At 47.9% G+C, this 115,343-nt stretch carries 102 protein-coding genes, 2 pseudogenes and 3 riboswitches (1 of these 107 running past the window's edge); of the genes and pseudogenes, 24 read left to right on the top strand and 80 right to left on the bottom strand.

From position 1 onward, the window contains the following. Together ABEA66_RS14150 and ABEA66_RS14145 are read right to left on the bottom strand one after the other, a co-directional pair. A protein-coding gene (locus ABEA66_RS14150) for an SdrD B-like domain-containing protein (RefSeq protein WP_345588168.1) crosses the window boundary here: on the bottom strand, nucleotides 1-679 show its start. The gene continues 3,683 nt to the left of window position 1, outside the view; 679 of the gene's 4,362 nt are visible here — the first part of the coding sequence; the start codon lies at nucleotides 677-679; its stop codon lies off the left edge, out of view. A 14-nt stretch (nucleotides 680-693) separates the two neighbouring features. Then, entirely contained in the window at nucleotides 694-1,314 is a 621-nt protein-coding gene (locus tag ABEA66_RS14145; RefSeq protein WP_179135928.1) for a class D sortase, read from the bottom strand. Between the two features lie 373 nt (nucleotides 1,315-1,687). Here ABEA66_RS14145 and ABEA66_RS14140 point away from each other — a divergent pair. After that, nucleotides 1,688-2,908 (top strand): annotated as a pseudogene (locus ABEA66_RS14140) (MFS transporter). Nucleotides 2,909-3,006: 98 nt separating this feature from the next. Here the strand turns inward: ABEA66_RS14140 and ABEA66_RS14135 are convergent. From ABEA66_RS14135 to ABEA66_RS14125, 3 genes are read right to left on the bottom strand one after another with little or no spacing between them, the layout of a single operon-like run. Further along, nucleotides 3,007-3,675 (bottom strand): DUF3221 domain-containing protein, encoded by a 669-nt coding sequence (locus tag ABEA66_RS14135; protein ID WP_345588166.1) that lies wholly within the window; start codon nucleotides 3,673-3,675, stop codon nucleotides 3,007-3,009. A 48-nt stretch (nucleotides 3,676-3,723) separates the two neighbouring features. After that, nucleotides 3,724-4,323, bottom strand: a complete 600-nt coding sequence (locus tag ABEA66_RS14130) for a GNAT family N-acetyltransferase (protein WP_345588164.1) — start codon at nucleotides 4,321-4,323, stop codon at nucleotides 3,724-3,726. A 43-nt stretch (nucleotides 4,324-4,366) separates the two neighbouring features. After that, nucleotides 4,367-4,831 carry a hypothetical protein gene (locus ABEA66_RS14125; protein WP_345588162.1) on the bottom strand — a complete coding sequence of 155 codons (465 nt, stop codon included), beginning with the start codon at nucleotides 4,829-4,831 and terminating at the stop codon, nucleotides 4,367-4,369. 124 nt (nucleotides 4,832-4,955) lie between these two features. Here ABEA66_RS14125 and ABEA66_RS14120 point away from each other — a divergent pair, with 124 nt between their 5' ends. After that, nucleotides 4,956-5,219: a DUF2164 domain-containing protein gene (locus ABEA66_RS14120; RefSeq protein ID WP_345588160.1), complete on the top strand. Its 264-nt coding sequence runs from the start codon at nucleotides 4,956-4,958 to the stop codon at nucleotides 5,217-5,219. Between the two features lie 128 nt (nucleotides 5,220-5,347). On the opposite strand, the gene ABEA66_RS14115 is transcribed toward ABEA66_RS14120, so the two are convergent. The 9 genes from ABEA66_RS14115 to ABEA66_RS14075 form a co-directional block, all read right to left on the bottom strand. Next, entirely contained in the window at nucleotides 5,348-7,663 is a 2,316-nt protein-coding gene (locus ABEA66_RS14115; RefSeq protein WP_345588158.1) for a hypothetical protein, read from the bottom strand. A 157-nt stretch (nucleotides 7,664-7,820) separates the two neighbouring features. Continuing rightward, the gene (locus tag ABEA66_RS14110) at nucleotides 7,821-8,591 is read right to left on the bottom strand and encodes an HAD family hydrolase (RefSeq protein ID WP_345588156.1); all 771 of its coding nucleotides are present in this window, start codon (nucleotides 8,589-8,591) and stop codon (nucleotides 7,821-7,823) included. Next, nucleotides 8,591-9,412, bottom strand: a complete 822-nt coding sequence (locus ABEA66_RS14105; protein WP_079909494.1) for a carbohydrate ABC transporter permease — start codon at nucleotides 9,410-9,412, stop codon at nucleotides 8,591-8,593. The genes ABEA66_RS14110 and ABEA66_RS14105 overlap by 1 nt, the downstream gene beginning before the upstream one ends. Nucleotides 9,413-9,484: 72 nt before the next feature. After that, nucleotides 9,485-10,450: a carbohydrate ABC transporter permease gene (locus ABEA66_RS14100; protein ID WP_079909493.1), complete on the bottom strand. Its 966-nt coding sequence runs from the start codon at nucleotides 10,448-10,450 to the stop codon at nucleotides 9,485-9,487. A gap of 79 nt (nucleotides 10,451-10,529) precedes the next feature. After that, a complete protein-coding gene (locus tag ABEA66_RS14095) occupies nucleotides 10,530-11,837 on the bottom strand; it encodes an ABC transporter substrate-binding protein (RefSeq protein WP_192704208.1) in 1,308 nt (435 codons plus the stop codon). A 176-nt stretch (nucleotides 11,838-12,013) separates the two neighbouring features. Then, entirely contained in the window at nucleotides 12,014-12,397 is a 384-nt protein-coding gene (locus ABEA66_RS14090; RefSeq protein ID WP_345588152.1) for a VOC family protein, read from the bottom strand. Between the two features lie 66 nt (nucleotides 12,398-12,463). Continuing rightward, nucleotides 12,464-13,822 carry a sodium-dependent transporter gene (locus ABEA66_RS14085; RefSeq protein ID WP_345588150.1) on the bottom strand — a complete coding sequence of 453 codons (1,359 nt, stop codon included), beginning with the start codon at nucleotides 13,820-13,822 and terminating at the stop codon, nucleotides 12,464-12,466. A 211-nt stretch (nucleotides 13,823-14,033) separates the two neighbouring features. Then, nucleotides 14,034-15,206, bottom strand: coding sequence for a MalY/PatB family protein (locus ABEA66_RS14080; RefSeq protein ID WP_192704205.1), 1,173 nt, complete (start codon nucleotides 15,204-15,206; stop codon nucleotides 14,034-14,036). A 118-nt stretch (nucleotides 15,207-15,324) separates the two neighbouring features. Further along, nucleotides 15,325-17,811 carry a trypsin-like peptidase domain-containing protein gene (locus tag ABEA66_RS14075; protein WP_345588147.1) on the bottom strand — a complete coding sequence of 829 codons (2,487 nt, stop codon included), beginning with the start codon at nucleotides 17,809-17,811 and terminating at the stop codon, nucleotides 15,325-15,327. A 229-nt stretch (nucleotides 17,812-18,040) separates the two neighbouring features. Here ABEA66_RS14075 and ABEA66_RS14070 point away from each other — a divergent pair, with 229 nt between their 5' ends. Beyond that, complete coding sequence (locus tag ABEA66_RS14070) at nucleotides 18,041-18,484, top strand: hypothetical protein (RefSeq protein ID WP_079909487.1); 444 nt, start codon at nucleotides 18,041-18,043, stop codon at nucleotides 18,482-18,484. Nucleotides 18,485-19,002: 518 nt separating this feature from the next. Here ABEA66_RS14070 and ABEA66_RS14065 read toward each other — a convergent pair. From ABEA66_RS14065 to ABEA66_RS14045, 5 genes are all read right to left on the bottom strand, one after another. Beyond that, nucleotides 19,003-20,766 carry a methyl-accepting chemotaxis protein gene (locus ABEA66_RS14065; protein ID WP_345588142.1) on the bottom strand — a complete coding sequence of 588 codons (1,764 nt, stop codon included), beginning with the start codon at nucleotides 20,764-20,766 and terminating at the stop codon, nucleotides 19,003-19,005. A 307-nt stretch (nucleotides 20,767-21,073) separates the two neighbouring features. Beyond that, nucleotides 21,074-21,250 carry a hypothetical protein gene (locus tag ABEA66_RS14060; protein WP_179135926.1) on the bottom strand — a complete coding sequence of 59 codons (177 nt, stop codon included), beginning with the start codon at nucleotides 21,248-21,250 and terminating at the stop codon, nucleotides 21,074-21,076. A 107-nt stretch (nucleotides 21,251-21,357) separates the two neighbouring features. After that, nucleotides 21,358-21,789, bottom strand: a complete 432-nt coding sequence (locus tag ABEA66_RS14055) for a hypothetical protein (protein ID WP_345588140.1) — start codon at nucleotides 21,787-21,789, stop codon at nucleotides 21,358-21,360. A gap of 219 nt (nucleotides 21,790-22,008) precedes the next feature. Continuing rightward, complete coding sequence (gene katA / locus ABEA66_RS14050; RefSeq protein ID WP_079909484.1) at nucleotides 22,009-23,466, bottom strand: catalase KatA; 1,458 nt, start codon at nucleotides 23,464-23,466, stop codon at nucleotides 22,009-22,011. Between the two features lie 194 nt (nucleotides 23,467-23,660). Next, nucleotides 23,661-24,611 carry a D-2-hydroxyacid dehydrogenase gene (locus ABEA66_RS14045; protein ID WP_345588136.1) on the bottom strand — a complete coding sequence of 317 codons (951 nt, stop codon included), beginning with the start codon at nucleotides 24,609-24,611 and terminating at the stop codon, nucleotides 23,661-23,663. A 293-nt stretch (nucleotides 24,612-24,904) separates the two neighbouring features. Here ABEA66_RS14045 and ABEA66_RS14040 point away from each other — a divergent pair, with 293 nt between their 5' ends. Beyond that, a complete protein-coding gene (locus tag ABEA66_RS14040; RefSeq protein ID WP_345588134.1) occupies nucleotides 24,905-25,192 on the top strand; it encodes a hypothetical protein in 288 nt (95 codons plus the stop codon). Between the two features lie 222 nt (nucleotides 25,193-25,414). Here ABEA66_RS14040 and ABEA66_RS14035 read toward each other — a convergent pair whose 3' ends face one another. The 7 genes from ABEA66_RS14035 to ABEA66_RS14005 all read right to left on the bottom strand — a co-directional run bounded on the left by ABEA66_RS14035 (nucleotide 25,415) and on the right by ABEA66_RS14005 (nucleotide 33,495). Then, nucleotides 25,415-25,780 (bottom strand): rhodanese-like domain-containing protein, encoded by a 366-nt coding sequence (locus ABEA66_RS14035; protein WP_179135925.1) that lies wholly within the window; start codon nucleotides 25,778-25,780, stop codon nucleotides 25,415-25,417. Nucleotides 25,781-26,068: 288 nt separating this feature from the next. Next, nucleotides 26,069-26,236, bottom strand: coding sequence for a hypothetical protein (locus ABEA66_RS14030; protein WP_179135924.1), 168 nt, complete (start codon nucleotides 26,234-26,236; stop codon nucleotides 26,069-26,071). 103 nt (nucleotides 26,237-26,339) lie between these two features. Further along, a riboswitch (cyclic di-AMP (ydaO/yuaA leader) is annotated at nucleotides 26,340-26,490 on the bottom strand. 160 nt (nucleotides 26,491-26,650) lie between these two features. Then, nucleotides 26,651-27,238, bottom strand: coding sequence for a GNAT family N-acetyltransferase (locus ABEA66_RS14025; protein ID WP_345588130.1), 588 nt, complete (start codon nucleotides 27,236-27,238; stop codon nucleotides 26,651-26,653). Between the two features lie 30 nt (nucleotides 27,239-27,268). After that, the gene (gene uvrA, locus ABEA66_RS14020; protein ID WP_345588128.1) at nucleotides 27,269-30,169 is read right to left on the bottom strand and encodes an excinuclease ABC subunit UvrA; all 2,901 of its coding nucleotides are present in this window, start codon (nucleotides 30,167-30,169) and stop codon (nucleotides 27,269-27,271) included. Further along, complete coding sequence (locus ABEA66_RS14015; RefSeq protein WP_345588126.1) at nucleotides 30,170-31,126, bottom strand: hypothetical protein; 957 nt, start codon at nucleotides 31,124-31,126, stop codon at nucleotides 30,170-30,172. A 350-nt stretch (nucleotides 31,127-31,476) separates the two neighbouring features. Next, nucleotides 31,477-32,247 (bottom strand): AAC(3) family N-acetyltransferase, encoded by a 771-nt coding sequence (locus tag ABEA66_RS14010; RefSeq protein WP_345588124.1) that lies wholly within the window; start codon nucleotides 32,245-32,247, stop codon nucleotides 31,477-31,479. Between the two features lie 180 nt (nucleotides 32,248-32,427). Continuing rightward, nucleotides 32,428-33,495, bottom strand: coding sequence for an FUSC family protein (locus ABEA66_RS14005; protein WP_079909475.1), 1,068 nt, complete (start codon nucleotides 33,493-33,495; stop codon nucleotides 32,428-32,430). A gap of 195 nt (nucleotides 33,496-33,690) precedes the next feature. Here ABEA66_RS14005 and ABEA66_RS14000 point away from each other — a divergent pair, with 195 nt between their 5' ends. Then, entirely contained in the window at nucleotides 33,691-34,713 is a 1,023-nt protein-coding gene (locus tag ABEA66_RS14000) for a HoxN/HupN/NixA family nickel/cobalt transporter (RefSeq protein WP_345588121.1), read from the top strand. Nucleotides 34,714-34,857: 144 nt separating this feature from the next. Here ABEA66_RS14000 and ABEA66_RS13995 read toward each other — a convergent pair whose 3' ends face one another. The 11 genes and pseudogenes from ABEA66_RS13995 to ABEA66_RS13950 form a co-directional block, all read right to left on the bottom strand. Beyond that, complete coding sequence (locus tag ABEA66_RS13995; RefSeq protein ID WP_345588119.1) at nucleotides 34,858-35,565, bottom strand: YoaK family protein; 708 nt, start codon at nucleotides 35,563-35,565, stop codon at nucleotides 34,858-34,860. Between the two features lie 189 nt (nucleotides 35,566-35,754). Then, the gene (locus ABEA66_RS13990) at nucleotides 35,755-38,097 is read right to left on the bottom strand and encodes a PHP domain-containing protein (RefSeq protein ID WP_345588117.1); all 2,343 of its coding nucleotides are present in this window, start codon (nucleotides 38,095-38,097) and stop codon (nucleotides 35,755-35,757) included. A gap of 83 nt (nucleotides 38,098-38,180) precedes the next feature. Then, the gene (locus ABEA66_RS13985) at nucleotides 38,181-38,867 is read right to left on the bottom strand and encodes an ImmA/IrrE family metallo-endopeptidase (protein ID WP_345588115.1); all 687 of its coding nucleotides are present in this window, start codon (nucleotides 38,865-38,867) and stop codon (nucleotides 38,181-38,183) included. Between the two features lie 5 nt (nucleotides 38,868-38,872). Continuing rightward, a complete protein-coding gene (locus ABEA66_RS13980) occupies nucleotides 38,873-39,211 on the bottom strand; it encodes a helix-turn-helix domain-containing protein (RefSeq protein ID WP_192704190.1) in 339 nt (112 codons plus the stop codon). A gap of 132 nt (nucleotides 39,212-39,343) precedes the next feature. Next, nucleotides 39,344-43,816: a DEAD/DEAH box helicase gene (locus tag ABEA66_RS13975; protein WP_345588112.1), complete on the bottom strand. Its 4,473-nt coding sequence runs from the start codon at nucleotides 43,814-43,816 to the stop codon at nucleotides 39,344-39,346. A 97-nt stretch (nucleotides 43,817-43,913) separates the two neighbouring features. Then, nucleotides 43,914-44,252: a hypothetical protein gene (locus ABEA66_RS13970; protein ID WP_345588110.1), complete on the bottom strand. Its 339-nt coding sequence runs from the start codon at nucleotides 44,250-44,252 to the stop codon at nucleotides 43,914-43,916. A gap of 18 nt (nucleotides 44,253-44,270) precedes the next feature. Then, nucleotides 44,271-44,360: pseudogene (locus ABEA66_RS36345) on the bottom strand (hypothetical protein); the annotation flags it as partial. Nucleotides 44,361-44,379: 19 nt separating this feature from the next. Further along, nucleotides 44,380-45,075 (bottom strand): hypothetical protein, encoded by a 696-nt coding sequence (locus ABEA66_RS13965; RefSeq protein WP_345588108.1) that lies wholly within the window; start codon nucleotides 45,073-45,075, stop codon nucleotides 44,380-44,382. Between the two features lie 350 nt (nucleotides 45,076-45,425). Beyond that, entirely contained in the window at nucleotides 45,426-47,381 is a 1,956-nt protein-coding gene (locus tag ABEA66_RS13960) for an ABC transporter ATP-binding protein (RefSeq protein WP_345589290.1), read from the bottom strand. A gap of 128 nt (nucleotides 47,382-47,509) precedes the next feature. After that, nucleotides 47,510-49,270, bottom strand: a complete 1,761-nt coding sequence (locus ABEA66_RS13955; RefSeq protein WP_345588106.1) for an ABC transporter ATP-binding protein — start codon at nucleotides 49,268-49,270, stop codon at nucleotides 47,510-47,512. Between the two features lie 477 nt (nucleotides 49,271-49,747). After that, nucleotides 49,748-50,737: a zinc-binding dehydrogenase gene (locus tag ABEA66_RS13950; RefSeq protein WP_345588104.1), complete on the bottom strand. Its 990-nt coding sequence runs from the start codon at nucleotides 50,735-50,737 to the stop codon at nucleotides 49,748-49,750. 135 nt (nucleotides 50,738-50,872) lie between these two features. On the opposite strand from ABEA66_RS13950, the gene ABEA66_RS13945 reads away from it, so the two are divergent. Beyond that, nucleotides 50,873-51,739: a LysR family transcriptional regulator gene (locus tag ABEA66_RS13945; RefSeq protein ID WP_345589288.1), complete on the top strand. Its 867-nt coding sequence runs from the start codon at nucleotides 50,873-50,875 to the stop codon at nucleotides 51,737-51,739. Between the two features lie 85 nt (nucleotides 51,740-51,824). On the opposite strand, the gene ABEA66_RS13940 is transcribed toward ABEA66_RS13945, so the two are convergent. Together ABEA66_RS13940 and ABEA66_RS13935 are read right to left on the bottom strand one after the other, a co-directional pair. After that, entirely contained in the window at nucleotides 51,825-52,568 is a 744-nt protein-coding gene (locus ABEA66_RS13940) for a DUF975 family protein (protein ID WP_079909465.1), read from the bottom strand. A 767-nt stretch (nucleotides 52,569-53,335) separates the two neighbouring features. Further along, complete coding sequence (locus ABEA66_RS13935) at nucleotides 53,336-54,298, bottom strand: DUF3895 domain-containing protein (protein WP_345588097.1); 963 nt, start codon at nucleotides 54,296-54,298, stop codon at nucleotides 53,336-53,338. A 227-nt stretch (nucleotides 54,299-54,525) separates the two neighbouring features. On the opposite strand from ABEA66_RS13935, the gene ABEA66_RS13930 reads away from it, so the two are divergent. After that, entirely contained in the window at nucleotides 54,526-55,527 is a 1,002-nt protein-coding gene (locus ABEA66_RS13930; RefSeq protein WP_345588095.1) for a hydroxyacid dehydrogenase, read from the top strand. Between the two features lie 58 nt (nucleotides 55,528-55,585). On the opposite strand, the gene ABEA66_RS13925 is transcribed toward ABEA66_RS13930, so the two are convergent. Continuing rightward, a complete protein-coding gene (locus ABEA66_RS13925) occupies nucleotides 55,586-56,191 on the bottom strand; it encodes a DUF2087 domain-containing protein (protein ID WP_079909462.1) in 606 nt (201 codons plus the stop codon). 286 nt (nucleotides 56,192-56,477) lie between these two features. Here ABEA66_RS13925 and ABEA66_RS13920 point away from each other — a divergent pair, with 286 nt between their 5' ends. Continuing rightward, complete coding sequence (locus tag ABEA66_RS13920; RefSeq protein ID WP_225948416.1) at nucleotides 56,478-56,570, top strand: YjcZ family sporulation protein; 93 nt, start codon at nucleotides 56,478-56,480, stop codon at nucleotides 56,568-56,570. 238 nt (nucleotides 56,571-56,808) lie between these two features. On the opposite strand, the gene ABEA66_RS13915 is transcribed toward ABEA66_RS13920, so the two are convergent. The 3 genes from ABEA66_RS13915 to ABEA66_RS13905 all read right to left on the bottom strand — a co-directional run bounded on the left by ABEA66_RS13915 (nucleotide 56,809) and on the right by ABEA66_RS13905 (nucleotide 58,853). Beyond that, a complete protein-coding gene (locus ABEA66_RS13915; RefSeq protein ID WP_079909461.1) occupies nucleotides 56,809-57,402 on the bottom strand; it encodes a YdeI/OmpD-associated family protein in 594 nt (197 codons plus the stop codon). 331 nt (nucleotides 57,403-57,733) lie between these two features. Continuing rightward, nucleotides 57,734-57,952 carry a hypothetical protein gene (locus tag ABEA66_RS13910; protein ID WP_345588089.1) on the bottom strand — a complete coding sequence of 73 codons (219 nt, stop codon included), beginning with the start codon at nucleotides 57,950-57,952 and terminating at the stop codon, nucleotides 57,734-57,736. A gap of 118 nt (nucleotides 57,953-58,070) precedes the next feature. Then, nucleotides 58,071-58,853: an AraC family transcriptional regulator gene (locus tag ABEA66_RS13905; protein WP_345588087.1), complete on the bottom strand. Its 783-nt coding sequence runs from the start codon at nucleotides 58,851-58,853 to the stop codon at nucleotides 58,071-58,073. A gap of 131 nt (nucleotides 58,854-58,984) precedes the next feature. Between ABEA66_RS13905 and ABEA66_RS13900 the strand changes: the two genes are divergently transcribed. Further along, nucleotides 58,985-61,234, top strand: coding sequence for an FAD-dependent oxidoreductase (locus ABEA66_RS13900; RefSeq protein ID WP_345588085.1), 2,250 nt, complete (start codon nucleotides 58,985-58,987; stop codon nucleotides 61,232-61,234). 147 nt (nucleotides 61,235-61,381) lie between these two features. Here the strand turns inward: ABEA66_RS13900 and ABEA66_RS13895 are convergent, their stop codons facing one another. The 5 genes from ABEA66_RS13895 to ABEA66_RS13875 all read right to left on the bottom strand — a co-directional run bounded on the left by ABEA66_RS13895 (nucleotide 61,382) and on the right by ABEA66_RS13875 (nucleotide 67,469). Then, nucleotides 61,382-62,236: a carbohydrate ABC transporter permease gene (locus ABEA66_RS13895; RefSeq protein WP_345588083.1), complete on the bottom strand. Its 855-nt coding sequence runs from the start codon at nucleotides 62,234-62,236 to the stop codon at nucleotides 61,382-61,384. Nucleotides 62,237-62,258: 22 nt separating this feature from the next. Next, entirely contained in the window at nucleotides 62,259-63,140 is an 882-nt protein-coding gene (locus ABEA66_RS13890; RefSeq protein WP_079909456.1) for a carbohydrate ABC transporter permease, read from the bottom strand. A gap of 83 nt (nucleotides 63,141-63,223) precedes the next feature. Further along, nucleotides 63,224-64,555, bottom strand: a complete 1,332-nt coding sequence (locus tag ABEA66_RS13885; protein WP_345588080.1) for an ABC transporter substrate-binding protein — start codon at nucleotides 64,553-64,555, stop codon at nucleotides 63,224-63,226. 371 nt (nucleotides 64,556-64,926) lie between these two features. Continuing rightward, nucleotides 64,927-65,703: a response regulator gene (locus tag ABEA66_RS13880; RefSeq protein ID WP_345588078.1), complete on the bottom strand. Its 777-nt coding sequence runs from the start codon at nucleotides 65,701-65,703 to the stop codon at nucleotides 64,927-64,929. A gap of 8 nt (nucleotides 65,704-65,711) precedes the next feature. Continuing rightward, nucleotides 65,712-67,469, bottom strand: coding sequence for a sensor histidine kinase (locus ABEA66_RS13875; protein WP_345588076.1), 1,758 nt, complete (start codon nucleotides 67,467-67,469; stop codon nucleotides 65,712-65,714). A gap of 207 nt (nucleotides 67,470-67,676) precedes the next feature. Between ABEA66_RS13875 and ABEA66_RS13870 the strand changes: the two genes are divergently transcribed. Beyond that, a complete protein-coding gene (locus ABEA66_RS13870) occupies nucleotides 67,677-69,038 on the top strand; it encodes a WD40/YVTN/BNR-like repeat-containing protein (RefSeq protein WP_345588075.1) in 1,362 nt (453 codons plus the stop codon). A gap of 120 nt (nucleotides 69,039-69,158) precedes the next feature. Here the strand turns inward: ABEA66_RS13870 and ABEA66_RS13865 are convergent, their stop codons facing one another. The 3 genes from ABEA66_RS13865 to ABEA66_RS13855 all read right to left on the bottom strand — a co-directional run bounded on the left by ABEA66_RS13865 (nucleotide 69,159) and on the right by ABEA66_RS13855 (nucleotide 73,494). After that, complete coding sequence (locus ABEA66_RS13865; RefSeq protein WP_345588073.1) at nucleotides 69,159-70,457, bottom strand: MFS transporter; 1,299 nt, start codon at nucleotides 70,455-70,457, stop codon at nucleotides 69,159-69,161. A gap of 317 nt (nucleotides 70,458-70,774) precedes the next feature. Beyond that, a complete protein-coding gene (locus ABEA66_RS13860; RefSeq protein WP_345588071.1) occupies nucleotides 70,775-71,731 on the bottom strand; it encodes a Gfo/Idh/MocA family protein in 957 nt (318 codons plus the stop codon). A 17-nt stretch (nucleotides 71,732-71,748) separates the two neighbouring features. After that, nucleotides 71,749-73,494, bottom strand: coding sequence for a sensor histidine kinase (locus ABEA66_RS13855; RefSeq protein WP_345588069.1), 1,746 nt, complete (start codon nucleotides 73,492-73,494; stop codon nucleotides 71,749-71,751). Between the two features lie 192 nt (nucleotides 73,495-73,686). Between ABEA66_RS13855 and ABEA66_RS13850 the strand changes: the two genes are divergently transcribed. Further along, complete coding sequence (locus ABEA66_RS13850; RefSeq protein ID WP_345588067.1) at nucleotides 73,687-74,754, top strand: chymotrypsin family serine protease; 1,068 nt, start codon at nucleotides 73,687-73,689, stop codon at nucleotides 74,752-74,754. Nucleotides 74,755-74,808: 54 nt separating this feature from the next. On the opposite strand, the gene ABEA66_RS13845 is transcribed toward ABEA66_RS13850, so the two are convergent. Together ABEA66_RS13845 and ABEA66_RS13840 are read right to left on the bottom strand one after the other, a co-directional pair. Further along, nucleotides 74,809-75,147 (bottom strand): hypothetical protein, encoded by a 339-nt coding sequence (locus tag ABEA66_RS13845; protein ID WP_079909447.1) that lies wholly within the window; start codon nucleotides 75,145-75,147, stop codon nucleotides 74,809-74,811. 287 nt (nucleotides 75,148-75,434) lie between these two features. Further along, entirely contained in the window at nucleotides 75,435-76,541 is a 1,107-nt protein-coding gene (locus ABEA66_RS13840; protein ID WP_345588063.1) for an N-acetylmuramoyl-L-alanine amidase family protein, read from the bottom strand. Between the two features lie 211 nt (nucleotides 76,542-76,752). On the opposite strand from ABEA66_RS13840, the gene ABEA66_RS13835 reads away from it, so the two are divergent. Beyond that, on the top strand, nucleotides 76,753-77,106 hold the full coding sequence (locus ABEA66_RS13835) for a DMT family transporter (protein WP_079909445.1): 354 nt from the start codon (nucleotides 76,753-76,755) through the stop codon (nucleotides 77,104-77,106). A gap of 5 nt (nucleotides 77,107-77,111) precedes the next feature. Continuing rightward, nucleotides 77,112-77,429 carry a DMT family transporter gene (locus tag ABEA66_RS13830; protein WP_079909624.1) on the top strand — a complete coding sequence of 106 codons (318 nt, stop codon included), beginning with the start codon at nucleotides 77,112-77,114 and terminating at the stop codon, nucleotides 77,427-77,429. Between the two features lie 65 nt (nucleotides 77,430-77,494). Here ABEA66_RS13830 and ABEA66_RS13825 read toward each other — a convergent pair whose 3' ends face one another. From ABEA66_RS13825 to ABEA66_RS13810, 4 genes are all read right to left on the bottom strand, one after another. Beyond that, nucleotides 77,495-77,956: a DUF3997 domain-containing protein gene (locus tag ABEA66_RS13825; RefSeq protein WP_345588060.1), complete on the bottom strand. Its 462-nt coding sequence runs from the start codon at nucleotides 77,954-77,956 to the stop codon at nucleotides 77,495-77,497. Nucleotides 77,957-77,990: 34 nt separating this feature from the next. Continuing rightward, a complete protein-coding gene (locus ABEA66_RS13820) occupies nucleotides 77,991-78,824 on the bottom strand; it encodes a class I SAM-dependent methyltransferase (RefSeq protein WP_345588058.1) in 834 nt (277 codons plus the stop codon). A gap of 147 nt (nucleotides 78,825-78,971) precedes the next feature. Next, nucleotides 78,972-79,454 (bottom strand): NUDIX domain-containing protein, encoded by a 483-nt coding sequence (locus ABEA66_RS13815; protein WP_345588056.1) that lies wholly within the window; start codon nucleotides 79,452-79,454, stop codon nucleotides 78,972-78,974. Nucleotides 79,455-79,471: 17 nt separating this feature from the next. Further along, on the bottom strand, nucleotides 79,472-80,359 hold the full coding sequence (locus ABEA66_RS13810) for a metallophosphoesterase family protein (protein ID WP_345588054.1): 888 nt from the start codon (nucleotides 80,357-80,359) through the stop codon (nucleotides 79,472-79,474). Between the two features lie 137 nt (nucleotides 80,360-80,496). Between ABEA66_RS13810 and ABEA66_RS13805 the strand changes: the two genes are divergently transcribed. Continuing rightward, a complete protein-coding gene (locus ABEA66_RS13805; protein WP_345588052.1) occupies nucleotides 80,497-82,125 on the top strand; it encodes an S-layer homology domain-containing protein in 1,629 nt (542 codons plus the stop codon). Nucleotides 82,126-82,198: 73 nt separating this feature from the next. Here ABEA66_RS13805 and ABEA66_RS13800 read toward each other — a convergent pair whose 3' ends face one another. The 4 genes from ABEA66_RS13800 to ABEA66_RS13785 all read right to left on the bottom strand — a co-directional run bounded on the left by ABEA66_RS13800 (nucleotide 82,199) and on the right by ABEA66_RS13785 (nucleotide 86,644). Beyond that, nucleotides 82,199-82,459 (bottom strand): hypothetical protein, encoded by a 261-nt coding sequence (locus tag ABEA66_RS13800; protein WP_079909440.1) that lies wholly within the window; start codon nucleotides 82,457-82,459, stop codon nucleotides 82,199-82,201. A gap of 87 nt (nucleotides 82,460-82,546) precedes the next feature. Continuing rightward, nucleotides 82,547-83,077, bottom strand: a complete 531-nt coding sequence (pyrE, locus tag ABEA66_RS13795) for an orotate phosphoribosyltransferase (RefSeq protein ID WP_079909439.1) — start codon at nucleotides 83,075-83,077, stop codon at nucleotides 82,547-82,549. A gap of 111 nt (nucleotides 83,078-83,188) precedes the next feature. After that, nucleotides 83,189-84,850, bottom strand: a complete 1,662-nt coding sequence (locus ABEA66_RS13790; RefSeq protein WP_345588048.1) for a PucR family transcriptional regulator — start codon at nucleotides 84,848-84,850, stop codon at nucleotides 83,189-83,191. A 102-nt stretch (nucleotides 84,851-84,952) separates the two neighbouring features. After that, on the bottom strand, nucleotides 84,953-86,644 hold the full coding sequence (locus tag ABEA66_RS13785; RefSeq protein WP_345588046.1) for a M3 family oligoendopeptidase: 1,692 nt from the start codon (nucleotides 86,642-86,644) through the stop codon (nucleotides 84,953-84,955). Between the two features lie 704 nt (nucleotides 86,645-87,348). On the opposite strand from ABEA66_RS13785, the gene ABEA66_RS36340 reads away from it, so the two are divergent. After that, on the top strand, nucleotides 87,349-87,834 hold the full coding sequence (locus ABEA66_RS36340; RefSeq protein ID WP_377768452.1) for a phage lytic cycle repressor MrpR family protein: 486 nt from the start codon (nucleotides 87,349-87,351) through the stop codon (nucleotides 87,832-87,834). A 229-nt stretch (nucleotides 87,835-88,063) separates the two neighbouring features. Beyond that, nucleotides 88,064-88,894, top strand: a complete 831-nt coding sequence (locus ABEA66_RS13775; protein WP_345588043.1) for an AraC family transcriptional regulator — start codon at nucleotides 88,064-88,066, stop codon at nucleotides 88,892-88,894. 42 nt (nucleotides 88,895-88,936) lie between these two features. Here the strand turns inward: ABEA66_RS13775 and tenA are convergent, their stop codons facing one another. The 6 genes from tenA to ABEA66_RS13745 form a co-directional block, all read right to left on the bottom strand. Next, the gene (gene tenA / locus ABEA66_RS13770) at nucleotides 88,937-89,605 is read right to left on the bottom strand and encodes a thiaminase II (RefSeq protein WP_079909434.1); all 669 of its coding nucleotides are present in this window, start codon (nucleotides 89,603-89,605) and stop codon (nucleotides 88,937-88,939) included. Nucleotides 89,606-89,639: 34 nt separating this feature from the next. Continuing rightward, nucleotides 89,640-90,914: an acetylornithine deacetylase gene (locus ABEA66_RS13765; protein ID WP_345588042.1), complete on the bottom strand. Its 1,275-nt coding sequence runs from the start codon at nucleotides 90,912-90,914 to the stop codon at nucleotides 89,640-89,642. 113 nt (nucleotides 90,915-91,027) lie between these two features. Then, nucleotides 91,028-91,128: riboswitch (TPP riboswitch) on the bottom strand. 61 nt (nucleotides 91,129-91,189) lie between these two features. After that, nucleotides 91,190-92,098 (bottom strand): ATP-dependent DNA ligase, encoded by a 909-nt coding sequence (locus ABEA66_RS13760; RefSeq protein ID WP_345588040.1) that lies wholly within the window; start codon nucleotides 92,096-92,098, stop codon nucleotides 91,190-91,192. Nucleotides 92,099-92,495: 397 nt separating this feature from the next. Further along, nucleotides 92,496-93,332 carry a prohibitin family protein gene (locus ABEA66_RS13755; RefSeq protein ID WP_192701795.1) on the bottom strand — a complete coding sequence of 279 codons (837 nt, stop codon included), beginning with the start codon at nucleotides 93,330-93,332 and terminating at the stop codon, nucleotides 92,496-92,498. Between the two features lie 94 nt (nucleotides 93,333-93,426). Then, nucleotides 93,427-95,331, bottom strand: a complete 1,905-nt coding sequence (abc-f, locus tag ABEA66_RS13750) for a ribosomal protection-like ABC-F family protein (RefSeq protein WP_425571480.1) — start codon at nucleotides 95,329-95,331, stop codon at nucleotides 93,427-93,429. A 142-nt stretch (nucleotides 95,332-95,473) separates the two neighbouring features. Continuing rightward, on the bottom strand, nucleotides 95,474-95,608 hold the full coding sequence (locus tag ABEA66_RS13745) for a hypothetical protein (protein ID WP_256865262.1): 135 nt from the start codon (nucleotides 95,606-95,608) through the stop codon (nucleotides 95,474-95,476). 166 nt (nucleotides 95,609-95,774) lie between these two features. Next, nucleotides 95,775-95,858: riboswitch (cyclic di-GMP riboswitch) on the top strand. Between the two features lie 60 nt (nucleotides 95,859-95,918). On the opposite strand from ABEA66_RS13745, the gene ABEA66_RS13740 reads away from it, so the two are divergent. Both ABEA66_RS13740 and ABEA66_RS13735 read left to right on the top strand, forming a co-directional pair. Next, nucleotides 95,919-96,071, top strand: coding sequence for a hypothetical protein (locus ABEA66_RS13740; RefSeq protein WP_179135920.1), 153 nt, complete (start codon nucleotides 95,919-95,921; stop codon nucleotides 96,069-96,071). Nucleotides 96,072-96,199: 128 nt separating this feature from the next. Next, a complete protein-coding gene (locus ABEA66_RS13735) occupies nucleotides 96,200-96,322 on the top strand; it encodes a YjcZ family sporulation protein (RefSeq protein ID WP_144027779.1) in 123 nt (40 codons plus the stop codon). Between the two features lie 95 nt (nucleotides 96,323-96,417). On the opposite strand, the gene ABEA66_RS13730 is transcribed toward ABEA66_RS13735, so the two are convergent. Together ABEA66_RS13730 and ABEA66_RS13725 are read right to left on the bottom strand one after the other, a co-directional pair. Then, entirely contained in the window at nucleotides 96,418-96,801 is a 384-nt protein-coding gene (locus ABEA66_RS13730) for a VOC family protein (protein WP_345588031.1), read from the bottom strand. Nucleotides 96,802-97,096: 295 nt separating this feature from the next. After that, nucleotides 97,097-97,258: a hypothetical protein gene (locus tag ABEA66_RS13725; protein ID WP_179135919.1), complete on the bottom strand. Its 162-nt coding sequence runs from the start codon at nucleotides 97,256-97,258 to the stop codon at nucleotides 97,097-97,099. Nucleotides 97,259-97,569: 311 nt separating this feature from the next. Between ABEA66_RS13725 and ABEA66_RS13720 the strand changes: the two genes are divergently transcribed. From ABEA66_RS13720 to ABEA66_RS13705, 4 genes are all read left to right on the top strand, one after another. Then, nucleotides 97,570-97,767, top strand: coding sequence for a sporulation protein Cse60 (locus ABEA66_RS13720; RefSeq protein ID WP_079909426.1), 198 nt, complete (start codon nucleotides 97,570-97,572; stop codon nucleotides 97,765-97,767). Between the two features lie 358 nt (nucleotides 97,768-98,125). Continuing rightward, a complete protein-coding gene (locus ABEA66_RS13715; protein WP_079909425.1) occupies nucleotides 98,126-98,728 on the top strand; it encodes a DedA family protein in 603 nt (200 codons plus the stop codon). A gap of 221 nt (nucleotides 98,729-98,949) precedes the next feature. Continuing rightward, the gene (locus tag ABEA66_RS13710) at nucleotides 98,950-99,297 is read left to right on the top strand and encodes a phasin family protein (protein WP_345588027.1); all 348 of its coding nucleotides are present in this window, start codon (nucleotides 98,950-98,952) and stop codon (nucleotides 99,295-99,297) included. Then, nucleotides 99,294-100,973, top strand: a complete 1,680-nt coding sequence (locus tag ABEA66_RS13705) for an ABC1 kinase family protein (RefSeq protein WP_079909423.1) — start codon at nucleotides 99,294-99,296, stop codon at nucleotides 100,971-100,973. The genes ABEA66_RS13710 and ABEA66_RS13705 overlap by 4 nt, the downstream gene beginning before the upstream one ends. A 69-nt stretch (nucleotides 100,974-101,042) precedes the next feature. Here ABEA66_RS13705 and ABEA66_RS13700 read toward each other — a convergent pair whose 3' ends face one another. The 3 genes from ABEA66_RS13700 to ABEA66_RS13690 all read right to left on the bottom strand — a co-directional run bounded on the left by ABEA66_RS13700 (nucleotide 101,043) and on the right by ABEA66_RS13690 (nucleotide 106,031). Next, nucleotides 101,043-101,951, bottom strand: coding sequence for an NAD(P)/FAD-dependent oxidoreductase (locus ABEA66_RS13700; RefSeq protein WP_079909422.1), 909 nt, complete (start codon nucleotides 101,949-101,951; stop codon nucleotides 101,043-101,045). Between the two features lie 92 nt (nucleotides 101,952-102,043). Then, nucleotides 102,044-104,530 carry a WG repeat-containing protein gene (locus ABEA66_RS13695; RefSeq protein ID WP_345588022.1) on the bottom strand — a complete coding sequence of 829 codons (2,487 nt, stop codon included), beginning with the start codon at nucleotides 104,528-104,530 and terminating at the stop codon, nucleotides 102,044-102,046. Nucleotides 104,531-104,663: 133 nt separating this feature from the next. After that, nucleotides 104,664-106,031 (bottom strand): DUF1254 domain-containing protein, encoded by a 1,368-nt coding sequence (locus ABEA66_RS13690; RefSeq protein WP_345588020.1) that lies wholly within the window; start codon nucleotides 106,029-106,031, stop codon nucleotides 104,664-104,666. A 275-nt stretch (nucleotides 106,032-106,306) separates the two neighbouring features. On the opposite strand from ABEA66_RS13690, the gene ABEA66_RS13685 reads away from it, so the two are divergent. Beyond that, nucleotides 106,307-106,432: a hypothetical protein gene (locus ABEA66_RS13685; protein ID WP_465263657.1), complete on the top strand. Its 126-nt coding sequence runs from the start codon at nucleotides 106,307-106,309 to the stop codon at nucleotides 106,430-106,432. 75 nt (nucleotides 106,433-106,507) lie between these two features. On the opposite strand, the gene ABEA66_RS13680 is transcribed toward ABEA66_RS13685, so the two are convergent. From ABEA66_RS13680 to ABEA66_RS13650, 7 genes are all read right to left on the bottom strand, one after another. Beyond that, complete coding sequence (locus ABEA66_RS13680; RefSeq protein WP_079909418.1) at nucleotides 106,508-107,143, bottom strand: ABC transporter permease; 636 nt, start codon at nucleotides 107,141-107,143, stop codon at nucleotides 106,508-106,510. Nucleotides 107,144-107,160: 17 nt separating this feature from the next. Beyond that, nucleotides 107,161-108,057, bottom strand: a complete 897-nt coding sequence (locus ABEA66_RS13675) for a glycine betaine ABC transporter substrate-binding protein (RefSeq protein WP_345588016.1) — start codon at nucleotides 108,055-108,057, stop codon at nucleotides 107,161-107,163. Further along, on the bottom strand, nucleotides 108,054-108,734 hold the full coding sequence (locus ABEA66_RS13670) for an ABC transporter permease (RefSeq protein ID WP_192701843.1): 681 nt from the start codon (nucleotides 108,732-108,734) through the stop codon (nucleotides 108,054-108,056). Before ABEA66_RS13670 ends, ABEA66_RS13675 begins: the two co-directional genes overlap by 4 nt. After that, on the bottom strand, nucleotides 108,734-109,939 hold the full coding sequence (locus ABEA66_RS13665; RefSeq protein WP_345588014.1) for an ABC transporter ATP-binding protein: 1,206 nt from the start codon (nucleotides 109,937-109,939) through the stop codon (nucleotides 108,734-108,736). Before ABEA66_RS13665 ends, ABEA66_RS13670 begins: the two co-directional genes overlap by 1 nt. Nucleotides 109,940-110,033: 94 nt before the next feature. Next, nucleotides 110,034-110,564, bottom strand: a complete 531-nt coding sequence (locus ABEA66_RS13660) for a DUF2179 domain-containing protein (RefSeq protein ID WP_079909415.1) — start codon at nucleotides 110,562-110,564, stop codon at nucleotides 110,034-110,036. A gap of 99 nt (nucleotides 110,565-110,663) precedes the next feature. Continuing rightward, nucleotides 110,664-112,586 carry an endonuclease MutS2 gene (locus ABEA66_RS13655; RefSeq protein WP_345588011.1) on the bottom strand — a complete coding sequence of 641 codons (1,923 nt, stop codon included), beginning with the start codon at nucleotides 112,584-112,586 and terminating at the stop codon, nucleotides 110,664-110,666. A gap of 412 nt (nucleotides 112,587-112,998) precedes the next feature. Then, nucleotides 112,999-113,343 (bottom strand): YkgJ family cysteine cluster protein, encoded by a 345-nt coding sequence (locus ABEA66_RS13650; RefSeq protein WP_079909413.1) that lies wholly within the window; start codon nucleotides 113,341-113,343, stop codon nucleotides 112,999-113,001. Nucleotides 113,344-113,615: 272 nt separating this feature from the next. Here ABEA66_RS13650 and ABEA66_RS13645 point away from each other — a divergent pair, with 272 nt between their 5' ends. Then, complete coding sequence (locus ABEA66_RS13645) at nucleotides 113,616-114,755, top strand: AI-2E family transporter (protein ID WP_345588003.1); 1,140 nt, start codon at nucleotides 113,616-113,618, stop codon at nucleotides 114,753-114,755. An 87-nt stretch (nucleotides 114,756-114,842) separates the two neighbouring features. Here ABEA66_RS13645 and ABEA66_RS13640 read toward each other — a convergent pair. Further along, nucleotides 114,843-115,343 (bottom strand): IS3 family transposase (locus ABEA66_RS13640; RefSeq protein ID WP_345587999.1); only part of this gene is annotated, 501 nt, incomplete at its 5' end.

Genomic DNA, 115,343 nt, shown 5'->3' with positions numbered 1-115,343 from the left:
CAGGCTGGGATGATACATATTGTGCCCCTGCAGGCAGCGTGTCTTGAATCACAACATTGCGGAGCTCGAGTCTGCCATACGTAGAGGGATTCTTATCGTAGAACGTTATTTTGTACTCCACTTCGCTTCCGGCTTTAGGGCTTAAACTGGGGATCGGTCTTGTTCGTTCTTTCTTGAATTCCCAATCAGCGGACGCTTTGGCTGTGACTTGAACGATGTTGGATTTCTTGCTGCCTAGATTGCTGTCGAACTGCGCTTGCACATTGGCGATAGTTCCGTTGGGGGTCACATAATTTGGAAAATACACGTTCATTTGCAGCGTACCCGTCGTACCTGCTTTCACGGCGCTGTTAAATTTAAAGGTCACTGTGTGGCTCGCTGCATCATAAGAGTAGGTCGTATCCGCAGCATTGACTGCAGAGTCAAAGGTAAGCGCCTTTGGAAGAGGAACGGCGATCTGAGCATTCGTATACTGCTCTGTGGTGCTGGATAAGCTGTAGTCCAGTTCCAAGGTGAATTTTTTTCCTGAAGGAGCTTCCGACTCCGTGCTTCTCATTGCGATTTGTATGCCGTTCCCGGGATCATCGTCGGCAGCCATTGCCGTCATAGGCACCAGAATGAGGTTGACTATCATAAGAAGTGCCCATACCAAGGCTTGCCCTCTTATAAATCTTTTCATTACTACATTTCTCCTCACTCAATACTCCGTGGATCCCCTTCTAATACCGCCTTGACAATAAGCCGGTGCGTCGGGTTGTATTTGGGCTCACACGTGATTAGAGTCATCTCGGCCTTGTCCTTTTTTTGCTCCAATACCGACAGGTCATCCGGTTGAACAAGGAATTTGGAGGTAACGGTATACGAATAGACATGCTTAGTCGTTTCGACCACAATACGGTCTCCGGACTCCAGCTCATTCAGCCTGCTGAACTGTTTGCCGTAGGTCCAGCTGCGATGCCCTGCAACCACAAAATTACCTGTCCCTCCCGGATATCGATCCGGTTCAACAATCCCGATACCTGTTTTCAAAGCTTCCGGATCGGCCCCTTCAACTATCGGCTCCTTAAGCTCCAGCTTGTCGATCATCATGATCCCTCTAACGGCATATCCGTCGATATTGACGGTTTCATCCGCCTGCTCCGGTATTTCTTCCCCCGCTTCTTCCGACGCTCCTTGATTGAACATGAGGGTCGGCTGAAGCGGCACCGCAGCAGCTAAAGGCACCAAGGTTTGATCGCGAACCGAGCTCCATTGCTCCAGCATGGATACTTTCTGTCTATCCTGTACATAGCGGTTCATTAACGGATACAGCATACATGCGACTCCACTGACGCAAAGCAATACCACTGCGGCGTTCCGCAGCTTATTCAGACGAATGGGGCAGCACCTCCTACACCTTAACCATGCAGATGTTGCGGGAGCCTTCCCTCCTTTCTCACCCAAACTCCATAGGAAACCGGTTTGAGCTCCTGTTGATGTGCCTTCTTTCCAGAATACGGCCGTCCGTCCCCTAATATGACTGTGTGCTATAGCGAACGAAATCATTTTTTTATGAAAATCATCCCCTACTTTGCGACAAACCTGATATACTTACACGGAAGCCTGCTGTCCTTTCGAAAGACAAAAAATAGATAAGAAAACCGTCACGGAAGGTCAAGATTAACGGATAAGGAGAAACATCATTGCTATGAACCCATCCAACAACCCAGAACGAACCTCTCGTAAAAAGGGACGGTTCCCGCTCTCGCTTCTCTGTCTTACTTTGGGAGCCTTTGCTATCGGGATGACTGAATTTATTATCATGGGGCTGCTGCCCAATGTGGCGGAGGACCTTCATGTCACGATCCCTCAGGCGGGACAGCTCATTACCAGCTACGCGCTTGGCGTCGCCGTCGGTGCTCCTGTATTAACCGTGTTTACTCATCGCATTCCGCAGAAGAAGCTGCTCACACTGTTGATGTGCATCTTCATTATAGGGAACGCGCTTTCCATGATTGCGCCCGTCTATTCCTTGCTGATAGGTGCTCGGGTCTTAACCGCGTTCGCGCATGGGACTTTCCTGGGTGTGGGCTCGCTTATCGCCACCCGACTGGTGTCTCCCGACAGACGCGCAGGTGCCGTATCCCTCGTGCTGGCAGGGCTTACGATAGCCAATATTATCGGGGTTCCCTTCGGGACATTCATCGGTCAGCAGTTAGGTTGGCGTGCATCCTTCGGGGCCATCACGCTGTTAGGCATTATTTCATTAGCCGGCATCATTCGCTTCATTTAAGCGCTCCAGCAGGAGCAAGTGTCCGACCTCAGACAGCAATTTCGCAGCTTGGTCAATCCGCAGGTGCTTCTAGTTCTTTTGACCGGAGCTCTGGGCTGTGCAAGTCTCTTTGCAGTATTCACTTACATTACACCGATGCTGGAATCCATAACGGGGTTTGCGGAGCACAGCGTAACCTGGATCCTGGTATTATTCGGATTCGGGGTGACGGTCGGAAATATAGTTGGAGGCAAGCTGGCTGATTGGAAGCTTATGCCATCACTTATGACGAACTTTGCCGTACTGGTCGTTATCCTGGCACTTCTAACCGTAACCTTGCATAGTCCTTATACAGCGGTTATCACGGTATTCTGTTGGGGTGTGGCAGCCTTCGGTATCATGCCCGGTATTCAAATCCGTATTATGAATCTGACTCGCGAAGCGCCTTTGCTTGCAGCTACTTCCAGCCACTCGGCTCTTAATCTGGGGAATGCAAGTGGAGCTTATTTGGGGGGACTTACCATTACCCTTGCGGGTTTGCCTTACGTGCCATGGCTGGCGGCTCTTCTAGCCGCACTGGCGCTGCTTGGGGCTATCATCAGCAGTCAGGCTGACAAAAAAACAAGACTAAGCGAGTCTTACACTCCCTCTGTCTAAGTACACGTTTTTATAGAAAGTAACCAAAGCATAGAGCCGCGGCCATCCCAAAGGATGAACCGCGGCCCTTTTTTTTCATTGCATTTACAATCGGTTAGCTAACCGTCCAATATATTGAGTTCATACGCTCTTGTTAGAGCCGGATAGCTTATCGCTTTAGACGCTGAGGCCCATACTTCTACCCGCTGACCTTCCCTGAAGTCGTCAAATGAAACGGGCCTTTCTTCATTCTCGAACTTTACAATCGCATCCTTGGAAAAGGATAGCCAGTTCGCTTCCTGCATAATAGGGTCTAGCACGTCAAAAGGAAGGTATTCTACTACCAAGATCCGCTTCGTTTGCTGATCTATCTTTGCAATGACTCCTGCTACATTTGGTTGCTCCGGCAACACGAAGGTTTCCAGATACAGCGGGAAGGATTGTCCCAAAGCTTCATAGACAGACTGCCGAAGCTGCTCTTCATCTTCCAGATTCAGTTCCTCGCGAGGCTGGTACAGCTTTCTAACTCTCATAAACACGCCGTCATCCTTGGAGTAGACAGTCAGCGGTTCCAAAGCTAATCGGTCGTACACCTCATCCAGCTTGGACAGCTTCTTAATAAGGTCCTGCCTATTATAAGGGGGCTGCTTGGGGTAAGCCGGCAGCTGCTTTCGATCGTAAGAGGTGTATCCGTCCAGCTGCAATTCTTGCTTCTGCTCCGGGCTGCTTTTTGGCATAATGCCCCATCCGGTCATGAAGAGCAGCAACACGGCGAGAATAATGTTCAAAGGCTTCACTTCCAATGTTTTTTATACTGGGAAGAAATATCCATTTGTTCACGATGACGACGGTATGCAGCTCTGCTTCCTGAGAATGTAATGGTTATACCGTTCCTTTTGAATCTCCACCTGATTTATCAAATCGAATCCGCACTTTTGGATGACAGCTTGGGAAGGAAGATTGTCAAGTAAGGCGATCGCGTTAAGCAGCTCAACATCCGTATTCTCAAACAAATAACGAATCAGCCCCTGTACCGCTTGGGTCGCATAGCCTTTATTGCGGTGCGCTCCGGACAGGGCATACACAATCTCGCGATTGGGGGAAGGAAGTTCTTCTTTCGTTCCTGTACAGCACCATCCAATGAACTCTACTGTTCCCTTAAGGATCACTCCCAACCTCAGCCGCAGGTCGCCTATAATCCCGTCTTCCGCAACAGCTTGCAGGAACCGTCGATTCTCCTTCAGTTCATAGCTCGCCATCCAATGCAGCCGCTGTACTTTCGTTACGTTCCATCCTGGCAAATATTGAACGATCTCCGGCTGATGCGTCAGCTCGTGAAGCGGCTCCAGGTCATCCAGCTGGTATTCCCGTAAAAGGATATCTTTACAATCTATCGTAAATACAGTGTCCCTATTGCTGCTGCGCTCCTGTTTCATTAGGCTGCTCCTCATATTCAGTCTGAGAAAAGTATGTACGCACTTATTGATTTATCCAGTAGCTTCTCGAGTTAATAACCCATAATCGCTGCTGTTTCCGGTCATAATGAAGTCTAATTATTCCCTCCTCATCCTGCTGCAATCTTCTATAGCCGGTTCCCATATTGGTCACCCTTCGGCCCGGCAGCGGGATGCCGTAAATCTCTGAGTTCTTAATAATTTTAAAATATTCATGGACAACCATTTCGTCTCCAACACTAATATTCAGATCCTCTTCTTTGTTCATGATTTCTAACACCTTGACTTTGGTAGACACCAATTCTCCATCCACAAATTGCCTGCCCGTTCCTTGGACCTTCAGCTCTGCATCTGTACTTAGTTTAAAAAAATCATAGATTCCATAAGAATTCTCTGTATCGTCTATGAGGATTAATGCATCCATACTATGATAACATGCGACAACACCCAAGCCCAGTGCGAGAATCGTTATTATTTTTTTACTATTCATGATCACCTTTACCCAAAATTCGATTTTCCTTCTAGGGGTTGATTTATTTTTCATTATGTAATGTTTTACGTTATAGTGGAAGAATGAACTTATTCCTGAATAACAATTACTGGAGGATTCCATTATGCACCCTATCAAGCTGCCTAAAGAACACAAGCAACAGATTATAGCTAGTCTGCAGGACTATGTCGATCAGGAATTTTCTATAGAAATGGGACAATTGGCGGGCGAAGGCTTCCTCGAATTTATCATGGAGGAGCTTACTCCTTATATTTACAATCAGGCTCTGTCCGATGCGCGTAAGGTCGTTTTACAGCAAATGACCGCCATGGAAGATGAGATCTACGCTTTGGAGCAGCCGCTTCTATTAACCAGGAAGTCCCAATAACAGGCAAAACACTAGCCTTGGCTGAAGATGATTTACTCCTATTACGGGGATCCGAAACTTCTATTATGTTAAAAAACGAAAAGCCCTTTCGAAGCTTTTCGTTTTTTCAAGTTATTCATTCGGTTCGGTTACGGCTTATATCGAACATACCAACTGGCAATCGGGCCCTTCGTGCTACTATGCACAACATGAAATTCGGAAAACAGGAAGATGCGATACAATCCCTCACCATGCTGCAAGGTCAGGTCCTGACTGAACCGTCCTTGTTCAAAAGGCGCTTCCGTTTCCCCATCGCTCACGAAAGCCTTTCCGTCCCAATATTCCGCCTTGATCGTCAATCCGTCTCCTAATGCCCGTTTCACTATCCCTTGCGTGTGGATCGCCTTATTCCCGGTTTCTATGAATCCTTGCTGGGGCTGCTCCAATTCAATATCGCTGTATTGAAACATGGGGTCATTAGGAGGATGTGATACGTTAAGCTTTGCTTTTTCATAATTCGCCGCAGGCTCCCAATCACGCTGCCACACAATACGTTGGCCTACCTTGAAAACTGCAGTTAGCCGATTCGGGCCAGGCTTAACCTTTCTTGCATTTCCATATTCAAACACGGCGGAATCATATGATATTGGAACCGGGTCCTTTGCATTCGATGAAGCACCAGCCCCATCAAAATTTTCTTCCTGACCCGTATCATAGATGTAGTATCCGCTGTAAGGCACCGTTACATTAGGGCCGGACAGGTTGGTATCGTACAGGTATGCAGACATTTGGAGCATATCCCCATCAATGGTTTCGGGCAGCAGCGGCTCCATCACATCATAATCCATTTTGCTTAACTGGATATAACGTCCTTGCTGCTCGTGAACAGCAGTAGCACCCAGCATCATGCTCATGTCCCGCTCGCTAAGATACAGCTCCCCATTCATCTTTTGTACGGGAGACAGTAAATTTATGGTTCTTCGGCTTCCGTCATTCCAAGACGTTACCGCAGTCATTTCTCCGGAACGGACCTCGAAGGAATAGCCATGCCAGTCTCTCACAGTGACGGCCCCTTCTTTATTCGGCCCCTCGATCCGGTAGCTAAGCCTCGAAGCCAAGTATTTCAAGCTGAAGTAATATTGATTATTCTCCGCATACCCGACCTTCTGATCCCCTTCATAGAGCTGCTGGTCCTTGATACCGACTTGGGCATAGTAGCCCTGCTGTCTGGCAACCTGCAAGTCATGCTCATGTCCTTTCACAAGAATCCGATCCATGCGGGGATCTATCGGGAACCAGCCTTTTCCCATAAAGGAATCGATCTGATACCACCTCTGATGGGACTCCGGATCATCCCAATAGGCTAGCGCCGGAACGACCTGCGGAGCAATGACGGTTGAATTCAAGGAAACGTAGCTCCCGGGAAAACGGTACAGCCGCGTCATGTCCGAACCGAGCTTTACAGAATCCTCCGTTGCCTTGGCATCCTCGGGATCGGCATAGGTTTTGTTGATCCATCCCTCCTCTTTCCCAATGCGGACATGATACCATGTACCTTCCCTCGGATTGCCGATCCCCGCTTCGGGTTCAATTTTGCCAAGAGAGGTAATAGTTTGCGGCTGCAGCAGCTTAGGCTCTTTCTCCTGATAGGGCCAAGGGGTGTCGAACAACGGTGTCGGTACCTTAAGCTGCACGGGCTCCGTCTTTGTAAGGACCGTTCTTCCCCTGTTTAATGTCCATTTTGGGCCCGATTCGGTTTCTATGCGGTATGAAGTGCCCGCAGGGGTAACGAATTCTCCGGTTTCATGGACGATGCCGTTCCCTGCCTTATCGGGATAGACGGCCGGATTGATGATGGGGGAATTGTATAAAGGAGAGGCCATATGGTACGTATACCGGTCTATCGTCTGAACCGAACCGACTTGTTCGAGCGGCAAATGAATCCATTGCTCGCCGGCCCAGCTCGTTTGGATTTTTAACCATTGCTTGGATGGCTCCGGGTACGACTTCCTCAGAAACCATTGCTTTTCTGCACCCGTGACTTTGACTTCCTGTGGAGACAGAACGGCAGTTGGGGGGCCGCTCTCATCGGGCTCGGCGTATATAGGTGTATCCTGCAGCAGCGTTACGGTTTCCGGAGGCTTGACGTCAATGAGGCTCGGATATGTATAAATCCATCGTTCGCCCAGCCAGGTGTTGATTTTGAACCAATTGGCATTCGTAACCCAGCCAGGCTCTCCTTCAATGACCTCCACTGTCTGAGGGGTAAGCACACCATCAGGTGCATGGACAATCGTATCCGGCTCCGTATAAAATGGCGTCTGTTCCAGCAGGGTCAGAGTCGCTGGTACATGATGAGTCTCCGGCTTCTCTGTGAGAATGGTTGGCGCCGCGGCGGCTAAACTTGCTCCAGCCCATGCTACAGGCACACTGACAGCCGCTGATAATAAGAGCTTCCTCCACATGGTGTCCTTCATCCTTTCTTGTAAAAAAACGTAGGTTTTCCCTCTCCTTACCTCATTTTAGACGCTATCTATACGCCGAAAGTTTCGGGTACAGAAAAAGACCGCCATCACCGATGGCAGCCCTTCTCTACATCTTATTAGGAGACTTTCCTTGATGCTATCCTACACATTCCAATAGTTCTTCCAGCCGGTACAGAACATAGGAAGGAATATATTCGGCCGGATACGGGCTCGTAACCGCTTCCGGATGCTCCGCGTTCAGCTTCTTCTTACAGATTTCCAGAAAAGCCGCCTGGCCTGCCCTTTCGCCGGGACGGTATGCCTTCAGCTCATCCGGCAGCTTATGGTAGATCAGCACGGATGGAATCCCGGACTTATTAGATAAATAAACATCGTGATCCAGCCGGTCACCGACATGGGCCGCAATCTGTCCGTCTAGCTGCAGCTCGCGCATGATATTCACATCCGGTTTACCGCATCCGGCTTTCTCCGGCGTAATTATCGCATCGAACCAATCGCTTAGTCCTAGCTGCCGCATGACCGGATATTGATATTTGTAGAAGCCGTTCGTGACCGTTGCCAGCGAATATCCCTTCTCTTTCAGCTGCCTTAATACTGCGATGGAATCTTGCTCGAGCAAATAGATTTTGGGCTCTACCGAATGCTCATGAACCAGCTGCTCTACGTTAATCTCCAGGTTGAGCCCCAGCCCATTCAGCAGCTGCCTTACCATATCGTCCCAATCATAGGCTTCCACCGTGCGGTTCTGCTGCATGCGCAGCTCATGCTCGCGTACTAGCGCTTCCGTTGACTTGAAAGGTTTGTCTAAGGCATTGGAGATCAGCTCTTCGATCACAGGGAAAATCCATTTGCCGAACGGATTCTGCATCAACGTCCCGTCCAGGTCGAATGTAATCCATTTTTTCATTATTTCACCGCTCCTTGCGTCATTCCCTCAATGAATTGTCTGGAAGCAAACAAGAATGCCACGATTAACGGTAGTGAGGACAGGGTCAAGCCGCAGAACAGCAAGTTCCAATCCGTATCGTATTCACCGAACAAGGTAAGCATTCCGAGCGGGATCGTCCCGAGCTCCGTGCTTTTAATAAAGATCAGAGGGTAGAAAAAGTCGTTCCATATGCCGATAGAGTCCACAATACTGACGGTAGCCAGCGCCGGTCTCATCAGCGGCAGTACAATCTTATAATAAACCTGAAAATCGTTGCAACCGTCGATCCGCGCGCTTTGATCCAAATCCTTGGGCAGTGTCCGGAAAAAACCATAGAAGACGAACACGGCAAAGGAAATATGTCCCGCTACATAAACGATGATCAGCGAGGTATGCGTATCCAGCAGCTTCAGCTTCAGCATCATCATGTATAACGGAGAGATCGCCAGCTTCATGGGCAGCATAAGCCCTAGCATAAAGAAGAACAGCACGAATCCGTTCCACCGGAATTGGTATCTGGCCATGTAGAATGCCGCCATGGAGGAAACGAGCAGCACTAACACAACCGACAAGGCAGTTATATACAAGCTGTTCAGGAAATACTCGGAAAAATGTACCTTTTCCCATACCGTCACATAGTTTTCGAATGAAAAGCTGGTCGGCAGCCCCAAAGGATGGGTTGTTATTTCCTGCTTCGTTTTAAAAGACGAAGTCATCATAAGAAAAACGGGATAGATGGCAATGAACGAGAATAAGATCAATATCCCATATTTTACGCTTTGCTGCAGTCGAAGTGCCATGAGTTACCTCCGATGTAGTTTTACCACGTTCTTAAGAGAGCATATGTTAGTGAGTAACAGTCGACACCAGAACTAATGCTCGACTTCCTTGCGCTTGAAGAAGAACATCGAGACGGCCGTTGCCCCTGAGATCAGGAGCAGTAAGATCACTGCCAGCGCGGAGCCTAAGCCTATCGATTCCCCTCCGCTCACAGAGCCGAATGCCAAACGATAAAAGTACAGACCCAGCACATCCGTTGAAAAATAAGGTCCGCCGGAAGATCCCTGCATAGCGAAGATCAGCTCAAAGGTTTCAAACGCTCCAATAAAGGTCAGTATCGTCATAATCATGATGGAGGGCATAGCCAACGGAATCGTAATTTTCCAGATCATTTCAAGGCCCGAAGCTCCGTCGATTCTCGCCGCCTCATAGATTTCAGGAGAGATCGCTTGAAGTCCGACAAGGAAAATCAGAATCGCAAAGCCGAATCCGTACCAGCTGTTCACTAATATAATCGTATAGAGCGCTGTATTGGGATCTCCAAGCCACGGTTTGGCCAGCTCCCCCAGCCCAATAGCGTTCAAAAACGTATTAAGAGCCCCATAGGTCGGATTCAATATCAGGCTGAACAAAAAGCCGACCACAATTACGGAGAGCAGCTTGGGTACGAAGAACAGCGTCTTGAATAACTCTTTTCCCCGTATTTTGCTGTTAATTAGCAGAGCTAACAGGAAGGCAACGACAAGCTTAGAGAGCATCGTCCCGATAAAAAACACCACATTATGCCCAAGCGCGCGGATAAAGGTCTCCTTGAAGGGAGATTCGGTAAACAGACGGACGAAATTTTCCAGACCGATAAATTCCCCCCGCACCAGCCCTTTCCATGAGAAAAAGCTGTTCAGTAGCGCTTGAAATATGGGATAGATCATAAAGCCAACGTAAAAGATCAACGCCGGAAGCAAGAACAGATGAACCAAATGCTTCTTGAAGCTCCTTCTCTTCTTGGCTTGCGACTGCAGAACGGTCCTTTCCTCGTGTTGAACACTTGTACCTGTCATAGTTAGCTCCTTTGTCAAATGACGCGCAATCGATGCAGCGTTAATCCCTCAGAGGGACAGGTTGAGCATCGGCATGTCGTTATTTTTGCGGCTTAAACCATTTGTCGGCGGATGCCTGTGTATCCTCTGCTACCTTCTCCGGCGTCAGCTTGCCGATGTACATGCCCTGCAGTGAGTCCTCAAATGTAGTCTTGGTTGTAGGTGTGCCTTGGCTGAAGCTGGTCAACAGCAGGTACGGCGTGCTGTTCTTCTCGCTGAAGGCGGCCATTTTTTTGAGCTGCGGATGCTTAGGCTCCACTCCCTTCACAGGGCTTACGCGGGTAAGCTCATCGCTGAACATTTGACCGAATTTCTTGGAGGCCAAAAATTCAATGAATCGGGTGGCTTGCTCCTGGTATTTCGAGCTCTTGGCAATCCCGTAGGAGCCGTCAACCCAGGTAGCGATTTGCGCCTGCTCCCCTTTTTTAGCGGCAAGTCCCGGTATGAATTCCACAGGGAACGACAGCTTATTCGCCTCAAATGTTTCCAGCCTTTGGCTGCCGTTAATGTACATGGCCGCCTTGCCGGTGTAGAACAAGCCTTGCGCATCCTTATCTTCTATGGCAACAAAATCTTTGGGGAAATAAGCTTCCAGCTGCTTCATTCTCTTGATAGAATCCAGGAATTTAGGATCTTTGAAGTTGGTCGTTCCTTTTAAAAGCGCTTGCATAAATTCGGTTCCTCCATAGGCGCTTGGACCAATTACCGTATGGGTGGTGGACAAGAGATAAGCCGCTTTGCCTGCCTGGGCAATAGGGATAATATTTTTCGCTTTCAGTGCTTCACAGGTTTTCACGAATTCATCCCATGTTTCCGGAGGCTGGAGGCCGTTATCATCAAATAGCTTCTTGTTATAAAAAATAACTGCATTGTTCAGCATTAATGGAATGCCGTAGACCTTCTTATCCGAGCCTCTGGCTGCATCCAGATAGCTGTCAGCAAAATTTTCAATCCCCTTCACCTTATCGAGCGGGGATAAATAATTGGCATCCGCGAGAGCTTTGGCGCCGTCATACGGACGAAGCTGCAAAATATCGACTCCTGTACCGGACTGCAGCGAGTTAGCAAGGATCGTATTGTACTCCGTCGCTTTGAATGGCTTGAACTCCACCTTGATATCCGGATTATCCTTCTCGAATTCCGCGATAAATTTGGCGTAGCCATCCTTATCCTCCGGTCTCCAGCTGTACATGACGAGCTTTACCGGATCTCCCTTTGGCTTCGTTACTTCTCCATTCGCGGCAGGGTTGGTATCCGTCGTCTTGGTAGCGCTTCCACCGCTGCATGCACTTAATATAGTGCTTAAAAGAATCAACATGGAACTAAAGACCAGTGGTTTTCTTTTCATTGTATCATGCTCCCTTAGTTATATTTACAAAATCTTAACAAAATTATATTAAATTTTATGTCATAATGTAAACCTTTTTTTGAAATTTTATTTCACAAATCTAAAAAAAGCATAGAAAAAGGAGCCTGCATGCAAGCTCCTTCCATTTCGCGAAGAATAATTGACTTTTTATTGCCTTAAAACTGTCCCAATTGAATAAGATTGCCGCAGGTATCCTTTAATAAGGCGATAGTGACAGGCCCCATGGCAGTCGGCTCCATCGTGAATTCGACTCCGACTCCCTTCAACCGGTCATATTCCTTGTGGATATCCTCGACGGCAAAGGATGTTGCCGGAATTCCCTGTGCGAATATAGCCTTCTGGTAGGTCTCAGCCGCCGGATTATTGTTCGGCTCCAATAACAGTTGCACCCCATCTGGCGCTTCGGGAGAAACCACGGTAAGCCAGCGGAACTCCCCGGCAGGGACATCCACTTTCTTAACAAAGCCAAGCTTGTCGGTGTAAAACTGCAGCGCCTTTTCCTGATCGTCAACAAATACGCTAGTCAGATGAATTCTCATCCTATACCTCCATTGGTTTCCATTCAGTAAAAAGTATGCCCACCATTTGGTGTTTCACTGCATGAATTAAAAGGAAATGATACCGATGGAATACAAGAAAATCAGCAGGATCAGGATCGGATTCACAATGCGCATAAGGAACATCCACACTTTGTACCAGAACCCTGTCAGCCCTGCTTCCTCTCCAGCCCGTTTCCAGGCGTAGCCGGTAAACAGTGTAATGATCAGGCCTCCAAGCGGCATCAAGATGTAGGATGTCGTGAAGTCGACCATGTCAAAAATCGTCTTCTCTCCGAACTTAAACGGGTTCAACACGCCTGATACCGACAGCGCACAAGGAACCCCCACCAAAAAGCAAAGAATCGACGTATACAAGGTAGCTTTCTTTCGGTCAAGCTTCCATTTATGCATAACATAAGCAACGGGAACTTCCAAAATCGATACGGCCGAGGTTAACGCGGCTATAGCCAGCAGTAAAAAGAATAATCCTCCGAAGAGAAGGCCGAACGGCATCTGGGAAAATGCAACCGGCAGTGCCATGAATGCCAGCCCTACCCCTTCTCCCGGCTGAAGGCCATAGGAGAATACCGTAGGAAAGATGACCAGTCCGCCGATAAAGGCATAAATCAAATCTCCGAGTCCGATAGCCAGTGTAGCTGCACCCAAGGATTGCTTCTTGTCTACATAGGAACCATAGGTCAGCATGCAGCCAAAACCAATGGACAATGAAAAGAAAGCATGTCCGAGCGCAACCAGCGCAGCTTCCGAGTCCAGCTTGGAGAAATCCGGCTTCAGGAAAAAGCTCAGCCCTGCATCGGCGCCGGGAAGCGTTACTGAACGGAACATCAGGATGATCAAAATGATTAAAAAGCCGGGAATCAAAACTTTATTGAACTTTTCGATTCCGCCGGAAATGCCTCGGGCAACAATCCAGCCCGTCAGCAGCATAACAATTCCCTGCCATACAATCGGCATAGAGCCGCCTGCAAAACTGACAAATTTGTCCTTATAATCGATTCCGGGCATATACAGCATCCCGGTGAAGGATTCAACGGCATAATGAATGGTCCAGCCTGCGACTACGGCATAGTACGACATCGTCAGGAAGGCGCACACTATAGGGAGCAAGCCCAGCGCACCCCAATATTTTTTACCGCTCAAATTGAAAAGAGAACTCGATGCATTGCTTCTTCCGCCGCGTCCAATGGTCATTTCTGCAAGTAGAATCGGAAGACCGACAATCAGCAAGCAAATAATAAACAGGAGAAAAAATGCCGCACCGCCGTGCTTACCGGTAATGTACGGAAATTTCCACATATTACCAAGCCCGACAGAGCTTCCTATCGCTGCAACAATAAAGCCTGAAGTGCTAAACCGATCTTTGGTTCCTTTCATTTGAGATTTCTGTGATGAATGATCGCTCATGATGTAATCTCCTGTTCTTGTCTTTCATGTATGATGGTCTAAGAATGCTTGTAAGGTTTTCCTTATTATGCACAGGTTATGCTTCCTGAATCCCCCCTAAGCCCTGATCAGCCCGATCCGCACGTTGAAAAGACGGTTCAATATGAACCGTCTCAAGCAACCCTATGAAACGAAGCCCTGCTTGTCTCATTCTAAGAAGTCGATACCGGCACTAATGGGCGTTAGCCGCATCACAAAATTGTTTTAGCGCTTGCTCCAGAATGGACCTAGGGCATGCCAGATTCATTCTAAGCCAGCCTTCACCCTCGGTACCGAATACCGAGCCTTCGTTGAATGCGACCTTCGCCTTATGATACATGAGGTCCTTTAATCCTTTAATATCCAATCCCAGCTCCCTGCAATCCATCCATAGCAAATAAGTGCCTTCCGGACGCAGCGGCTTCACTTGAGGAAGATGCTCGGCCAAATAAGCTATCGCATAATCGAGATTCCCTTTGACGTACGCCATCATTTCTTCAAGCCATTCGGCTCCCTCCCGATATGCAGCTTCAACCGCATCCTGGGCAAAATGCTGAGCCATATGCAGGCTGAGCGTTTTAAGTCTATGCTCGATTTTCCGGCGCAGATTCGCATTCGAAGCAACGATGTAGGAAGTATGCAGACCCGGCAGGTTGAATGTTTTGGTTGCCGCGAGGCAGCTCACGGTAATATTGGCCAGCTCCGGCGATAAGGAAGCGAATGGAATATACGTATAGCCGGGAAAGGTCAAGTCGCAATGGATCTCATCCGAGATGACGGTAACTCCGTATCGTAAGCACAGCTCACCCAGCTTAAGCAGCTCTTCCCGATCCCATACGCGCCCGCCTGGGTTGTGAGGACTACAGAACAGCAGCAGCTTGGCACCGTCTTTGAACAACGACTCCAGATGGTCGTAATCCATTTCGAAATGTCCATTCCGCAGAAGAAGCGGATTTTTGGCTACTTTGCGCCCGTTACTTTCAATAACATCGTAGAATGGATAATAGACCGGCGTTTGAATAACAACAGGGGCCCCGGGCTCACTGAACAGCTCTACGGCCAAGCTCAAAGAGGTTACGATACTAGGCGAATCGGTGATCCAGCCTGGTTGAATCTCCCATTGGTGACGTTCACGAAACCACTGAACAATACTGTCAAAATAGCTGTCCGTGCGAACAGCATAGCCGTACAAGCCCAGCTCCGCCCGCTTCTTCAGAGCTTCCTTAACGGCAGGAGGGCTTGGAAAATCCATGTCGGCTACCCATAACGGAAGCACATCGGGTTCCCCGAACAGCTTCTCGCTTTGATCCCATTTATAGGAACGGGTGTTGCGACGGTTAATGAATTGATCAAATGAATAACTCAAGACGAACCACCTCAAATGTATATTGTATGACCTGGATAGTAGATTGAATTGTACCTAATGTAGTACTTTTATGAGGTATTTGTCAATGAATCGCTTGAAATTCGGCATGAAGATGCCGTTATTTCAGCGAAAATTGGATGGAATTCAAGACTTCATTTAACCGCTGCCATTGCTTGTCCGTCTTCACCGCATCATTAATTCTCAGGCGAATGGTGTATACGATACCGTTTTTCTCAAAGACGTACTCGTTCAGCGTATACGGGATGTTTTTGCTTTTATATTGAACGGCAAACTTCTTTACATCCGTGCCGAACAAGGATTCATCGGTTTCCGTATATTTATAATTCGCGTCATTTTCCGAATTTTTCTTATACTCCTGCTCAACCCGGTTCAACACTTCATCCAGACCCGAACGATCGTCGGCGGATAGGGTCATGCTGCCGCCCGTGAACGGGAAGAACTTGCTCGGATTATCGGAGCTTCCGTCCAGCTCGCCTTCAAACCAGAGCTCAGGCAGCTGTAAGGAGTAGCCATACTTATTGTTCGTGTAGGTAACCGTCCTGTCCGGATCGATCAAGTCGTCCTCATCCTGAATGATTCCTAACGACCGGTTTAAGCCTTCTTTGGAGAATTGAATCGAGCCGGTCCAATCGGAGATCTGCTTCTCCAGCGTCTCATTGTTGGATGCCTTCGGGTAAGACATGGTGAGCTCGTATTTATACTTGTCCTTGATAATATAATATACGTATGTTTGCTTCCATTTATCGCCCATGGTCCAGCTGTATGTATTCTGAATGGCAGGAACGCCGCCAACGGTCGTCTCTTTCGGCCCTTGCGTCTCCCGGTATTCCTCCACGTAAATGTTCTTGAACTCCTTTTCCTGCCGTGCCGCCCAGTCCGCCAGCGTATCCCCTGACGCAGCAGAGCTGATTCGCACATAGATCCTCTGCTCTCCGTCCTTGCTGCTGTAGTCCATTTCCGAGCCGTAGTCGGATTTATTCCATTCCTGCGGCAAATCAAAGCTCAGCCCGTATTCGGTCGTCACGGTATGTTTGTCTTGATATACCGAAATATCCTTTAACGATCCGTTCTTCGCATCGTAATCGAGCGAGAAGGAATCGAGCACATCGATAATACTGTTACGCTGCGCCGCGCTGCTTTTGTTATCACTCGTATTTACTATTAACGTCACCATATAAATTTTATCGTCCTTTAAAAACGCGCGCGACTGGTAATACATGACATTGGCATTTTCACCGACCAGTTTAGCATAGGGCCGGGTACCGGAGCCGTCATTCACATATCGTTTCTCCAATATGGTATCGATTTCGGCCTGTCCGTCCAGCTTTTTAAGTAATGCCAGAGGAGACAGGTCTTTGCTTTGTTTCTCCTGAACACGAATCATCACAGCATACTGCCCTTTTGCATCCGCGAACATCACCTTGTCCCCTGTGGACGACTGGCTCGTCTGAACCAGACCTGACGGGTATTTCATCGACCAGCCGAAATGGCTGTCCCCTATCATCGTCTTGCCTTGATCCGCATCAATATAGGAGCCGTCCGAATCAAGCACAGAATTGGAGCTCCCGGACTTGTCTTCTCCAAGAACAAAATCAATTGTCTTCGTGTCGGAGCCCGATTTCAGCTTCAGCTGTACTTTATCCTCCGGCAAATATTTCTTCAGTGCTTCGTTATACTCAACCATATTATGTATTTGAACGGAATTGATGGCGAGCAATGTGTCCCCTTGCTTGATCCCTGCCTTCGCCGCTGTCGAATCCGGTTCCACGTAGGTTACCTCGAGCCCGCTGCTGGTTGGGAGCCCCACTACCGCTTCCCAGCTTTCTGCCAGCTCCAAATGTAACGTTGGACGCTTCACTTGGCCATACTTAAAAAATTGATCCAAAACATATTGCACGGTGTCAACCGGGATCGCAAAGCCAAGACTATCCACTCCATACTCGACATATTTCATGGTATTGATCCCGATAACCTCGCCCTTCATATTGACGAGAGCGCCGCCGCTATTCCCCGGGTTAATGGCCGCATCCGTTTGAATCAATCGGTACTTGGATTGTACCGAACGTTCCATTCCGCTAATGATCCCTGACGTGACTGAATTCCTTAATGCAAAGGATAACGGGGTACCGATCGCCATAACCGACTCGCCGACATGGATATCCGAGGCAGAAGCAAATGTAGCCGGGGTAAGTCCCGTTGCTTCAATTTTTACAAGCGCCAGATCACTTTCTTCATCGTAGTGAGTCGTTTTTCCAGAGTAGGATTTACCGTCTGAGGTCACAATGGTCAGGTTGCGCATGTTCTTTACGACGTGAGCATTGGTTAAAATATACCCGTCGTTTCGAACGATGACACCTGTCCCATGAGCAAGCTGGTATCTATCCGATTGGGATATTTTTTTGTCATCGCTCGGTCTGCCGATGATAGCCACAACGGAGGATGTGGTTTTCTCTACCAGGGTGGGGATAGAGGTCCCGTTAGGCAGTGAATCCGCGTATACCGGTGTTGTCATAACGGCAGCTGCAACCATGACAGCCATGGAGCCCTTCATAACTCCCTTGCTCAATGTTTTCAATTTCTTCATGCTGTTTCTCCTATCAACAGTTTGCATATCCCCTAAATCTTACCTACTCTATTGCCAGAGTGCAAGAAAAAAATAGAAGATTCTAGCAGCAATGACTTAACCTTCCGCATAAGAAAAACGATCCTATCACCAGCATAGAATGCTGAATAGGATCGTGAGTACGCTGACGCTATAGATTCCGCTATTGAATTAACTGCTAGAGCTGCTGGAGCTGCTGCCAATACCGCCTTTGGAAGCCGATGATCCGCTCGATATGCCGCTGCTCGATGACTTGCTGCTCGAAGTTCCTGTACTGCCCGAAGAAACGGAGGAGCTTTTGGATGTCGTTGAGCTTGACGATCCCGAGGAGCTTGTAGATCCTGAGCTTGACGTACTTCCGGTACTCTTTGGAGCGGCTGTAGAGCTTTTATTTGTGTTATTCGTTGCGGCAGACGACCCTGACGTAGTAAATGAACCCGTACGATTGGAAGTCGAAGGTGTCGGTGCCGGAGTAGCCGTTGGAGTGCTGGTAACGGCAGGCGGGACGTTTCTGACATCCGTTGCGGTATTCGGCCGGGTATTCGTGACAGGCTGTTGTCCCGATTTGCTCAAGCTGCCCGCAGCCGCACCGATGACTGCTCCCGCTATCGCGCCTGCAAGTAGTCCGGAAGAAATCGAGGACTCCCGCCCATAATATGTTCTTCCGTCATGAGTGTACGTGTAATCCTTGTTATACGTATCGCCTGAATCATCACATTTATTGTCGTTATTATCATCCTGACAATAGTCCTGGGCAGTTCCGCCGTAAGGAGGAGCGTCAGGATCTGCCGTTTGCTGGCTCGGGGCCGGGGACTGGGTAGCGGCTACCTGCCCGTTTGATGCCACCGGTGCCTGTGGAGGCTCTTGACCGCAGCCGGCCAGAGCTGTCGCCATAAATAAAGATACTACCAATGCGGACTTGGTAAGTGGTGCACCCTTCGCTTTGTTGTCGTTGGTTTGTTGTTTTTGTAACAATGCAATTCACCTCATTTTGACGTCTGACGATACCGTCGAACACCTTTTTCGTAACCATTGTAACGATTTTTACACTTTCAAAAAAAGAAAATTACTATTATTTTACTATAAATCTACAAAATAGTCTCGTGTTAGAAGAAAATTGACATTTTGTCGGCCGATTACGTTGTCGTCTTATGGAGCCATGATGATGGGTTTCTACACTTTGATTTGTTTTATAGCTTCTCTCATATCCTGGGTCATTTCATTCAAAGCAACGGCGGAATCCGCCATTTGCCGGACCACATTCAGCTGACTGTCCGTCAGCTCGCGAATATGACGCGTCTGGTCGGACGATACCTTGGCAATATCCGCTATGCCCATTACCGAGGCGGCTACTTCCTCAGACCCCGCGGATATTTGTTCCGCAGCGGCGGAGATATCCTGAATCTGATCCGCTACAAAACGGAATTGGTCCACGATCGCGGTCAGATACTCTTCGGCATGCTCCGAAAGAACGGTTCCCGTCTGCACTTCCTGCGCCCCTGTGCTCATCGCTTCATGGATGCGCTCTGACTCATTCTGCACATTATGGAGCAGGACGCCGATGTTCAATGCAGAGCCTGCCGCATGCTCCGCAAGCTTCCTGATCTCACCCGCAACTACGGCGAATCCGGCACCATGCTCACCGGCCCTTGCAGCCTCGATGGATGCGTTAAGTGCCAGAAGTTTCGTCTGATTCGCAATGTCGGCAATCCCGCTTAGCGCGCTCTCAATCTCTTGGGAATAGCCTTGAAGCGCCTCCACTCTTTGTGCGGCTTCTCCTGCGGCGGCGGAAATCGTATAAATTTGAAGATTCATTTGATGTATCGCCTTTTTGCCGGATTCTGCATGGTTGAGCACCTTGTGGGATGCGTCCGCTGCGGTTAGTGACGCCTCGGAGATTCGCTGAATCGCCGTCGTTATTTCTTCCATAGAGCGGCTGCTTTCATCCGTACTCAGGCTTTGGGCTTGTGCCCCTTCCGCTACTTGGCTGACCGCACGGTTAGCCCTCGTATGGATCTCGAGAACCTGCTTCGCGTCGGAAGTGAATCGGTCAGAGGATAATACCAGCTGTTCGGATGTCTGGACAACGCGGGATACCATCCGGCCAATGATCGTGTTCAAGCTGACGGACATTTGAACCATGGCCTGATAGACCGCACCAATCTCATCCGAAGACCTGACCGGATGATCCGTTAACAAGCGGTTGGCATCGGCGAGCTCTCCGGATGCGATATGCCTGGACGCCGCTACAATCCACTGAAGCGGCCTTAATGAACGCACAAGCACCCATGTAATCAATAAAAGAATCAGGATCAGTATCCCCGCCATCAGGCTGTAGAAGGGAATACTTTGACGAATCAAATCGCGGCTTATAGAATCCGTAACCGAAGCTTCCGTATCAATGCCAAGGACCCCGATCATCGTGCCGTCCGCTCTTTTAATAGGAGCATAGGAAGAGATATACTTTCCATACTGCGGGTTGTCTATAATAGACGAGCTGGCTGTTTCCCCTGCTAATAGTGCTTTTACCGCCTCTTCCGGAATATCCGTCACCTCATTGATAGGGGATGCCGATTCCGAGTCTCTAGGTTGACCGTCAATCATGATAAGCGGTCTCTGGCTTTCGTCAACCCTAACAATGTATACGTACAAAGCGCCAATTTGTTCCCGAAATTCATTTAGCTCCAGTCGAATAGACCAATAGCTGTCGTTTTCCTGCGGACTTTTCAAGAACGGTTCAATTCGGGAGACATCCAGCTTCTTGGCGTAGCTGTCCGCCATTCGGATTCCGTAGCTTGTAATAACTCCTTGTGCTGCTGTCTTAACGTTGCTGATCTGCAAATAAACATACCCGGCGGATAACAGGATCATCGCGGCCATAACTACGGCGGCAATCCTCAATGCCAGGCGATTTTGAAGCCAATTCGAACCCCTCATTTTATCTAGCCCCTTTGGTAAATGACTCTTTACGGCACATTGCGCCGACATGCCTCTTTTCTTTTCGACAAATTTTTCCTCTTCCCTTCCCGGAATGAGCATTTTTTCCTATAAAAATTAATTAAGCCCCACAACTGGGGCTATGGCTTCAAAGCAGATTCAGGTATTTCGTAGGAAGACACGAAATGTATGAATCCAGAGATATCAAAAAAGTGCTTCCGCTAAAGTCGCAGAAGCACCCCTATTGTCTTAGTTAATTGGAACCATATTGGGACGTTGCAAGTCATATAGACGAAGCTGGAATAGACTATTGCTTCAGCTTCTTGACGATGAAATCGGCAATACCGGTCAGCATAATCGTGATGGACAATGCTCCAAGCGCATAAGGAACGACTAGCGGAACGACCCTGTAGTCACTAATTTTAACCCAATGCAGAAATAACGGGTACAATAAGAGCAGCGCAAAGAACACGATCATCTTCATTCATCCAGATCCCTTCATGCAGTTTCAAGATTAGTTTACATGACTCCCCCGCTCTTTTCAAACCTTAAAACTGCACTTGGGAATGAAGCATAACCGAACATACGTATTCAATCACCCGGCTTACTCTCGTCTCCACGAATTTGATATTCGATTGCGCACAAGGTACCGATTGGAATCATTTCGCTTAAGTAGCTTCCGACAAGCTCCTGTTCCCGGGAATCGATAGGTCGTTCCGTGTGAAATTCAAAATGCAGCGTTCCTGTTTCCGCGTCATAATCGACGTAATCCAATTGTCCAAAAGGGATCATTTCGTTCATGGTGTCCATGATTTCGTCTTGATCCAGTCCCCGGCTGAGCACCTTCTTCTGCAGCTCATCCGGCAGCTCCGGAAGCTGCGGCACCTCGTCATCCTGCACCAAATGGTACGGTTTAATCTTGAAGCAGACGTAAGGATTCAAATATTCGGAGGCGTATTGCTTCAGGTTACGGATATCGTGATCCGGGAGCTGCAGATCTTCATTCCACGCATAAACCGTCACTTTATGCCTCCCCTCCGAGTGAATGCGGACATATCGAAGATGCGGAAACCGCATTTTTATCATTTGCTCCGATAGGATGCGAGCTCTCATCATATCACCTCTTTGATTATGATTCTCCGCCTTTGTAATAACGCTTACACTAACTTGCGATGTAAGCTATCCATTGATAAAAAGAAGGGCAGCGTTCCTCCACAAGGGAAAGGGCTGCTGCCGCCTTCATTAATTGGCTTCCGGTACTCTTAAGCCGAGTCCTTCCGCTATACGTTGTCCGTACTCCGGATCCGCTTTGAAGAAATGTCCGATTTGTCTTAGCTTAATCTCGTCGCTTTCCACCGGCTTCATAGCCGCGACAATGGTTTGCACAAGCCGTGAACGCTCCTCTCCGTTCAGCAGCCGATACAAGTCTCCAGCCTGGGTATAGTGGTCATCGTGATCATAAGGCACGCTATCCGCTTCACCATGAATCTCAAAAGCGGCCGGTTTATCCGACTTGGACTCCGAGGGTCCTCCGAAGCTGTTCGGCTCATAATAGACGGAGCCGCCGCCGTTGCCATCAAACCGCATTTGACCGTCGCGCTGATAATTATTCACTTCGTTACGCGGACGATTGATCGGCAAGGACTGGTGATTGGCCCCTACGCGGTATCTGTGAGCGTCATGGTAGGCGAATAAGCGCCCTTGCAGCATTTTATCCGGCGATACCTCGATCCCGGGCACCAATGTTCCTGGAGAAAACGTAGCCTGCTCGACCTCTGCGAAGTAATTTTCCGGGTTCCGGTTCAGAACCATCCGCCCAACCTCGATTAATGGATAATCCTTCTGCGACCATACTTTGGTGACATCAAACGGATCGAACCGGTACGTCTTTGCATCCTCAAGCGGCATGATCTGAACACAGAGCTTCCAGGAAGGAAAATCTCCCTTTTCAATCGCATTGAACAGATCCTCCGTATGGTAGTCCGGGTTTTCAGCTGCAAGCTGAGCCGCAAGCTCCGCCGATAAGTTCTGTATGCCTTGTTCTGTTTTAAAATGATATTTTACCCATACTCCCTCACCCTGAGAATTGACCCATTTGAACGTATGGCTGCCGAACCCATGCATATGCCTGTAGGTAGCCGGGATTCCGCGGTCCGACATCAGAATGGTCACCTGGTGCAGTGACTCCGGAGATAACGACCAGAAATCCCATATCGCATTCGGATTCTTCAGATGAGTTTGCGGGTGACGCTTTTGCGTATGGATGAAATCCGGAAATTTGATGGCATCGCGGATAAAAAAGACAGGGGTATTATTGCCTACCAGGTCATAATTGCCTTCATCCGTATAAAACTTGACGGCAAATCCCCTTGGGTCCCGTACCGTATCTGCCGAGCCACTCTCCCCTGCAACGGTCGAGAAACGTACGAATAGCGGTGTTTTCTTCCCTACTTCCGATAAAAAATCCGCTTTCGTATATCTCGTCAAATCGTTCGTAACTTCAAAATAGCCGTGCGCCCCAGCTCCTTTGGCATGAACGACCCTCTCCGGAACCCGCTCACGGTTAAAATGCGCCAGCTTTTCCAGGAGATGAACGTCCTGTATAAGGGTTGGTCCCCGCGATCCGGCCGTAATTGAATTCTGGTTGTCGCCTACCGGAGCTCCCCAGCTCGTTGTAAGCTTGTTCTTGCCCTGGCTCATCCTTATATCACCTCATTAATAGTTTTGAAGTAGTACCCATTAAAGCGATCGCTCAGGATGTTCTCGTGAGAGTTGTCTACTTATATGATCTATATGTATTCAACAGGTGTACAGTTCATTCGCACTCTGCAGCATACGAAAAATCCCCCTGTCCACTGTTCAAGTGAGCACGGGGATATTATCATTGTATATATTTAATAGCCTCTTTCCCGATTAACGATGCCTTGCAGCCTCTCGCCTTGTTCATACAACCTGAGGTTTTTCAAGAAAAATCTCCCTACATCGGCCGCATGGCTTTGTCCCGACAAATGAGGAGTGACATATACGTTAGGCAGCGACCAGAATGGATGCTCCGGATCAAGCGGTTCTTGTTCAAACACATCCAGGATAGCCGCTTGAAGCCTTCTTTCCCTCATCACTTCTACCAAATCGGCTTCTGCTATGAGCTGTCCGCGGCCAACATTCACCAGCGCCGCTTCAGGCTTCATCAAAGACAGGATATCTTTGTTAACCGCATATTGCGTTGCAGGAGTTAATGGCAAGGTGAGCACCAAATAATCCAGATCTTTGACAAACAACGGCCATTCCTCTGCCGTATAATGTTCGTCTACCAGCTCCGCGTTCGCTCCGCTGAAGCTCAAACCATGTACTTTCATATCAAACGCCCGAGCTTTTCTCACCACTTCTGAACCGATCGAGCCCAACCCTGCTACGCCGATAATTTTATTGTTTAATGTATCCACTTTGAAGGGATCCCAATGTGAGCGCTTCTGAGCCTCAAGCATATTCGGGAGTCCTTTGGTTATGTACAGCAAAAAGGCAAATACGTATTCAGAGATCAATCCGCCGAATTGATCTGTAATTCGGGTAATCGTTATCGATTCCGGAACGTCCGGGTCTGACACCAAGTCATTAATTCCTGCACCTGTGGACTGAATCCACCGGACGCTGGAAGCCTCGGGCCTAGTTAATAAAGCGGTTGGAAATTTCCAGCCTAATATGACCTCCGTACCCTGTAAATGGCTTAAAGCCTCTTCTTTGGAGGAAGCAGTCTGTATCGATATATACCCATGCTCACGCAGGAAATTGGCGTAGGTATCAGCCTCATGATGGTATACTAAAATATTTGGATGACGCTTGCTCATACCTTGTTCCTCCCCATTTTCGTGTCTTTTATGGCTTCTCTTAGTAGTAAGCCTTGTCCAACTGAAGTCTAACACACCCCTGCGGTTTGCGAAACCATCATTCCCATGCGGGGTTCAAAAATATTTGCATTTCACAAAGGTATAATTCTCATCCATACTCATACTTTTTCTTAGAAGTATGATCTTTGAATGTTTTGTGAATGCTTCAAATTCGGTAAAAAGGGTAATAAATCCCAGACGGAACACTTGCTCTACTCTTACAGTACTTAGAACCAGTATAAGGAGTGATTAGGATGAAAAAACTCAAAACGAAATTATCCATCATTACCATTGGTGCATCGCTTATGCTTCCCGCCGCCGTTGGCGCTGCAGCTCCAACAGATACACAGAAGCCTTCCACGACCGATCCAGGAACCATCGTTATCTCACAAACCGTGCAAACGAAGGTCAATGGTATTTATGTACCCGGCATTTATGTCACCAATAAAGATTCTCTCGTTGCTTTTATTCCTGGCGGAGTAGGCTTGGTCGTCGTAGACAAAGGAACGGCTCTTCCAAAAGGCGCATATTACGTTAATTAAGCATGAATTACCTGCACTGGGTGACTCAAAAAGTGAGAAGTGACTTCGAAACGGATGCATAACTTTGCGTGGAACCTCCAATATATTTCCTTATATGTCAAAAAAACATTAGCTGATGGGGCTAATGTTTTTTTTGATTGTTCTTTTCATTTCCTTGCTCTTCCCCACACACTCCGTGTTTAGATGAACAAACAATCATTGTTTTCTCTAGGATTGAAGTCGTTATGTGCAGACGCAGGGATTGCCTACATGTAACGCAGCCAAATGGGAATACCCCGATTTTTTCAAAATTCTTGCTGCTTTCTTGCTGTGGTATTTGGAATCGGAGATGACGATGATACTAGCCTCTTTACGTAACTCCTTCTTCTTAACAAAGGGCAACCGGCCTAATGAAATATGAACGGCTCCATCCAAATGTCCTTCATAATAATCTACCGAGTCCCGTACATCGAGTAGAATGACCGGCTTATCGGAGCTTTTCGTAAAATTGCCTAAGTCTCTAGCATCCAAATATTGTAATCCCCTCACTGGTTTAATGCGTTGATACATCAAGATAAAGAATACAAACAGAGCAAGCATAAAAATCATTGGCATCCTCCCCTGTTAAATCACTGAAATGGATAGCTTCTCTATAAAAGGTTGCACTCAGCATTAAGATGAAAATAATACCCCATAGGGTATGTGATAAATCAAAAAAAGATGCGGTCATTCTCAACCACATTGTATTGCAAATACCCGGTATGGGTATATTCATACTATACTTTTTTTTCAGACTTACGTCAACTCCGCTTTGACAAAAAAGCGACCGTATTCGGATGATCCGTAAATACGATCGCTATCGGGGTTAATTAATAAACTCACATTCATTCGTTACCATCAATCCGGCACTACATAATAATGTTTTCCGTATATATTAATAACCTCTTCATTATTTATTTTCTTCCCACTGCGATGAGCAAGGTATTGGATGTATTCGATGGCGGCCCTCTGATCTCGTTCGTTCAACCCATCTAACAAGTGAAACAGTTTTTCTTTGCTGTCCATAATAATCCTCCTCTCAATTGTACACTGCTGAGACGGAAAGACTTTTTTGCTTTTGGGAGCACGAAAAGCACAAGGCTAGACCTTGTGCTTCAATAAGCAAATCTATCCTTCCCACAGTCGCTTACGAGGTTAGCTGTCGGATTCGGGCGGTGAGAATACGCCCTACAATAGGCAGCTTGCCGCTGCATATCGATTCACCCCAAATAACTTGGTTCCCCCGTTTTTCTAAAAAGAAAACTCAGCGATTTAAATATAGAAATTATACCATATATTATACCTTTTATTGATGAATAATGTAAAGCCTAATTTGACTATTGGTTAAAAAGAGCCCCCCTTCTCTAGATTACAATCCGCATCTTTATCCTATTACCCATAAATTATTTTATGTAATCTGAATTGATTCCATTGTGATCATTATGAACTCCCAAATTCAAATCCGCGAACCTTTGCAAAAACCATCGTATTCATCAATGAACCATCTGTTCTTCTGTCATCGCAACGAAGCGTGCCTTCCAGCGTGAAGCCTGTCCTGACCGCAACTTGAATGCTTCGTGCATTAATTGAATCGCATCGGATCTCTATACGATTCGCTTGCAGCTGGGCTATAGCAAATTCTGTAATCCCGTTTACGGCTTCCGTAATATAGCCTTGTCCGAGGCAGGATGTTCTTATCCAATAACCGATTTCAAATTTTCTTGTTTCCCAATCCACCCTATGAAGACCACTGCATCCGACCAGCTTTCCCGTATTCTTATGCAACAGGTACAGCCTGAGATCGGACCGCTCCAAATAACGAAGCCTTGCCTGGCGTACACCGGTCTCGGATTGCTCCAGCGACGGAGCTTCTTGGGCCCAGGGCAGCCAAGGACGGAGCTGTTCAATGCTTTCATGAATAGCTTCATACACCATCGATCCATCCTCCGCCTGGGGAGCGCGAATCATAAGGCGCTCTGTTTCCAGGCTTTCGGGGATATCGAGGAGCAGTGGATTAACCGTGCTCATTGGCCATCTCCCCCCCATATTCCAATTGGTTTACCAATAGCAATTCTCCGCAACCAGCACTTCGTTCAGAAACTGCCCGGTTAAAGAAGCTTTAACTTTTGCCACTTCCTCAGGAGTGCCGCTCGCAACCACGGTTCCTCCGTTCTTCCCGCCTTCGGGTCCCATATCGATAATGTGATCGGCCACCTTGATCATATCAAGATGATGCTCGATGACGATAACGCTATGTCCCGCATCGACCAGCTGTTGAACGCAATCAATCAGCTTTTGAATATCCTGAAGATGCAAGCCCGTGGTGGGCTCATCCAGAATATATAAATTATGAGCTCCCCGCTTCAGCTTACTAAGCTCGGTAGCAAGCTTGATTCTTTGCGCCTCCCCGCCGGACAAAGTCCTGGCGGATTGCCCCACTCTTAAATAACCGAGCCCAAGCTGATTCAGCACATTTAGCTTATGCAGGATATAAGGCTGGTCGGAGAAAAAGTCTACCGCTTCTTCAATACTCATTTCCAGCACATCAGCAATGTTTTTGTTCTTGATTCGAACATCCAGCACTTCATCATTAAAGCGGGCGCCTTTGCATACAGGGCAGACCGATTCGACATCCGGCATAAATTGCAGCGGAGTCGTTACAATTCCTTCCCCTTGGCAGTGCTCGCATCGGCCGCCATTTTTTTGGTTAAAGCTGAAATCGTTCTTGCCAAGCTCCTTACCGGCTATGGAGGCTGCCTCCGCATATAACTCACGGATACGGTCAAAGAAACCTACATAGGTCGCTGCATTGGAACGTGAGCTTCGACCGATCGGGGATTGATCAATATTTATGATTCCCGTTAAGTGCTGATGGCCTTCAAGCGAATCATGTTCACCGGGTACAATGCGTGCGTCGTGAAACACGGAATAAAGCTGTTTATAGATGATCTCATTCACCAGCGTACTCTTCCCTGAACCGGAGACCCCAGTGATGCATACCAGAAGTCCTAACGGGATATCCACATGGACATTTCGCAAGTTATTGGCTCTTGCGCCCTTAAGAGACAAATGGAGACCTGATGCCTGACGGCGTTTGGACGGCACTTCGATCTTTCTCGCCCCGGACAGGAACGATCCCGTGATCGAGTCGCCATTTGCCCGAAGCTGCTCGGCCGTACCTTGGGCAATGATTTGACCGCCATGGGTTCCCGGACCCGGTCCGACTTCAATAATATGATCTGCGCTGCAAATCGTATCGATATCGTGCTCAACCACAATTATGGTATTTCCTGTGTCTCTAAGCTTTCTTAACGTATCTACAATCCGAATACTATCCCTGGCATGCAGTCCAATGCTCGGTTCATCCAGAACATATAACATGCCCATAAGGCCGGAGCTGATTTGGGTAGAAAGCCGGATTCTCTGGGCTTCGCCCCCGGATATGGTGTCGGAGCGCCGCCCCAGGCTTAAATAATCCAGACCGATGTCAAGAAGCAATACAAGTCTTGATTGAATTTCTGCAGTAATTTGTTGGCCGACATGCTGCTTCTCGACAGAAAACGAGATACCGGATAGGAATTGATGAAGCTCTCTCATAGAAAGGCTGCACAGCTCGTGTATATCTTGATTGCCAATCTTAATGCAGAAGCGCTGCGGCTTGAGCTTCCTCCCCTCGCAATCCGGACAGGTATGCTCCACCATAACCCTTTTGTAAAATTCATCCTCTGATGTGGTGGAGGCTTTGCGCTTCAAATACAGCTTATACCAGCGATTGACCATATTGACGAAGCCGCCGTAGCCCATCATTTTCCCATCATGACGAGATTGGGTCTTAGGCGCATCAGGAGGTGCGACGAAAGGAAATTTCTGTCCTTTGGTTCCGTAAAATAATAGATTCATGACAGACTCTGGTAATTCTTTCAGCGGAGTTTCCAAGCTGAACCCATAGTGCTTAGCCATGCTGTGCAATATGGACCAGCGCCAGCTATTGGCGGTCGTGCCTAGCAGCTTCGTATCCAGAGCCCCCTTGGCAATGCTCTTATCCTCATTTTTGATCAGGAATCGAGCCTCCGTTCGCATGAAGGTACCGATGCCGCCGCATGTCCGGCAAGCGCTTTCCGGATCATTAAAGGAAAAATAGGAAGGATGCAGCTCACCTAGCGTAAGATGGTGCACCGGACAGGCAAACCCGCGATAAAAAGCATCCCGTTCAAATTGGGTTCCCTCCGGCAGCCGAAGGATATCAAATCGAATAAAGCCCTCACCTACGAGCTTCAAGCTATTTTCAATGGTCTTGTTCAAAACCTTGAACGTATCCTTGGCAACAATAAATTTGTCAATTACAACCTCCATCTGATAATCCAGCTCATCGTCAAGCTCAAGGGGATCCCCCAGACTGCATAGAGCACCGTCTATTTTCACCGAACGAAAGCCCTTCGTCCGTATCTCGTCGAACAAGGTTTCGTAGTCTTCGCCAAAAATTTTATAGATGGGTGCAAGAACTTCAACCTCAGTCCCCTCAGGCAGAGACTGAATATGCTCTATCATTTGGTTCACCGTACGAATAGGCACGGGATGGTCACAGAACGGACAGTTCGCTTCACCGACGGAAGCAAACAGCAATCTGAGAAAATCATAAATATCCGTCATGGTCCCTACGGTCGATCGCGGATTCACAATCCCCTTCTTCTGCTCAATCGCAATGACGGGAGACAGACCGAAGACAAAGTCCACATCCGGCTTTTTCAGCTGATTCATCCTGCTCTTGGCAAAGGTAGATAGCGACTCCAGAAACCGCCGCTGCCCTTCCCCATAGATGACCTCGAAGGCAAGGGAGGACTTGCCAGACCCGCTGACCCCAGTAATAACCGTCATCTTATCGCGGGGAATGTTCACGTCGATATTTTTCAAATTGTTCTGTCTTGCACCGCGAACTTCAATGTACTGTCTCAATGGCACCTACATCTCCCATCCCAAATCATCTAGATTTTCATAGCAATAAGCAGGTTCATACAGCTCAACGCGGCTCTTGGGTGTTGCTTTTGCCTCGCCTTCCATTTTCGCAAGAAGTCCAAGCTCCGCCAGCCAGTCGCATGCGGTAGTGATAGAACCGTTATCCATTTGAACAATAACACCCAGTTTTTCTACAATATCAGTCGATGTACGAACGTCACCCTCTTCTTTTAAGTAGGCTAAGATAGGCTGGAATAGCTTTTCGGCACGTTCTTTCAAATAATGATGAATAGCCTGAAGGGCATCGTGGACCTCCTGCTCCGTTACTTCCCGTGTCACCAGCTGGATGTAAACAATATGGAAAAATTCGGGGTTATAAGCCAACGCCTGCTGAACTGCTTCTCTCATGGGCACTTCACCGTTCAGAATGACTTCGATTTGGGCAAGCATATCCACCAGCTTCATAATCCAGAGAGCGCTGTAGGCCGAATCCTTCTTGACATAAAGCCATTTCTCCGCCTTCGCCAGCATCCCAAGCGTATGACATCCTACTCGCATCAGCTGCATTTGGCGGTCACGTTCGCCGACGACGCGGATTTGTTCGAAATACGGTGTAATGGAGCTGTCCTTGGTAAATAAAAGGGTACTTCGAACCAGCATCGAATGGCTAATCGAGCTTTGCAAGGAACGTTCTATCCAACGCTTGAAATCGTTCCGTGTCTGAATACTTGTATTGATCGGAACATCGTTCTCAACAAAGCACATATAGCTTTTACTCAGCTTTTGCTCGTGAACGATAAGCTTCAAGTCGATGTCAGACTTCTCCCATACCTGGTCGTAAGATAAGCTTCCCATCAATATTGCGGCTATGACTTGGTCATCCTGCTTGATTTTATCCACGAAGGTTTGCAGCGCATCCCGAAATATTGCCGTCATGGATTCCCCTTGCCTGGTCCGCTCCATAATTGCCTCCTGCAATCTCTAATATTTAAACATTATTCCATATATATCCACATTTTCCCTATTATACAGCACATACGTTCGCTATGTAAATATAATTTTTATGCAAATAAAAAAGATAGATGTGCAGTCTAACTAGACTGATCTATCTTGAATGATTACTCGGTATGGATTTGGGAAACGGTATCGCTTGTTTCATTCAATCCTGGAGCAGAAACAGCATCAGCGCTTGAAAAAAAGGAGCGCGAATCTTTCGGCTCCTTTTCAACAACACCTACTATTTTAATAGAGGAAGTACAACGATCTCATCCTGTTCGAAGAAAGCATTCACCCATACAGAATGTCAATAAGATTTAGAAATAAGTTCCACTCAGCGGTTCGTTATCCGAGAACAACTCCTGGTTAATCCTCAGCATATGAGACAGGATCTCATTCAGTTTGACCGTGTCACAGATACGAACATCCGCATCACCAAGCTTGCCCATTCTTACTGCACCATGCTCCAGCAGCACGTCTTCTACTTTCCAGAAATGCATCGACCAGGATAAGCCGCAGTGCCTTCTGGATGGTACGCGGATTTCAGTGCCGTCACCCAGCACAGTAAATAGCTCTTCATGCCCGTCGGTTAAGCGTCCAGGAATGTCCATCCATTCCTCAATCCCATGAATGAATGTATTTCTGCGTAAATCTACCCCTACAAGGATAATGGTTGCTTCACGATCGAGCAGCTTACCCCATGCCGATTCCCGATGACACGGAGTATCAAAGCGCTCATCACCCTTCACAAATTCCTCTGCATCCCTGCCGAGTGCGGCTACGGAATGGGTAGGATGGTAAGAACGGAGCACACCCGGGCGCTTGCGGAACAACTCAGGCAGGATCCCGACGCAAGACGGTGATGACTCCAGGTAAAACTTCGGATTGCTTGCATTGATATACGACCATGTATGCGTCGGCAGCACAAGCAGGCCATCCTTCATGTATTCCGACAAAGCATCGAGTACCGTATCGGCCCCCTGTTCAACTGCTCCAATACTTTTCATCGATGAATGCATCAGGGTTGTTCCTTTAGGATCAATGCCCATCCTTTCAAGATCGTTCATTAAACTGGCTTTCGTATGCACTGCATATAGTCCCCTTTCGTTGATTCAAGTTATCTAAGTCATCACATGCATATTCTCAATAGTTTACTACATTCGATAGTCGATTAACAAAGCGAGCGTTTGCGCCAATTGCAGCCTGCTCACTTGCCCCACATGGAAAAAAAAGCCAACAGCTTCCACTGTTAGCTTCTGTCATTAGGTTCATTTTCTTTTGAAGCTTTTTAGCAAAAGGTCCATCGGCTCTTTCATATCGGAATCACCGCGATGGTAATGCTCCAGCAGCTTATCCAGACGAGCGACTTGATGACCATAATCGTACATGGCTGCAGCCACGACCGAAAGCCGCAGTATTCCCGAAGGCTGGTCTTGATAACGTTCAATAAGCGTAGACATAAACTGTTCGTTATCCGCCTCGATATCCAGACCTTCCGAGCTGTCCGCTTTAAGCTTGTTATCAAACTTGAGCAGCACATGCTCGTGGTACTTGATCAATTTCTCCAAGTGTCCGTCGAAGAAGGCATCGGTCTGCGGGCCCCGATTCGCCTGAAAAAAATGTTCGTCTACCGTGTCCAGCACCTCAAGACCCTTGGACAATGTTCGAAGCATCTGCTTGTAGATAACCAGATGGCGAATCATGCTGAATTTGCCGCGCTTAAGCTTCTTGACTTCTTCTTCCATAAGCTTATATTTGCCGGCCAAAAGCTGCAGGGAGTTAGACAGTTCTCCCTTCTCTTCCCGGAACACTGTCTCTTTGATTTCGTCGGAAATGACCGTACGAAGAAGAAGTGACATTTTGCTAAATACAGTATGAATTTGCGCTTCGAACTGGTCCTTCGGCTTGGGCGGGAAGAATAATACATTGATTAAGAAGGCGCTCCCTATACCAATGAGGCTTAATAAGAAGCGGTTCACTGCAAATTCCCATTCCCCAGAAGCTTCCATCACGGCCACTACCGTTACTAATGTAAGACCGATTGTTTCTTCCAACCCCATCCTCAAACAGATCACGATGACAAGAATACAGACAATCCCGATCGAGATCACATTATTGGAAAAAAACGTTCCTGCAAGCAACGCCAGTGCCGCTCCAAGCACATTGGTTTGGAGCTGCTCCAAAAAATATCGCCAGGATCGGTAGATCGAAGGCTGCATTGCAAAAATAGCTGCGACTGCCGCAATAACGGGAGGAGTAAAGTTTAACAAAGCACTAAGATATAATGCCAAGGTCACTGCAATTCCTGTCTTCCACACGCGTGCTCCGAAAACCACATAGCCTCTCCTTCCTTATCATGTTATCCATCTTATCTTACACGGCCCAAGCCCAGGATGCAAAGGCTTCCTATTAAATATTTTAGAAAAAAAACTCTTCACATCAACGTATTTTGTGTTACTATTTGTACATTGAGTAGCACGGGTTGGTTGAATAAGAGGTAAACAAGGCATGGAGCAGGAGGAAAAATGCGGATGTTACGGAAGATTTGGGAGAGCAAGGCCTCATGGGGAGGGTATTATCTTGTCATTTTGGCGCTGCATGTTATAGGTATTGCAGGTCTTATGACAGCCGCCCGCAGCGATGCTGCGTTTTGGAGTCTTGGGCTATTGGCTTATGCTTTTGGGTTGAGGCACGCGTTTGATGTAGACCATATTGCGGCTATCGATAATACAGTTCGTAAGCTGATTCAGCAAAAGCGTAATCCTCTTGGGGTCGGCTTTTACTTTTCATTGGGTCACTCCTCTGTTGTATTTCTCATGGTGTTAATCATTGCTTTATCCATGAAGTGGGCTCAGGACGCGATGCCTCAAATGCAGGAGATCGGCGGGCTTATAGGAACTACCGTATCGGGAGCGTTTCTTGTTATCATCGGATTGATCAATCTCATGATCTTGTTGAATTTGCTTCGAGTGTTCCGAACCCTAAGGCAAGGACGATTTTTGGAAGAACAGCTCGAGGCTCTTCTTGACTCCAGAGGCTTTTTCTCCCGATTATTAAAACCGATGTTCCGGTTCATTAGCCGGAGCTGGCATGTGTATCCTTTAGGCTTTCTGTTTGGTCTTGGCTTTGACACAGCAACAGAAATCGGTTTATTGGCTATCTCGGCCGGTGCGGCCAAAACATCAGTACCCGTATTCGGGATCATTGCTCTTCCCCTGTTATTTGCAGCCGGCATGAGCTTAATGGATACGGCCGATGGAATGTTCATGACCAAGGCCTATCGCTGGGCTTTTACAACACCTGTTCGAAAGCTGTATTACAACGTAACGGTAACGACCGTCTCTGTCATTGCCGCGCTAATTATTGGAATGGTCGAATTAATACAAGTATTAACCGATAAATTCAACCTGCAAGGCCCGTTCTTTGCATGGATTGGTGAGTTGGATTTTGGAGATCTGGGTTATCTGCTAGTAGGTTTATTCATACTGGCATGGCTGTTATCCGTAACCGTATGGAAGGTCATGAAAGTAGAGCACCGGTATAAGGCTGTATAAGACAGGAAAGGACGGCATCGTTCGGTTACCCGAGTGATATCGTCCTTTTTTTCGACATTTGCTTGATAAGCATACGGAAAGCCGTAGTTCCCACCGATGAGATTTGGTATTTTTTACCCAGTATGTACTTTCCCCGATGCACTGCTACTTGTAGACTACGGGTTCATTCCGAAACTGAATTCTTACCGTTACAATAATAGCGGCAAGAACGGCTACAGGTACCCATATGATAGCAAGAGGATGTGAAGTTTCGGCAATAGTCCCGATAATAGCGCCAAGACAATAAATTACAATAGCCAGCAGACGCAGCAAGGATTCCTGACTGAACGTCATCTTCGTGTCCCTGCCGAACAATAAGCGCAGCTGCTGAATCCCGTCCTCGATTACATTCGCCAAATTATTTGTAAGTACCGTTGTCGATATCCCGGCAATGCCGAGTCGCCTTGCGGCCGTGGTTTGCATTCCCATAGCCACGCTTAGAAGAATAATCAGGAAATAAACGCCAGAATCCGTTTCTCTAATCCAACCGGAAGTTATGGCAAATGCCACAAGGATCATCCATTCGATGCTAAGTGCGGTTGTGACAGCCCTTGGCCATAGCGAGGGGGTCTTATCTTTGTTTACAATAAGTGCGGCTAAAGCCGTGCCTGCAATAAAGCCTACTAATGCAATAACGGACCGAAGAACGGCAAGACCTTCCACACGGCCAATGGATAACCCCATCAAAACTATATTGCCCGTCATATTGGCTGTAAAAACATGGCCTAAGCCCAAATAACCCACGACATCAACAATCCCGGCTGTCATACAAAGCAGTAGAATGATGATATGGCGATAGGTGGAAGTGGACATTCCCATACAGCTCCTTTCTAGCGAGAGGTTCATTGGTTTCATTAAAGCATAACACAATATTCCTCATACTGTAAAAAAGGCTGTTCATGTCCTAACATACTGCACAAGTTCATTTAGAAGGAAATTTAATGGAAAAAGCAGCTTATTCGTAAAATCGAGATGAACCGCTCCTGCATGTTCAAAACTTATTCAAAACTGGTCTGATACTGGAATAGAAATCCGGTGTTGATTATTCTCGACTATGTAACCGCCTGTATCAGGGTCTTTCCCAAACCACATTCCTCTGGCATGCATTTCTGCTGCAACCAGTAATATAGGTTCCTTAATAGCCTCCGGATCAGACAAACGCTGCTTTTCCAACTGCTGAAGCTTCATCTCTATTGCTTCCAATCCTCCCATACAGAGCTCGAAATCGAAGTAATGTTCATTCATAGTAAAATAAACAGCATAAAATTCCAAAGGATGATTCAGTTTGTAATAGGCATAGCGTATAGCAGCCCACACATAAATAGCAGCTTGAGCCTTTGGGAACAAATACTTGATTTTCTTGCATGCATCAAAGAACCATACGGGAATAGGATATTGTGCTAATCCTTCAAGCTTATCCTCCGGAATTCCTTGCCCTCTGCGAACATGCTCAGTAATTCGATATGCCAGATCTTTGGGAATCCCCCATTCGATCAGCTTGGACATAACGTCTTCCCTGAACGCAAGGACCGACTGAAGCTTCAGGTCGCTTGATCTTAGCAATTCTTGAGCATTCCCCTCCCAAGCCCCATTTCCATGCGAAAGGCCGCAAATTTGTAATAGGTCATTGTAGGTAGTCGGCTGAAGCTCCCCCAGCATGTCCCTAACAAAATCCACTTGCATCTCCGGGATGCCATAGACGGCGGCTCCAGCCTGTCTTTGCTGTGAACAGATGCCCAAGGCCTCGGAAGAACGAAATAAACTGAGGACGTTCACATCATTCATTGGAATCATCGCCGGATCTACGCCGGTTAGCTTGCTCATTAAAGTGAAGAATCCTGCATCACGATGCTCCAGAAGATCCAGCTTAAACAGCACCGGTTCCAACTCCCTGTAATCAAAATAACTCGTCTTCCTCATCTGACCCTGACACTTATCTATAATAACAGGAGTTAAATCCTCAGCTTTCCTATTGGCAGGGAGAATAAAGATGCCATGATAGTTAAGAGTACCCGCATAAAGAATTCGTTCGTTCCCAAACTGTTCTTCCAATAACCGAAGAATTCGGGCCTGACTAGGTCGAGGGATATACAAATCCATATTGGGAGGACGATCATAAGACAATCCCATAAACATCTCACAAGGGATAGCATGGCCGTCCCCAACCATAGTTTCCCCGCAACGGGGGCAAACCTTATCCGGCAAATCCGCGCCATTGCCCGAAGCATCGTGTACCCACTCATTATGCCTGCATGCATTGCAACGATAATGCGGTAATAAGGGATTTATTTCCGTTAATCCGAGACAATAGGCAACCAGGGAGGATCCCGCGGAGCCCCGCGCTGTGACGGTGTCACCCCATGACTTCGCATGCCTCGCTATGTCGCCGGAAATCAAATAAGCGGATGCATAACCGTTGTCGATAATCCCGCCCAGTTCAAGCTCTAAGCGGCTAATGACTGGGTCCGGCAAGCTGCTCCCGTACATCCTTGCAGCAGAGGAATAACATAAGGAACGAAGCTGGGCTTCTTCTCCCTCCAATGTTGGATAAAGCCGGTGTCTGGGGATTATCTCAACCGCTTCGAATTGAGCAGCCAATTGGCAGGTGTTGGTGACGGCAAGCTCAAATGCTTTCTCTGGACCAAGATGCTGAAAATTGTTCAGCATTACTTCAGTAGATTCGTATTGCTCTCCGTTTCCTACTGCAATAACCCACTTGTTAAGCCGCTCCCCGGCTTCGAGTAACCTCCTTTGTGCCTGTTCAATCTGATCAAATGAATAGATAACACCGTCAATTATGAATTGGTTATCATCAGTTATGGGATGAAGCTGGATAATGTCGTAAAATCCGGCAACATCCTCGACTTCCTCCTTCGTTTTGGTCAAAGCCGCCTTCATAAGTTCATTATCCAGTCCTGTATTGGCGATAAGCAGTCCTTCACGACTCTTGGTTAAACAATCTTTTCTAATTGGCGAAGAGTGTTGACCGTCGAGAGACGATATAAGCTCAAACAAATGCCTTTTCCCCGTCTTATTTAACACATAGAAGATGCAGGATGTTTCTTGGGTCTCACTCCATATCGTCAATTCAAGCCCATACAATAGATGAAGCTGTTCTTGCCGGGCTATTTTCTCCGCTGCAATGAAGGAGTGTACCTCACCTCGACCGACAATGCCTATACGCTTTGTTCCCTGATCAGTAGCTTGCTTAATGCAGCTATCGAAATGCATCCCGCGCTCTCCACGATGATCCGCAGTATATAAACGGAATTCGACTCGAGTGGCTTGTCCATACTCTGAAGCCGCAATGGCTTTATTGTTTCCCTGATTGTTGGATTTGTTCACAGCTATTCCCTCCTATGGATCAGCCTTTATGTAAAATATATAATTTGAGTTGATATTCAACTCAACATTTAGACGTAACGAAATTAGAACTCCATCGAAAGCTGTACATGCTCCGTTCTGTCTTGCGCACCCCAGAAGTATATGCGTCCATTGGAATCAATGTTCAATAGTTGTGCTTGCGTTAAACGAACCGTCAGAGCGGATATGGATACGCGGAGCCCTTCTGCCAAACGATACAGATGCGACAACTGAATGAGTCCAATCCTTCTTAATTGCGTAATCGCGCGCTCCAAAATAGGCCGAGGCATCAGTAAACATCCTGCAAACAAATCGGCTTGCACTTCCACCATGGGCTTCTGGGCAAAACTACGGCAATAAAATGGGGCTGCGGTATGGGCAACGGACAACTCCACCCTAGCCTTGGACAAACGCGTCCAATAAGGAGTTCCCTGAGCATGAAGCACCCAATGGCCTAGTTCATGAGCAAGTGTAAAATGATAGGTTCCTATTTTCTCCTCGAATAAATCGCGATGCGTCTCGTTTAACACAATCTGCTTTTCTGTTGGAAATATTGCCGCCATGACCATCCCCTGCTGATCAAGGTGATCAATCGGCTCCCAGCCGATGTTTAAATCAAAATGAAACTCGATAATTTCCTCAATCGGTACAGACCGAATCATTTTATCATAAGGATCAAATCCATAATCCATTAAGATCCGCTCTGTTAATTCTTCCATCTGCTCTAGAGAAATATATCGGGCTGCCTGCAACGCTCCTACCCCCTTTCGTTTTCGCCGATGATATCTTTAATTTGCTTCCATTGTGCGGGCGAAAGCTCAGATGCTTTTCTTAAAAATACGGGAACATCTTTATTTTGCGTTATTACCTTCTGAAAGCTGCTGGGTACCTTGTTGGCGGCTAAAATAAGCTCGTCCGCCTCAACATGGAGAATATGCGCCATCTTAATAATCTTGTCCTCAGCCGGAGGGTCCATCGTGCCGCTCTCAATCTTGCTGATGTAAGTAAAATCGATCCCGACCCACTCGGCCAGCTCTCTCTGCGTTATTCTGTTTTGCTTTCTCAGTTGCCTCAAACGTTCGCCAAATTCGCTCATGATGTCCTGACCCCTTTTTTATTACCAGTATTGCCCATGTTGAGTATTTTGTCAACAAAATTCGTTAACTTCTCTGTTTGTCTTATATGACAGAAGAATTGGAGCACCTGCACGGAGCAGATGCTCTTGGAGTTACCTTAATGAGCTGGGCCAAATGACAAGAGACTCCCGGTCCCTTTCCGCGCCAAGCTTGTACAGCACATCGGCCAGTTCCGTTTGAAGCACGGGGTGCCCGTTCCACTTTTCTATGGAAAGCTTGCGTACTGCCGAGGATTTCAAATAACCTTCGAGAGTGGAACGGATTATACCTGGAAGTTCGTTGTCCGGAATATCTTCCATAGCACATATTCGCTTTCCATGATTCTCTGACCAGAGCAGCCAGCGACCTTGATGGATGACGAGGTCGTTCCCTTTTTTGCGTGAGAAGCTTATGCCTTCCTTATCAGGCCAATCAACGATGATTCCGAAGGGGTTGGCAGGGTCGATAGATGGAAGCACGATGGGGCTTGAATCCCCGCTCCATTCTTTTCTTTGCAGATTCTCCACCTGGTCCTTGGAGGCAAATTGTAATGTCGGGATCTCTTTCACCCACAATCCCCGAGTCAGCATCCCCCAGGTTTCGAGCTGCTTCAAGGCAGAGTAAATCTCTCCCCATTCCCAAGGCAGATGCAAATCCGCAATAGGCTTGGTAAGCAGCCCGTAGCTTTGCAGCAGATGCTGAATCCATGCCAGAAGCCCCTTCTGCTTGTCGCAGCCGCTATCGTCCTTTAAAGAGCTAACAGGGTACCAGCGTCCGAGCCCTGATTGGAACCCCTTCCCCCTCACTGCCTTGCTGGCCGTTCCGCCATTCAATCTCAATGGAGCAAACTGATCATTAGAGACCAAACCTCTCCAGGATAAAGCTAACAGATCAGCGGTCAGCTCCGAAGGGATACGGCCGGCTTCACGGCTTAAAGCGCTTAAGAAGCTGGCTCCCTTACGTTCAAGAAGCTGAAGCAGCTCGTTACTATTGCGAGGTTCCTCAGAGGCTTGAGAAGCTGCTCCCAATTCATTCTGTTTGCCTAACTGCTGCTCATTATGCGCGATTAGCTGGCAGTAAAGCTCCTTGGACTCGGCCAGGAAGAAGGCTACGCGGCCTTCCTTCTCCCCTTCCTGCTTTCGGGCCAGCCACACAATTTCTCCTGCCGCGCACAATCGGTCCAGCATGTCTTTCTTATAATCGTGTACCCGCTGAGGAAAAATCGAGGCTTCCCACTGCGATAAGGGAAAATAAAAACCCTGAAGCTTCCCAATCACTTGCAGAAGACCGTTCTCGCCCTGCAAGCGGGTATGCGGCAAAAGATGCTGGAAGGACATCATCTTCAAACAATAGCTTATCGGATCTATGGAGCCGGCTCTCTTTTGCAAAGCCAATGCTTGATTTAGATGATGGCGCGCATCTGCCTGAAGGTTCAACCAGACCTTCCCTGTAGCTTCATAGGATTCGGACAGAGGCTCAATGCGCTTCTCATCTACCAAGGCTCGAATGATTTCTTCCAGCCGTTTGTCATCCAGATCGTATCGCTGCCGTATTTCCTGCTCAGTGATAGTTTGGCGCCGATTAATGTAGCGAGCGACAACAAATCGGTCGGCAAGCGGATCTACCCCCAGCTTGGAGTAGGTATCTGCCTCATCGGTACAAATCCAACGGGTTACGGAAGGTTGGCCCAGCCGTACCGGCACTATTTTGTTACTCAACTCCAGCTGCTTAACCAGTTCCTCCCATGGAGGACCTAACCGGTTGCTGAGCTCTTCTGCCGACATATCTCCGGTGCGTTTAAAATCCCTTAGCAGCTCGTCCGGTTCGAGGAGCCTCGTTGCATTAACAGGATCTTGCTCCTCCTGAACACTCTCGGCCACCGGCTCTATCCCGAATCCTTCATTAGAATTGGATGCATTGGGAAACCACTGCCCTGCAAGCGAACGATCTAAGCCGATCAATCTGGATTGGATATCCCTGCTTAGCGTATCGGATTCATACATCTGAGTTTGGATGACGTCTGCCAGGAACAACGCGGCAAAGGGGGACGGAAATGCCGCTTGCCTCTCGATCACTTCCATTTGACCGGATTCCATCTGTTTCAGCACTTCACGAACATGGTTAACATCCAGATCTTCATGCAAGCAGATCCGCAGCGCTTCACGAATAAATGGAAATGTCTCCGCGTAGGGCAGCGATTCCCTAAGAAGCTCTTCGCTCCGCAATCTCTTCTGCCATGACGGCATCCGGTTAAAGCTGCGGGATAAGAGCAAGGAGGTCTCGGCTAATCTGCGGAAGGCGATTCCGAACTGCGGCGACGACGGAATAGCCTGCTGCAGCAGAGCTTCGAGCCGATCTGAAGTGACTTCGCGAAGCAATGGCAGCAATCGAAGCGCCTCTCCGCTTCCTCCATCCGATATGACAAATTCAATCCCGTTATCCTTGGCATTCGCATAAATGCGATATGGAATATGCTGTTCCGCATGAGCCTGGATAGCCAATTGCCAGGTCCGGTTAAATTTCCTGCCAAACCAGCTGTGGATAATAAGCCGATGCTGCTTGTATTCATCCTGGAACTGCTCGATAACGATGCGGCGATGTGTGGGAAGCGCCGAGACGGCCTTCTGGGAATGAAGCAGCTGCAGCAGCTCGTCCGCAGCCGTATCGTCCAAATAGTAATCCTTCATCAGCCATTCCAAGGTTACATGCTTGTTGTGTTCATCCAATCGCTTGTCAAGCTGCTCAAGGAATTGCCCGATTTCCGCTGAAAATGAAGCCGATCTTCCTTGCCCTTCGCCGCGCCAAAACGGAATTTCGCTATGCTTATTGCCTGACTCTTCCACAACATACACCCTATCGTTCCGAATAGACTGGATTCTCCAGGAGTCTGTTCCTAATTGAAATACGTCACCGACGCGGCTTTCAAAAATATATTGTTCATCCAACTCTCCCAGATGAATATGACTTTGGGCGTGATAGACAGGATAATCGCTTCCTTGGGGAATCGTCCCCGCGCCCATAATTGCAGACACAGCGGTAGAGCTGCGTCTTGTCAATAGATCCGTTGACCGGTCCCAGTCAATTAGTGGTCGGACAAACGGATAGTACCCGGATAAGACCTCGAGAATCTCCCTCAGGCGTTTCATCGGGAACCCGTGATAGCCATAGCTGCGATTAAAAAGCAAATGTAGTCTGCCAACATTCCAGTCATCCGCCGCAACCATGGCCGCCATTTGCTGGCATAAGACGTCAAGAGAGTAACGGGGAATCTGAATATTTTCTATGTTCCGATTTACAATGTTTTGGGCAAGGACGGCGCACTCGGGCAGCTGCCCTCTGCTCCTCGCTATAATAATTCCGCAGCTTCGGTCGCCGACGGAATGTCCCGCGCGGCCAACGCGTTGAATTCCTGCTGCGGCGCTTTTGGGAGAATCGATCTGCAGCACCAGATCAATATGCCCTACGTCGATTCCCAATTCCAAGGAAGAGGTAGCCACCAGGCATTGGAGCTCCCCCTCCTTAAGCGCCCTCTCGACTTCAAGCCTTTGCTCTCTCGAGATACTGCCGTGATGGGAACGGGCCATTTCATAGCCCATATGATCGTTTAATCGCAAGGTAAGCCGTTCACACAATCTTCGATTATTAACAAAGATTAGAGTGGATCGGCTGCCTTCGATAAGCTTGACGATGTGTTCAATCAATGGCTTCCAGATTGTTTCCTGCTTATCATGTATAATAGTTGCCCTATGAGGAAGCGTAACTCTCAGCTGAAACACTTTGTCCATCCGGCTTTCGATGATCTCCACCGGCCGGGGACTAAAGGACACTTCATCCTTTTCACCAGAACTTCCAGCTTCTATCGTTCGTGTATTCCTTGTTCCTTCACGCTGCTTGGCCCCAGTCTGTTCCGCTTCCCAGCCTCCTAGAAATCTGGCCACAAGCTCAATCGGCTTCTGTGTTGCCGAAACGCCGATCCTCTGGGGGGACGAGCCTACCCACTCGGTCAATCTTTCCAGCGTAACCGATAGATGCAGTCCTCTCCTGTCGCCGGCCAAATCATGAATCTCATCGACAATGCACCATCGGACATGCTTCAGCATGTTCCTTGCCTTGGAAGAAGTTAGCAGCAGGTAGAGCGATTCCGGAGTCGTTACCAGTACATCCGGCGGGTTGCGGAGCATCGCTGCCCGTGAGCTCTGTGTCGTATCTCCTGTACGCACTGCCACGGACAACCCTTTCCAACTCTCACCCAGTTCTTCCGCCAGACTTTTAAGCTGTGCGATATATCCGATTACATGATGATGAATATCGTTATTTAGTGCCTTGAGTGGCGTAATATAGAGCAGCTTCACATAGCGGGACTCAGAGGCGGCCGGGTCCTCCTCCTTGTCTTGAAGAATACGGCTTAGACAAGGAAGCAGCGCGGCCAAAGTTTTGCCGGAGCCCGTCGGTGCTGCTATCAAAGTATTGATACCCGATTGGATCGCCTTCCATGAACGGATTTGAACATCCGTCGGACGGCCATATTGCGTCTTGAACCATTGAGTGATTAACGGATGAAAGCCTGCCGCTTCCAGTTCACGCATCTCTGTCACCTACTTTTGCATTCTCTATCGGTACCAATCATTATACCAAATATAGGAATGCTCTCCTAACGTCTATCCACTGAGTCCGCTTCCAGCATCACAGACATATCCTTAAAGGCAAGGTACTTTGAATCAAGCTTCTCCTGAGTTCCCATGCCTCTTCTGCCATATCTAGCATAAGCTGGAGCACCGTCAGCAGATGATCGCGTTTGGTTACGCTGTAATCCGGCTTTTCAACGGCTCGGAGCAGCTTATCCATCAGCATGACGAATCGTAATGATGCGGATACGGCAAAACCGTATTTAATACAGGCAACGTCTCCGTCCCAGCCGGCTTCTTTTAAGCCAGCCATGTAATGCTCTACTAAAGCATTTTTCATATTTTTAATATCATACCTGGCCGGGTCTGCAGGCTTCCTTAACATAAGGCCAAACATGCGTCCCAACTCTTCTCCGACACCCGATAGGCTCGCGAATTGCCAATCAATCACAACTAGCCTGTTCTGCCCGTTGGAATGCTCGATGTAGACGTTACCGCTATGGATATCCTGATGAGCAAATACCCTAGGAAGACCGCTCAGTGTCTCCAGTAATGGCCTTATTCTTGAACTGGCGGTTACGAACCCGTTCCCAACTCACATGAGGGTTGACTTCTTCCAAATTATGCTTATACCAAATGGCTTCCTGTTCTCCTCTGCCCAACGAATAGTCCTCAATGGTTTGTACCCAAGAGTCCATCCAGCTCCGGCACAGAAAAGAACCTGTCGGGAGGGAATTGCATGTTACATATGCCCCGTTGAATTTTCCAATCTCATAGGCTATGCGCAGCTGGTCTTCCTCCGCCCATTCTTGATCCAATCGCTTCTCATCCATATCCTCCAGCCAAATCCATATACTGCCGTCGTGACGTTCTTCAATCAGGTAACACAAAGGTGCACGAACTGAAAGAGGCAAATGCCCCAAGATGCCGGATTGGTACACTAGTGCTTCACGCTTCCAATAATAATAATGCTCTTCAACTGCCCTGTTGGAATCTGGTCTCAGAATTTTTAAAATTACCGTACACCGTGAGCTGGCGCTGCCAGACATAAAGGAGCAATGAATACGATGCACTTCACTCTCCGGCTTTACCTTGCCAATCGGTCGGATGTTCCAGGATATAATATGGTTGGAATCCATAGGAAACTTCTTGTTTAACACGCTCTGGAGTGTAGTAGAATCGATAGGAACCGTTGCTTGCTTTCCAGTTAGGACAGTCATGGAACCCCCACTTTCCTTGATTAACTCAAGTTGGATCAATCAGCAATCCAAACAGGTAATTCCCATGATATGGATAATCCCACCGTCAATCAAACTCCAAATTAGCCGGTTTTCAAGAAGCTGTATAGAAATATGTTCGCTTTGTTAGGCCAACCAACGGCATTTTCTGAAAACATATGTTCCCATTTTCTCGTTTTTCCTCATGAATTCATCGTTTCAAAAAAGAAAAAAGGATACCGGAATAATCCCGTATCCTGAGACTATTGAAAAACCAATAGAGCTTGAACAACTGCCAATAACTCCATATGTGGCATAGTTCTCACAAAACAGGTTTTTCAACTCAAAACAAGCTATGCTTTGCTTCCGACAAGCTTGCCTTGCTGAATTTCATACATTTGACGATATCTGCCGCCAAGAGACATCAGCTCATTATGGTCTCCCCGTTCTACGATTTCGCCCCGATCCAGTACCAGGATCAGATCGGCATTCTTCACCGTGGATAGCCGGTGGGCAATGACGAAGGTCGTCCTCCCTTGCTTCACTACGTCAAGCGCCTGTTGGATGACCGTCTCTGTCTCTGTATCGATGTTGGAGGTTGCCTCATCCAGAATCAGGATGGCCGGGTCAAAGGCCAGCGCCCGGGCAAAGGAGATCAGCTGTCTCTGACCGGCAGACAAGGTGCTGCCTTTTTCAATAACCGGTTCATCTATTCCTTGCGGCAATTGCTCCAGCAGAGATTCGGCACCGACATCAAGCAACACTTTACGAATTCTTTCCCGGGTAATGCCGGGGTCATGAAGCGATACGTTCGTAGCAATCGTACCCGAGAATAAAAAAGGATCCTGAAGGACAATGCCCATATGCTTGCGCATCGTTTGACGCGGCATTTGCCTCGTGTCTTGTCCGTCAATCGTGATCTTCCCCTTATCCGGGTCATAAAAGCGGAACAGGAGGTTTAAAATCGAGCTTTTTCCCGAGCCTGTGTGTCCGACGAGCGCGACAGTCTGACCCGGCTTGGCTTCAAAGGTAATTCCTTTAAGCACGGGCTCGCCGCTCTTGTAGGAGAACCATACCTGGTCGAATCGGACATGCCCCTGATAACGCAGCACTTGCTGATCCGATACGTCTTCCCCCTCCTCATCTACCAGCTTGAATACCCGCTCCGATGACACAAGTGCACGCTCGAGGTTCGGCAATTGGTTTACGATGTTGACCATGGGTTGAAACAACCGGTTTAGATAATCGACGAAGGCATAAAGCACTCCCAAGGATACGGCTCCCGCCGCTCCATTCAGGGAAGCCCCGCCAAAATACCAAATCAAGGCAACTAAAGCGATGTTCCGGATGACGGCAACCAAATTATATCCGGTCCATGAATTTAAGCTCAGCAGCTTATTTTGAACGTGGAACAGCTTGTTATTGTACTGCTCAAATTGGTCTTCCACCCGCTTTTCCTTGCGAAAAGCCTTGATAATAGTCATGCCTTGTATGGATTCATTGATAATTCCATTAATTTCGCTCACCGTCGAACGAATGATGCGGTTGAAGGTTTTCGCCATTTTGCCGTACACGATAATCCAGATAATCAGTGCAGGGATGACAAACAGGCAAATCGCTGCCAAACGGACGTCCAGTATAAATAAGGCCACATAAATGCCAAGCATATGAATGAAGCCGGTCGTAAAGTTGGCAAGAACGTTCACATATAAATCCCGAATCGATTCCGTATCGTTCGTCACTCGTGAAACGACTTTCCCCGCCGGCAAGTTATCGAAATAACGAATAGGCAGCCGGTTAAGCTGGGCAAATACGTCGGTCCTCATGCGGCGAATGATACGATTGGCTGAGCTTTGAAGAAAATAACGCTGACCATACGTAAAAATCGCTGAAATAACCGTTAAGCCCATATACAGCCAGCACAGCTTCAGCATTCCCGCCATCTCTGGACGAAAGAAGCTATACTGCTCCTGCCGGTTCAATTGCTTTCCCGGGTAACTGCTGCTCTCAGTCCCTTTCGAAATAAGAACCGTCCCGTTAACGGCTTGCCGTTCGCCGTCAAAGGCTATAGGACCGCCTATGAAGTAATACTCGCGGTCAATTTGAAGCACTCTCGCTTCGTTGCCCCGCTGCTCCCCTTCTACAAAATGGTCGGATCGCTTATACCGCTTCCCGTCATATAATACCGCGTATTCTCCGCTATCTGCCGTTTCATACCACGGCTTTTCGATACCGGAAATATGCAGGTCGATGATTCTCTTAGCGATAAGCGGTCCGGCCAAATCGGTCACGACGGCAACCGTCAGCATCAGCAGCGCGAGAATCAGCTGCAATTTGAATTGAACCGCATAGGCTACCAATCTTCTGACGATGTTGGTCTTGGATACAGAGCCGGCCTCGGTGTCAATATCATAATCTATGGTTTCGCTTCCGTCGCTCATTGGGTTGTCTCCTCTCCTTCCGTAATCGCTTCTATCTGCTGGCGGTCGTATTGTTCCTTGTACCAGCCGTCTTTGTTAAGCAGCTCCTCATGAGTCCCACGTTCGACAATTCGCCCGTTATCCATCACAAGAATAAGGTTAGCGTGCTGTATGGCCGACAAACGATGAGTGGCAATGATCGTTGTTTTACCGGATCTCTCCTTATGAATATTGGCAATGATCTCCGCCTCAGTACGGGCGTCTACGGCTGACATCGCATCATCGAGGATTAAAATTTGCGGCTTGGCAATCAAGGCGCGGGCCATCGAAACACGCTGTTTTTGCCCGCCGGATAGCGCTACCCCTTTCTCTCCTACCAAAGTGTCCATGCCGTCCGGAAGAAACTTCAAATCCTTGCTGAATGCCGAGACGGTCATTGCAGCCTGCAGTTCCTCCTCGGAAGCATGCTCGTTGCCAAAATACATATTGGCTCTAATGGTCTGGGAGAACAGGAACGATTCCTGAGGAACATATCCAATCCATGACTTTAACCGATCCATGCCAATTCGTTCTATAGGTACTCCGGCGACCAATAGGTCCCCTTCTCCCGTCGGATATTCTCGAAGCAGCTGTTTGATCAATGTTGATTTGCCGCTGCCGGTACGTCCCACGATTCCTAACGTTTGGCCGGAAGGCAGGCTGAACGAGACATCCTCCAGATTATTGAAGGAAGACGACGGATACCGGAAGGTCACATGATGAAACTCAATGCTTCCCGGATGTTCCGGCCACGCAGGGTCAGCGGGTTCCTTAACGTCCTGTTCATAACTCAGGGTTTCATTAACCCGATCTAACGAGGCATTTCCCCGCTGCATAATATTGATTAATTCACCGATCGCGAACATCGGCCAAATCATCATTCCCAGGTACACGTTGAAGGCTACAAGAGAGCCGATAGTCAGCTCATTGTGGAACACAAGGTAGGCGCCATAACCTAACCCCGTCATATAGCTGATGCCGACAAGAATCTTGATCGTTGGGTCGAACAGGGAATCTATACGAACGACGGCCAGGTTTTTATCCAGAACGTCCTGCGTGACGGCAGCAAATCGCTGCTCGGCCGCTCGCTCCTGCGTATAAGCCCTGATGACCCGAATTCCCGAAATGGTCTCAAGCACTCCTTCGTTCATATCTCCGAAAGCATTCTGGGCAGCCATATACCTTTTATGTATCCAGCCGCCATAGTAACTGACCAGCACAGCCATGATGGGCAGCGGAATCACTGCAGCCAGTGTCAGCTTCCAGGAGACGAAGAACGTCATCGTAACAAGCAGCGTCCCCATCCAAAGCGTAGAATCCAGCAAGGTCAAAATTCCGAACCCCGCTGTTTGTGCTAATGCCTGGAGATCGTTCGTTGCTCGGGCCATCAAGTCTCCCGTACGATTGTTTTCGTAGAAGGTCGGTGTCATTTTCAGAAAATGACGCATCAAGCGTCCTCTCATGATTTTCTCTACGACAAACGCTCCTCCGAACAGCTTATATCCCCATATATAAGAAATGATATAAGCCGCTATCGTGATGACAACCAGCCAAAATAACGTATTCACAATATAACCCCAGGTCATATGTCCGAGGCCAATCGCATCAATCGAACGTCCAACCAGCATCGGCGGAATGATTTCCAGAATTCCTGCAATTACAAGCAAAACGATGGCTATGGAATACCGTTTCCACTCCTGCCGGAAAAACCAGCCCAGTTTGGTCATGATTGAAAACATGGTCCTTTTCTCTCCTCTCCCTACCCCGCAACATCCCAATTGTATGCCCGCAACCAAATAAATAAGCACACTACCCGCGGGCAATGTGCTTATCGTTTCGACGCCAAGCGCACACTACGCTAGAAGGTAGAATGGCCGGCGCGAGCTATGAATAGAGCATACCATGAATCCGCTCGCTCTTCGTTGTCGCTCAGTCGCTGGGGAGGCCATATCTGTCATATGCAATCGTTCCGTGATACCTTTTGATCCGATATGCATTTGGGAACATGGAAGCCTCTCCTTTCTTCAATTGGAATTTTCAGGGCACACCAAGAACGTTAGCATGCCTCGCTAACCCCTGTCAATGAGAACCAAGTCGATAAATTGATTATAATCAAATTTTCTTGTTGAGTGATCAGTCACTCCATAATGCCTGGAATATCGAACCACGAAAGCCATTTTGGCATGCACTGACAGACTCGTGTTTTTATATACAACTTACTCTATTTTTATCGAAATATTGCCCAGCTGTTCCCCTTGCTGCATTCGGTGAAAGGCCTGAAGCATGTCTTGTAAAGGATAGACTCGATCAATAATCGGGTGAAGCGAATGCTGTTCCATGAATTTCAGCATATCCGCAAACTCTTCCCTGCTTCCCATGGAGGTGCCGATGATACTGATTTGGGGGAAGAAAATGTCACGGATTGGAAGTTCTATCCGATCCCCCGAGCTTGCTCCAAATGTCACGATCCGGCCGTTTGGTTTTATGACATCAAAGTATTTGGGAAACGTTGCAGGTCCGATGCTATCAAGAATGAGATCCACGGTGCGTCCGTTCATCCTTTCCTTCCAGTTGCTATGGGTATCGAACGCAAAATGAGCCCCTTGTGCGAGGGCGGCTTGTCTTTTCTCTTCATGTCGTGATGTGACACTGACTCTTGCCCCTGCCGCTAATGCCATGAGCATCGCAAAGGTTGCTACCCCGCCTCCAATGCCGGGAATAAGAACATGCTCTCCCTGCCGAAGCTGTCCTTTAGTAAACAATGCCCTATAGGCTGTCAAGGCCGACAAAGGCAGGACGCCTGCTTCTTCCCATGACAGGTACGCCGGCTTAATGAACACATTTCGGGAAGGAAGGATGATGTACTCCGCGAACGTGCCATCCGACGGCCCGCCAACAATAGATGGAACCGAAGGAACTTCATTTGGGGATTCCCACCCGATACACGGATTTATCATCACTTCAGAACCCACTGTAAGACCAGTTACACCTTCGCCTATCTCTACAATCCTGCCGGCTCCATCCGAACCGATAATCAGGGGAGCATCCTGCTCTCCTCGGCCTTCCATAACGAACAAATCCCGATGGTTCAAGCCGGCTGATTTCAGCATTACTTTTACTTCCCCATATCCAGGCTGTCTTTCAATAACGTCTTTATAAGCTAATCCGTTCAAGCCTCTTTGGCCGGAATGTACGATTGCTTTCATCTCTATTCCTCCCTCACATCTGAATCTTATTCTGAAGACCCACAAAAAAATTGTAATGGGAGGATAAAATCCTGTAAAATGATCAAAAGCGAATGTGACTATCAAAAATGGTCATACCAAGCAGGTGATATGGAAATGGAAATCAGTGATTTGAAAATATTTCAAACTGTCGCTCGTGAAGGCAGTATTACAAAGGCCGCTAAAATCTTGAACTACGTTCAATCAAATGTAACCACCCGGATACAGGATCTTGAGAATCAGTTGAAAGTCCCCCTTTTTCACCGGTCCAATCGGGGAATGACGCTGACACCTGCCGGCGAAAATTTATTGAAATATGCAGATCAAATTTTGTCTTTAATGGACGAAGCAATAAAATCAACACAATACTCGGAGCATCCCACCGGCCCCTTGCGGTTAGGTTCCATTGAAACGGCAGCGGCCTCTCACCTGGCCCCATTATTGACCGAGTATCACTCCTATTTCCCCGATGTTCATCTTTCGCTTATTACAGGGGAAACTCACAGCCTTCTGCAGAAAGTGCTTAAATTTGATCTTGATGGTGCGTTTGTGTACGGACCCGTCGACTTGGCAGAAATAGAGCATGTTGCCGTTTATACAGATGAATTGGTGCTTATTTCGGAACCGGGGAACCATGACGTCCATGTTTTGCTTACCAAACCAATGCTGTTCTTTGACGTCGGCTGCTCTCATCGAGCAAAGGCTGAGCATTTTCTAAGGGAAAGCGGATTGACCTCCATAAACATTATGGAGTTTGGAACGCTGGAGGTCATTCTAAACGGGGTATCTTCTGGCCTCGGTGTGTCTTTGTTGCCAAAATCATCGATTTCCAAAGCGGAAGAGGCAGGCTTGATCGCTTCCCACCGCCTTCCCGAAGGGTATCGGGAATTGCAGGTTTGGTTTGTGTATAAGCAGGAATCGGTATACACCAGCGCGCTGCTAAAATTTGTTCAATTCATTGAGTCATCAAAGTTTCTTAATTGACGATCAGGGCTGGTCCATCAGACCCCAAAAATTTAGATATTTTAGAGTGCAAAAAAAGCTGCCGATCGCTCGACAGCTTCTTTCCTTACTCCAGTTCCGATCTATCGATGATTCCATCATCCATGGCCCGCTGGCGAAGCTCCAAATACAGTTCCGCCTGCGTGGCATTCACATAAGGCAGAACGAATAATACCCCGATGAACAAGGCGATCGTCCCCAAGAGGTACCAGCCGAGGAAGGAAAGGTCCAATACGAACATTCTCCATTTGTGGCCTCTCGTCATCCTGTTGCTCAGCTCTACAGCACGCTTGGTTCCGAGATGAGGCTGATCTGCCAACAGGTACGGTGTCATACTATAAGCGTAGTATTTCACGATACCCGGAATAATGAGCAGCAGGTACCAGAGGAAGTTAAGGAACATGCGCCAAAGCATCGCTTTCATGATGACAACGTAGTTCCCTTTCGAAAAGCCGTAGCCCATGTAGTTCATGTTGACATCCTCTCGGGCCGACTGCGTGAAATATTTCCGTATGCCCACCTCTAAAGGATTACAAACGAAAATTCGAAGAGCTATCGAAATGAGAACTACGATAATAGCAACCACAATAATACCAACCAGAATAGCATACATGAAGCCGTCAAATTCATCGCCAAGATTTCCGGAAAAGAAAGGAAAATCCTGATTTTTCCCGCTTCCTCCGCCATTGAATGAACAACTTGGAAGTCCGCCGGTTACAACGCCCAGCAGGAGGCTGGCTAGAAACGCCTTCCAATACGAAGTTCTAAGTACGTTCTTTGCTCTGTCTTTCAGTTGTTTGCGAGTCCACATCCCTGCAGTCTCCTCCCTTTTCATAATGTCATTAGTCAGGGGTGGTTATCCCCTAGCAAATCTCAGGCATGTAAGATTCCGGTTGCCGATCTATCGTTCAGTGCCATTCGGCTTTCCTTGTCCCCTATAAGAATGTTCGGCCCCGACTATCATGTTATGCCCCCGAAGGAAGGCGTAGAACTCAAGCATTCGCCGGGATTCCACTAAGGCACCATCGTTTCACCTGCCAAAAGTAAAGGATACAAGCCTCTTGCTGCCTTCCTTTCAAATCCATTATCCTCCTTTTTTTACAAGTTCGTTGTCATTATAACGATGTCAGCTCCATAACCACAGGGACCAGAGTCACGATTGTTTAGGTCATTCATCACGCCTATGTTGATTGAAGCCTCAGAACGCTGATCTGGCCGCCTCCCACCTATTGTCCGTTATGTACATGAATTGTCCATTATCAGGAATTTTCGCAACGAACTGACCTTTCTAAGTATAACGAGTTATCCAACATTTGTTAACTATTTTCCAGGAAAGCTCCAAGACGTGACCTATATCCCATTGACATGGGGGGTTGCCGTCGACGGAAATCAGTGGTAGCCCGATTGGAACTCTGAGAACGGACTTAGTATCCGTACTAAACAAAAAATGTACATGACTGGAATCATGTACAACGATGAGAACTGTTTGTACGCTAGGGTTCAAAGCTCCGGGAGGTTCATGCAAGGACGAACAGCTGCTGGTTCAAGCCTAACAATAAATTACGTAAGGGCAACCGGTCAAACCCATTCATAAAACCGGTCTTCCTGATTGCCGCGGACCAGTACCGCATTGCTGCAAGAATCTACGAACATGCAGACAATCGGGTAGATTTGCGGCTTTTGGGTCATCGAATACTCGAACCGTTGTCCCGAGGCGCCATGATGCTTGATCAGCAGCTCGCATAAGGTGCGTGCGCTGGATACCCCCTCCTGCAGCATTTTCAATATCGCCAGCTTCTGCTCGTCTGTCAACTGGTCTGTGAAACCCGAGCCAACCGCACTGTTCTTGACAGCTGCTTCAGGTGATGCCTCCTCCATGGCAAATAGATCAAGTTGAATAATGTCATCCTCTGCCTGAGGCGGCACGTGGGAAATGTCTTTCTTTGCTGTTTGCATGCTTCTGGACACGATTTGCTCATTAGCCAGCCTGCGAAGGCGGGCTACTTGGCGTGCCAGCAAGGGCAGCTCAAGCTCCAGATGGGTTTGTATATCCTTCGGAAGCTCAAGCTCCTGCAAGTCGGGAAGGCGTTCCTGTTCAATGGTCCACCCGTTCTCCACTTTGGCTAGAAGCTCGTCCAGCTCGAAGTCTATCGCGTCAAAGCCTTTTAAGATTTCTGCCACAATTTTGGCGTCAATTCCGGTGTGCAGCTGCAAATGATCGATACCGAACTTCTTGATGGTTCCATCTTCTTTATTTTGCACAATATGCTGGTACCTCAAGGCTCTTCCGCATTCACATTTCAACTCGGAAGTTACATGACCCGCATCGATATAATTCACATAGACCCATGAAGTTAATAACTGTTCAATATCCTCGAACGAAGCGCCTTCAGGAATAAAATATCCTTTTTGACGGGACATTACGTTCGCAAAAACCGTTCGCCGTCCTCTCAGCATATCCTCGTGCAAATACCGCCTTTGCCGGTCATTCAGTCTGGTCAGAAGCGAATCCCTTTCCTCCACGGTATAAATCTTCATCATCGCTACACATCCTTACCTGTAAGTCAAAATTACATTCTGCTCTAGTTTCTTCCATTATAACAAAAGAGAACGATGTATTGGGGGAAGTTTGCGATACGTACCTATTTTCCAAAATAAATAGCTCACATGACCGATACTATTCCGACATTCTGATGTATAATCAGGGTTAGATAGCAGCTACGACCAGCCTCTTGTGACCATACGTATTTCTAGGGCGGTGGGATGAAGTGAAGAAGCGAGCTATATTTATAGGAAACGAAGCAAGAATCCACGGGGTATATAACAGTCACATTCAGGAGGAACTTCGCACATTGGCGGATTTCTATCCGGCCATCATTCACAAGGACAATTTGGAGGAGCATGCTGCGGCTTTGAGAACGATCGAAGTCGCTTTTTCTACTTGGGGGATGTCCTTGCTGACCCGCGAAGAAATTCAGCATTACCTACCTAATTTGAAAGCGCTATTTTATGCAGCGGGCAGTGTACAGTCTTTTGCAAGACCTTTTCTCCATCAAAATGTTACTGTAGTGAGTGCATGGGCCGCTAACGCCGTTCCGGTTGCCGAATATACGGCGGCACAGATTGTGCTGGCCAATAAGGGCTTTTATCAAAGCGCCCGGATGTGCAAATCGAATAGACGCGAAGCCTCGATATATGCCAAGACCTTCCCCGGTAATTGGAATGCCCGCGTCGGAATTCTTGGTGCCGGCATGATAGGTAAGAAGGTCATTGAGCTGTTAAAGCCCTATCAGGTGAACATCGATGTGTTTGATCCTTTTTTGCCCGAAGCTGCGGCACATAAGCTAGGGGTTCAAAAGAAAGAGCTCACCGCAATATTCTCTGAATGCCACACCATCTCGAATCATTTGGCTAACCTCCCGGCAACGGTCGGTATGCTAAATAAAGAGCATTTTGACCTCATGCTCCCCAACGCAACCTTCATCAACACTGCACGGGGCCTGCAGGTCGTTGAGGAAGATTTAGCCCGGGCCCTACGGGATGTGCCGACCAGAACCGCGGTGCTGGATGTCACTTATCCCGAGCCTGTTCGGCCGGACAGTGAACTGTTGCAGCTGGATAATGTGATATTAACCCCTCATATCGCGGGAAGCAACCCGTCTGAAGTCACACGCATGGCGCAATATATTGTAGAAGAGTTTCGACGTTACTTGCATCAGGAAGCGCTTCAATATCAAGTTACGCTGCCAATGCTGGAAACCATGGCCTGACAGAATAGAACCGGGTGCACTTTGCAGGGCATCCGGTTTCTTTACAGCTCCTCTGTCCTTATGCGAGCGTCTCCCACCGAGCCCACAGCTCACGCGGATTCACTTCGTAGACCTCATTTTCTCTATATAAAAATTGATGCATAATAAACTCTCTGCGGATCGTAGCAAAATCATCGTGATACGTTTTAATAAATTCATTCACTTCTTTCTCCGAATACCGGCGCCCCTGCTCTAACTGAAGCACCAAATGCTCAAGTACGATCAGCTTTTTCTTTAGCTGTGCCGGGATATGCTTCAATCTTCCATCGGAGGTCATAAAATTTTTGATCACCGAAGCCGCCAAACGCTTGTTTTTCTCATCCATAGGTTCCGTCCCTCCTGTTCCCGTCTGTTTCTTATAAATGAAGTCGACCGTTGCCATTGCATTGCTTTTGATAAAGTAATGATTGAGGGAGAAGTAAATCGTATTCTTATCTCTTCGCTCATTGATCAATCCCGCTTCTCTCAGCTTGGCTGCATGATGAGTAATCGTAGCCGCCGATAAGAAGCATTTCTCGGCCAGTACTTGGCCGTTCAACTCCCCATCCGCAAGCAGGAGCAGCATCTTGATACGCGTAGGATCTGCAAGTGCCTTGTGGTAAGTGACGAGCTTATCTAACTGCATCCTAGTATCACACCTTTTAATTTAAATATTCATCTAATTAGATATTGATTAAAATACAATTTATCCCATTTCAATGCATTTGTCAATGGTTTTTGTTCGTACTTACTGTCTAAATTTCATCTTGTTGGGATAGGTGCCAGGATGAAAGACATCGCTTGGTATTGTTTCGAGCATTTTCTCAATGATAAATGTGACCCCATGACAAACGTCCAAACATTAGATATGTATCCCGCATAACCTGATTTTGGGGTAACAACCTCAAGACAAATTGGAAGGAGGATTCAAAATGGGTGGTGTAGGTGGAATCTTTACAAGCACTGGAACTATATTGGTTCTTTATATTCTGTTAGTCATTGTCCTTTGTGGCTGTTTTATCTAATTTTTTAGCCCATGCTCTTAGTAACTGGAACATGGGCCGTCTCCCTTTTTATTCAACTTACTATATACGGGGCTCTCTGATTCGCCTAAGTCTCTTGACCATCTATCTCGGGCCCCTTCATGACATCCGGGTACTGCATAATAAGTGCGGCATCCGGTTTTTAGTCCGTCTTCATTGTATTCTCTTTGTCATAATTTGTGTAAAGTTTGGAACGATTTCTGATTCTTGTTCATCTGTCTTAAGAGGATGAAGGATAGATTTTTTTGCCTTCCTCCAACATTTGAATGAACTGCCGGATCCGCTTTTCTCGAGTTTCTTTCTTTTTGGCATTGTGAATTCGAAACAAGATCGCGTATTTATTTTGTCTGTCAAGCGTATCGTAGAACGCCTTAGCCTTGGCGCTGCGCTCCAACTCGATTGCGAAGTCCTCAGGCAGTGAGGCGATGCTTTGTGATTCGTAGGCCTTATCCCAGTTCCCGTTCTTTTTGGCTTCTTCAATTGCCTTATATCCTGGAGTCTTCATTCTCCCGTTTAGGATCAGCAGTTCCGCCTTGTCTTTATTGACTTTCGACCAGATGCTTTTGGCCCCGCGCGGAGTGAACCGCTGCAGCCATGTTTTCTCATCGAAAGCTTCTTTCTGACTGTCTATCCATCCATAACATAAGGCAACTTCGAGCGCTTCGTTATAGGAAATGGTTACGACGCCGGAGTTCTTTTTCGCAATTTGTAATCGGATACCGGGTGAGATTTCGCAATTCACTTCGAGCCAGCTCTCAAAAGACAGCGGATCGGCGAAGGAAATGACCGGCAAGTCACTTGATTTTTTTACCACATGGATCGCCTCCTAATCATTCAACGGACACAAACCTCATCAATTTAATCCACTTCAAGTGTGCACTACCCCACCTTGCGAAATAAGTCTTGATCTGTATTATCCTATCAAAATCGAGAAAACCTGTATTGTAAAAACACGACACCTTCTCATTGCTTGTTTTTGGCAAACCGTTCGTTATTGGATTCCGGATAATCACTTTATAAAAGTAAAAAACCACTATGTGCGGTCCTTTTTGTTTTGGCAGACTATGAATCGGCTATTTCGTTCCAAAAATCGTTATTTTTATGTAATTCTCCATTTTCCTCCAAGTTCGAGTGGCGCCTTCCCCCTAATCCCCCTGTCGGCTTCTTACAACGAAACGGCTCAAGCTATAAAAGACAAGAACGGCAATGAAATAGGCGGGAAATAAGATCAGGCCTATGGCCGTCGCAACAACAATCCAGGTCATCATCAAATCGTCATAGTCATCACAGAAGACGAAGGCGCAAAATAAACATAACAGCCATACAAGACAGCCGATATACCCTATTTTGTATGGAAGCCTCATATCGCTCAGTCCTTTTGGTAAGATTCCTAAAGCGAGAACCTATTCTCACGCTCGTGAATCCCAGTATATACCAAAGGGGATTATCTTTCCAATATTGTCCCCTTAAAACCATTCTACCCTACACCCTGTACAAGCTCCGATATACAGATGGAGGCATTCCGGTTTTCTTCGAGAAAACCCGGCTCAAATAAAATCCGTTCTCATATCCGCACTGCTCGGCGATTTCGTCCAGCTTCAGCGTCGTCCCTTCCAGCAAATGCCTGGCTCGGGTAAGCCTGATTTCGTTCAGCAGCTCTGATGGAGTTTCACCAAAGGCTTTGCGGAATCTGCGAGTGAATTGTACCGGTGTAAGCTTAAGCTGATCCGACAATTCCTTCATGGAGAAGCTGTTGTAGGCTCTTTCGGTCAACCTTTTTCTAGCCTCATCCATAAGTGTGTCGCGTTGAGTTCTCCCAACATCCCGGGCACCCTGCTCCAGGATAACCAGCCTCAGCATATCGCTCAGCATGTGCTGCTTATGCAGCATACTCACTTCATCCCACCCGGTTATTGTCCTCAAATATTTGTAGTTAGAACTCAAACGCTCCGTATCTCTTACGGTAAGCTTGCCATTCCATCGTCCTTCTGCCCAATAAGAAGGCTCCATCAGCCATACAAATTGGAGAAAATGAAAGGTTATAGGCTCCAGCGTTCTTCTGATAAAAGGCATGTTAGGCGGGCAAAGAACCATATCGCCAAATCCGGCCTCTCCACTCTCCTCCCCTATAGAGTAATGAAATCGTCCGTCCTCTACCGCAAACAAAGTCCAGCACGGATAAATATCGGATGGGAGCATGAATTCGGACTTTTGGTACCAATACACATGCGAAATCAGCTTTAACTCCATATCGCGGAACGACAATGCAACCACCTGCTTAATTGTGAAATAAAGTATATGTCTATTGTAACTCCATGTATGTCAAAAGAAAATGATGTATCTTACAATGAAATCAAAGATATATACTAATTCAACAGTGAGGTGTTCTTGGTATTATGCGATATGAAACCATTGTCTCGGATATTACAGTGATCGGCGGAGGGTTAGCCGGTGTTTGTGCCGCTATCGCTGCGGCGCGACTAGGTCAAACCGTCTCTCTCGTGCAAAACCGTCCCGTCCTGGGCGGGAATTCCAGCAGCGAGGTGCGGGTCTGGGTTTGCGGCGCAACCTCTCACGGTGTTCATCGGTATGCTCGTGAAACCGGTATTATGGGGGAGCTGTTTGTGGAAAATCAGTACCGCAATATCGATGGAAACCCGTATCTATGGGATTTGGTCATTTTGGAAAAGGTGAAGGCGGAAAGCAATATAACCCTCTTCCTTAATACGGATGTACATGAAGTGGAAGCGGCCGGTGATGAACACAATCGCACGATCACATCGGTTACCGGCTGGATGATGGGATCGGAACGGAACATTCGCTTTGAAAGTAAAATGTACCTCGATTGCACCGGAGATGGGCTTGTCGGTTTTCTTGCAGGGGCCAAGTACCGCATCGGCAGGGAGGCTCAGGAAGAGTACGAGGAAGAATGGGCACCGTTAGTAAGTGACGAGGTTACGCTGGGCAGCACCCTCTTGTTCTATACGAAGGATGCCGGGCATCCGGTGAAATATATAGCGCCGAGCTTTGCCAAGGATATTACCCAAACTCCGATTCCCTTAAACCGTGTCATTCGAAGCGGCGATAACGGCTGCGCCTATTGGTGGATCGAATGGGGTGGAGAATTGGATACCGTTCATGAAAATGAGCGAATTCGTGACGAGCTGTCTTCGGTTATTTATGGCATTTGGGATTACATCAAAAATTCAGGGCGTTTCGATGCCGACAACCTGACATTGGAATGGATTGGCTCCTTACCAGGCAAAAGAGAATATAGACGCTTTATCGGTGACTACGTGCTGAATCAAAATGATGTGATAGCTCAGGCAGAGTTTGAGGACCGCGTAGCCTTCGGTGGATGGTCCATCGACCTTCATCCTCCGCAAGGTATGTACTCGACCTCCAAGGGCTCCAAGCACATGCATATGGATGGAAGCTACCATATTCCTTTTCGATCCCTCTACTCCTCCAACGTAAGCAATATGCTGATGGCAGGCCGCAATATCAGTGCTTCCCATGTGGCATTCGGCACGACCCGGGTTATGGCAACCTGTGCGGTCATGGGAGAAGCAGCGGGAACCGGGGCCGCGTTGTGCTCTATGAAAAATATTACTCCCCGTCTTCTACACGCCGAGCACTTGCACGAGCTTCAGCAGACGCTGCTGCGCCAGGATGCATCCGTTCTCGGCCTGAAGAACACCGATGCGTCAGATTTGGCGCTTCGCGCAGAGGTGAATGCTTCTAGCTCGCTTACGCAGCTTGAGTTGGTACAATCCAAAGAAGCAGTTGCAATGGCTAAGGACTACGGCTTGATCGTACCTGTCGATCCCTGCATGGAAGGCATAGAGCTGCTTGTCGACGCTGCATGTGAGACTGAGCTGGAGCTTGAGCTGTGGAGCACAGGGAAGCCTCAAAACTATGTCCCCCATACGCACGTAACCTCCGTCAAGGTTAGCGTTACTGCAGGTGCTAAGCAGTGGATTGCGGCGGATCTATGCTGGCATCCGGAGCAAGCACAGAATGCTTTTATCATCATTAAGCATAATCCGGATCTATCGCTGCATTTGTCGGATCGCCCGCTAAGCGGCGTACTTTCCTTCCAACATGCGATGGATGCACAAAGCTCTCATGATTTCGGGGAGATGCACCACCATCAACCTGTTATCGAGTGGAGCGGCAAATCCTTCGTTAGAAGTCCGTTTTGCTTCAAGCTTCGTTCCCCTTCCGATGCACTTGCCGCATCCAAAGCGACAGACGGCTATCTCCGTCCTTACGGGGGTCCGCATATGTGGTCGTCACAGCCTATGACGCAAGGCAAGCCGGAATGGCTGGAGCTGCATTGGAAGGAGCCAGCCAGGATCAGCTGCATACACATCACCTTCAATGACGACGTGAATGAGGACTTAATCAATCTTCACCATCACCGTACCCCGTTCGAAGTCATTCCAGAGCTTGTCAAAGATTATAAAATACAAGCCTGGGTTCAGGAGGAATGGATTACGCTAGTGGAAGAGCAGAGCAACCATATCCGCAAAAAAATCCATAGACTCCCTGCCGCCGTAACCACCGGCAAGCTTCGGATCGTGATAAGTTCAACAAACGGCAGCGATCGTGCGGAAATCGTCGAGGTTCGCTGCTACGAGTAAGCTAATCACTTAATAGATTTGGCGCCCTTATGAAAAACCATAAAGGGCGCTTCCTTTTATGCGGCCCCTCATGTTACTGCATGCATTCCGCGCATAACGCAAAAAATCCACTCCTTCTTCTATTGCACCGGAGTGGATCTTTACGCTTTATCCTTTTACCGCCGTATTGGATACGCCTTGAATAATATACTTTTGCCCCAGCAGGAAGACAATCAGAATCGGGATGATTCCTGCCGAAGTTGCAGCCATCATGCCATTATAGTCAATATTGAACTCCAGAATGAAGTTTTGTAGTCCTAACGGTACGGTAAACAGCTTCCGGTCGATCAAAAAGACGATTGCGTTCTCATAATCGTTCCAATGCCATGAGAAATCAATAATGGCCAGGGTAGCAAGAGCCGGCTTCGCCAATGGCAGCATCAGCTGCCAAAAGATTCGAAAATGCCCTGCCCCGTCGATAAATGCCGACTCCGATATTTCCTTCGGAATCGAGATCATAAATTGCCGCATCAGAAACACACCTAGAATCGTGAACATACCGGGCAATATCAATGCCCAATGCGTATTATAAATGCCGAACCAGTTAAACATGATAAATTTGGGTACAAAAAGCACCTGGGGAGGCACCATCATCATGGATAAATAAAGTACAAACAATGCATCCCTGCCCTTGAATTCCACCCGGGAGAACCCGTAGGCGGCGAACGCGGATAGGAAGGTTGCTCCCGCCGTAGATACAATCGCTATTTTGAGCGAATTCAAATAGTACCTGATGAAGCTGTTTTCCCCGAGCCATATTTTTTCATGATGCTCCATTACCCAATGCTTCGGAATCCAAGATATCGGGTAATCAAAGACTTCTGCCGGCGTTTTGAAGGAAGTGCTGATCATCCACAAAAAAGGCAGTACGGTTGACACCGCCAGAACCAGCATGATTAGAGTTAAGAACAGCTTCCCTATAGGAATGGATTTCAATTGCAGCCTTTGTTGTCCGCCCGTCATTTTATTGCGTACCCTCTTTCCGTTAATAATGAACCCATTTTTTCTGTCCATACCACTGGATCAGCGTGATAAAGAGAATAATAAGAAACAATGCCCAGGAGATCGCCGAGGCATATCCCATTTCGTAGTATGAAAAGGCGGTTTTGTAAACGAACAATGATAAAATCGTCGTGCTGTTCCCAGGCCCTCCTTGCGTTGTCGCTTCAATAATGCCGAAGGTTTTGATCGTCATAATCAAGCCCGTTATCAGCAGCAGGAAGGTAGTAGGACTTACGAGCGGGAATACAATCCTTCTGATGATCGTCCAGCTATGCGCCCCGTCTATCCTGGCCGCCTCCAATAAGTCACCCGATATCTCCTGCAGAGCCGCCAAATAAATAATCATGTTATATCCGAGCAGAAACCAGATCCAGATCACATCCATCGCGTACATGGACGTTTCCATTGACCCGAACCATTGCGGCGGATGCTGTATTCCGATTTTCGTCAAAAACTGGTTGATCGGCCCCTGCGTCGGATGAAACAGAAGCATCCAGACGAACCCTATGGCCACACCGCTTGTAATATACGGCATGAAGTACATGGCCCGCAGCAGTCCTTTCATGTACACCATGTTGTTCAAAATAATGGCGACGATAAAGCCAAGCATCATGGACACCGGTACGGAGAGCAAAAAGATCGCCGTATTCTTCAATGCTATATAAAACAACTCGTCATGAAGCAGCCGTTTGACATTGTCCAGACCAATGAAATGAAAGACGGGGTTCCCGAATTTCCAATCCGTAAACACAAGCCCTAGCGAGAATAGAGCAGGCAGTATATAAAAGGCGAGAACGCCCAGCATGTTCGGCGCAATAAACAGCATCCCGATATTTCTCTGACGTTTCATCCAGCTGTTGTTCATGTGATGACCTCCCGGCAGTTCTGAATCTATCCTTCATTTAGAACAAAAGGAAGCTCCTGCATTGAGCCTCCTTTTGCGGCTTTCTACTTTTTATTTTGATTCAAAAAATCATTATGACGTTTGGCCATCGTATCCAGGGTCCCCTTAATGTCCTGCTTGCCCAGGAAGAACTTCTCATACTCTTCTCGGCGCAGATCAAGAACCTGCTGTGGCAAATCGCGGTTATACGTATCGAATTGTCCGAACACGACTTTATTGAGCGATTCCTGATCGTAGGTGTCCGCAGCATTTCCAAGCAGAAGCTTCGTCGCTTCGGCTACGTTGGCGTCTTTGGATGCGGGGAGCCGTCCTCCGGATGCCATCGGCAGCATCCCGCCGTCCGCATACCATTTAAGGAATTTCCAGGCCGCTTCCTTATTTTTACTTTTGGCCGCGATAGAGATGACGTCTCCCAGGCCTCCGCGGATTTTGAAATTCGTTTGATCCTTGGACACTTTAGGCACCGGCGCGAAGGCAATTTTGAAATCTCGAGGATTCGCTTTCCTATCGTTAGAGCTGCGGAATATCCACTCTCCTGCATTGAGCATCGCTGCATCCCCTTTGAGGAAGACGGTTTCTACCGGCATCTTGGTCGTCAGCTGCTCTCCGAGAGGCGGCGTTGATTTGCCATCCTTCATCATTTGGTTCAGCGTTTCCAGCCATGTACCGACAATCGGGTTATTGAAATCGGAGGTACCGTCTGCTTTGACATATTTGGAGGCTGCGAGCGACCCATCCATTGCATCCGGGTAAACCTCGGTACTTTGGACCAATCCATAGCGTTTATCCGTTTTCAGCTTGGCCGCATAATCCTGAAGATCCTGCCATGTCCAATCCGTCGGTACTTTTAATCCCGCTTTGTCCAGCGCGTCCTTGTTGAGCCACATAAAAAAGATATTCCGTTTGGTAGGAACCCCATAGTATTTTCCATTAATTTTCCATTCAGCTGCCTGTGGGCCCATTTTCTGATCAATGCTGTAGTCGGTAAACGACGATAGATCAAGCGCAACGCCGTTATCGATTCTTTTTTTCAAAGCGGGTGTCGTGTAATTGACGAAGATATCCACTCCCTGCTCCGCAATCAAGGCGGTATCCAGTTTCAGGTTGCCCGCATCATCATTGACATAGCGCTCATACTTCACTTGAATGTTTGGATTTTCTTTGTTCCATGCGTCAATGACGGCCTGCGGGCCATTCTCCGCCGGTACGCCGCCCCAGAAGCTAAGAGTGATCGGCTTGTCAGGCGGTGCCGTTGCTGAACCCCCCTGTGCCGTCTCTTTGGGCGGCTCTGTCTTCACCCCAGTGCTGCATCCTGCAAGCATACCGGCCGCTAGAGTCAACGAAAGCATGGAAAGCGATAGGTTTCTTTTGTTCATTTTGCGTGACCTCCCTGGAAATTCAAGTCGTTCTCGATTACATAGCTAACTATAGCAAAGCCGGAAAGCTGCGATAATGAACAAAATCCATTGCTTTATAGACCGATTTCTTGCATTTACTTCAAAAAAAATAGAACAAAATCTTGTTCTCAGGTTGTTGAGAAACCCTTTTTGTGTGAACTATGCTACATAGGGAGGTGGGGTTTGCCTCGGAGGAGTTTACGTCCGCCTTTGAAACCCGTGAAAATACCGCTAAATAGAATCACCTTTCACGGGTTTCAACAGCGGCCGGAGAGGGATACCCCACCGGAGTATATTGGCAAAGTACAAGCTCTATAGGTTTCTCAACAGATTCAGAACAAAATCTTGTTCTATTCTACTCCCGCGCTCTGCTGCTTCAGCTTCCGGTAATTTTGAGGGGTCATATGACAAAACCTGCGGAAAATTTTGATAAAATAATTATCGTTCAGAAATCCTACCTTCTCCCCTACTTCACTTATCGGCATCCGGGTCGTCTCAAGCAGCTTTTGGGCCTGCTCGATCCGCAGCCGGTGCAAGTAATGGACGAAGGTATCGCCGGTTTTCTTTTTGAACAGCTGGCTTACATACTTCAAGTCCATAGCAACATATTGTGCCAATGTCCCTAACGAAATGTCCTCATGGTAACGTTCGTGAAGATACGTCAATATTTTGTTCATCTCCGGGTGATCGGTTAGAATGCATGGCTTCTCAGGCGCATTGGAAGTCCGGGAGGCTTCCCGCCGGCTTCTTATATTCAACTCATGCTCTACCTTCTCCAAAGCTTCATACAACGATTGAACCTTCATGGACAGCTTTAAAATATAATTCGAAGCGCCGTACTCCATGGCCTGCCTGACATAATCGAAGTCGCTCATACACGAGAGCATGATGAAGCGGGCATCGTTCTCTTCCTCCCGCACCTGCTTGAGCAGCTCGACCCCATTCAACCGGGGCATTATAATATCGGAGATGACAACGTCCGGCTTATGCTCCCGAATCAGGCTCAACGCTTCTTCACCGTCGCCTGCTTCGCCTATGACGGTAAACCCCAGCTTCTCCCAGTCGATAATACGACGAACGGATTCGCGCACGAACACCTCATCCTCTACTAACAACACAGTCCTCATAGGAACCGTCACTCCTTCCCATAGGGCATAGACAGCAGCATCGGCAGGTAGAATTGAACCCGGGTGCCTGAAGACAGGTCATCCACCTGAAGAGCGGCTTTATCCTTGAAGAGCAAATACAATCTTTGCTTCAGGTTGCTGAGCCCGATGCCGCCGCGCCGCTGGGACGGCTTCTTATCCTGCTCCGCCCGTCTCCTTCCAACCCCATTATCCTCCACCTGAACTACAAGACTGCCGCCGTCCTCATACGCCCTGATCCATATTTCCCCATGCTCTCTCATGCCTGCAAAACCGTGCTGGATGCTGTTCTCGACCAGGGGCTGAAGGCTCAGCTTAGGTACAAGAGCAAACTGCAGCGAATCTTCGATCTCAAAATGCACCGTATAGCTTTGCTTATACCTGTAGCTTTGGATATAAATGTACGATTTGACCAGCTCCCGTTCCTCCTTCAAATGAATCAGATCGACCTCCGAGTTAAGACTTGCTTCAAGGAGCTTGCCCAGACTGATACAAATTTCTGCAATCTCTTCATCCTGTTTGCCGAGTGCAATCCATTTGATCGTGTTTAAAGTGTTCAGCAAAAAATGCGGGTTCGTCTGCGACAGCAGCATTTGAAAATGCACCGCTTCCTTCTGCCGCTCCTCCGACTTCAGCCGGGCTATCAAATCATTCATATCACCCACCATCTGGTTGAAGGTTTGAGTCAATTGCTTGAATTCCCCGCGATAGCGATCCTCCGGCAGACGGACCTTCAAATTTTTGCGGACCATTTCCTGCATTTTCTGCTGAATTTGCTTCAGCGGCTGGGTAATCTTGGCCGCTATCAAGAACGTTATCGCGATAAATGCCATCGTAAATGCAAAGAACGAAATAAAGAAAGAGCGCTTCAGCTTATCGATTTCCGCATAGACAATATCCTTCGGAACTTGCTTGATCAAATACCAATCCAGCATGGGGATATAACAATAATTCAATATATAATTCTCATTCATATCGTAGCCGCTCTCGAAGGAATGACGAGCCAGTGCGCTCCATTCACCTGCATCAAAAGGAGTAGAAGCGTTCTGGGCGACAACCTGCCGCTTCTCATCAAGCAGCAAATACTCCTGAGAGGAGGTGGTTGTCGCGGTAACCGAGCGGAACCAGTCCAAATAATCGATGCTTACCTTGACATAGGCGAATACGCTCCCGTCGCTTCGTTTGAATGTCGTAGAGACACTAAGAAACTGCGGGCTGGTGGATTCATCCTTATGAACATAATTTTTCTCCAGGGACCATTGAAATTTTTGCGGATTTTCCAACAGCCCTCGATACCAGCTCTGACCGGTAAAGTGCTTATAATCCAACATTTCAAGAGGCTTATATGATGTATAGTAATGTCCCTTCGCATCCAAGACCGTGTAATAGACCGAAGGACTTCCCAGGAAAATACTGCTTGTAATCGCTTTAAATTTATTTTCCAAATTTGCCTGTGTATCGTAGGCATCGTATTTTTGCGGATCGATCAGCATGGAGGAAATGTTCGGATCCTGTTCAAGCAGAGTGAAGGTACGGAAGGTCGTCTTCATCATTTCTTCGAACGATCGCTTCATCCTCTCCAGCTCCTCCTGGCTCTGCTCACTTACCTTGAGACGGAGAACCCCCTCCATCTTCTTGAAGTTATACACGTTGAGAATGGAAAACGGCAGCAGAATCAGCAAAATAAATGCCAAAAACAGCTTATTTTTAATTGTTGATGGTATAAAGCGTGTAGTAGGGAAACGCATAGGCGATGCTCCTCATTGTCATTGTGGGTGAAACGACCGGGCTGAATTATACTTTATCAAGGAAATCGCCAAGCGTATAGTAACAAAATCAAGAATTTCAATAGAACATTTTCTTGTTCTTTTTATTTGTCTTACGATCCGCTAGAACTGAAACCATTTCTGTGGAGGCTGCGTCTAATTGGTATGAAAAAAGGAGTGACGGAAGCTATGACCCCCAAACGATCTATTTTCACCTTCACCATTGCCGGAAGCTTACTTCTAGGCGGCTGTCAAGCTAACCCGGAAGATTTTGCGGTACAGCCAACCGCTCTGCCTAAGTCTCCGGAGACAGCGCAGCAATCCACGAATACAAGTACAATTACACCGGTACCGGCGCAAACACCTCAACCTTCTGCTGCGGCGACCCCCGAACCTGCTATCCCGAAGTCGATCACTACGGAAGCGTTGCCTTTAGTTACGGTCGTCCCTTCCTCAACGCCCGGTACGGCAGTAACGCCAGCACCAGCTTCATCCCCGGTGGAGCAAATCCTTTCTATGCCGCCGCAGCAATCCCAGACTGGACCTATTGCCTATATAACAGGCATGGGCGGTAATGAAGGCTACGGGGTTTCGGAAGGGAAACTCATGCATACATGGGACTCCGGGAAATCGTGGGAGTTGGAGGAGCCTGATGGTGTAAGTGAAGAAGATCAGCTTCTTAAGGCTGAATTTCAAAATCCTATGACGGGGTTCGCCTTCTACAGAACGGCTTCAGGACAAATTCTCGTTACTCATCCTACCGAGGATGGCTCCGGTACACGTACGGGTTGGGAAACGACACCCCTGCCTATCACCGAGGCTTGGGAGGGATCTCCGGATGTAACGGTTCAGAGCAATGCAAATTATTTTGATGCCAGCTACGTCCTCGTAACCTCCTCCCCTGCTTTGGGCCAGATGTACAAAATGCTGTACAAAACCTCAGACAGAGGCAAATCGTGGAGTCAGGTCGGAGATATTACGGACAAAATCAACGGGTATCCGACAGGCCTATCCTATCGCGTTCCGCAGGAGGGCTGGATCACTGCAACCTATCACGGTCCGGATACCTTTCCGTTATTCCGCACCAAAGACGGAGGAAAAACCTGGAGTCTACAGCATGTTGAGATCCCTGATGAATTCAAAGACGGTTACGCCAATACGCTTCCACCCGTCTTTGATATAGAGAACAATAATCACGGTCTCTTTATCGCGGAATTCGTCAAAGGAGAGAATCGGGCCTACGTGCTTTACGAAAGCCGTGACAGCGGAGACAGCTGGCAGCCTCTCCCTTACCGTCTGAAGGATGTGCAGGCTCCGCCGGTGCTTCATTTTGATTTGCTGATTAACGGCCGGGCGATCTCCACTGACGGGAAAACGATCTATACGATGGATGTTTATAATAAGGAAGATTGGAAGCCGATCGAAACGGACACAAATCTGGAAGGAACAGAGCAATTTTTCTTACGATCGGACGGGTACGGTTGGATGCTGCGGAAGGGCCAAACGATCATTACCCAAGACGGAGGCCGAACGTGGGCGGAGCCGGAGTAAGTCTTACTGTTTAAAACGAAACATAACTCAACATAGTGAGCCAGGCTTTTTGAATTACCAACAGCCTCCCCCCTCAAAGAGAAAAGGCCCTGCTCCCCGCAGGACCCTTTTCTGTTGCATTCATTTTTCGTTCTCTATGTAAGACTTCCTGGAGGATTCGCCCATCCTCCAATACACGATGAAGCTGAGAAATATGCACAAAGCAACATAATAATAATAGAGCGATTCGCTTCCTATCGATTTGAACCACAAAGCAATGAATTCCGCGGTTCCGCCAAAAATCGCAACGGTAAGCCCATAAGGGAAGCCTACGCCAAGCGCTCGAATTTCGGTTGGAAACAATTCAGCCTTCACAATGGCATTAATGGACGTATAGCCTGTCACGATAATGAGACCGATAAGCATCAGGATAAAAGCGCCGACAGGCTGGGTCACCCTCTCCATCAACAGAAACAACGGCACCGTCAGAAGCGTGCCAAAAAGTCCGAACCCAAGCAGCAGCGGACGGCGTCCGATCCGATCGGATAGCGCGCCGGCAAGCGGCTGGAGTACGACAAACACCAGCAGAGCGATGAAGTTGATCCAGCTGACCACTTCTTTATTCAACCCAACCGTGTTGACCATAAATTTTTGCAAATAGGTCGTGTAGGTATAGAAGGCGACGGTTCCGCCCAGTGTGAGGCCGACTACCGTCATCACCGCTTTAGGATGCTTCATTAAGGCGCGGATGGTTCCGGCCTTCTGCCGGCTCTTGGCGTCCATCTTCTTGAACTGGTCCGATTCGTCCATGGTCCGGCGGAGCCACAGAACCGCTAATGCCCCGAACGCCCCAATGACGAAGGGGATACGCCAGCCCCACGCTTTCATCTCCGACTCGTTTAATACCTGCTGAAGAATGATTTGAACGCCAAGCGCTATCAATTGTCCTGCAATTAACGTGACATATTGAAAGCTGGAATAGAAACCGCGTCTGCCGCTGCTTGCCATTTCCGATAAATAGGTGGCTGAAGTACCGTATTCTCCTCCCAAAGAGAGACCTTGAAGCAGCCGTGCGATGACAAGGATGATCGGTGCAAAGATTCCAATAGTGCTGTAGCTCGGAGTAAAAGCAATAATCAGGGAGCCTCCTGCCATGATGGTGATAGAGAGCGTCAACGCAGCCCGGCGTCCAAATCGATCGGCGTACTGTCCCAGCAGCAGGCTGCCTATCGGCCTCATCAGGAAGCCTACCGCAAATATGGCGGCTGTATTCAACAGCTGGCTTGTCGCATCTCCCTTGGGAAAAAACTCGGAGGAAAAATAGACGGCAAAAGCTGCATAGACATACCAGTCATACCATTCAATTAAATTTCCGACCGATCCTTTAAAAATATTGGCCGTTATTTTTCGGGATGTTGCCCGCTCGCTCTGTTGCGGCATCAATACCAACCTCCTGGCTTGTACAATCGACGATTTCTTCCTTTCTCTTATTACCCTATTATTTTTAGTCATAACGCTCTGATTTATGCTTCTTTTTTCCAGCTTGTCTATCAGGGACAAAAAAATCCGTCATCCATGCTGCCATCAATCAACCGTTCGTAGCTGCCGCCTTTGAGGTTAGCAGAGCTCCAAGGGCAGGCTCTGTTCTTTAGCACAGGCTACAAATAGACGATAAAAAAAGCGCCGTCAGGAGCCATCTGCAACGATGAGCCCTAAGCGGCGCTGTTTACTTTATAATGGGTCTTAGGGGATTTAATTTAGCCCCTCATTTGGTTTAATAATAAATCAATGACCTGCATGTTGCGGTAGGATTCCTCCAGAGACACCAGCGGCTTGCGATGATTTGCAATAGCGTCGGCAAAATCCGTTACCTCCAAGGTGTAACGATCCGATTCCTCGACCGGTACCTGACGAGATCCCTCCGTAGTGACAACACGAATCGTGCCATCGCTTCCCAGAAAGGTATCAGGGACTTCTATTCTGCCCTTCGTACCGATAATTTCGGAATTCATTTGATTGAAGGCATTAAAACCGCTGCTAATGCTGGCGATCACGCCATTAGGGTATTTTAACAATGCCGAGAACAGGACATCGACCCCATTCTCCTTAACACATTCCGTCACACAGGACTCCGGCAGCTGGTTCATGATCATTCCAACGAAATTCACAGGATAGGAGCCGACATCATACAACGATCCGCCTCCCAGCTCCGGTTGAACCTTGATCGTATTCGGACGGTCCAGCAAGAAACGGAAGGTAGATTGGATATACCGAACTTCACCGATTTCTCCGCTCTCCACTATCTCTTTAACCTTCTTCGTTCGATCCGTGTAACGATACATGAAGGCTTCCATTAGAAGAACCTGATTTTGTTCCGCAGTACGGATCATTTCCGCACATTCAGCCGCATTCAAGGCCATAGGCTTCTCGCAGAGAACATGCTTGCCTTTTTGCATCGCTTTTATCGCCCATTCCTTATGCATGGAATTCGGCAGAGGAATATAGACCGCGTCGATCTCCGGATCATCTAGAAGAGCGTCATAGTCGTTGTAAAAACGGGAACATTGGAATAATTCACGGCATTCGTTCTGCTTCTCCTCACTGCGTGTAGCTACAGCTTGAAGTGCGCTGTTCTCCGATTTAAGAATGGCAGGGATGACGGAATTTTTAGCAATACGGGCGTAACCTAGTACACCCCATTTGATGGGTAACATATAGTTCCTCCTTAAAATTATAGTGATGGCGTGATGGGGATGGCGATGACGAATTCAGTTCCGCTAGAATCGCTATGATACCGTACCGAGCCCTTATACATGCTCACAAGCTGTTTGACGATATGCAGGCCCAAGCCGGAATTTTTGCCGGATGGCTTCGATGAATAGCCCGATTCGAATAGCTGTCCCCGGGCTTCAAGCGGAATCATAGGGCCTGTATTGCGGACTATGAACTCCAGCCGGTTGTTGACTATCGACCCTTTAACGGTGACATTACGCTCGCACGGTTCCAAAGCGGAGGTCGCATCAAACGCATTATCGATCAGATTGCTCAACATTTTGACGACATCCGTCGCCTTGATCGGACTTTTCTTTAACAATTCCATATGCTGAAAATCGTACTCGAACTGGATGTTCAAAGATTCGGCTTGGGCATACTTGGCCTGAATCAAAGCAATGAGAGCCGGATCCTTCAAATTGACCAGCTCATTCACGACTCTAATTTCTCCAACCAGCGTATTCGTATACTTCCTGAGCTCATCGTAATTTTGAAGGGCCAGGAACCCATGGATCGTTTGAATATGATTGATAAAATCATGCCGCTGCTCCCTGACGGATTGAAACAAGGTCTCAATATTCCCAACATAGGCTTCTTGTACGTCTTGAAGATCCCGGTCTTTTGTTCTTTTAAAAATCCAAAAGATAGCGAACACGATAACAACAGCCAGCAAGGTACAGACGCTCATAAACCATATAATCTGGATTAAATGCTTATGAAGAATGTTGTTAACTTCCGAGTAGTCCGATGTGATCGCAATCAGGGGCGGAGAGCTCATCGCGTTGTATTTCAAATAGGAATTATGGATCGGGGTAAAGCTTTTCATCACGGACTTCCCTTTGGATTCCGTCACATAGAACACCGTCGTATCCTTGGTCAATGCCAATTGGGCATATTGCTTTTCTTCCGGGTCCCTATAATCATAAGAACCAAAGTATACTTCTCTTGCAGAGAACCAATTGCTCGGCGTCGGAATACTCTCAGGAAGAGTATGATCCATGAATTTGTCTGCATTCAAAATAGCCACTTCAAGCGCGATATGCGGATTGTCGTTCATCACTCGCTGAATCGTATCCTCCACACCGGTTATCTGCTGATACTTCCGGAAATTCGTATCATGAACAAAGGGATTGATAATATAATTGGTCGTTCCGTCGTAATAATAGCCCCATTTATTAATCTCGGACTGACTGGTCGTTGCTGTGTCCCTCGGACCGCTCCAATAGTTGTCAAGAGCTTGACCAATGCCGACATTCACAGGTTCACGAGCGAATAATTGCTGAAATGCGGAAAAATAATGGTCCCAACCCTTGGAGCTTACATTAAGATCCTTGGGATCGGAAGATTTTTGACCTACGATGTCATCCCCTGCTCTAGCAAAAAGAGTGATTTCGTCTACCCCGATCAGCTTCTTTAGTTCGACCAAATCCTGATTCTCTATATTATGTATATCCGGGTCCAAAGCTATTTTGGCGGCAATGGCCGCCGTCCGGAGGTTCTCGCCTATCAAGTCTTCTACGAATTTCTCTCCTGCCGCTGTCTGTTCCATGTTCGTTTTGATGCTGCTATACAGGATTGCCATCTTCTCTTTCTGATTATCTTCAAGCAGCGTCTTATAGTGCAAATAATACGATGTGTTTAACGCAATAATCATGATGATAAAAACAAGAGATGTTTTCAGAGGAATCGTTCTAGTAAAATTCATCTATCTGTACCCACCCCGCTCCATGCCTATTATAGCAAGAAACGAAGAAAATTGTATAACTTTGTCGAAAATGCGCCCTTTTCGGCGATTTGCCAATGCCTGCGTTAGGATAAACATGTTCCTCGGTTCAACAACCCAATCACTTTCTCTTCATGTTTAATACACTATCGTATTCTAAGAGAGAGTTAGGTGATGAGCTTGGCCACTTTTGCTGCAGCTTATGCCATGAAGGAGCGAATGGCGCCAGCCTTGCTAAAACATTCCAAAGTACAGGGGGTCGGCGTAGGCTACCATGATACCGAACGGCCGAAAAAAGGCGCGGCGGTCATTATTTATGCCGACGCTTTGTCTGCAGTTGCTTTAGGAATCGCTTCAACCGTTACCATAAGTGTAAAGGGTAAAAACGTACAGGTTCCGATCCGGGTTGTCCGAACAGGAAAAATACGCTCCCATGCCAATTTCCAGGGACGTATACGCCCTGTCCAGGCAGGGTACAGTATTGGGACGGCAGCCGGGTCCGGAACCGCAGGACTGATTGTCACCAATTTCCCCGGAGCGAACCAGCGTTACATTTTCAGTAACACTCACGTACTTACTAACCCCTTAAATTCCAATGTACGTGCCGAAACATTGCAGCCCGGAGGGGCGGATAATGGAAGACCGTTGATAGATAGAGTCGGATTTCTCTCCCGATACGCACTGCTGAGAAGGAACGCCACTAACTTTATAGATGCGGCTATCTCCCTGCCGGTCCGCAACGCTATAGTCACTCCCCGCTATGCTACAGTCGGCGTTGTCCCAGGCTATGTAACCTCGTATAGAGTCGGGGATCGCTTCAGAAAGGTTGGCCGTACAACAGGACTGCGATTCGGAAGGGTTGATTCCGTTAATACGGATGTTCTAGTCGATTATGGGGGGAATCTGGGCGTAATCACCTTTCGGAATCAATCGGTCATTGTAGGTGCCAGCCCCGTCTCTCTTCCCGGTGATTCGGGCTCCGTATGGCTCAGGAGAGATGACAATTTCGCAGCTGCGGTCAATTTCGCAGGTACCGAGGACGGCCTAACCTCTATCGCCTTTCCGGTAGACTGGTTCATGAGACGATTTCGTTTGCGGGTTGCCCGTCCCAATGGTGCCGGAATCGTCAAAAACGTGAAAACCAACGGTAATCCGGCCTTTGCCCGCCGTTTAACGGCTAGAGAGCTAGCTTCCATACGAATCATCTCGGCTAGAAGCAGAACAGCTGCTGCTAAAAAATAGAATAGAACCCGGCACTCTTCAGGTGCCGGGTTGTTTACTTTCAGGCAGATTCCATTAACGTGTTTTGGTAATCAGGTACGGAGTCACAAATCGATCGTTGTCTGTAGGATTTTCGATAATCAAGATCCAGACAGTATCTGTGGCCGGGAAGCTATCTGTCGGCCAGGCGGATGCGAAACCGGTAATCGTCCAACCTGCATTAATGACTACCCTGCCGGTACCTGCAGTGAAAGTAATCGAAAGGAAGCTGTGGGCAGGGATCCGTCGTGAGCTGAACACGGTACGCCGGAAGCCATTTCCAAGGTTTTGTGTAGCACGGGCGTTGCTTGGACGAAGGACTATTTTTCTCCCAACCGCTTTCCTGCTTACTTTTGATTTCACTTGTTTTTTCATTACATAACCTCCTTGATAGTGATAGCACATTGTATGCAAGTGATAGTTTCAAAGATTGGGTGAAATTGCTAGACTCATTAATTAATCTAGTAGAAATAGATTCATGCTGACCTTTCTTGCCTGGAGCAACGGTGTCATGGGAGGTAGGGATCTTCAAGTGGCGTCGGTAGTCCATGGAGATCAAGGAGTCGAAATCTCATGGATACTGATAAAGAAGACAGTTTGGAAGGAGTATATGTCAGATGGATGAAACGAAAAAAGCTGCTGCATAAGCAGCAACCTTTCATTTATCCGTTGAAGTAATCCTGCAAGCCGTTAACAATCGCATCGGCCGCTTTCTTTTGATAGGCAGCGGTACGGACAAGCTGCTCATCCTTGGCATTGGACAAAAATCCAAGCTCCACGAGAACGGACGGCTGAGCATTTTCCCGAAGCACATGGTAATTGCCATAGGATATTCCGTTGCTTTTCAAATCCAGCGCACGATCCAGCCGAGCTTCTATTTTTCTGGCTAAAGGCATATCCTTGGAGCTTGAGTAGAAAAAGGTTAACGTGCCGGAATTCGCTTTCGGCGAGGAGTTGTAATGGATGCTGACAAAAGCGTCCGCGCGGTTCTTCTCGCTGACGGAGACTCTCGCGGATAAATTCGGATTCTCCTCATCACGTGTGCGGGTCATGGTCACCTGGGCGCCGGCTTTTCGCAATTGATCTGCCAAATAACGGGCCGTAGACAAATTCAATGATTTTTCATTCGTTCCGTATTTCTTCCCCTGAGTCCCTGTATCGCCGCCGCCATGCCCAGGGTCCACTACAATCCTCTTCCCCTTCAGGCCCGGACTGTTCGAGGATACCGATACGTTGTTGGCCGATGCTTTACCTACGTACTTCCCCATCACCCAACCGGTAGCTCCTTCGGCCGTTCGGACCTGGACCCAGTCTTGTGATGAGTCAAGCACGGACAAGGAATGACCCGAGGATAGAACGCTTACGACAGCATGTTGAGTTCCGGGCCCTTTGCGCATATGCAGCGAATCAGCAAGAACGGTAACCGTTCCTTTCTTAGCCGCGTCCGAGCTTTTTGTACTGGTGCTCGTAAGCTTGTCCGACGGTATACCATTTTGCATTTTTAAATATTGTCCTGCTACCCAACCGTTCAGGCTCCCTGCTTTGATCTTGATCCATCCGTACGATTCCTGGGATGTGACGACGACCGTATTTTGCTTTAAGGACCCCACGATGGAAGATTGGATATCCGGTTTGCTGCGGACATAGAGTGAAGTTGCCGTCACAATCGCATTGGAATTCGCTGCAGCTTCCACATTTATCGCAGGGGAAGCAAGGAGTCCAAATGCAAGAATAGTAACGATGGCTTTCTTCAATGGCTGTAGCTTCATTAGAATACCTCATTCATATAATGGCTTTGTCGCTTTATGTACTAATATAACAGGAAGTTTTGCCCAATCATAGAGTACATTTTCTCATTTTGTCGAACCCGAACGGAAATAAATTTGAAAAAGCTGCTTCCAGACAGTATTGTAATAATGATATAAAATGTTCCAGAAGGTGCTTTTTGCATGCAATGGGTAAAGAAAGGAGTTCATAAGAATGGCGTGGCTTTACGTAGTATTAGGGGGACTTATGGACGTAGGTTGGGCTACGGGGCTTAAATATACACATAGCTTTACCGTGCTGGTGCCATCTGTGTTAACCATCCTCTGTATCGTAATCAGCTTCTACTTGTTCACCAAATCTATGACTCAGCTTCCTATCGGTACCGCCTATGCGGTGTTTACCGGAATCGGAGCCGCTGGGACGGTTATTGTGGGGATGTTATTTTTAGGTGAGCCGCGGGACGGGCTGAGGATCTTTTTTATCGTTGTGCTCCTGGCAGGTCTCCTGGGTCTCAAGCTGAGCGTATCGGAGACAGAACAGCCTCAGAAAGAAAAAGAAAGGAGCTGATGGGCGTGTCGTGGGTTTTCTTGCTTCTAGCCGGCTTCATGGAAATTATTGGTGTGATTCTAATAAAAAAATCCGAGGGCTTTCGAAGATTATATTGGACTTTGGCTTGTATCCCTTCGATGGGGTTGAGCTTTTACTTCTTATCGAAGGCACTGGTGCATATTCCTATCGGTACCGCGTACAGCATCTGGACAGGGATAGGGGCAGCCGGAGCGGCGATCGTCGGTATTTGGCTGTATAAGGAATCCAAATCTCCGAAGCGCCTCTTTTTTATCGGCTTGGTCATTGTCGGTGTGATCGGTTTGAAGCTTACCGGCACTTAAGCGGCCTGCAGCATACATAAAAGAACAGCCTTGGCTGTTCTTTTTATGCTCACTTTCCTTGCCGATTAATTCAATGAGTCTACTGCTTTTAAAGTGACACTCTCCTCAATCCCCAAAGCCTTTTTTCTCGCCGCAAAGTTTTCCTCTGTCATTGGACCGTAAACCTCATTCGTCTGCGGATCAACGATCCAATAAGCCACGATGGTCTCATCCGGTATTTGATAAGAGCCGTCGGTTCTCTTGGGGTCATTCCTTAATCCTACTTGCTTTGCCAAAATATACCGGTCATCCCACCCGACCTGGACAACCTTAGCGGGAACGATCTCCCCTCCCCATACTCCTTCACCTTCCTGTTTACGTATCGCTACTTCATGGGCGGATGTCCTGACAACCGAATAACCGCCAGGTAATGAAATATCATAATCTCCTAATCCGGCACAGCCGCTTGCCGCAAACAACGCTATGTACAATAAGCTCAAGCTTACCATTTTCATACTGGGCGAAGGGATACGCTTATTTCCCAACATCAGCTTGAACACCTCCTCACTCCTTCGTACAAAATCATTCCTTACTGCACGGCTTTGTCCCGCAAGCCATCAGAAAAATCATCATTGCAGATGCGTCGGAACGCTCTTGAAACGCTTTATACCAGCTCTTCATTTGCTTAAATTCCTCTTGGGTGATTACGCCACGTGGAAGAAAGCCTTCAAACCGTTTGGGGTCCAGCTGCAGGCTGAATCCGTCTTTTCCGGCAATCTCGCTATGCTGTACAACCGCCTCCAGATCTACATGGATAAACCCCGCTTCCTTTAAAAGTCGCGGCAGTGCCCTCCCCATATGCCGATTCCCGCCGTTCTTTTTTTGCGATGCAGCCAATTTGCTCATAATGACGGGCAGACTCTCCATCTCGGGAGATAGCGTACCAAATACTCCATCGTCAATATCGATAATGACCAGCTTCCCGCCGGGCTTCAGAACCCTGTAAAGTTCCACAGCAGCTTTCAATGGTTCATACAAATGGAGAAACAACAGCCTGACAATAATAAAATCAAATGTCTGATCCTTCACACCCGTTTCCATAATAGAGGCTTGTACAAATTGCAGCTGATGAGCTGGGACATCCTTCGTCTGTTTTTTGGCCTGATCCAGCAAAAAGCCGTCAATATCCAGAGCTGTCACCTTACTCCCGGGCAAATGATCGAGCAATAGCTCCGTGTAGAATCCGGGTCCGCAGCCCGCTTCGAGAATATGCATTCCATCCTTTAATCCAAACCAACGTAGCAATCGGAATTCCTTCTCCCAGCTCATATGAACTTGGGAGTGCAGCCTGGCCAATTCGGCTTCAGTGCCTGCACCGGTATTTTTAAAATGATAGGTTGATTCGTGACGGTTCATCGTTCACTCTCCTTTACGATATAACATTAAATGGAAAGTGTTACAAGATAAAGAGAATGTCATGGCAGCTTTTTTTCTGTTTTTGAAATGAGAGAATAAAAAAAGACCGAACGACAGCGGTCAGCCCTTGCATCCTAATCATTGTTACTACTTTCTACTGCCAAATCCTCTCGACGGTCTGCTTCTCCATGGATCATGAGTTGAAGCCGAACCTGCCAAGTCCCAGAACTCATCCAAAGCTGCCTCGGGATACACGTTAGACACCTTGGACATGTCCTCCCTGCTGAAAAACTGAACATCCATAATAACCTGGTTCTCCATATCCCACTCAGGATCGTATCCCTTGCTCAGCTGCCCTCCAGTCACTTCCGCCAAAAAATAATGGCAATAGTCGACCTCACCGTTCGGTTCTTTCTCTTCGACAACCCAAAGAAGTCGTTCCACCCTTATGTCAAGTCCTGTTTCTTCCTTGACTTCACGAATCGCTGCATCTCTGCTATATTCTCCCGGCTCAATGCCCCCGCCTGGTATCACCCAAATCATATGCTCAGGTCCCTGTTTCTTGTAATCACTTTGAACTAATAATAGATGATCCTCTTCATCCAGCACGAAGACTCTAACTCCAGCCACTTAACATCCCCTCCAGTCTAACCATTACTGCCTTCTTGTAAGCTATGACTCCCTAGCTTCCTCATATAGGATACAAACTCAAAGTCCTTATCGATATGGGACAGCCAGCTGTCTATTACGAAATCCACATGATCTGATTCCGTATCCAGAACCGCCATGCAGCCTGACTTTATTTGCCGAAGCGCACCGTCTTTCCGAAGGTCGATAAGTACATTTAGTCCCAAATACGTCGTCGAACCGTACATCTTAGGACCAATCCTATGGTGGTAATGGCCACCGATGGCATACTTTGGCTGTATATTGTCAATAAGCTGGGAGATCAGCGTGGAGCCCTGGGTCTCTCCAATATAGCTTGTGCCGATTCCATAGGGAGCATCGTGGGTTATCAAAATGTCAATTTCGCCCGGCGGTTGCCGGAGAAGCTTCTCGTAAGCTTCAGGGTTTATCGATTTCTGCTCATGCTCTTTCGTTTGAATACCGCCCAAAAATGCGATTTTCATTCCACATACTTCCATGATGGTTCCATCCTTGATATAGCGAAACAGATCGAATGGATCAACGGTTACCGTGCCGCTTGAATGGCGACTTATTGAATCCAGCCAATCGAAATCTTCATGGTTGCCACGAATAAAATAAATTGGGTTCAGCTCATGCTCCCGCAAGCCTCGAATCCGATCGGCAAGCTCTCCCTCCGCTTTTAGCATTCGACTGAAATCCAGCTCGGCAGGATCAAGCCTGACATACTTTTCATTCAGCAGCTTCTCATCCGGATTCGGATAGGCTCCCAAATCACCGACCTGGATGATCAGATCCAGCCGACGTCCCGTTCTTTGCTGCCATTCTGCCAATAACGCTATTGCATGCAGCACCCTTCCATGAATATCTCCCACAAATCCAATATTCAAATTCTCATCGCCCCCTTCATCTACTTGCTTACATCATTGCTACATTTTACCATACACTAAAAGAGTTGGCATTTGATCTGACAAAATAGTATGATTATATATTAATAGAACTATTTTTAATGGAGGAACAACCTTATATGAAAAAAGGCTTAACCCTGCTAACCACCGCCGCTGTTGCCCTTTCTATGCTCTCCTCGACGGCATTGGCGAATACAACGAAAACTACCGCTGATTATAAAGATCTTGTTAATGTAGATACTGCCCTGAAAACCAAGCTGGATACTTTGCTCACGCAGGGAATCTTTGAAGGCGTATCGGAGGATAGCTTCGGCATCTCCCAGAATATGACCAGAGCCCAATTCGCTAAGGTCGCAGCTTTAGTGTTCGGTTTAAAAGTTGATGCTGCCGTTCAAGCCTCCAGCTTCACGGATGTCCGTTCGGATGACACCGCCAACGGGTGGGCCATTCCTTATATCGAAGCGGCCAAAAAAGCGGGACTTATTGACGGAATGACCGACACTACCTTTGCTCCAGGAGAAAATGTAACGGTTGGGCAGCTCGATACTGTATTCCTCAAGGGACTCGGCAAAACGGTGAATACCACGGGTACGCCATGGTATGCTGACGCGGTTAAGCAAGCCAAGGAAGCCAATATCCACCCTGGTGATAAAGCCGGGGATGCTGTTGCCACCCGGGAAGACCTGGTGGTAGGAGCGTATGGTTCCCTCCCTTCTTCCCCTTCAGCAGAAAATAAACAAGTGTCTGTGACTTCCGTCCAGGCATCCGGCGATCAAGCGGTCCAGGTCAAGCTGGACAAAGCCGTGGACGCGACAAAGGCTACTTTGACACTCAGCAAGGATGGAGCCGTTGTGGCAACTAGTACTGCTTGGGCATTCAGCAATGATTCGGCCACACTAACATTAACTGGCGATACGAAGCTGAGCAATGGCAGCTACACGGTCACTCTTGGCGGTCTCGATACAGCTTCCATTAAGACGGCTACGGGTTCCTTTACGGTAGGGACTATTACGTCTACAGGAAAGTACAAATATTCAACGGCATCTTCCTATGAACTGAGCAGCGTCATCGATTCCAACTTAACCTCCGCCGCAACAGGCAGCAACGGCTCTGTATCGAAAGCAGAAGCGGAAGATCCGACTCTCAGCAAATTGGCCAAAGAAGTTGAAATAACCGTTACGAACGAGTCGGGAGAAGAAGTATCGACCCCTGGACTTGTTCAAACTATTTCCTCTTCGAATCCGAGTGTAGTGAAGGCAGCAGTATCAGCCGATCATAAAGGCTACATTCTTGGAGACAAAGCAGGTACAGCAACCATCTATCTTACTTACGCAACTATCAGCGGAGAGAGGAACCAAGTCTCTATTCCGGTTACTGTAACCAACGCCGCAATTTCTGCTCAAACCGTGGAAGCTAGAACCACTTCGATTACGGCTTATGCCACCGTGACTAACGGGGTTTATTCCAGCCAATTCAACGGATATGAGAAGATGGATTTGAAAGTGACCGATAATTTCGGCACCGAATATGAACAAGACGAAATTGCCTACTACAACTTCGCTTTGAACACCTATTTCACAGCTGAAGATATTACAGGAGATCCGCAGAACGGACCAGTCGGTACCGTCACTTTCGACAAAGCCGGTAATGTACAAATTACAGGCAACGTAACCAAGTTTACTCTGGTATCCGTTCTGTTTAACGATAAGCGCGCCTATGCAGACGTAACCGTTGTGAAGCAAAATTAACGAGCAGCATGAAGACAAAGCCCGGGGCCATAAGCCGCGGGCTTTTGTTTATAAGTACCATTATTGCGCTTCCTTATGCACCTTGTTTAATCTCTATAGGGTGATCAGCGGTTTCGTACCCTTCCCGATTATGGATGAGGTCGGAGGAACAATCGATATAGAGCGGATAAACCGGCATACTGGCTTGATGCTTTGTATCGGGTACAACCTTCGTTTCATGGCTCTTGAACGTATTAAGAATCTCCCTATTTTTGATCACGACATCGAAACATAGCATCAGCATAATGCCGATTAGAACTGCGGCCACGGCATATACTCCATAGATCTCCTGCATCTATTAGCCCTCCTATGAATCTATTTCTCCCATCGTATCAGCAATCTAGTAAAAATACGCTCGAATCCCGTTGTCACTATATGACTTTTATTGTAGAGTCCTAACCTCAGCTTGGCCCATTTGAAACAACGATACTAATGTCAACCCGTCTTGTTCCAGATTCGTTCTGCCGCTCTGCCCTCGTTCGATAACGCAGAGAACTGCATCTAATTTTGCCCCATACCCTGCAAGCGCTTTGGCACTAAGCCGAATTTGTCCGCCTGTCGTCACAACATCCTCAATGATGCATACTCGTTTCCCCCTGATGTCTACTCCTTCCGCCAGCTTGCAAGTCCCATAGGTTTTAGCTTCTTTCCGGACGAACACCACAGGCAGGCCTGTTGCCAGCGACAAAGCCGTTGCAATAGGGATTCCCCCCAGCTCAATGCCGGCAATGATTTCGGTGTCCTGCGGCAGTAATGCCGTGAGCTCCTTGGCGATGGCAGACAATAACTTGGGATTCGATTCAAATTGAAACTTATCAAAATATTGATTCGACACTTGTCCTGACCGAAGCTTGAAGCTGCCTGTTAGATGAGCTGCAGCATAGATAGCTTTCTCCAGTTTCTGTTTGTTCATAGAACCTCCAATAATCACGTTTAGTAGTAACCCTCTCGTATCATACCCATCCGTGAGGAGAAAGCCTATGTCGGAATGGACAAAATAAAAAACCGACTTTCGTCGGTTTGGCTAATAGTTCGATTCGCGCTTTAGAATGTCATCCATTTTCAACCCCATATGAAGAAGCAATTGCTGACCGGAGTCATGTACGCTGCATCCAGTGAGTTGTTCAATTTTTTGGAGACGGTATTTTATCGTGTTCACATGAACATACTGCTTTTTAGCTGTCACCGATATGGAGCCGTTGCATTCAAAATATTGCTTCAAGGTTGCCGTCAGCTCCGATTCATGAACCGAATCATAGGCATCAAGCCGCCCGACCGTTTCCGAATGAAGGCTCTTCAGCTCTTCTTGATTGCTCACGGAATGCAGCAAACGATAGATCCCCAGATCTTCAAAATGGACTGTCTTTCTATTGGAAAGGGTTGTTCCGAGACTTATTGCTTTCACTGCCTCCTCATATCCCTTATGGATTCCGTCTAGCCCGCCATAAAAGCGGCCGATGCCTGCATGAATCCTGTCCGTTTCCTCCACTACGGGAGCCAGTTGTTCTCTTATAGCTTCCATTTGGCGAACCAAGCTATCCTTTAAAGGGTCCTTCGGATAAGGAAGCGTAATCCCATCCTCCTCCATCTCCCTGGGAAGCAGGATCACGATGAACTCCTTCACTTCAGTCACAATAACGGTTGGCCCGGTCAGCCGGAAAAAGGAATTCAGCTTGTACATGAGCCTTCTCCGGCTCTCGGAGCGCTCCAGCGCGTACTTATTCGGTGTGTGCTGAGATGATTCCGTGCGAATACAGACGACTTGGTAACTTCGTGACAAATCCCAGCCGAATCTGCTCCCTTTATCCAACGCTTCTGCCTTATCCAGCCGCCTGCTTAACAATAAATCGGTTAGAAAATGGTTTTTTAACGATTGCTCCAGGTCACTCTTCGTTATTAGCTTATGAAATTCCAAGGCTATGAGCGTCATTGCCCGATCCAGTATTTGATAATCCTGCTCTATAAACTCTCTTGTCGTCTGCCAACACGTAATATCCCCCCATACTTCCTCATTCCATAGCAATGGAGCGACGATGCAGGGGGTCGGCTTATTGTTCAATAGCCGCTGCATGCGGATAGGACGTTTGGCAGCGATTAATTCATGGCGTTCGCGGCGTGTAAGCGAGGCGATATCCATCCCCTTGTTACACACTATGGAAACTAGCTCTGAACCTACCGTTACCGGATTTCCTGTCATTTGTTCCATTGCATTCGTCAAATCCGGGATCCCCTTACCACCCAGTGCAAGCTCCTTCAGCCATTGGAAAAAATCTTCCATTCTTGATTGTGCAGGGTCTGGCCTGTGTAAAAGGTACGGCATCAACGGGGTCATAATATCCAAATAAGCAATATCATTCGGAATCTCGATGATGGGAAAGCTCCAGCGATTCCCGGACTGAATAATCCATTCGGGAATCTGGTCCACATATGCTTGAGTTTTTACAGCCAACGCCGAATTCCCCGCTTCTACCAGCTGCGGAACTAAACTGCGTATGGCTTTTTCATCTTCCTTAATTGGATATAAGCTGGTCAGCAGCAGCACATTCCCGTTCAGCCAGCGAATGACGTCGGGCACCTCCATAATGGTAACCGAATCAATAATCCGGTCCAGGCCGGCTTCCCCTGCAACAACTTTGCACCGGGCCAGACCTCCCCATTGCATTGCTTCTCTCACCGAAATTCCCACGCACCCGTTCTCCTCTGCTTCTTGTTGATTATCTATGTACATAAGAAAAAGCAGCTTGTGCTGCTTTTCCTAAATACATCAAAGCCATACTACCTAACCATATCAAAGCTTCGTATCATCGACGGCATTAAGCCATGCCCGAATATCGCCAATAATAGGAGCAATGCAGCCCTCTTCGAACGGGGAACGAAGTCCGGCAAGCTTCACTAATTCGGTGAACGATCCGCTGCCGCCGGCACGGCATAGCTTCAAGTAACTAGCCCAGGCCGCTTCACGGTCATCGTTGGCAAGCTTCCAATATTGCAAAGAGCAAATCTGTGCCAGCGTATAATCAATATAGTAGAACGGACTTTTGAAAATATGCTGCTGCTGATGCCAGAAGCCTCCGCGCTCCAAAAACGGCATATCATCGTACACGCGGCTAGGCACATATTTACGCTCTACGTCCCTCCAAGCTTTTTTCCGCTCCGCCGGTGTCATATCCGGATTTTCATAAATGATGTGCTGGAATTCATCGACAGCAACTCCGTAAGGAATGAACGTTATCGCACTTCCCAGGTGGGAGAACTTGTATTTATCGGTATCTTCCTTAAAGAAAGATTCCATCCAGGGCCACGCAAGGAATTCCATGCTCATCGAATGGATCTCACATGCGTCCAGTGTCGGGTGCAGATATTCCGGCACAGCCAGATCGCGGCTCATATACGATTGGAATGCATGCCCCGCTTCATGCGTCAGCACGTCGACATCGTGCGAGGTCCCGTTAAAGTTGGAAAAAATAAACGGAGCTTTATGCGATCCGATATATGTGCAATAACCGCCTACCCGCTTGCCTGGCTTGCTCTCCAAATCCATGAGACCGTTGTCCATCATGAAATGGAAAAATTCATCCGTCTCCGGGGACATCTCGGAGTACATCACCCTAGCCTGCTCCACGATCCAATCCGGATCTCCCTTAGGCTTAGGATTTCCGGTGAGGAACGACAAACCGTCGTAATAACGCAGCTTATCCAGACCGAGCCGGATACGTTTACGTTCGCTCAACTCCGATGCCGCAGGCACGATATGCTCCAGCACCTGTTCGCGGAACTTGGCGACCTGCTCCGGTCCATAATCGGTCCGATTCATGCGGGCATAGCCGAGCTCGATAAAATTGTGGTAGCCGAGTTTTCGTGCAATTTGCGTACGGAGACGCACCAGATGGTCATAGATTTCGTCCACTGCTGCTTCATTGGCTTCAAAGAAAGAGTACCTTGCATCGGTCGCTCTTTTGCGAATTTCCCTATCCGTCGATTGCATGAAAGGCGACAGCTGGGAAAGCGTCCGCTCCTGTCCGTCAAATTCAATCTTGGCAGATGCCACCAGCTTCACGTATTCGCTTGATTTTTTGTTTTCTTCCTTCAAATCCTCTACGATGGTCGGATGGAATGTCTTCTGTGACAGCTCGGCTGTCGCGAACAGCTGCCGCCCCCACTTGGCTTCGAGCTGCGGACGGAATTTGGATTCAGCCAACGCTTTGTAATAATCTGTAATTAACCCTTGATATACAGGGGACTGTTCGTCTATGTAATCCTGCTCCCCTTTATAGAACGGATCTGTCGTATTGATCGAATGCCGGATGCGGGCGATCGTAAGCATGGATGAAACATCTCTTCTCGCAGCATTGATGGCGCTCATAGCCGCGTCTTGCTCTTCAAAAGTCCCGGCAGCTGAGAACTTCTCTAGTAATACGGCAAAATCACGGGCAAACTGCTCCATATTCGGACGCTCATACAGGTAATCTTGAAATTTCATCCATGTCCCTTCTTTCTTATCACTTGGTTGGATAATATCTTGCCTTAAGGCAACGTTTGAAGCCTATGATTGCTTTGACTGGCATATACCATTATTTTACTATAAACCTTCCCTAATTTCACACCTAAACTGACTATGAGTTAAGGATCGCTGTATGGTCAACGACAATGCAGCATTCTTGTTAAATCCAAATCGACAAATGATGAAATACAGTGCCCTGGTTGTCGAAATCATTGTTTAAATATTTGTGTGACCGTAAATTGTCTAATAGCTGTACTAAAAATCAGTCGAAACGTCACTTTATTTAACCACAGGTTATTTAAGAGTTACTTTGCTCTCCTATAGCCCGAAGTCTTATCCACATACGGTAAGAACGATCTAAGCTCCCCCCTTCCTTCGCCGGCTCATAACCAGCATGCTAATTGTCAAAATAACGAGTCTCGTCCCTTAAAATTTTTCTACATTCCGCCTCAATATCCCGCCTTTTGGAAGGCTAGTTCCTTCCTTTCGGGCAACCATCGTTAAGCACTTATTGTAAAAACCCAAAATTTCAGTAATATTACCAAAACTCTTGTCATAAAGTATTTTAGAAGAAAGTCAACATACGACAAAACTTCCTGTTTTACATCGTATGAATAAAAGATTGATTATTGTAAAATATTCCAAGTAAACCCCATTAACACAAACTGAAGGGATGATTTGCTATTATTATTTTTGAAAAAATTAATTTTATCGAGTCTCAATGCATCAATCCGCAAGATGCGATTATCATTCGTTTGCTTATGGAAGGGATAGGCACCCACGAGATCGTGTACTTAAAAAAGGATTCTTTGGATGCGGCTAACCGACTTCTGGTCGTTAAGGATTCATATGGATTGAAGAGACAAGTCCCTGTTACCAAAAGATGTGTTGAGCTATATCAAAATGCGCTGCAGCAGACCAAATATATCCTTTATAACGGTTATAACCCGAGTAAGCAATTATCTGTTAATTTGCGGGAAAGCGACTTTCTTATCAAAGTCAGCCTTCAGGATTATATCGCTAACCAAAGCATGATTACGGATATGGATTCCGTCGTGCTCCGCACGATTTATATGAGGCTGCGCAGACTGGCAGAGTTTTTCTCCACACCGGAGCTTACCCATTTAACGGCTTTAAAGCTGGAGTACATGGAAAAAGCATATGCGTAAGTAAGCAGGAGGCTGCCCAAGCCTCCTGTTTCACTTTATGGCCAAGTAACCCTTATGATATGGGTACATCTTTAAATCGCTTTACTATTAGGCCGGATGCTCCAGCATCACTTTGGCCATGTCTCCATCAATGGGTGTCATTTCTCATTTCGGCAGCATTCAATTCCCGCCGGTTTTATATTAAAATAGAATCGGTTCCTGCTTTTGACAAGAGAGGGTGAATGCCTGGATGGAGAACAGAAAAGACCTGATCTACAACTATGTAGCTGACTTGCAAATCCATTTATTAAACGGAGGGTTTACCCGCTGCCGGCCTGATTGGGGCTATCAGAATCTAAAGCCCGAGTACAATAAAATGTACTTCATATGCGACGGAGAAGGATGGATCCGCATTCACGATCAGGATGTTTATCCTGCACCGGGTCAATTCGTATTCATACCGGCCGGAACACTGCATTCCTTCTCAACCGTCAGCTCCAACACCTATACCAAATACTGGTGTCATTTTACATCCAATGTTATGTTCTCCCCGCTGTTTCAATATTATGGGCTTCCTTACGTTATGAATACAGAGGAATGTACAGGTATTGCACAGGCTTTTCATAGAATGGAGCAGACGCTGTCCTGGCAGGCTTCCTCTATGTCGCTGCGAGTCAAATCCGCTATTTACGATATCATTAGCTGCTTTATCGATCATTGCGTCAGTACCGGTATCAAGTCCGTAGCTCCCGCTTCCGTTCTGAAGCTGCAAAAAGTAACAGAGTATATCGACCAGCATATGGATAAGGACATTAAGATTGAGCAGCTGGCGGACATAATGCATTTTAATACGAATTATTTGTACCAATTTATGAAGATGCATTTGGGTATTACCCCCATGCAGTATATTTACAAACGAAGACTCGATAAGGCCAAGGATTTATTGATCAACACCGACGATTCGCTGGCGAATATTGCTGCTGTAACCGGCTTCAGTGATGTGTACCACTTCTCCAAATCCTTCAAGAAGCATACGGGAATCTCTCCCAGAGCCTACCGTAATGGAGCCGGCAGAAGATAAAAGCGAATATAAAGAAAGCCGGGTCATTCTGCCCGGCTCAACTCAGGACGGCCACATTTCCTTACGGTAAGCCATATCCCAGAATAAATATTCAAATCGTGTAGTCGTCGCAAAGATCTCCTCCAGCCGATTCAGCTCTCTCTGAGGCTTGCCTTCAGCCAGCTGGTCGAGCAGGTCGATACACCACATAGCCAGAGTGCCGAATTCCTCCGAGCTGTACATTCGAATCCATTCTCCATACCATTCGTGTTCGGTGGAACCTGGGATTCGGGCAAGCTCCTTGCCGATCTCCCAGTAGCTCCACATACAAGGCAGGAGAGCGGAGACCAGCTCTGCCAAGGATCCGTTCTGAGCGGCATGCAGCATATAGTGAGTATAAGCCAGTGTGATAGGTGACGGCTGCGCTTGCTCCAGTTCCTCCTCGGAAATTCCGAATTTGGCGGCATAAGCCCGGTGCAGCGCCATCTCCTCATTCATGGTAGAATGCAATAGTGCGGCGAACGTGCCCATCGTCGTCAAATCCGTCGCTTTTACAGCACCTAGCGCAAACAGCTTCGCATAATCGATCAAATAAATGTAATCCTGAATCATATAAAACCGGAATTTTTCCAGCTCCAGCGTTCCCTTGCCCATCTTTTGAACAAACGGGTGGTCATGATTGCTGCGCCAGACCGGCTGCAGTTTTTCTAACAAATACTCGGAAAACTTCATCTCTATTCCTCCTCCAACGGGTTCCAGCGTCACTTTATTTCGCCGTGTGTCCCCATTCGTATATGAACTTCAGCATAACCTTCGTAAATTGAACCAGCTGCTCTATAGATACTTGTTCATTGACCGCATGAGCGTTTTTTAAATCTCCCGGGCCATAAATTGCGGCCGGAATCCCTGCATCCCCAAACCATCCCCCATCCGTTACCGAAGGAGAGACATCCACCACAGCCGACTGGCCTAATATGGTTTCATGGGCTGAACCAAGCAGCTGGACTGCAGGATGATTCGGATCCACTTCCAAAGAAGGGAAGATTTCTCCCCGATCCTCTATCATGGAAGAGCCTCCCCATTCGTATTGCGGCGGATTCTCCCTAAGCCACGGATCCGCTTGCGCTACCCGGTTCAGATGCTCTTCAATGTCCCGGCATACACTCTCATAGGTTTCATTCGGATAAAAATGAACGGTGATCCACAGTCTGCACTCGTCGGCAATAAACGCCGCATGCCTGCCCCCTTCGATAACGGCCGGATTGATCGTATTAGTCCCTGGTGCAAACCCCGGATAGCTCTTCATAACCGCCCAATGTCTCTCCAGCTCCTGAAGCCCTTGCAAGAGCTTCATCATCTTCTCGATTGCGCTGGCCCCTAGGATTCCGCCTCCGGCATGAATCATATTTTTCCGGGTCGCATCATGAAACGTCTTCTTGCTTTTCACGGTGATCCAACCAGTAATAACTCCGCCTTGCCCTTGAATATGAAGATCGCTCGTATCGACAACGACTGCAAAATCGGCTTGATATCCGCGCTTGCAGCATTGGAGGGTACCTGCTTCTCCGACTTCTTCACCTATTACCGATTGGAACATCAAGTCTCCGGGCAGTTTAATGCCCGCTTCGTCCAGCAGCTGGATGGCAAAGAGCGCCCCCGCCAGCCCGCCTTTCATGTCCGAGGCCCCACGGCCAATGAGGACGCCGTCCTTGACAATCGGCTCGAACGGAGAGGTATCCCATGGCTCGTCCGCACTTACTTCTGCCACATCCACGTGGCCGTTAAGGATCAAGCTCTTGAATTGATCGGAGGCTTGTCCTAGTTTGATACCGACGACGTTCGGGTCTCCCGGATACACTTCCCATTGATCAACCGTAAACCCGTGAAGCTCCAGGAATTGTGTGATAAACTGCTGGGCTTCCTCTGTATTTCTGGCCGGAGGCGCCGGGGTCTTATATCGTATCAGCTGTGAGGCTAGCTGAACCAGCTCTTCCTGCCTCTGATCGACCTGCCTGATTAAAGCTTCCAATACCTGACTCAATCCTTCTCCTCCTGTTCATACGGATACCCGCAATATTCCATCGTTCAGCAGAATACGATTGCAGCAAAAAAACCACTTTGCAGGACAAAGTGGTTTACGCGCGCAGCACAGCACTACCGTGGCGTCCACTTCCCTTCGCTAGCATTACCTAGATCAGGTATAAGGGTTAAGGCTCCCGCCTTTCTCAGCTGCATCAGCACCCCTAGTGAAATTCTTATTCGTTTTCTTATTCATAGTATCATAGACTGGATAAGGTTCTCAATTCTTCGAGACGTTCAGGAATGCCAAAAGCAGTCCTCCGGTTTTTTATCCGGCAAAAATTGCTTAAATATCGTTGTCCTAAGCTGATGAGTGTCCGATCGCTCCAAATATTGGATGCGGCAGCACAGCTTGGGCTGAATCCATTGGGTTTGCTTGTCATACTCCAGATAGAGGTCCTTGGACAGCTCCATAAAACGCTCTTTATCTTCATAAGTAAGTCCGAATTCCACCACTCCGACAGGCTTGTTCTTAACGGTACGGAACTGCAGCCCGATCACCAGCGCGAAGGGCTTCGTCCGGAAACCAAGGATAACAGCGTCAATGGTTTTAAAATGCTTGATTTTAACCCAATCCCGGCTCAACGTGCCCGGCTTATAGATAGAATCCGTTCGTTTGGCCACGATGCCTTCCATGTCCCGTTCCCGAGTCAGCTCGAACAAAGCCTTCCCTCTCTCCTTTACATACAGGGTCGGCATAATGACGGAGTTAGGAACGAGGAGCTCATGCAGTCGTGCCTTTCGTTCCATTAGCGGCTCATTGCTATGCTCGCGCTCCGTGAACAGCAAGTCAAAAGCTACAAAAGTTACCGGATGTGTCGCAACCGCTTGCGCTATCCTCATGGAGCTGCTGAGTCGTCCACGGTAGCTGAAATCGTCAAACACGGGTCTCCCGTCTCGCATAACGATCCCTTCACAATCCAAAATCGCAGTATGAGCCTGAATAGCCGATACAGCCTGTTCGAGCTCGGGAAACTTCTTCGTCACCTTATTCCCATGACGTGTGTAAGCCTCAATCCGGCTTCCTTGCTTATGGATCACAATACGCCAGCCGTCCCATTTGGGCTCAAATAAGTATTGAGGATCGTCAAACGGCTCATGTTGAATACTGACGTTCATTGGCTGAAACGGTGTAAAAACCTGCAACAGGGATCACCTCATATCCTCATTTTTACCAAAAAGGGACGGATTGTAACCTGTTAACTACCGTTATGTCTGTCTTTTAGGAATTCGGATTTGGCAGGACCGACTATTTCTGATTGCTGAATTCATTTTCCTCCTGTCAATCGGGGCTTTTCCGCACAAGATATATTTGCGCCGCTGCCCCAGCTCCTTAGGAAGTAATAAAAAAAACCGCCTTATAGGGTCAACAGCCCTAATATGCGGTTTAGAACCAAATCATAGAGGAAGCATATTGCATTCATGGATTATGGCAACCCAGTATTACCATTAATGCCACAACTGTTTATGGAGGAAAGTCTGATAACCCCTCCTCCAATTTACCATTTTTGTCCATGTGTGTCGAGAGCGCGTGCTCGCGGTTTTATTTGCTGCCTAACGAGTTCAGGTCGATAAAGGGAGTCGCTCCTCCGGTCACACTCGGAAGACGGCCATCCCATTTCTCCAGTGCTTTCTCCTGCACTTCAATCTGCTTAAGCTGAACCAAATCCGGCGTGATCTCCTGCTTCTTCAGCTTCAACGATTCCGCCTCGGCTTGGGCCTGCGTAATTTTCTGCTTGGCTTCAATCTCAATACGCTTCAAATCGTTCTCCGCTTTCAATGCTTGCTGCTGCGCCACCTGCTTGGCTTCGATCGACTGGTTGAAGGCATCCGAGAATTTAAAGTTCACGATGTTAATATCGTTCACGATCAGATCATATTTGGCCAGCCGTTTCGTCAAATGATCGCTGATTTCTCCCGCAACGACATCCCGCTTGGCAATCAAATCCTCCGCAGGATATTTGGCCGTTACCTCCTTGACGATCTCTTGGATTGCCGGCGAGATAATAACCGAGTCAAAATTGCCTCCAATATTGTTCATCAAATTAAAGGCAGCCTCTTTGTTGACAGAGTAGTTAACGGCAACATGCGTAGAAACCGGCTGAAGGTCCTTGGACGAAGCGGACGTATCCGTCTCTGCCTTGGTAACCTGGGTGTTGACCTGAATAACGCTCTGAACGAAAGGAAGCTTCAAGTGTATTCCAGGGCCAAGTATCTCATCATTTAACTTGCCGAACGTTTTGTACAGTCCCACATGCCCGTATTGTACGGATGCAAAGCTGTTCAATCCGATGATGACGATCAGCAGCGCTATAAAAACGGACGTCACGACGAAGCCAACGTTAGGCCTCTTGGGAATTTTGGTCACTTCTGCATTCATACCATCAACCTCCAGTGGTGAGTATGTCGTACAGTTCATTACGTACTTTCCCAGATTATGTTTCATAATCTGGGATTAAGAACAGAATATCCTTTTATTCCCCGGAGAGGAGCTCCCACTGCTGGTACAGAAGCTCCCTCTCTGCTTCCAGAATCATTTTCTCGCTATGCATAGCGAATAGCTTGCCGGAATCCGTTTCAAGCAGCATCGCCTCATCCAACAACGTAATCTTTCGCTCCAGCGATTCAATGTCGGTTTCCAGCTTAGCATGCTTTTTATCCCTTTCCTGCAGCTCCCTGGAACTATGTGTCCGCTCTTTGGATTCCCGAGCCTTCTTTGAATCATTCTCTTTTACCATCGGTTCGCTATGGGAAGGCCTCAGAGACTGGCTCAACTCCTCGCGTTTTGCCCTTGCATCATCATATCGGCCGACAAATTTCGTCAGTCTCCCATGCTCAAGCCAATAAGTAACATCGAACAGTTTATTCAAAAAGTACCTGTCATGCGAAACGCAAAGGACGGTGCCTGTAAATCTCTGTAAGGTGTCTTCGAGCGCCTCGCGGGAATCAATGTCCAAATGGTTCGTAGGCTCGTCGAGCAGCAGTACATTCACGTCTTGTGCCATGAGCTGCGCTAATCGGAGCCGCATGCGTTCACCGCCGCTCAAGCTTTTCAGCTTGCGGAACACGGCGGCGCCATAGAATAAAAACCCGGCAAGCCGCTGACGCGCCTCTCCTTCATCTACCATAACCACCTGCCGATACGCATCGAGCATCGTCATGTCTTCATCACCGAACGCATCCTGCTGAGCCAGGTAGCCTATTCTGACTCCGCTGCCTAAGGTGACCTTCCCGTGATCCGGCTGAAGTTCGGACGCAATCATTTTCAGGATGGTGGACTTGCCGCTTCCGTTTTCACCGACAATGGCTGCATAATCCTGATGCCGGATCAGCATATCAAGCTGATCGAACAGAAGCTGCTTCTTGCCGTTTCTGTCAATGACTTTACCTACCTGCTCCAGCTTCAGCACGTCATTGCCGCTTCGGTCCCCCGATTCGAGCATCAATCCGATCTTCTTGCGTTCAAGAACCGGCTTGGTCAGCTTCTCCATGCGGTCTAGTGCTTTTTGCATGGCTGCAGCACGCTTGAACATGTTAGGATTATCCGCTTGCGCAGCCCAAATCCGCATTCGCTTGATCGCCTCCTCCATCTTCTTGATCTTCTTCTGCTGTTCCTGATAGGATGCGAATTCGAGCAGCAATCGGCGCTCCTTTTCCTCCACAAAATAAGAATAGTTGCCATGATACACATCAATGGCTCCGCCCTCTATATCAAAGATCTTATTCACAACCCGATCCAGAAAATATCGGTCATGGGACACAACCACGACACTCCCGGTGTATTGCTGCAAGTAACCCTCCAGCCATTCCACAGCATTCAAATCCAAATGATTCGTAGGCTCATCCAGAAGAAGCAAATCCGGGTTGAGCAGCAGGATGTGAGCCAGACAGACCTTGGTTCGCTCTCCCCCGCTCAAATGTCCGAATGCATGGTGCAGGAGATGCGAAATCCCTAGTCCGTTAGCTACCCTGGAAAGATTCGCTTCAATCTCATATCCGCCGGCGGAGGCGAAGGCCTCCTGCAGCTTCCCATATTCAATCAAGGCTTTATCTGCTTCGAGAGGGTTCGCCATCCTTACCTCCAATTCCGACATTCGCTCCTGCATCTTATACAGATTGGCGAACGCTTCCTGAAGAACGCCCTTCACCGTAGTCCTCGGGTCGTAATCCGGTATTTGTTCAAGAAGAGCCGTACGGCTCCCCTTTTTATAATGAATTATCCCGCCATCAGGAGTCTCTATCCCTGCCATAAGCTTCATCAGTGTGGTTTTACCGCATCCGTTAGGGCCAACCATTCCAATCCGGTCACCCTCCTGGATTTCCAATGACAGCTGTTGAATCACAGGCGTACCGCCCCAGGATTTACTCAATTTATCCATTGCACATAGTAACATATTCCTCACGCTCACATTCGATTTAGTGTTGGACAGCACAAAAAAGCCACAGGCAAAAGGCAACCTTTTACCCATGGCTTCACGCGCCTGATCATACTAATCATACCGGCATGGAGCCGGCAGCCGATTAGATTGGATGGGTCAAAATGTTGCAGTTACCGTAAGAAGACAGACCTCTCCCGTTTACAGCAGAACGGAATACGATCGTAGTCAGATGCACCCAGAATAGGGACCATTTGCTACGCTCAGTAACTTGCAACATATTGACACCTCCTTCACCGATTCAAATGGAAATAATAACATAAATATTACCATATAACATTTAATTCCGCAATATTGTATCTCTTGACCTGATTCCCTATTTTTACTTCGTAAATGTTAGTTTCTGTGTATTTTCAAACAGAATGTGTTCCGATTTTTTGGTATTATGGTTTCAGGCAAGCAATGAGATCGAATCTGTATATGGGCACTTAGATTCGATGGAGCGAGTAGTGCAACCCGGCCACCTTTCTGCGGAAAGGTGGCATTTCTTTTTTTAGACAACTATAAACCAAGGACAGGAGGTACAGAAGATGAAGCAACCCTTGGATTGCGATCGTATTATTCTTCAACTAGGTATCCCGACGATTCGGTATGAGATGTGGAAAGCAAACAATACGATCCGACATACCTACACGGTTACGGTTACCGAAAAAAAGGTCCCGCTTCCAAAGCCGGTTGGATGATTTCTATACTGCAGCCCCATTTGTACTTCGATGACATCTATCCAAGCATCACTTGCTGGATTTACATATCTTAGATTTGGGATTACGCAATACCCCCTAAACTATGTTAGTGAGAGGAGAATCCAACAATGGGTGGATTAGTTGGCGGACTTGGATACGGAGGCGGCATCGGCGGCGGACTATTTACAAGCACAGCTGTTATCTTGGTATTGTTCATCCTTTTGGTTATTGTTAGCCGCGCTTGGATCTAACTGGAAATAAGTTAGCATTAGAACCCCCTTCCGTTGGAAGGGGGGTTTATCGTTTAACCTGATTTCATCTTGTCCAACATGGCGAGAGAAGAGAATTACTCCATCTCATTGGACACTTCTATCAAATTGCCGTCGGGATCGCGAAAATAGACCGACATTATGGCTCCGAGAGCGCCTGTCCGCTGAACAGGTCCTTCTTCCAGCTTCACATCGCATTGCTCCAAATGCCGAATCACCTCATCCAACGGCGTATCGGCTATAAAGCATAGATCTGCGGACCCAGGCAGCGGTGAAGCAGCCTTAGGCTCGAATTCCTGTCCAAACTGATGCAGATTTATTTTTTGACGGCCGAACTGAAGCGCCTTCCTGCCATTACCAAAGGTGACTATCTCCATTCCCATAACCCGAGAATAGAACTCGCATGCCGTTTCGATATCGCGAACCGTGACTACCAGATGATCCAGCCGATTCACTCTCATCTATTTCCCTCCTCGCAAAAGGACCTTCAAGGGCCCTTCAGGCTACATAACCGGGTTATGATTCTGCGCTTTTTTCCTTCTTTCCAGTTCTAATCGCAGGGCAGCCTCCACAGATTCAGCCATGAGGTCAAATTTCTGGGCGACGGTATACTGAAAGGTCTTGCCGCAGTGAGGACATTTTTGCTTTTGAAGCTCCGTATTTCTTTTGCAGTTAGGGCATGGAGTCATTGCTGCAGTCCACCTTTTCTTCGTTATGCTGACTACTAATTCTAACTTCCTCTTCTATCTATGACAATCAAGCATGATATTTGCCGGCAGGAGCGTCAAGAACCCATTGCAGCATTTGCAGCTGGGCATGAACCTCTTTGATTTCATCCCGATTCTTATCCGTATCCAGCCTTTGAAGCATCTGTTCCAATTGAATTACCATACGTTTGATCTGGTCTTCCGACCGCATTGCACCCACCTCATTCATTGTAAGACTCTATTTTTTTCTCTATTGTAAACAAGCGGGGGTTAATAAGCAATGCAAGCTCCAAAGCTTTAATCTGCCTTTATAACAGCAGCCATGCGGATACATGGATTCGCTTTTTCTATTATCTGGTACTTTTTTCATGTTTGACTCAAGATTCCAAGTATGGTATCTTCGACTAATAAGGCATTCCCTCTTAGAAAGAGAGCGGAATGCTTTGCTACTTCCAGAGGAATTTTACATTAAATGTATAAATGACCTCTGCTTCATTATTAGATGATAAAGGGTGAAAAGCGATGATTCAAGTAAAAGAATTTATTGATTCCGACAGCAGCTACGCCGAGAGAAAAGCAAACGAATTTTTGGCAACGCTTAAAGAAGAACAGTTCATTAGCATAAGCTATGGAACGATGATCAAGAGCAAACCGGACAAAAGCGCAGTTCAAAGAAGCACCATCCTCGTTGTTTACAGAACAAACAGCTCAGGAGATTAGTTCAAATGGTTTCTGACCCGCATAACCGTGATAGAGAACAGGATTCCGACCGGTATTTCAGACTTTTTATTCTATGGCTATCCCTGCTATCTACACTCGCTTTGGCAATCATTATTCTTTTATACTTGCTCTTATAAGAAGGAGGCGGCGTGAGGCCGCCTTTTTTTTGTTTTGCGAAATCATCCATATTTTTAAAGAAGCGAGTTTTGCTAACGTGGTATGTTTAAGGTCGCTCATCTTTAAAAGTCTTTGATAGAGGTTTTCTTTTTATTATCCATCGGTTAATACATAATCCTTATCATTAGAGTGCATAGCTATATTGGGAATTATTAGCTAAGCTGCATAGCTGAAGGAGGATATGATGCACGGACATTTGACTTGGTTTCTTTCGCGCTTCGGCTACGTCGGCATTTTTCTCGCATTAGCGTTCGGCGTGATCGGATTACCAATACCGGATGAATTATTATTAACCTACGTAGGCTATAACGTAGCACAGGGAACTATGAAGCTGTCATTGGCAATGATCAGCGCATTGTCGGGCTCCATCGCCGGAATATCAATAAGCTATTTGATCGGAGCCAAATTGGGCTACCCCGTCATTCAACGCTTTGCCGCGAAGCTCCACGTCAATCTAGAGCATATTGAGAAATCGCGGAGCATGTTCGTGAAGTACGGCAGCATTTTACTTATCATCGGTTACTTTATTCCCGGAGTGCGTCATTTTATTGCAATCACCGCAGGCTTGTCTCATATGAACTATAAGAAGTTCGCATTTTTTTCCTATACAGGAGCCCTTATCTGGACTACCGTATTCATTATGACCGGTAACGGGCTGGGAGCGAAATGGTATCTCATTATTCGATACTTCCGTTTATACAAGGCCTTCCTCCCTCCTGCCATTAGTCTGTTGATAATTTTGACGCTGTTAGTGCTATATTTCCGGAAGCCGAAAAAAGATTAAACATAGCAAGCTTCCAGCTTTACCAGGGAATCAGATTCCTGATGCGGGAAAGCCTCGATCGTCGCCATTCCGCCTCCAACCATCTGGAGAGAAGCATCCATTTCCCTCCCTGCCCAATAACCCTACTTGCTCAAGCTCCTACATAATTCCTCTCTCACTTAAGTATACTATATGAAATGGCGCATCTTACCGCTTCATTATTCGTATGGAGGGAAATCGAAATGAGAGAACTATTCGAGAAGGCCGTAGCGCTGGGCTTGGGCCTGGCCGTTGCCAGTAAGGAACAGGCAGAGAAATTCGTAGAGGAAATGGTCAAAAAAGGTGAAGTCAATAAAGCGGAATCTCAAAAGTATGTGGATGATCTGATTCGTAAAGGGAAGGAAGCACAAAGCTCTCTGGAGGAAAAAATTCGCAGCACTGTACGCCAAGTGCTTCATGAAGCGAACTTAACAACCAAGGATGACTATGTGCGGCTCACCCAACGGATCGGGGAGCTTGAGCGCCGAGTCACGGAGCTTGAGGGGCAAACCGGCGGAACTGCTGAGCTCCCTCCGCTATCCCCTCCATGAGCTTCGGCCGAAAGCTGCGGCACTTGCAGCGGTACCGGGATATTGCCAAGGCGTTCACCCGCAACGGCTTCGGCTTCCTTATCAAAGAGCTCGGTCTGCCGGAGCTTCTCACCGGCTCGCGCATCAGCTTGAAGGAGCGGCAGGATGCACGCTCCCGATCTATCGGAGAACGGATCCGGCTTTTCCTCGAGGAGCTGGGTCCTACCTTTGTCAAAATAGGCCAAATCGCAAGCACTCGCCCGGACTTGCTGCCGGCGGATATCATAGAGGAACTGGTCAAGCTGCAGGATCAAGTCCCTCCCATCCCTATGGAACAGGTGCTGCAAGTGCTAGAGAACGAGCTGGGCGAGCCCTTTGATTCTCTCTTTGCCGAATTTCATGAGACCCCAATGGCCGCCGCATCTATAGGTCAGGTTCATCTTGCCCGGCTCCATTCAGGAGAACAGGTCGCCGTTAAAGTACAACGGCCTAATATCAGGACGGTCGTAGAGACCGATCTGGAGATTTTGGAAAACTTGTCAAGACTCGCGGAGCATCGCATCTCTTGGGCCAAGAAATACCAAGTAAGCGACATGGTCTTTGAATTGTCTCAATCTCTGCGTGCCGAGCTTGATTATATGAATGAGGGAAGAAACGCCGAACGGATGGCGAAGCCTGTTCACCGTAATCCACAGATCAGGCTGCCGTCCATCTATTGGAATTATACGAGCACCAACGTACTAACGATGGACTATCTGGCAGGGGTCAAAATAACCGATGATAAAGCGCTGGACGAATTGGGCTACGATAGGAAAGTCATCGCCGAGCGAATCACCCGGCTGGTGTTCCAGCAAATCTTCGGTGAGGGCTTCTTTCATGCGGATCCGCATCCGGGCAATATCATGGTATTGCCGGATCAGGTGATCGGCCTTATCGACTTTGGCATGGTAGGCCGTTTGACGCCTATGATGAAATATCATTTCGGCTCCCTCGTCATCGCCTTGCGGCGCAACAGCACGGAGGGCGTAATCAAGGCGATTCAAGGAATCGGAGCCATACCGGATGAAGTGGATATGGATACCCTGCGAAACGATATCAACGAGCTTCGCGAAAAATATTACGATGTTCCTCTCAGCCAGCTTAAGCTGGGAGAAACGGTTACCGATTTGCTGGGCGTTGCATACGAGCACCGCATCCGAATCCCTGCCGATCTGACCTTGCTGGGTAAAACCCTGCTTACGCTGGAAGGGGTTGTAACCTCTCTGGATCCGTCATTCAGCATAGTCAGCGTTGCTGAACCGTTCGGACGCAAGCTGTTCGCTGAACGCTTCAGTCCGCGCAATCTCGCCGGGAATGCCTGGAGCCAGTTCAGCGAATATACCGAGTTGCTGCTGGAGATGCCGTCCAAGCTTCGCGAGCTGTTCGGCATGATGAAGAAGGGCAAGCTGCATCTGGATATCTCCATTTCGGAGCTCGATACGTTGATGAAAAAGATGGACCGGATCAGCAACCGCCTGTCGTTCAGCATCGTCCTGCTCTCGTTCAGCATTATTATGGTCGGACTCATTATCGGCTCGTCCCTGGGCCGCCAATCCACCCTGCTCTGGGACTTTCCGGTTATAGAGATCGGCTTTTGCGTAGCCACGCTCATGTTCGTCTTTCTTCTTTTCTCGATTTTTAAATCGGGACGGTTCTAGACTATGCCCACAAAAGGCCATTCCTCTATATGCGGTATGGCCTTCGTCATTATCCGCGGCGGCAGTTGGCTACCACTGCATAAACAGCTCTTCTGTCAAATCCCCATTCAATCCGATGGCCGCCCGGCTTCCTTCCGCTGCGGCAATAATAAGCTGCGACGGTGCGATGACAGAGGCGTCGCCTGCCGCGTAGACCCCTTTGACATTCGTGCGGCCGAAGCCATCCGTCACAATAGCGCCCAGCTCATTCTTATAGCAGCCAAGCCACTCGCCGAACGGCGCGGCGTGGACCCATTTCGGCGTTACAAAGCCGCCGTCTCTCGGGACCCGCGTTCCATCGGCAAACACAACCTGCTCCAGCTGTCCCCCGGTGCCTTCAAAGGCCGCTATCGGCTGCTGCATCACTCGCATGCCTTTATACTCAAGAAGCCTTATTTGTTCGGGTGTCAGGCTGCGATGCCCGTTCGTGCAGATTAGCAAATCACGGCTCCAATTGCTGATGATTTTACTGCCGTGAAACAAGTGCGGCCCTTCCGCCACAACGACCAGCCTTTTGTCCCTTAGCTCCCAGCCGTCGCAATACGGGCAATTAAACAAGCTTTGACCATAGAATCGGCTAAGTCCGGCAATGTCCGGAAATATCTCCTTTATACCCGTAGCCAGGATCAGCTTCCGGGCTTCTATCCGCTCTCCATATGAGGTAATCACTTCGAACCCCGCATAGCTTCTATTGACCATCGTCACCTCGGCATGCTGTATGCGAACCGTAGGGTACTTGGCGATATCCGCATGAGCAAGACGGCGGAACTCCGCCGGTTCGATCCCGTCTCTTGTTAAAAAACCGTGCGATTCGCGGGTCACGGCATTGCGCGGCTGATTGCTGTCGTAGACGATAACCTGTCTTCTTGCTCTCCCCAATACCAGGGCCGCGTTCAAGCCTGCCGGTCCTCCGCCGATGATGGCACAATCGTACAGCATAACAACTCCTCCTTTTTTACCGGACTCGAAGAATAGAACGCAAAACAACGCAGATCCCGCTCTATCTGCGCTGTTTTTGTCTCCCCTTCGCATCAGGGATGAAATGAGTTCCAGAAGCTGCCGTTGACATCAATCAAGCTCATGATCTGCACAAACGGAATGTTGAACGTCGGAAAGCCGGCCGCGTACGGAGCAATTTCATAAGGCTGAAAATAAATATGCAGCGCATGCTCCGTAACATAGAACGGCTGATCCGGCTTAATGCCCTGATAAGTATTAGGAAACACATAGGAATATTGGGGATCCTCCCGGATCTGCCGGGCGATGATATCACTAAGCACCTTAACGTAAGGACTTCCGGGCTTGAACAAGTCTTTTAGCTCGTAGAATTGACCGTCCTCTACATTCACATGCGCATAAACTCTGGTAGGCATGCCGTGAGCAGCCCCGAAAGGATAATTGTAGCCGTCCAATTCCACAACAAGCAGATTTTTCTTGAAAAAGGTTATCTCGAAGTCCCCGTCATAGCTGTAGCTCAATTGTTCCCCGGCGGGCACCGGCTTGACTTGGGACAAGCTCTTCAGCCTGTCATTGACGCGCTGCTGGGCTGCTCGTTCCCTCATTCCTTCAAGCTGCGGATAATAGACCAGATAATTTCGGTTGGGCTTATATTTCTCTTCCTTCACTTTATACGTTAAGCGCAGCGGTATGACCGTATTCTGATGCCATACGACTCTCCCGGAGCGGTCCAAATAAGATAATCGGCGGTCTACGTTCGCTTGGATCAGGGAGTCCTCCAGCTTTACGGTTCCGCTGCCGTTTACCTTGGGATAACCGGAAGCGGCATTTCCGCTGCGGTCAATGAAATAGGTTTGGTCCGCGTCATAGACGGATGCCAGTCCTTTATGGTACGGATTGACTTCATAATACTTGAATTCCGTCCGTATTTTCCCGTTATGATCGGCAATAGCATAGATCGAACCGATGAACGGCTGATTAGGATCAATGGCTTTGCCAAGCGCCACCCTCTGTTCACCGAGCTGCTGAATATCATTATATTCCGGTTGAACGATAGTATGGCCGCTGCGGTCAATAAGCCCATATTGCGCCGTAAAATTTTCACCCGTGTTCACGACGGCTCGGCCTTCGGAAAAAGACTGCGCCCCGGTATAGGCCGGCTCTAACACGACCTTCCCATTCTCATCTATATAGCCGAATTTACCGTTCTCTTCCTGCTGGAAAGGAAGCAGACCGTCTCCCAGTTCCCCGACAAAGGCATAAGGATATCTGGCAAGGATCTCGCCGTTTAGCCCGATCAACGCAAACTCATTCTTCTTTATCTTCACAACTGCTTTGGAATGACTGAACATGCCGGCAGATTCGTATTGGGCAGGAATGATTTCATTACCGTTCGCATCCAGATACCCATACTTATTCGAACCTGATGACTCCGTGATAGCAAACATAGCTCGGCCGTTGCTTAATGAAGCCATGTAGGAGTATCCTCTTTTGGTCACGATGCGTCCCGACTCATCCATCAGCTTGAAGCCTTGTTTGTCAATAACAACCGCTCTTCCCTCTTTAAATTCCTCGATCGAATCGTATATCGGCCTTACAACATAATTACCCGAGGCATTGATGACCCCGGTGCGGCCATGCGTATGGACCCTTGCCAGCCCATTGCTTTGAAAATCATAGGCATAATCATATTGAGGCTGCAGCTTCATATTCCCTTTACTGTCGATATATCCCCACTTGGTCCCGCTCGTTGTTTTGACCGACGCGGGGAATAGCTTGATCCGCCATAGGAATCGGGGGTCCGGCTGGCGTTTGTCCGTGATTTCCTGCTGTAAGGCTAGAAGCCGCTGCTCCAGCGGAAGCGATAATCCCGACCGGTACAAATGCTGCATGGTGGTATGCGCCCAATCCGGCATATCAGCCTTCAGCTGTGCATCGGCCAAATAGTACCAGTACAGCGGCACATCAGGACGCTGCCGCGTTAAGCCCTCGTAATATCGGACGACCTTGTGGTAATACAGCGGATGCTCATCGGTAACATCAATGAACTCTCCATCGTCCCATCTCAGCACCGATACGCGATACGCATCCGCCTCATCATGAGTCCATAAAACAAGCTCTGTAATGCCATCCCAGCCTGAACGTCCGGGAATATCCGCTGCTTCCATGAAAGAAAATGATACCGTCCCCGGCACGACATCTCTTAGACCGGCAGGAGTCCAATCATATACAGACAGCCGATAAGCCTTTTCCTCCTGCCAGCCGATAATCAGACTGCTCCTGCTGTTGTCAATGACAGGCACGGCCAGCATAATACCAACCGGCAGAGCCGGAACCGCCCTGACATCGGCGACAATCCAATCTTGATCCCAATATTTCAAAATCATCAGATGCTGCTCCTGCTCCATCCGATATACCGCAGCGATTTCTTGTACCTGATCTCCGTCCAGATCGGCGGCGGCAATAGCGGCGGTTTGGTTCGCAGCAGGAATGACAACCAGCTCGGCTCCGGGCGGCAAAAAAGCCTTCACATGCGTTTCCCAATTCACCTCATCGTTCATCTTAAGCCTCCCCCTGCAAGATTCAACAACAATTTCATGCCTATTAGTATGCAAGGAAAAGCCAGATATGACCGTATACAGTGAAATCCCGGACTATAGATTCATAGCCGGGATAATGAAGAGCTGATTACGATCAAAAGCTTCTTGCGACCGCAGGCGGATGCCATTGGTCATGCAGTACGTTAGATTGAGGCCAATAGATTCGCAGCATCAGATTGAACGGACCTTCCGGAGCGGGGAGCCAATTCGATTCAATTTCTGTCCCCGGACTGGCGTGCTGAACATAAATATCAAGGGAGCCGTCCCGGTTATATTGAAGATTTCCAAGATGCGGGCTGACAGCATATCGGTTAAGGGAATTTTTCACTAGAAAGCCTTCAGTATTATACAGCGTTATGGACCAGAAGGCTTGTGCCGGAGGTGTCTGGCCGGGAGGAAACCGAATCGTATATTGGTTGTTCCCATCCAGAGGATTCCCCTGATTATCCTTAAAATTATAGGCGTATACAGCATCCTCGGGAATGTTGGCTCCAAACAGCGATTTGGCCACTACAGCACGCTGGATATAGTTCGTTCCATAATGACCGATATCACGCAGCAGCATGCTCCATCCGTTCGTTTCGTTCTCAGTGAATATTTTTTGCTCAGCAGCTTCTATTGCTTTAGGCCCCTCTGCTACCGCTTTAGTTAAAGCCTCTTGAGCGCGGGAATTCAAGCTGCTGAATTGAAAGCTCGGGCTCGGGATTAAACCCAGAGCTTGAAGCTTCATCGACATTTCCGGACTCTGTATAGCCGGATAAGGCGGATTCCGGTACATCAACGACATCATAAGGTTGAAGAATTGCGCCGCATCCATAGAAGCCACCAGGTCCTTCGGTGAATGCTGGCTTATAATGAGGTGATCTTGCAACAATTCGGGAGCCTGCGGATTGAGCCGGGACAGATGAAGCTCCCGTTGAATAGCATGAACAGCCGGGTAGTCTTGAGGGCCGTTCGTTTGAATCCGGCCGGTTATCCAAACCTTATTGGTGGGAGTGTGGATGACAGGAAGGTTAGGCGGCAGATTCCCTTGCCACCCCGGCCCGGCAAGCACAAATATTTGTTCCTTGGTTCCTGTCGTTCGTGCACCTATCGAAGCGAATACGTTCGACCATGCATCCAGCATCGGCAGCAAATAATAACGGCCGTTCGTATCGGGGACATGCAGAAGCAGCGGGCCTGCTGACAGATCAAGCCAAGCGGATGAATAAAGCGTATCGACATTCGGTCTGATCACTTGCGTAAATTTGGGAGTTGAGAGAACCTTTTGGTGGTAAAAGCGGTTTTTCTGGGTCAGACCCGCCGCTCCGGTTCTTTTCGTAACATCCATCAGTACCAACGGAAATCCGTAAATATAAGCATCCAGTGCCGCACGTTCCAGGGCCTGCTGGGATTCGTAATCCGGCTGGTCCCAGGCCAGCCTCGCATACAGAAGCATACTATCTATCAGAGGGTACAGCATCTTGTTCCTCCCCCATCTTTTAGGCCACCCCCGTTCTGATTCCATCGCGGCCTATGGAGTGTTTTCCTCACATTGTATGCAGTCATGGGCTCTTGGTGCAGTGAGACACCGGTGACGATTCGGAGGTCAATGAAATTATAAAAAAGTGATTAGAATCACATGAATAGGTTAAAAATTGTCTATAATTAGTAACAGATGTCGAAAGGAGAAGGAATATGTATTATTGCCTATGTTGTAATAAACTTCACCCTCCCGCTCTGTCTAAAGAGGAGGTCTTGTTTACAAGCGGCTTCCGGTATTGGAACAATACGCTGTACCCGGCCGGAATTTGCCAGCCTGTACCGAAGTCTGGACAGCCGCATCAGCCGCTGCTCCCTCTCTACGCCCGTGAAGCGATCTAAAAGAAACAAGTCACTTCCTCCTGCTTTATCCCAGGCGGTGAAGTGACTTGATTGTCGGCCTGTGTGAGCCGTAAACTACGAAGCTCCTCCCCATTTCACACGACGCTGCAACCGGCCAAGAAGAAAGTCCGCCAGCAAAGCCAGCAGAGCGGCCGGAATGGCACCCGCATATAATCTTGCAGGATTGTCCATATTGATCCCCGCATAAATCTCTCTGCCTAACCCTTCACCCCCGATTAGAGGAGCTATCGTAGCAACCCCAATGGCGATTACCGCAGCAATCTGGATCCCTGTAAATATAAAGGGCAGTGCGAGCGGGAGCTGGACCCGAAACAGCAGCTGCATTCCACTCATTCCAACCCCCCGTCCCGCTTCCAATAACGCCGGATTGACTTGCGTCAAGCCTACGTAAGTATTGCGAATAACAGGCAGCAAGGAATACAGGAACAGCCCTATCACAACAGAGGTGAAGCCAAGCCCGAATACGATCATCAATAAAACAAGCAGAGCCATGCTTGGGAATACTTGAATCACATTAGCCAGAACCAGGATCGGGTTAGCCAGCCTCGGAACACGCGCGGCCACGATCCCAAGAGGGACACCGACCGCGAGAGCCAGCAGCAAGCCGAACAGCACCATCAAGATATGCTGGTACGCAAGCTCTAACAAATAGGAGCCATTCTCCCCCACATACCGGAAAAACAAATCCATACGCACCTCTCCTTCTTTTATTGAAGCAATCCGACCTTCCGCAAATATTCTTCAGCTACTTTTCTTTCATTCCGCTTATTCACATCGACCTCATAATTGAGCTCGATCATGGTTTTCACATCGATTTTGCCCGCGAGCATATTGATGATCTCATTCAACTCGGGATGCTTGGACAATATATCATTCCGGACAACCGGCGCGGCATCATAAGGCGGAAAAAACTGCTTATCGTCCTGAAGCGACTTCAGGTTATACTCCTTGATTCGTGAGTCGGTAGAGTAAGCCAGTACGATATCGACGTTGTTGCTGGCAACTGCTTTGTACACTAAAGCCACTTCCATCGGCAGTGTCTTTCCGAAGGTTATCCCGTAATGTTTGCGGAAAGCCGGGTAGCCGTCACTCTGCCTCTCAAGCCACGTCGTATCAACTCCTAGTGTCATATCGGCAGCCTTGGGACCAACATCGGAAATTTTCTCAAAATGATTCTGCCTGGCAAGCTCATCCCTGACCGTAAAGGCATACGTATTCTCAAACCCATACGGATCGAACCAATGGATGCCAAAATATTTGTCAAAGCCTTCCCTTGCCTGCCGAAGCACACTTGCCCGGTCTTTGGTCGGCTGCACCGGAAAATAGTTATCGAAGATCATCCCGGTATACAGGACCGCCATTTGAATATCCTTGTTCTTCATAGCTTGAAATACTACGGTACTGGATGCCAAATCCGGCAGGACGTCGACCTTAAGATCGGTTCGGCTTTCAATAAGCAGCTTATGCATCTGAGCGAGAATTTTGGGCTCCGAAAAGGTCTGGGTACCGATAATAATCGTATCTTTCTTTCCGCAGCCGGACAGTAATGCCGCGAAAGCCGCTCCCAGCATGAGCAGAACGAAAATAGGCCTGAATCTGTTCATCGGCTTCCCCCCCGGGAGGCTTTGGTGCGGCGGGCTGCCGGGTTGGCGCTGGAGGTGACCCATTTTTCTGCCAGACTGAGAATAAAATCTGTTACTAAAGCCAGTATCACGGCCAGGATGGCTCCGGTAACAATGAGTTCCTTTTTATTGGTGCCCATCCCTGAAAAGATCAATTGCCCAAGCCCTCCTGCACCAATTAATGTCGCCAAGGTTGCCCAGCTTATGATATACACCGTCGTCACCCGGATCCCCGACATGATGTAAGGAAAGGCCAAAGGCAGCTGAATACGAAGCAGTGTCTGGGTTTTGTTATACCCCATTCCTCTCGCCGCCTCCAGCAGATTCGGGTCGACCGACTGAAAGCCGGCGAATGTATTGCGTAATATCGGCATCAAGGAATACAGAAATAATGCAAAGATAGCAGGAGTTCTGCCTACCCCTAACAGCGGAATTAAAATCGCAAGAAGCGCAAGGCTTGGTATCGTCTGTAAAATGTTGGCAATTACAAAGACGAGTTGGTTCAGCCAGCCTATCCGGTTCCCCGCCAATAAAATACCGATAGGAATCGCAATAATCGCACCGAGCAGCACAGAAACGAAGGAAATCATCAAATGCTCCTTGAGCGCTTGAAAAATATCCGCCTGCCGGCTGGCCAAAAAATCGAAGTAGGAGCCCATCATCCCTTTTCCTCCTCCCTCTCATCCGCAGTTCCCATATCCGCAGAAGGATTTTCATCCTGCACCGGCTCATTAACGTCCTCCGCCGGCGTGTAGACTTCGGCAAGATGCCGCACGATACTGCCTTTGGTCATCAATCCCGCAAATTTGCCTTCCCGAACAACGGGTATGTAGGGCAAGCCCCGCTCATTCATGATCGTGATCGCCGTCATTAGAGGCGTACCGGACTCGACTACGTGCTCGAAAGGCTTCATCACATCCGCCAAGGTTGCATTTTCCTCCCGATACCGGTCCAGTACCTGGAATATCGTTGCGTACCCGAGTAAAACGCGATTCCGATCCACAATAATCAGGGAATCCACTCGGCGCTTCTCCATCAATTTGATAGCTTCCGCCATCCCACGGGTCGGATAGGCTATGACCGCATTTTCCGTCAATACTTCGTCAACGGAAATGGATTCGCCCGGTGCTTCGGTCTGAAGCCTCTTTTCTCCAATAAAGCTTTTGACGAACTCATTAGCCGGGTGACGTAAAATATGCTCCGGGCGTCCCTTCTGAACGACTTCCCCGTCCTTCATAAGGACAATCGTATCCGCAATCTTCAAAGCCTCATCCATATCGTGGGTAACGAACACAATGGTCTGCTTCAGCTCTTGCTGAAGGCGTACCAGATCCTCCTGCAGCTGCTCCCGGCTGATTGGATCCAATGCGCTGAACGGTTCATCCAGCAAGATAATATCCGGATTGGCCGCAAGAGCGCGAATAATGCCGATACGCTGCTGCTGTCCTCCGCTGAGCTCCGCGGGATAGCGGTTACGGTAAGTCTCCGGTTCCAGATTCACCAGCTGCAGCAGTTCGTCGACCCTGCTGTCGATACGAGCCTTATCCCAATGCAGCAGCTTAGGGACTACAGCAACATTAGCCGCTATGGTCATGTGAGGAAATAGACCGATATTTTGAATGACATACCCGATACTGCGCCGCAGCTCCACAGGATCGATGGTCGAGATATCCTTACCCCGTATAAGAACTTTCCCCTTACTAGGATTGTTCAGACGATTAATCAGCTTCATCAGTGTGGTTTTCCCGCAGCCGCTTGGGCCGATCAGAACTGTCAATTCTCCCTCTTTAAATTCGAGATTGATGTCTTTGAGGGCGACATATCCGTCTTCATATCGTTTCATTACATGTTCAAAACGAATCATCCGCTGCCATCACTCCTTCATACTGTATAGGTTTACCCTAATCAGCCTTAATTGAAACATGAAAGAGAGGAATGGCCGTTGCAAAAAAAAGACCTCATTCTCTGAGGTCTTTCAATCGTTTGGTCCAAAAGCCGCCGCGGAAGGTACGGGGCTCGTAGGAAATCACAAAGGCTTTGGGCGCCAAGTCCTGAATGAGCTGCATGAGACGCTTCTCTTGATTGCGTTTCGTCAGCACCTGCATGACAAGCCGCGGGCCGTCTCTTCCTTCTGCCATCCAGCTGGTGACGCCGTAGCCCTTTTCCCTAAGCGTAATTGGCAATTGAGTGGATTCGTAATTCACGACGATTTGCAGCGTAGAATAGCCTAAGGCAATCCATTCTTCTATCTTAATGCCCAGCCACACGCCGGCCCCCCATCCGATACAATAAGCGGCCAGATTCAGAGGCTGATTAATATTTTGCAGCACAATATTTAATGCCATTAAATAGACAAACACCTCGAACATACTGATGAAAGAAGCAAGCAGCCTTCTGGCCTTCATAACGAGAATGATTCGAATCGTAAACAGGGATACATAGACAACGTTCATAACCACAATCGTAATAATGGTTTCCAGAGCGTTCATAGCTGCCTCTCTCCTAACATGCTGTAATGTACGGTCTGTCTTGACTGCCCTTATTGTACCCTATTCCCCGTTCGGTTCCAAATGAGGGGACTTGAGTGCTCAGTCCTCGGCTTTCTTTTCAATGGTCAGACCCTTTACATATTTTCGATTCATAAGCTTACGCTTTTTCCTGTCCTCCTTGCTCTCGAACACGATATCCAGATCGTAATTCTCCGGATACAAATCCTTGCCTTCGATATGAAGAGAAAGACGCTTTTTATTAATCTTAAAACGCTGCTTCTGAATCAGTACGCCTACTACTCCTTTGGCATCCTCCAGTTCACACACAATGCCTGTTCGACCCAAGTATGGGATATACACGCTGTCTCCTAATTGAAATGATCTGGAATGGGAAGCTTTGCTAGTGGATGTGGAAGGCTGCTCCACTTCTACCGAGACAGCAGGAACAAGAGGCCGCTCTGCTTGTTGCTCCTCCTGCTTCAAATAGTCGAACGCGAAGCCGCTATCGGCAATAGCTCTGGAACGATGAACGATCTGTTCGGGTATGCCAAGCTTCAGAGCAATCAAGAACGCATAGCTTTGTCCGGCTTCGCCTATTCTCAAACGGTACAAAGGCTGAAGCGTTTCGGCATCGAATTCCATACGGGCATTTTCGAATCCTGATGCTGCTTCTGCGAAATTTTTGATTTCACTAAAATGAGTTGTAGCCACCACCGTGGTTCCTCTTCTATGCAGCTCCTCCAGGATGGCTACAGATAGACCGACTCCCTCTCCCGGATCAGTACCGGAAGCCATCTCGTCAATGAGCACCAAGGTCGACCGGTTGGCAATCCGCAGAATATCGATGATGTTACGGATATGAGCCGAGAACGTGCTTAGCGCGTGCTCGATGCTTTGGCCGTCACCGATATCCACGGCGATATTCGAGAATATCGACATCATGCTTCCTTCCTTCACAGGAATCAGGAGTCCCGATTGTACCATTGCTGTTAATAAACCGACGGTTTTTAAAGCCAATGTCTTGCCTCCGGTATTCGGGCCTGTAATAATGAGGGACTGGAACGAGCGTCCGATAACAAAATCCAGCGGAACCATTCGTTCCCCCATCAGCGGATGACGCGCCTCGCTAAAATCCATGATGCCCTGATCGTTAAGCTCCACATTAGCGCCCCCTAGCGCTAAGGCGTACTTCGCTTTGGCAAAGATAAAATCGTAGGTTCCTACGGTTTCTACATTGATTTCCAATTCATGTGCGTACCCCTCGGCTTCCGCGGTTAAATCACTAAGCACCTTCAGCTCTTCACGCGCCTCCTCCGCCCTCAAAGCCGAAAGCTCAACCTGCAGGCTCATAATTTCCGCCGGCTCAATGTAGACGGTCTGGCCGCTGGCCGACTCATCTAGGACACTGCCCTTGACAAGCTTCCGATGCTCCTTCTTGATAGGCAGCACATACCGTCCGTTTCGCGTACTAAGAAGCTGCTCCTGCAAAATGCTCCTATGCTTGCTCATCAGGGAATCCAGCTTTCCTTTCAGCCGATCTTCATACACAGCCAATCTTTTGCGGACCTTCAATAGCTCCTTGCTCGCGGAATCAACCACTCTTCCTCCGCGGATGCTTCTGTCGATATCCCCCTTCAACGAGTTCAGCTCGTGAAGCGAAGCTGCATAAGAGCTAACTTTGGGTGCGGCATCCTGCTTGGACGCCATGTATTTGGCGAGCTGAGCGCAGCTTGTTAAGAATTGATGCATATGCATAAAGTCTTTCTCATTTAACACATAGCCGGTGCCCAGCAATTGCATAACGGGTTCAATCCCCTCCAAGGAAGGGATCGGTACGCTTGCGCCGAATCGAAGCATAGCTTTGGCTTCCGCCGTTTCGTCCAGCTTTTGCCGAATCACTTTGATCCCCGTCATCGGCAGCAATTGCTCAACATGCTGTTTCCCTCTATAGGAAACCGCGTATTGAAGAAGTATTTCTTTAATACGATGAAATTCCAGACGTTGCAAAGCTTGTTCTTGCATGATCTTTCTCTCCTTTACTGTCAATGAAATGCAAAAAGAGCGCAGAATGAACTTCGTCATTCTCCGCTCTCAAATCGCAGCTCTAAACCGGCATCCTTGTATAAACAAAAAAATCCGCGCCGAAAAAACAGCACGGATAAGGATACGCAGTTTAGAGTTACCCTTAGGCATTGTATGATATCCGTTGTTCTTAACTAATTCCGAGGCTTGAAAAATCCCATAACAAATAGAAATGCGTTAAATCGCATTTTTAATTCATAGGGGTATCTTTTCAAAAACCTCCATATGGAATTGATTAGTTAAGAACGCTCACCGACATCAAAATCTCTCCTTTGAAGGGAATATGTTTACTATAGCCAATTCATCATTAGAAGTCAATCATGATTTAACATTCATGGAAGATAACAGGAATCTAAAAGTCTTTCCATGTAAAATCAATCGACAGGACGCCTACCGCCTCTTCTTTTGCCTGCCAATTCGTCGAAGCAGCCGCATCAGGCTCACGAAAGCAAATCAAATTATCATAATGTCCGAAGGCAGCACATACTGCCGGCCTGACGGAATGAATGCCGCAGCGGTCATGGTCCAGATCATAAAATATACAAGTCCCGAAAAAACGCTGCTGTTGCTCCAGCTCCTCCCGTTTTTTAGCCGGCATGGATTGAAGCTTTTTTCTTATTTGCCGCAGCTCACGCCCCGTAACCGGAACCGGACCGCAGCAAAGTCCTCTGCAGCCTTGACATGGAAGACTCTTCATCGATTACCTCCTTAAAGTGGCCTGTCAATGGGTCATTTATGAAGCGCAAGGGCCATTGACATTTTAGCTGAAATGTGATATAATAGGTAAATTATTTATTTGTATCTGATATTCTACCATAAGTGAAACTAACATTCAAATGGGTGTACCCTAGAGACGAACGCGTTCCGAGATTCGGATACATGTTCGTCTTTTTTTAACTTCCCAACCGTTATATATCTCAAATATTGTCAATACTTTAAAGATATACGATGTAACGGAAAGGAACCCCTATGCGATCAACAGGAACCTGGTCCGAGCGCTTCAGGCTGCTCGTGCTCCATAATAAATTTACCTTTTTCTTATTGTTTCTGCTGCTTATAGGATTGAACATTTTGGTTCTTACCAAGATTAATTTTATTTTCAAGCCCTTTATTGTGCTGCTTAAAACCGTCCTGCTGCCCATAGTGCTGAGCGGCGTATTTTACTATTTGCTGAATCCTATCGTACATTATTTGGAAACTAAAAAAATCAAAAGGGTCTACACCATTCTTCTTCTGTATCTGATCATTATCGGGATCATAGCACTGCTGCTCACTATCGTGATCCCATTGATACGGGAGCAAATCCTGGGTCTCATTCAGAACATCCCTGCCTATTCCAGAATCATCAATCAGCAGTTCGAGCATCTCATGGGCAGCCAGCTAATGAATCAGCTCGCCAGTACCATTGACTTTAACTCCGAGAAGCTGATGACTACCATCTCTCAGAAAGCAACGGACCTGCTCAATCATACCTTATCGAGTTTAAGCGGCTTCCTCGGTGCAGTGACAGAAACGGTGCTTGCTATCGTTACCGTACCTTTTATTCTGTTCTACCTGCTGCTCGATGGTAACCGCCTCCCGTCTTACATTCTATCTTTCGCTCCCGTTGCCATACGTGACTCCGCTTTTAAAGTTATGGGAGAAATGAGTCACCAGATCAGCTCCTATATCCGGGGACAAATCATCGTCAGCTTTTGCATCGGATTTTTGCTTTTCATCGGGTACCAGGTGATTGGCCTTGATTTTTCACTGGTTCTGGCCGCTATAGCTGCCTGCACCAGCATCGTCCCTTATTTGGGACCCGCTATCGCCATCACACCTGCTCTAGTCGTTGCCAGTGTAACCTCGCCGGTGATGCTTTTAAAAATGATTGTCATATGGACGATCGTACAACTAATTGAAGGAAAATTCATTTCTCCGCAAATTATGGGCAAAACTTTGCATATTCACCCGGTAACGATCATTTTCGTTATCTTGACCGCCGGCAACCTGTTCGGCATCATAGGCATCATCCTTGCAGTTCCCGGCTACGCCGTACTGAAGGTGTTTGTTTCCCACCTGTTCCTATGGTTCAAATCCAAGTCAGGCTTGTACGAAGTCCGGGAGTAGCCGACGCGGTCCCAAAAATTGAAAAAAGCTTACACCTCATCCCCATGGATGTGGTCATACCCCTGTCAAGTAGACAGATGAAAAAAGCTACGCTGCCAGCGCGCATCGATATTCAATCGGTGCGCGTTGTTTTAATTTAGCTTGAAAGCGGTGGTAGTTGTAATAGTAAATGTATTCTTCCACCGCTTGCTGGATCTCCGCTCCTGAATTACACTGTTTAAGGTACAACTTCTCTGTTTTGAGATGCGAAAAGAAGGATTCGATGCATGCGTTATCCAGGCAGGTTGCTTTGCGAGAGTGGCTGCCTTTTACGCCGAATGCCTCTAATCGTGTGTTGTACGCCTGAGACGTATATTGGAAGCCCTGATCCGAATGGAGCACGGCTTCCGAAACGTCTCTTTTTCTTGTCCACTGCGTAATGGTATCAAGCACGAGCTGGACATCGTTACGTTCTGACAATTGCCAAGCGACTATCTCGTTGTTAAATAGATCTTGAATGACGGACAGATAATGAAAGTTGGTACCGTCAGAAATATATGTAATATCGGTCACCATTTTTTGTTGGGGCGCTGTGGCATGGAATTGACG

The sequence above is a fragment of the Paenibacillus vulneris genome, assembly GCF_039543185.1.
Taxonomy (GTDB): Bacteria; Bacillota; Bacilli; order Paenibacillales; family NBRC-103111; genus Paenibacillus_S; species Paenibacillus_S vulneris.
This window is presented reverse-complemented; position numbering and strand designations above follow the sequence as displayed.

What these genes read in the sequence shown, in the direction of transcription:
- ABEA66_RS13890 (WP_079909456.1), bottom strand. Translation starts at nt 63,140, where the DNA reads ATGAACAACAGCTGGATGAAACGTCAGAGAAATATCGGGATGCTGTTT.
- ABEA66_RS13945 (WP_345589288.1), top strand. Translation starts at nt 50,873, where the DNA reads ATGGAAATCAGTGATTTGAAAATATTTCAAACTGTCGCTCGTGAAGGC.
- ABEA66_RS13870 (WP_345588075.1), top strand. Translation starts at nt 67,677, where the DNA reads ATGACCCCCAAACGATCTATTTTCACCTTCACCATTGCCGGAAGCTTA.
- ABEA66_RS13725 (WP_179135919.1), bottom strand. Translation starts at nt 97,258, where the DNA reads ATGCGGTCGGAAGACCAGATCAAACGTATGGTAATTCAATTGGAACAG.
- ABEA66_RS13805 (WP_345588052.1), top strand. Translation starts at nt 80,497, where the DNA reads ATGAAAAAAGGCTTAACCCTGCTAACCACCGCCGCTGTTGCCCTTTCT.
- ABEA66_RS13785 (WP_345588046.1), bottom strand. Translation starts at nt 86,644, where the DNA reads ATGAAATTTCAAGATTACCTGTATGAGCGTCCGAATATGGAGCAGTTT.
- ABEA66_RS13975 (WP_345588112.1), bottom strand. Translation starts at nt 43,816, where the DNA reads ATGCGTGAACTGGAAGCGGCAGGCTTTCATCCGTTAATCACTCAATGG.
- ABEA66_RS13860 (WP_345588071.1), bottom strand. Translation starts at nt 71,731, where the DNA reads ATGTTACCCATCAAATGGGGTGTACTAGGTTACGCCCGTATTGCTAAA.
- ABEA66_RS13880 (WP_345588078.1), bottom strand. Translation starts at nt 65,703, where the DNA reads ATGAGGACTGTGTTGTTAGTAGAGGATGAGGTGTTCGTGCGCGAATCC.
- ABEA66_RS14125 (WP_345588162.1), bottom strand. Translation starts at nt 4,831, where the DNA reads ATGAATAGTAAAAAAATAATAACGATTCTCGCACTGGGCTTGGGTGTT.
- ABEA66_RS14110 (WP_345588156.1), bottom strand. Translation starts at nt 8,591, where the DNA reads ATGAAAAAATGGATTACATTCGACCTGGACGGGACGTTGATGCAGAAT.
- ABEA66_RS13700 (WP_079909422.1), bottom strand. Translation starts at nt 101,951, where the DNA reads ATGCTGTACGATTGTGCCATCATCGGCGGAGGACCGGCAGGCTTGAAC.
- ABEA66_RS14130 (WP_345588164.1), bottom strand. Translation starts at nt 4,323, where the DNA reads ATGAAACAGGAGCGCAGCAGCAATAGGGACACTGTATTTACGATAGAT.
- ABEA66_RS13735 (WP_144027779.1), top strand. Translation starts at nt 96,200, where the DNA reads ATGGGTGGATTAGTTGGCGGACTTGGATACGGAGGCGGCATCGGCGGC.
- ABEA66_RS13705 (WP_079909423.1), top strand. Translation starts at nt 99,294, where the DNA reads ATGAGCTTCGGCCGAAAGCTGCGGCACTTGCAGCGGTACCGGGATATT.
- ABEA66_RS14115 (WP_345588158.1), bottom strand. Translation starts at nt 7,663, where the DNA reads ATGTGGAGGAAGCTCTTATTATCAGCGGCTGTCAGTGTGCCTGTAGCA.
- ABEA66_RS13695 (WP_345588022.1), bottom strand. Translation starts at nt 104,530, where the DNA reads ATGAACGATGAGGTGAATTGGGAAACGCATGTGAAGGCTTTTTTGCCG.
- ABEA66_RS13720 (WP_079909426.1), top strand. Translation starts at nt 97,570, where the DNA reads ATGATTCAAGTAAAAGAATTTATTGATTCCGACAGCAGCTACGCCGAG.
- ABEA66_RS13875 (WP_345588076.1), bottom strand. Translation starts at nt 67,469, where the DNA reads ATGCGTTTCCCTACTACACGCTTTATACCATCAACAATTAAAAATAAG.
- ABEA66_RS13660 (WP_079909415.1), bottom strand. Translation starts at nt 110,564, where the DNA reads ATGAACGCTCTGGAAACCATTATTACGATTGTGGTTATGAACGTTGTC.
- ABEA66_RS14015 (WP_345588126.1), bottom strand. Translation starts at nt 31,126, where the DNA reads ATGGAGCGGACCAGGCAAGGGGAATCCATGACGGCAATATTTCGGGAT.
- ABEA66_RS13675 (WP_345588016.1), bottom strand. Translation starts at nt 108,057, where the DNA reads ATGAACAGATTCAGGCCTATTTTCGTTCTGCTCATGCTGGGAGCGGCT.
- ABEA66_RS13920 (WP_225948416.1), top strand. Translation starts at nt 56,478, where the DNA reads ATGGGTGGTGTAGGTGGAATCTTTACAAGCACTGGAACTATATTGGTT.
- ABEA66_RS13995 (WP_345588119.1), bottom strand. Translation starts at nt 35,565, where the DNA reads ATGTCCACTTCCACCTATCGCCATATCATCATTCTACTGCTTTGTATG.
- ABEA66_RS13680 (WP_079909418.1), bottom strand. Translation starts at nt 107,143, where the DNA reads ATGGATTTGTTTTTCCGGTATGTGGGGGAGAATGGCTCCTATTTGTTA.
- ABEA66_RS13955 (WP_345588106.1), bottom strand. Translation starts at nt 49,270, where the DNA reads ATGTTTTCAATCATGACCAAACTGGGCTGGTTTTTCCGGCAGGAGTGG.
- ABEA66_RS13650 (WP_079909413.1), bottom strand. Translation starts at nt 113,343, where the DNA reads ATGAAGAGTCTTCCATGTCAAGGCTGCAGAGGACTTTGCTGCGGTCCG.
- tenA (WP_079909434.1), bottom strand. Translation starts at nt 89,605, where the DNA reads ATGAAGTTTTCCGAGTATTTGTTAGAAAAACTGCAGCCGGTCTGGCGC.
- ABEA66_RS13910 (WP_345588089.1), bottom strand. Translation starts at nt 57,952, where the DNA reads ATGAGGCTTCCATACAAAATAGGGTATATCGGCTGTCTTGTATGGCTG.
- ABEA66_RS14075 (WP_345588147.1), bottom strand. Translation starts at nt 17,811, where the DNA reads ATGAAGAAATTGAAAACATTGAGCAAGGGAGTTATGAAGGGCTCCATG.
- ABEA66_RS13980 (WP_192704190.1), bottom strand. Translation starts at nt 39,211, where the DNA reads ATGAGCGAATTTGGCGAACGTTTGAGGCAACTGAGAAAGCAAAACAGA.
- ABEA66_RS14090 (WP_345588152.1), bottom strand. Translation starts at nt 12,397, where the DNA reads ATGAGAATTCATCTGACTAGCGTATTTGTTGACGATCAGGAAAAGGCG.
- ABEA66_RS14095 (WP_192704208.1), bottom strand. Translation starts at nt 11,837, where the DNA reads ATGAAAAGAAAACCACTGGTCTTTAGTTCCATGTTGATTCTTTTAAGC.
- ABEA66_RS14105 (WP_079909494.1), bottom strand. Translation starts at nt 9,412, where the DNA reads ATGGCACTTCGACTGCAGCAAAGCGTAAAATATGGGATATTGATCTTA.
- ABEA66_RS14025 (WP_345588130.1), bottom strand. Translation starts at nt 27,238, where the DNA reads ATGAGCACGGTTAATCCACTGCTCCTCGATATCCCCGAAAGCCTGGAA.
- ABEA66_RS13825 (WP_345588060.1), bottom strand. Translation starts at nt 77,956, where the DNA reads ATGTTGGGAAATAAGCGTATCCCTTCGCCCAGTATGAAAATGGTAAGC.
- ABEA66_RS13655 (WP_345588011.1), bottom strand. Translation starts at nt 112,586, where the DNA reads ATGCAAGAACAAGCTTTGCAACGTCTGGAATTTCATCGTATTAAAGAA.
- ABEA66_RS13645 (WP_345588003.1), top strand. Translation starts at nt 113,616, where the DNA reads ATGCGATCAACAGGAACCTGGTCCGAGCGCTTCAGGCTGCTCGTGCTC.
- ABEA66_RS14065 (WP_345588142.1), bottom strand. Translation starts at nt 20,766, where the DNA reads ATGAGGGGTTCGAATTGGCTTCAAAATCGCCTGGCATTGAGGATTGCC.
- ABEA66_RS13775 (WP_345588043.1), top strand. Translation starts at nt 88,064, where the DNA reads ATGGAGAACAGAAAAGACCTGATCTACAACTATGTAGCTGACTTGCAA.
- ABEA66_RS13850 (WP_345588067.1), top strand. Translation starts at nt 73,687, where the DNA reads ATGAGCTTGGCCACTTTTGCTGCAGCTTATGCCATGAAGGAGCGAATG.
- ABEA66_RS13690 (WP_345588020.1), bottom strand. Translation starts at nt 106,031, where the DNA reads ATGCTGTACCCTCTGATAGATAGTATGCTTCTGTATGCGAGGCTGGCC.
- ABEA66_RS13935 (WP_345588097.1), bottom strand. Translation starts at nt 54,298, where the DNA reads ATGATGAAGATTTATACCGTGGAGGAAAGGGATTCGCTTCTGACCAGA.
- ABEA66_RS13840 (WP_345588063.1), bottom strand. Translation starts at nt 76,541, where the DNA reads ATGAAGCTACAGCCATTGAAGAAAGCCATCGTTACTATTCTTGCATTT.
- ABEA66_RS13730 (WP_345588031.1), bottom strand. Translation starts at nt 96,801, where the DNA reads ATGAGAGTGAATCGGCTGGATCATCTGGTAGTCACGGTTCGCGATATC.
- ABEA66_RS13665 (WP_345588014.1), bottom strand. Translation starts at nt 109,939, where the DNA reads ATGATTCGTTTTGAACATGTAATGAAACGATATGAAGACGGATATGTC.
- ABEA66_RS14035 (WP_179135925.1), bottom strand. Translation starts at nt 25,780, where the DNA reads ATGATTTTTATGCTTGCTCTGTTTGTATTCTTTATCTTGATGTATCAA.
- ABEA66_RS14040 (WP_345588134.1), top strand. Translation starts at nt 24,905, where the DNA reads ATGAAAAAACTCAAAACGAAATTATCCATCATTACCATTGGTGCATCG.
- ABEA66_RS14000 (WP_345588121.1), top strand. Translation starts at nt 33,691, where the DNA reads ATGTTACGGAAGATTTGGGAGAGCAAGGCCTCATGGGGAGGGTATTAT.
- ABEA66_RS13740 (WP_179135920.1), top strand. Translation starts at nt 95,919, where the DNA reads ATGAAGCAACCCTTGGATTGCGATCGTATTATTCTTCAACTAGGTATC.
- ABEA66_RS13670 (WP_192701843.1), bottom strand. Translation starts at nt 108,734, where the DNA reads ATGGGCTCCTACTTCGATTTTTTGGCCAGCCGGCAGGCGGATATTTTT.
- ABEA66_RS13950 (WP_345588104.1), bottom strand. Translation starts at nt 50,737, where the DNA reads ATGAAAGCAATCGTACATTCCGGCCAAAGAGGCTTGAACGGATTAGCT.
- ABEA66_RS13895 (WP_345588083.1), bottom strand. Translation starts at nt 62,236, where the DNA reads ATGACGGGCGGACAACAAAGGCTGCAATTGAAATCCATTCCTATAGGG.
- pyrE (WP_079909439.1), bottom strand. Translation starts at nt 83,077, where the DNA reads ATGAACAAACAGAAACTGGAGAAAGCTATCTATGCTGCAGCTCATCTA.
- ABEA66_RS13900 (WP_345588085.1), top strand. Translation starts at nt 58,985, where the DNA reads ATGCGATATGAAACCATTGTCTCGGATATTACAGTGATCGGCGGAGGG.
- ABEA66_RS14045 (WP_345588136.1), bottom strand. Translation starts at nt 24,611, where the DNA reads ATGAGCAAGCGTCATCCAAATATTTTAGTATACCATCATGAGGCTGAT.
- ABEA66_RS13755 (WP_192701795.1), bottom strand. Translation starts at nt 93,332, where the DNA reads ATGAATGCAGAAGTGACCAAAATTCCCAAGAGGCCTAACGTTGGCTTC.
- ABEA66_RS14145 (WP_179135928.1), bottom strand. Translation starts at nt 1,314, where the DNA reads ATGCTGTATCCGTTAATGAACCGCTATGTACAGGATAGACAGAAAGTA.
- ABEA66_RS14030 (WP_179135924.1), bottom strand. Translation starts at nt 26,236, where the DNA reads ATGGACAGCAAAGAAAAACTGTTTCACTTGTTAGATGGGTTGAACGAA.
- ABEA66_RS13835 (WP_079909445.1), top strand. Translation starts at nt 76,753, where the DNA reads ATGGCGTGGCTTTACGTAGTATTAGGGGGACTTATGGACGTAGGTTGG.
- ABEA66_RS14060 (WP_179135926.1), bottom strand. Translation starts at nt 21,250, where the DNA reads ATGAAGATGATCGTGTTCTTTGCGCTGCTCTTATTGTACCCGTTATTT.
- ABEA66_RS13960 (WP_345589290.1), bottom strand. Translation starts at nt 47,381, where the DNA reads ATGCTGACGGTTGCCGTCGTGACCGATTTGGCCGGACCGCTTATCGCT.
- ABEA66_RS13745 (WP_256865262.1), bottom strand. Translation starts at nt 95,608, where the DNA reads ATGTTGCAAGTTACTGAGCGTAGCAAATGGTCCCTATTCTGGGTGCAT.
- ABEA66_RS13845 (WP_079909447.1), bottom strand. Translation starts at nt 75,147, where the DNA reads ATGAAAAAACAAGTGAAATCAAAAGTAAGCAGGAAAGCGGTTGGGAGA.
- ABEA66_RS13855 (WP_345588069.1), bottom strand. Translation starts at nt 73,494, where the DNA reads ATGAATTTTACTAGAACGATTCCTCTGAAAACATCTCTTGTTTTTATC.
- ABEA66_RS14120 (WP_345588160.1), top strand. Translation starts at nt 4,956, where the DNA reads ATGCACCCTATCAAGCTGCCTAAAGAACACAAGCAACAGATTATAGCT.
- ABEA66_RS14100 (WP_079909493.1), bottom strand. Translation starts at nt 10,450, where the DNA reads ATGACAGGTACAAGTGTTCAACACGAGGAAAGGACCGTTCTGCAGTCG.
- ABEA66_RS13710 (WP_345588027.1), top strand. Translation starts at nt 98,950, where the DNA reads ATGAGAGAACTATTCGAGAAGGCCGTAGCGCTGGGCTTGGGCCTGGCC.
- ABEA66_RS13865 (WP_345588073.1), bottom strand. Translation starts at nt 70,457, where the DNA reads ATGCCGCAACAGAGCGAGCGGGCAACATCCCGAAAAATAACGGCCAAT.
- ABEA66_RS13965 (WP_345588108.1), bottom strand. Translation starts at nt 45,075, where the DNA reads ATGACTGTCCTAACTGGAAAGCAAGCAACGGTTCCTATCGATTCTACT.
- ABEA66_RS13885 (WP_345588080.1), bottom strand. Translation starts at nt 64,555, where the DNA reads ATGAACAAAAGAAACCTATCGCTTTCCATGCTTTCGTTGACTCTAGCG.
- ABEA66_RS13940 (WP_079909465.1), bottom strand. Translation starts at nt 52,568, where the DNA reads ATGTGGACTCGCAAACAACTGAAAGACAGAGCAAAGAACGTACTTAGA.
- ABEA66_RS13820 (WP_345588058.1), bottom strand. Translation starts at nt 78,824, where the DNA reads ATGAACCGTCACGAATCAACCTATCATTTTAAAAATACCGGTGCAGGC.
- ABEA66_RS13925 (WP_079909462.1), bottom strand. Translation starts at nt 56,191, where the DNA reads ATGCAGTTAGATAAGCTCGTCACTTACCACAAGGCACTTGCAGATCCT.
- ABEA66_RS13800 (WP_079909440.1), bottom strand. Translation starts at nt 82,459, where the DNA reads ATGCAGGAGATCTATGGAGTATATGCCGTGGCCGCAGTTCTAATCGGC.
- ABEA66_RS14085 (WP_345588150.1), bottom strand. Translation starts at nt 13,822, where the DNA reads ATGAGCGATCATTCATCACAGAAATCTCAAATGAAAGGAACCAAAGAT.
- ABEA66_RS13715 (WP_079909425.1), top strand. Translation starts at nt 98,126, where the DNA reads ATGATGCACGGACATTTGACTTGGTTTCTTTCGCGCTTCGGCTACGTC.
- katA (WP_079909484.1), bottom strand. Translation starts at nt 23,466, where the DNA reads ATGAGCCAGGGCAAGAACAAGCTTACAACGAGCTGGGGAGCTCCGGTA.
- ABEA66_RS13970 (WP_345588110.1), bottom strand. Translation starts at nt 44,252, where the DNA reads ATGTTTGGCCTTATGTTAAGGAAGCCTGCAGACCCGGCCAGGTATGAT.
- abc-f (WP_425571480.1), bottom strand. Translation starts at nt 95,331, where the DNA reads ATGGATAAATTGAGTAAATCCTGGGGCGGTACGCCTGTGATTCAACAG.